Consider the following 112,375-nt stretch of genomic DNA (forward strand, 5'->3'; position numbering starts at 1 on the left):
GGGCCTTCGCGGCGGCCATCGCCGGGCGCAGCCGGCTGACCAGTACGAACGGCGCGGTGATGTTGCACAGCTGCACTTCGAGCAGCTCGACCGGGTCGACCTCGTGCACCCGCTGGACCCAGCTGTTGACCGAGTCGAGGTCCGGCACGAGACCGCCGGCGTCGATGGCCGTGGACGCCGCGATCCGTTCTGGCGAGGCGGAGCCGCTGGTGAGTGCCAGCGCGGTGAGCGCGTGCGGGGTGAGCGCGGTCGACTGCGGCCCGGCGGTCAGGCTGCCCGCCGGGCCGCCCTGGCCGTCCGGCTTGGCGAACGTGATCAGCTCCGGCAGCGGGCCGTCCGGCAGGGCCGCGGCCTCCGCGGCGATGAGCTGCGCGTACGCCCCGGGGGAGCGACGGACGGTCTGCGCCGCGTTGTTGATCAGGATGTCGAGCGGTCCCTGGCTGGCGACCGAGTCGGCGAGGGCGATCACCTGTGCGGGGTCACGAAGGTCGATCCCGACGATGCGCAGGCGGTGCAGCCAGTCCCCGCTGTCGGGCATCGCGGCGAACCTGCGGACCGCGTCGTGCGGGAACCGCGTGGTCACCGTCGTGTGCGCACCGTCGCGCAGCAGCCGCAGCGCGATATACATGCCGATCTTGGCCCGGCCGCCGGTGAGTAGCGCGCGTCGCCCGGTCAGGTCGGTACGCGCGTCGCGGCGCTCCCGGTTCAGCGCGGCGCAGGACGGGCAGAGCTGGTGATAAAAGGCGTCCACCTCGCGGTAGCGCTGCTTGCAGACGTAGCAGCCGCGCGGATTGTGCAGGAAACCCGCCGTTTCACCCGCGGTGGAGGTCGCGAGCGGAATGCCCTGGGTCTCGTCGTCGATCCGCCCAGGAGCGCCGGTGGCCGTGGCCTCCGTCACCGCCCGGTCGGCCGCGAGGATGGCGTCTCGCCGTTCCTCGCGTCGCCGCTGCTTGATCACCTTGTAGAGCCGGGCGGTGGCCCGCTGCACCCGGACCACGTCGGGGTGGTCGGGGGGCAGCGCCTCCAACGCCTCGAAGACGCTGAGGCAGGCCTCCAGCCGGCTTCGGTCAATACCGTCTTGACCGGTTTCGGTAATGTTGTCCACCGTCATGCGTCTTTGTCTCGTCCCGTGTCCGTGCCGGATCCACCCGGCCCACCTCAAGTCCGACCCGAAACTGTACGCACCCCGCAGGCTCCGACGCATCCTGCGTGTGCTGCCCACCCGAAACCCGCCCGTCGGGCAGGGACCCTGCTCGTCGGGCAAGCATGAGTGGGGGATGCTGGTTCCGTGCAGATCACGATCCTCGGCCCGCTCGCCGTCGGTGGCCGGCCGGTCCGGGGTGAACGGCTCACGGCGGTGGTCCGTGCGCTCGTCGGCGCGCGCGGGCGGGCGGTCTCCACGAGCCTGCTCGTGGACGCCGTGTGGGACGGCGCACCACCCGACGACGCGACCGGCGCCGTCCAGGCGCTCGTGTCCCGGGTGCGCCGTCTCGGGCTGCCCGTGGTCGCGGTGCCGGGCGGATACCGTCTGCCCGCCGAGGAGGTCCTCGTCGACGCGGTCGAGGCGCGGAGGCTCGTCGATCAGGCACGGACCGTGCTCGGGACCGGCGACGTCCGTGCCGCCCGCAGCTCCGCCGATCAGGCGCGCGCCCTGTTCCCCGAGGTCCCGGAGCTCGGCACCGCCGAGGACACACGCCTGTTCGCGGATGTCGCCGCGCTGCGTGCGCAGGCGGCACTCGCCGGAGCGGGCCCGGTCGACGAGGTCGACCTGAGCCGGCTCGTCGCGCGGACACCGCCGGACGAGCCGTCCGCCGCCCTGCTCGTCCGGGTGCTCGCCGCCCAGGGACGGGAGGCGGAGGCGCTGGAGGTCATCGAGAGACTCCGGACCGAACTGGCCGACCGGTACGGCACCGACCCGTCGCCCGTGATCACACAGGTCCACCTGGCACTGCTGCGTGGCGAGCTCACCAACCCGGTCGTCGTGGCACCGCCCCGGCAGCCGGTGCGGATCGCCCTGCCCGCCGCGTGGCGCAGGCCGATGACCGCCCTCGTCGGCCGGGAGCGGGACGTCGAGTCCGTGGGCGAGGCACTCGGCAAGGCGCCCCTGGTGACGATCGTGGCGACCGGCGGCGCGGGCAAGACCCGGCTCGCCGCCGAGGTGACGCGCCGCGCGGCGGCAGCCGGGCAGTCGGCACGCGTCATCGAACTGGCCGGCCTGCGCTCGCCCGACGAGGTGCTGCCCACGGTGCTCGCGGCGCTCGGTGGCGGGGACACCTCGGCGACCGGCGGCAACCTGGGCCTCGAACGGAGGGTGCTCAGCCCGGAAGAGCGGCTCCGCGCCGTGGCACCCGACCTCGACGGGCTGGTCGTGCTGGACAACTGCGAACACGTTCTCGACGCGGTGGCCACCGTCGTCGCGGACCTGGTCGCGGTCACCTCACCGGAGGTCACGGTGCTCGCGACGAGCCGCGCCCCGCTGGGCCTGGCCGGCGAGCTGGTCCACCGGCTCACCGCATTGCCGGACACCGACGCGCTCGCGCTGATCGATTCCCGGGCGAGGGCCGGTGGTGCGGTGTCGACCTGGGACACCGAGCGGGCGCTTGCTCTGTGTCACCGACTCGACAACCTGCCACTGGCGCTCGAACTGGCCGCCGCGCGACTGCGGCACATGCCGATCGACGACGTGCTCGCCGGCCTGAGCGACCGGTTCGCGCTGCTCGACGACGCTCTGCGCGGGCTGCCGGAACGGCACGCGAGCCTGTGGGCGATGGTCGACTGGAGCCGGGAACTGCTCGCCCCGGACGACCGCGAGCTGCTCCAGCGGGTCGCGATCATCCCGGCGCCGTTCACCGCGGACCTCGCCGCCTCGGTCGCGCAGACCCCGGACGTACGTCGCGGCCTGGCGACGCTCGTCGAACAGTCCCTGCTGACCCTGGTCGAGGGGGACGGACCGCCCCGCTACCGAATGCTCGAAACGGTCCGTGAGTACGGCGAAGCCCGCCTCGACGCAGCGGGTGCCCGAGGTCCCGCCATGACCGGCCTGGTCGGGTGGGCCCGGGAGCAGGCTGTCGCGCTCGCCGACCAGTTCGTCGGCCCGAGCCAGGTCGACGCACTCGCCCGCTGCGCCGCCGAGCAGGACAATCTGATCGCGGGTCTGCGCTGGGCGCTCGACCAGGACGACGAGCCGGCCATGATCGAGGTCGCCACCGCGCTGTTCCACCTCTGGGCGATTCGTGGACTGCACCTTGAGGTGTCCGGGTGGGCAGGGGGTCTCCTGCACATCGAGGACCCGGACCGGCGGCGCCACTCCGCGATCCTGCACGGCCGGTCCACCGGTCGCCCACTGCCCGACGCCGACCGGCTCGCCTGGATGTGCCTGTTGGTCGGGGTCAACGCCGGCATCAGCGGCGAACTCCGACTCGCCGTGCTCGCCCGGAGGGCGCTTCGGACCCTTCTCGCCGAGCGGCCCAACGAAGTGTCGTCCCGGTTGACCGTGCTCGCGTCGGCGTTACCCGCGTTCGACAAGTCCGACCCGGAAGAGAGCATGAAGGGCACCGCCGAGATGATCGGGCACCCCGACCCGTACGTGCAGGGGCTCGGCCTGTTCGCCCGCGCCGCGGTCCGGGAGAACAGCGGCATGCTCGACGCGTCGATCGTGGACTCCGAGCAGGCCTACCGTCGCTTCGAGGTGGCCGGTGACCACTGGGGCATGGCGATGGCGGCGGGGGCCGTCGGGCAGTTCCTGGTCCCGAGCGAGGACAACCGGTCGTCTGAGTGGATGGCGCGCAGCATCCGACACATGGAGATGATCGGTGCCACGCAGGATGCCCGATCGATCCGGGTGCGGCTGGACGTGCAGCTTGCCCTGGTCGGCGACCGGGACGCCGAGCGGCGACTGGTCGAGACGGCGGCACCGGGCGAGGCCGAGGCGGTGGACGCCGCGGTGGCGGGCCTCGGACTGGCCCACCTGGCCTGGCAGCGTGAGCGGTACGACGAGAGCCTTGCGTACGGCGACCGGGTGATCCGGATCCTGGCCGGCTGGACCAGCCCGCCGCTGCAGCCGCGCGTCATACTCCGGGTCGGGGTGGCGGTCCTCCACCTGCGGGTGGCGCAGATCCGGCCGACGCCGGGAGAGAACGCCGACACGCACGCGGTCGCCCTGCTGACCCTCGCCCGCGACGAGGCGTTCTCCTCGAAGGACCTGCCGGTGATCGGGGCATGGGCCCAGGGCGGCGCCGAGCTTGCGGCGCACCGGGGCGACGTCGCGGTCGCGCGCGAACTGTTCGCGCTCGGGACACGCATCGGCACCCACGTCGGGGTGTTCTTTCCGCCCGGAGACGCCGAACGGCTCAACGCCGCCCTCGGAGACGAGGAGCAGCGTGAGCCGTTACTGGCCGTGTGGCGGGAGCGGCCGGTCGCCGCGGTCGTCGCCCGGATCCGCGAGCTGATGGACGACCTGCTCGCCTAGGTCAGATCTTCTTGCGGTACGCGCGCAGCGCCAGCGGCATGAACACCGCCACGAGGCCGGCGCACCAGGCGAGCGTCCACCACACGTGGGAGCCGATCGGTGTGCCGAGGAACAGTCCGCGTACCGACGCCACCAGGTGGGTCATCGGGTTGACGTCCACGAAGGCCTGCATCCAGCCCGGCAGGGTGTCGGCGCCGACGAACACGTTCGACGCGAAGCTCAGCGGCATGATCAGCGCGAACATCAGGCCCTGCACGGCACCCGGGGTGCGTACCTTCATCGACACGAAGACCGGCAGCCAGCTGAGACACAGCGCGAACAGGACCGCCAGCAGACACCCGGCGATCGCCCGGAACAGGTCGGTGTCGATCCGGAAGCCGAGCAGGTAGCCGATCGCGAGGGTCGAGACCGTGACGATCACGTACCGGACGACGTCACCGAGGACCGCGCCGACCAGCGGTGCGGAGCGGGGGATCGGCAGCGACCGGAACCGGTCGAAGATCCCCTTGGCGATGTCGGTGTTGAGGTTGACGCCGATCGCGATGGCACCGGTGGCGATGGTCTGCGCCAGGATCCCGGGCAGCAGGAACTGCAGGTAGTCGTGGGTGGATCCGGCGACCGCGCCGCCGAAGATGTACACGAAGATGATGAGGAACAGCACCGGCTGCAGCGTGACGTCGATCAGCGCCTCAGGCGTACGCCAGGTCTTGATGAGGCTGCGCTTGGCGAGCGCCAACGAATGCCGGACCAGCCGGAACGGCCGTGGGTTCGGGGCGGTTGTCGAAAGCCCCAGGGTCCTTGTGGTGGGGACGTCGATCAGAGTGCTCATGCCGCGACCTCCGTGGGGCGGGTGGTGTCGTCTTCGGACGCCGTACGCCCGGTGAGGGTGAAGAACACCTCGTCGAGGCTCGGCAGGTGCAGGGAGAGTTCGGTGACCGCGATGCCGGCCGTGGCGAACCGCGCGACGCTCTCGGTCAGGGCCGCGTCGTCGGTGACCGGCACCGCGAGCACGCCCTTGCGGATCTCGTCGGCCTGCGCGCCGGAGCCGACCTGGGTCAGGATCGCCGCGGTTCGGGGCAGCTGCGCCGGGTCGGACGGTCGAACCTCGAGGGTCTGCCCGCCGACCACCCGCTTGAGTCCTTCGGGTGTGTCGTGCGCGATGACCCGGCCGTGGTCGATCACCGTGATCGCGTCGGCGAGCGCGTCGGCCTCCTCCAGGTACTGCGTGGTGAGCAGCACCGTCGAGCCGTTGTTGACCAGTGAGCGGACCACGTCCCACATGTCCTCGCGCTTGGCCGGGTCGAGTCCGGTCGTCGGCTCGTCCAGGAAGATCACGGCGGGGGAGCCGACGAGGCTGGCGGCCAGGTCCAGCCGTCGCCGCATGCCGCCCGAGTAGGTCTTGGCCTGCCGGTTCGCGGCGGCGGTCAGGTCGAACCAGTCGAGCAGTTCGGCGGCCCGTCGCCGGGCGCCGGTGCGCCCCAGCTCCAGCAGGGTGCCGAACAGCTCCAGGTTCTGCCGCCCGGTCAGGTCCTCGTCGACCGAGGCGTACTGGCCGGTGAGGCCGATGCTCTGCCGTACCCGCTCGGCGTCACGTACCACGTCGAAGCCGCCGATCCGGGCGGTGCCGCCGTCCGGGGTCAGAAGGGTGGAGAGGATGCGTACGGCGGTGGTCTTGCCGGCGCCATTGGGGCCGAGCACGCCGAGCACCGTCCCCCGGGGTACGGCGAGGTCCACGCCCTGTAGCGCCCTCGTCTTCCCGAAGTTCTTGACGAGGCCCGCGGCCTCGATCACCAGGTCAGCTGTCATGTCCAACAGCGTGCGCGGGTCGGCTGACACCCCTCCGACACGTCACCGACACCACCACCGACATGCCGCCGAGGCCGTTGGGCTCCGGCCGCTGACCGCACCACGGCGTGTTGTCGGCGCGGCGGGGGTGTACGGGGCGGCTCGGCAGCGACGAGAATGCCGATCAACGTGAATGTCCCTCGGGCAGCGACGTCGGAGGGCGACGGGGGGAGGACCCGGTGACAACATCAACACGCCTCGGCGCGGCGGGGGTGGTCCTGGGCCTGATCATGGCGGGGCTGAGCGTGCCTCCGGCCGGTGCGCACCAGCGCGATCGGGGCTACTCGGTCGAGATCCGCCGGGCGTCCTACGGCGTCCCGCACATCACCGCCACGAGCTACGCCAACCTCGGCTTCGGCGTCGGATACGTGCAGGCCGAGGACAACCTCTGCGTCATCGCCGAGAAGGTGGTGACGGTCAACGGCGAGCGCTCCCGCTACTTCGGCGTGACCGGCCCGACCGACGCGAACGTACGCAGCGACCTGTTCTTCCGCAAGGCCGTCGACGACCGGACGGTGGAGCGGCTCCTCGACGGCCGCCGCGACGGCGTCCACTCACCGTCCACCGACGTCCGCGACCAGATTCGCGGCTTCGTCGCCGGTTACAACTCCTACCTGCGTCGCACCGGTGCGACGCGGCTCACCGACCCGGCGTGCCGGGCCAAGCCGTGGGTGCGCCCGCTGACCGAGCTGGACATCTGGCGTACCACCTGGGCCAGCATGGTCCGAGCGGGCTCGCGGGCGGTGCTCGACGGGATCGTCGCCGCCGCGCCTCCCACCGCGACCGGCCCGGCCGCCGTCCAGGACGCACCCGGCGCGGCGGCCGTGCTCGCATCCGTCGATGGCGCGCCCGCCGGGGTGGGCAGCAACGCGTACGGACTGGGTGAGGCGGCCACCGCCAACCGGGGCGGCATGGTGCTGGCCAACCCGCACTTCCCGTGGGACGGCGCGGAACGCTTCTACCGCATGCACCTCAAGGTGCCCGGCCGTTACGACGTCGAGGGCGCCGCGCTGATCGGTGACCCGATCATCGAGATCGGGCACAACCGCACCCTCGCGTGGAGCCACACCGTCTCCACCGCTCGCCGGTTCGTCTGGCACCGCCTCGCGCTGGTCCCCGGCGATCCCACCTCCTACTACGTGGACGGCACGCCACGGAAGATGACCACCCGTACGGTCACGGTGCGAGTGCCCGGCCCGAACGGCGGCACGGTCCCGGTCAGCCGGACCTTCCACGACACCCACTTCGGGCCGGTCGTGGTGGTGCCCGGCAGCTTCGACTGGACCGCCAGCTCCGCGTACGCCATCACCGACATCAACGCCACCAACAACCGGGCCTTCGACGGGTGGTTGCAGATGGGCCGCGCCGAGACGGTGCGGGACCTGAAGCGGGTCCTCGACCGGTACCAGTTCCTGCCCTGGGTCAACGTGATCGCGGCCGACGCCCGTGGCGAGGCGCTCTACGCCGACCACTCGGTGGTGCCCCGGGTGACCGATGCCCTCGTCGGGGCCTGCATCCCGGCGCCGTTCCAGCCGCTGTACGCCAGCAGCGGTCAGGCCGTCCTGGACGGCTCCCGGTCGGCCTGCGCGCTCGGCGCCGACCCGGACGCCGCCGTGCCCGGCATCCTCGGCCCGGCGAACCTGCCGGTCAGCGTCCGCAGCGACTACGTCACCAACTCCAACGACAGTTACTGGCTGGCCAACCCGAAGGCGCCTTTGGAGGGCTACCCGCGCATCATCGGCGACGAACGCACCCCGCGCAGCCTGCGTACCCGTCTCGGCCTCGACCAGGTGCAGCAGCGCCTGGCCGGCACCGACGGGCTGCCCGGCCGTGGATTCACCGCCGACCGGCTGTGGCGGACCGTCTTCGGCAACCGGGTGTACGGCGGCGAACTGGTCCGCGACGACCTGGTGGCGCTCTGCACCGCCCACCCGACCGGCACCGCCTCGAACGGCGCGACGGTCGACCTGCGCGCCGCCTGCACCGCGCTGGCCCGCTGGGACCTGCACGCCGACCTGGACAGCCGGGGCGCGCACCTGTTCACCGAGTTCGTCCTGGCCAACGGGCTGCGCTTCGCGGAACCCTTCGCCGTTACCGACCCGGTGCGCACGCCGCGCCGGCTCGACACCGTCAACCCGGGCGTGCTCACCGCGCTCGCCGACGCCGTGCAGCGCCTCGCCGGCATCCCGCTCGACGCGCGTCTCGGGGACGTCCAGACCGAGACGCGTGGCGATCGGCGCATTCCGATCCACGGCGGGCGCGCCGAGGCCGGCATCTTCAACATGATCGTCAACAATCGGGTGCCCGGTGTCGGCTACCCGAAGGTGGTGCACGGCTCGTCGTTCGTGATGGCCGTCGAACTGGGCCCACGCGGGCCGTCCGGGCGCCAGATCCTCACCTACTCCCAGTCGACCAACCCGAACTCCCCCTGGTACGGCGACCAGACCGCGCTCTACTCGGGCAAGGGCTGGGACACGATCAAGTACACCGAGGCGCAGATCAAGGCAGACCCGAACCTGCGTACCTACCGGGTGGTGGAGGGCCGCCACCGCTGATCCACGGGCCACGGCCGGCCGGGCTCCCTGGCGGGGAGCCCGGCCGGTTGCCGTCGGTGTTCCACCTGACCTCTCAGCCCGGTAGACGGCCCCGCGTGGAGACGAAGTGGTACGACATGACGGCGAACCCGGGGTCACGGACCAGCCGCCGGAAGGCGTTCAGTTGGTTGGGCGACAGCCCTGCGGCGAGCAGGTCCGGCTCCAACTGGCGGGAGTTCGTCTCGTAGAGCGACGTTCCGGTCGAACCGCCGGCCCAGCTCTGCGAGTGGGTGATGGTGTCCAGGTCGGTCAGACCGGCGAGGGCCATCTCGGTGTGCACGTCCTGCGCCCACCCCAGGTCGGCACCGTGGTCCTCCAGCACACCCATCATGGCGTCCATGACCTGCGTGAAGAGCTTCGCGGCGTCGTCGGTTGGCGCGGTCAGCACCCGCAGCGGCGCGGTGCAGTCGAACTCCTCGACCAGCAGCCACCCGCCGGGAGCCAGCGCGCCGGTGAGCGTGCGGAGGACCCGTCGTCGATCGGGCAGGTGCAGCAGCACCAACCGGGCGTGGATCAGATCGAAGGCGTCCCCGGGTGGCGGTTCGGTGCGGACGTCGTGCCGGCGTACGTGCAGGTTGCCCTCCGCCACGAGGTGCGTGGGGTCGATGTCGGTGGCCAGCACGCGACCGTCGTTGCCGATCGCGCGGGCGATCCGCCGGGCCATCGAGCCGCCACCGGCCCCGACCTCCCAGCAGGTCGCCCCCGGTCGCAGCACCGGGCGGGCCAGGCGGCGTGTCGTGATCGGATCCAGGAAGGACTCCAGCGCGTGCATCTGGGCGACGGCGTCCGGTGCGCCGTTGTCAAACGTGTACGCGTCATCGCTCGTGGCGGTTGCCATCGGTGTCTACCTCTCCGAAACGGGTGGGGTGACTACGGGGTGTCGGCCCAGAGTCGAGGGCCTGGTCGGCTGGTAGGGGGTGGCGGGACGGCGGCGACGCTCAACATCGCCGCCAGTGGGGCCGGATCGACGCGGGCCTCGGCCGTCGGTCGGTCGTAGATCACCCGGCCGTACTCCAGCACCGCCACCCGGTCCGCGATCTCGATCGCATGCTGAAGCTGCTGCTCCACGAGCAGCACGGTCAACCCGTCTGCGGCGAGGCCACTGACGAGCTCACGGACCCGCGCCGCCAGGTCGGGCGAGAGGCCCTCACACGGTTCGTCGAGCAGCAGCACCCGTGGTTGGCCGAGGAGCGCACGGGCTATCGCCAGCATCTGCTGCTCGCCGCCGGAGAGTTCGCAGCCGCGGTGTCGCAGCCGCACCGCCAGCCTCGGCAGTAGTTCGAGGGTCCGGGCCACCGTCCAGCCCTCGCCGCCGGGGGTGGCGGCCCGCCACGGCGCGGCCGCCAGGACCAGGTGCTCGGCCACGGTCAGCCGGGAGAAGACCCGCCGGCCCTGCGGGACGAGACCGACGCCGGACTGGGCGATGCGATGCGGTTGCCGGCCGGCCACGTGCACGCCGCCGATCTCGATGTGACCACTGGAGGCTCGTACCAGCCCGGCGATCGTGTGCACGAGCGTGCTCTTGCCCGCCCCGTTGCGACCCACCACGGCCTGGATGCTGCCGGGGCGCACCCGCAGGCTGACCTCGTGCAGCACCTTCCCTCCGGCGTAGCCGGCGCAGAGGCGATCCACACACAGCATCAGGCCACCCCGTCGGCGTAGGCCTGCCGCACGAGCGGCGAGGTACGGATCTCGTCCGGCGTGCCGGCGGCCAACGTCTGACCGTCGCGGAGCACGGTGACCGTGTCGGACAGGGCGTACACCAGGTCCAGTCGATGTTCGACAAGTAACACGGCGACCTCCCTGGGTAGCTCGCGGAGCAGCTCGACCAGCCGGCCGACCTCGATGGCGGACAGCCCGGCCGCCGGTTCGTCGAGCAGCAGCAGGCGGGGGCGACCGGCAAGGGCCATCGCGATCTCCAACTGGCGACGTTGCCCGTGTGCGAGGTGCCCCGCAGGCACCGCCGCGACGTCGGCGAGGCCCATCTGATCCAGCAGCGGGCCCGCCCGGTGTCGCGCGGTGGGCCGGCGTCCGCCCGGCCACCACCTGCGGCGGGGAATGACTCGCGGCAGCGCGGCCACCACGACGTTCTCCGTCGCGGTGAGCGTCGGAAAGACCGCGGGTCGTTGGTGTATCCGGTTGATGCCCCGTCGCGCCCGCGCCGCCGGGCCGAGCCGACTGACGTCCCGTCCGGCGAACCGCACCGTTCCGCGCTGCGGCTTCGTGGACCCGCCGATCACGTTGAGCAGGGTCGTCTTGCCGGCTCCGTTGGGGCCGATCAGCGCGTGCCGCTGACCATCGTGGACGCACAGGTCCACTCCGGCGAGCGCGGCGAGCGAGCCGTACCGCACGCTGACGTCCTGGGCGCTGAGCAGGCAGGTCATCGTTGTAGCTCCGGGACCGAGGCGTGGTCACGGGCGGGTGGCGCGTCCGCCTGGCTCGGCGGGGCGCTCGGCGGTCGCCACCTGTTCCGTGCCCGGTTGACGCCGGTGGGCAGCAGGTAGACCGTCGCCACGAACAGCGCGCCCAGCACCAGCGGCGCGTGGCCGGGCAGCACCCCGAACAGCCAGTCCCGGACGGCGATGACCAGCGCCGCGCCCACCAGGGCGCCGCCGACCGAGGCCGTGCCACCGATGACGACACCCAGCAGCAGCAGGGCGGACGTGTCGAAGCCGAAGTCGGCGGGCGAGATGTACTGCTGGTCGACGACCAACAGCGAGCCGGCGGCGCCGGCTATCGCCCCGGCGGCGATGTGCGCGCCGGACAGGTACAGCGGCACCCGATGGCCGCTGGCGCGCAGTCGCGTCTCGTCGTCCCGGCCGGCACGCAGCAGCAGCCCGGCCCGGGTACGCAGCAGCAACAGCACCGCGCCGACCACCGTGGCCACGACGACCAGGGTGTACAGATAGCGCGCCTGGTCGCTGGCCAGGACCGGCAGCCCCCAGAACGGGCGGACCGGGGCGATGCCGGCCAGCCCGTCCGTACCACCGGTCACCGACCGCCAACGGCCGAGGACGGTCACGACGAGTTCGCCGATGGCCAGGGTGATCATCAAGACGATCACCCCGCGGGCGTGGACGACGAGCGGCACGGTCAGCGCAGCCAGCACCGCCCCCGCGCCCGCCGCGACGGCGAGCTGCACGACGCCGACGTCGGAGATCCGGCTCCCCAGCACGGCGCAGCCGTAGGCGCCCGCCGCGTACGGTGCGGTCTGGCCGAGGGTGGGCATGCCGGCGACGCCGGTGAGCAGCGCCACGCTCACCCCGACCAGGGCCAGCGCCAACGTCCGGGCGAGGATCGCCGTGGTGTAGTCGTCGACCACCCAGGGCGCCACGATCAGGCCGGCCAGGACGAGTGCCGCGACCGCACCCCGTCCTCGCCGGATCACCTCGTCCCTCATGTCGCCCCCCACCTGCTGGCGAGGCCACGGGCCCGCACGGCCAGCACGGCCGCCATGGCGGCGAACAGCAGGAACGGCGCGGCGGACGGCAGCAGCGCCACCCCCAACGTCTGGATCTCGCCGATCGCGAGTGCGGCGAGCAGGGTGCCGGCCATGGACCCGAGGCCACCGAGGACCACGACCACCAGGGACAGCAACAGCACGGTGTCGGCGGTGTCCGTGCCGGGACCGATGATGGGCGCGCCCAGGACTCCGGCCGCGCCAGCCAGCGCACCGGCGGCGGCGAGCACACCGGCCCGGATCCGCGCGGGACTCACGCCCAGACAGGCGACCATCTCCGCGTCGTCCACGGCCGCCCGGACCAGCATCCCGGCCCTGGTGCGCCGCACCACGAGGTAGAGCACGGTGGCGATCGCCGCCGCGACGACGATGAAGACCAACCGGTACGCGGCATAGCGGTGGCCGGCGACCACCACCGACCCGTCCAGGGCGGCGGGCACCTGGACCCGTGGGTCGTCGGGTCCGAAACCAGCGACGAGCAGGCTGCCGCCGGCCAGCGCCACCCCGAAGGTCAGCAGCGCCTGCGTGAGGTGGTTACCGGTGGCGACCGGCGTGAGCAGGCCCGCCAGCAGCACACCCGCGGCGGCGGCGGCCAGCACACCCACCGCCAGCGCCAACGCCAGACTCGCCCAGCCGCCGTCGAGCAGCGCCGCGGCGGTGTACCCGCCGATCGCGTAGAGCAGGCCGTGCGCCAGGTTGAGGATGTTGGCGACGCCGAAACAGAAGACCAGGCCCGACGCGGCGACGAAGACGAGCAGCCCGTAGGCGACACCGTCCAACGCCGGGATCAGGTACGGGTCGATCCGGTTCGTGCCGGCCGCCACCGCGATCATCGGCCGACGGTCGCGAGGTCACCCACGACGGTGTTGGACAGCGCCCGGCCGTCCTGGCGGACCTGCCGCAGGTACCACTTCTGCACCGGGGAGTGCGTGGTGGTGGAGAACTGCCAGGTGCCGCGCGGGCTGGCGATCTGGCCGAGCTGACCGATGGCCGCGTTGATGCCCTCCGGAGTCGGGTCGCTCCCGGCGGCTCCGATTGCCCGGTCCAGCACCGCCGCCGCGTCGTACGAGGCGAGCGCGTACGTGGTCGGGGAACCGTCGTGCTTCGCCTTCCACGCCGCCACGAACGCGCGGTTCTCGGCGTTGTCGAGGTCGGGCGAGTAGTTGAGCACCGAGTAGATGTCCCGGGCGGCCTCGCCCTGCGCGTTGAGCACGCCGCCTTCGGTGAGGAACCCGGCCGCGTACAACGGGACGTCCTTGATCTCGGACTGCGCGTACTGCTTGACGAAGTCGACGGCGGCACTGCCGGCGTAGAAGGTGTAGACCGCCGACGCGCCGGAGGCCTTGATCCGGGCGAAGTACGGGGTGAAGTTGGTGGTGGCCGGGAACGGGGTGAAGGTGGTCTTGCCGTCGGAGTTGGCGAGCTTCCCGCCGACCTTGGCGAACGCGTCGGTGAAGCCGCGCAACTCGTCCCAGCCGCCCTGGTAGTCCGGGCCGATCGCGTACACCGAGCCCTGCACGTTGTCGCGGACGTGCTGGGCGATCGCCGCCCCGGGCTCGTCGGAGAGATACGAGGTGTGCCAGACCCGGGAGACGTCCTTCAGCTCCGGTCGGCCGTTGGAGCCGACGAGTGGCACCTTGGTCTCGTTGAGCAGGGGGGTGACCCCGGCGACCGAACCGCCACCGACGATGCCCGTGAGCGCGACCACGCGGTCCTGCTTGAGCAGTTTGGTCGCCGCCGGCACTGCGGTCTGGGCGCCGTTGCCCTCGTCCGCGACGACGAGGTCGACCTGTCGACCGCCGAGCTTGCCGTCGTGGGTGTCCAGGTAGAGCTGGAAGCCGTCGCGGATCTCCGTACCGACGGCCTGGTACGTGCCGGACAGCGACGCGAGCAGGCCGATCTTTATCGAACCGCCGGCGCTCGTGCCGGGCCCGTCGTCGCCGCAGGCCGTGCCGACGCCCAGCACGAGCGCGAGCAGTGTCGCGGTGAGGGCATAGCTGCGCCGAGGGGTGGTGAGTGACATGTGTTTCTCCAGGGGAAGGGTGGGGTTTCCGGCGTGGGGGGGCCGGGATTGTCAGCGGCTGCGGGCGAGTGCCGCTCGGGCCGCAGGGGTCAGCGCGTCCCCGATGCGGTTGGCCAGCTCGGTCATCTCGTAGGAGACCTTGCCGACGTCACACTCGGGTGCGGCGAGCACCAGCAGTGAGGCGCCGTCGTTGAAGGCCATCGAGAACATGAACCCGCCTTCGAGCTGTGTGACGTTGGAGATCACCGCGCCGGCGTCGAAGAAGGCCGCCGCGCCCCGCAGCAGGCTGACCAGCCCGCTGCCCGTCGCGGCCAACTGGTCGGCCCGGTCCGGCGGCAGGTCACGGGTGGCGGCCACCATCAGGCCGTCGGCGGAGATGGCGATCGCATGGCTGACCTCGGTCGCGCGCGCGGCGAAGCTGTCCAGCAGCCAGCCGAGATCCTGTTGGTCGCTCATGTGCTCTCCTGTCGCGTCATTTGTTGCCGAGGTCGATCGGGGTGCGCCGTCGGGTCGCCACACCGCGCGCGTACGCGGCCATCGCCGTCGCCACCTGTGCCGGGTCGCGGTACTCGGATCGCTGCTGTTGGGGCACGGTGACGCCGCCGGGTACGAGATGCCGTTGCGGCTGCCGTTTGGGCAGGCCCGACGTGGTGGTCGTGGCGACCTCGGGGGTGGTCGCCTGGGCGGCGGTGCGCCAGGCGTTGTCAGCCGGGCTGGACCACGCCTGGCCGTCCTCGCCGTCGACGACATCGGTGTGGAACCAGTGGTTGACCTGTTCGAAGATGAGCAGCTCCTCGGTGGGCGCGTTACCCCGGTCGGGGGGTGGGGGAGCCGGTCGGAAAACCGGCGCCGCCGGCAGGGTCCGCTCGCCCGGGGGGCGCCCGGCGGTGGGCTGGGGACGCGGCTGGTACGGCGGTGGCGGGCTGGCCGTACGGGCCGCGCGCCGCGACAACCGACCGGGTGCGAGCAGGTACTCCTCCGGTGGCAGCGACCGGATTATCGCGGCGGGCAGCGTCGCCTCGGCGAGGATGCCGCGCCGGGGGCCGTGTCGCAGGTGGACGGTGGCCCCCAGCCGGGCCGCGAGCTGGCCCACGACGACGAGCCCCATCGCCCGTACGGCTGCCACGTCGATGGCCGGTGGGCGGGCCAGCAGCTCGTTGAGCTGCTGCATCCGCTGCGGGGACAGCCCCACGCCCTCGTCGCTGATCTGGACGATGACGCGGTCACCCAGGCTCCGGCCGCTCACCCATGTCTCGCTGCCCGGCGGCGCGTACGTCGTCGCGTTGTCCATGAGTTCGGCGAGCAGGTGCACGACCTCGTCGACGGTCTTGGCCGCGACGGCGACGTCTCCGTCGATCATGCCGAGCCGGATCCGCGCGTAGTGCTCGATCTGGGACAGCGCCGCCTGGAGCACCTGTTGCAGAGGGACGTCGTGCTGGCGTACGCGACCGACGCCGACGCCACCGAGCACCAGCAGGCTGGCGTTGATGCGTCCCATCCGGGTCGCCAGGTTGTCCAGCGTGTACAGCTGGTGGAGGCGGTCGGGGTCGGTCTCGTCCCGCTCGACCAGGTCGACCTGGGCCAGGACGGCGTCGACCAGTCGCTGTTCGCGGCGGCTCAGGTGGATGAAGATGTCGGCGGTGTTGGCGCGCATGACGGCCTGCTCGGCGGCTGTTCGCACGGCGGCCTGGTGCACGGCGCTGAACGCCTGGCCCAGCTCGCCGATCTCGTCGTCGCTGGACGGTTCGAGGGCGGCGGTGGACTGCTCACGGGCCAGCTTGTGCGGGTCGACGGCGGCGCTGCCCGGCTGTTGGAGCTGGGCCACCACGGCGGGTAGCTGTTCGAAAGCCACGGCGTTGGCCGCGTCCCGCAGACGACGCAGCCGGCGGGTGATCTGCCGGGCGACGGCCCAGGTCACCAGCGCGGTCAGCACGAGTGCCAGGAGGACCCCGACCGCCTCGGCCACGGCCCGGCGCCGCTGGTCGGCGTGCGCGGCCCGGACGTCGTTCAGGACCGCGACGTCGACCCGCCCTCGCAGCTCGGCCAGGCGTGCGGCGCGCGCCTGTGTGGTGGACACCCAGCCGACGGTCTCCAGTTGCAGCCGCGACCCCGGCTGGGCCCGGGACACCTCGTCCTGCATCCGTTGCAGGGCGAGCGCCTCCTTGCCGGTGCCGGCCTGCTCCCACCAGATGCTCCAGTCGGGCGGGGCCAGGGCCAGGAACGACAGGCTCGACTCCGTGTAGCTGGTACGCGCGGCGGTGATGTCCTGCTGCATGGCCGGGGTCAGCTCGCCGCCGGCGACAGCGCGGAGCACGGCAACCTGCTGCTGACCGAGAGCCTCTGCCGTCTTCGACAGCGCGGCCGAAGCCCGGATCCCGTCGGCGAGCTGGGCGTCCACCACGCCGTGCGCGACGTTCTCCCGGAAGTTGATCAGGTCGGCGATCGCGATCCGGTAGCTGAAGGTCATCGCCGACACCGAGGCGTGCGTCGCCGTACGCACCTGGGTGCGCAGCGGGGGAAGGCTGTCCAGGGCCGCGTCGATGCGGCGCAGGAGGGCCCGGTTGGCGTCGGCGTCGGCGGACAGTCGGTCACGCTGGCGGCGGTAGCGCGTGACGGCATCGTCGGTGGCGGCCATCTCCGCGCCGAAGGCGTCCTGCTGCTCCGGCGCGGAGTAGGTGAGCAGGTCGGCGGCGGCGATGCGCTCACGTTGCAGCCGGTAGGCCAGATCACCCGCCTCGGCACCGACCTGTGCCAGGATCTGCAGGTCACTGGCGCGGGCTGTCTGGCGTGCGCTCTCGGTCAGCGCGAGACCGGCGAAGCCGATCACGGCGACGAGCGGTGCCGCGACGATGAGCCGCATCCGGCTCGCTATCTTCCAACCGCGTCGGCGGGTCGGGTAGGGTCGGGCCGCGTGGGACCTGGTGCTCGACGCCAAGATTGACTCCCACGACTCGTCGATGACGGTCTATCCGCACGTTGCCGAATGCAAGTCCCATTCCGCCGGAAGCCGCGCCCGGAGACCAGACCTGGCCGTGGTACAAACTGCCCGTACCAGCATCTGTACCCAGCGTCAGCAGCCGGTCACGCCGCAGGGTTGACCGGAATTGGCGAGGTCAGCGCTGGTCGTCGAGGGGCCCGGCCGCCGGGTTCCGGTCGTCCGGGTCGGGCTGGCCGTTGAGTACCTGGCCGATCAGCTCGCGCAGTTCGTCGATGGCGTCCACCACGGCGCCCGGGTCGCGCGCGTCGCGCTGACGCGGCGCAGGCCGATCCAGCCCGGCCGGCTCCGGGGCGCGGGGGCCCCGGCGACCGTCGGCCGCCAACTGCTCGGCCGCGACCTGCGGCCACAGTGCCGCCAGTTGGCCGCCTGTGCTCAGCACGTCGTCGCAGCGCACCGCGAACTCGTGACTACCGAACCGTCGACCCGACTCCACCGCCGCGACAGTCTCCCGGCTGAACCGCACCAGATCCGCCAGGGCCCGCTGGGTCAGGCCCCGTCGGACCCGGCAGCTGCGCAGTTCCCACCGGAACCGCTGGCTGGCGGCGGCGCGAGCAGAGCTCGACGGGGACGTGTGCTCCATGTGCTCACCTTCGTGGCAACGGGAAATCAGCAGCGGACTCAGATTGAGACCGAACGATGGCCGTGGCATTCATAGGGGGCAATTCTTAACCCTCGACGTGATGGGTGTGAAGACGTTTGCCGAGGTGGATCACAAGCGATAGCGTGGAGGGTGCGCGCCCGGATCTGTTGTGGGCGCCCGGGGCGGTGGCTCGCGCCGACCCGCCCGACACCCCGCTCAGTCCCAGGCCAGCTCCGCTGGCGCACACGATCAGGCGGCCTGCACCTCGGCGCTCGCCGCGTCCCGCGCCGCCGGGCCGTCGTCCGGCGCCATGACATCGATTTCCGCGAGAAGTCTGTGGTGCGCGCGAAATGCAACATTGGGTTTGTAGGAACGATGTGGCACGGGTGCCAGTCGTAGGCCGGGAATGGCGGCGGCGAGTCGGGTGAGGGCGATTCCGGCCTCGAGCCGTGCCAACGCCGCGCCGATACAGAAATGGGGGCCGTGACCGAACGACAGGTGATCGGTCACGTCGGACCGGTGCGGGTCGAACGTGTCCGGGTGGGCGAAGACCGCGGGGTCCCGGTTCGCCGCTCCGATCAACAGCAGGCAGCGCGCCCCCGCGGGGATGGTCACCTCTCCCAGGGTGACGTCCCGGCGGGTCACCCGCAGCCAGCCGTCGATGGCCGGCGCGAACCGCAGCGTCTCGGCCACGAACGCGGGGACGGTCTGGGGGTCCGCAGCGATCGCCGGCCATCGCTGGGGACTGGACAGCGCCTGGTCGAGGGCGTGGGCGAGCAGCCCGGCGGTGGTCTCGTGACCGGCGACCAGGAGGTTGAAGGCCATGCTCGCCACCTCGGGCACCGTCAGCACGGCGTCATCGTCGTCGCGGTAGGCCAGAGCCCGGCTGATGAAGTCGTCGCCGTGGTGCCCATGGTCCACCCGCTGGCGGACAAGCTCATGGCAGTAGCGCCAGAACTCCAGCAGGTCCTGTGCCAGGCGTACCTGCTCGGCCGGGTCTGGCTGCCCCCAGATGAGGGCGATCTGGCCGTCCGCCCAAGTCCGGATCCGGCCGACGTCGGCGTCCGGCACCCCGAGGATGTCCAGAACCACCAGCAGGGGGAGTTCGGTGGCGAATTCCGGGAGGAGGTCGACCTGGTCGCCCTGGCGGGCGACGAGCCGGGACACCAGTTGGTCGACCCGGCGGCGGACGATCGCGCCGTACTCGGCCTCGACCCGGTCGGGGGTGTTCGCGAAGGTCGCTCGTAGAGCCCGGCGGGTGCGGGGGTGCACCGGAGGGTCCGCGGCGGCCGTGGTGGGCGGCACGTCCATCTGCATGATCACACTCAAGGCCTCCGGGCACACCTCGTAGACCGGAGCGAGGGTGAGGGCGTTGGCGAACGTCGCGGCGTCGGCGAGCGCGCGCCGGACGTGTGCGTGCCTGCTGATCAACCACAGGCCCAGATCCTCGGCGTAGTGCACCCCGTCGGGGTCGTCGAGAATGCGTCGCCAGATACTTGCCGGATCGGTGAGATAAACCCCGGTGAACGGATTCAACCGCACGGAACGCCTCCTGATGCACGCGGCGCGAAACCGGCAGCGCCCCTATTCGGCGAGCCACGTCGGTCGGGGCCGACAATGGCGCGCACCTGCCTCTGGCTCATCACGGTGCGCTGGCCGACCGCACAAGTCAAGATTGGCGGCCGTCTATTTCAAAAGTGACGTAATTGTGTGGTGCCGCGCACAGCTGAACTCGGCCAGATGCAACTTGCGGCTCGCTCCTTGCCGTCAGTTGCCGCATTTCCCTCATGACCCGAGAAACGACCCCTGGGGCAGCAGGTGACGGTACATCGGATCGTCCCCCAGATAATGGAAGCGAGGGTCGGCCGACGCCGACGCCGACGCTGACGCGGGGGGTTCCGGCCCGGGCCGGAACCCCCCGCGTCGTTGCTGTCCTGACGACCCTGACCGGTCAGGGCGCCCACGGGGCGGCGATGTTCCAGGTGCTGTCGGCGGCCCACGACGCCGGCGTGTTGTACGCGTCGCCGCCAACGCCGTTGCTGAGCCAGACCTCCGAGTTGTAGTGCCGCAGGTACTTACCCCGGAAGTTGTACGACTCCAGCGACACGCCCGTGCCGGTCAGTCCGACCCGGGCGCACCACGTGGCGTCGGCGCGGGTGAGCGCGGAGCCGTCATTCGGGGAGTTGCGGACCCGGGAGTTCTGATGACGCAGGTACTGCCCGGGAAAGTTGACCGACTCGAACGAGTAGCAGCCGGTGTCGGCCAGGCCGGGCCGCACCGTGTACGTGGCGTCGGCCTTGAGCAGGCTGGAACTGGCGCCGTCGACCACCTCGGTGTAGGCCAGGCTGTCCTGATGGCGCAGGTACCGGTTGGTGTAGCCGGGCGTGGTCACCTGCAACGACCGTCGGGTGTTGACCGGCAGGGCGACGGGCGCCGCGCTGCCGATGGTCTTCGAGGCGTTGATGAGGGCGGTGTTGGCGGCGCGCACCCGCGCCTGATCCATCTTGACCACCTGCCGGTCGTAGGTGAGGAAGCCGTTCAGCTCGCCCTCCAGGTCGGTGATCTCGGTGTAGACCGAGGCGCTGAGTCCCTTGCCGAGCATCAGGTTCTGGCTGCCCTGCACCAGCCCCACGTACCGGTCCGTGAGCGCGGTCGAGTTGGCCTGCCACTCGTAGGCGAAGAACTGGCCGTTCGGGCTGTGCTCGTGGCCCGGCGTGTGCAGGCCCAGGCCGCCGAACTCGCCGAGCACCGCGATCCGGCTGCTCGACGGCGCGGGCGAGTCCGGTCCGAGGTAGACGTGCCAGTCGTCGATGTCACCGTTGCCGGGGTTGCCGAGGGACTGACAGCAGTTGTGGCCGCTGTGCGGGTTGACCAGACGGGTCGGATCCTGGTTCTTGATGTTCTGCGCGACCCGGCGGGTGTCGGCCAGTGCTCGCTCACCCCAACCCTCGTTGTAGGGCGTGTACGCGACGACGGCGGGGGAGCTGCGGTGCTCGTCGACGATCTCGCGTGCCTCGGTCTCGAACTGTGCCTGCTGGGCGTCCGTGGGGTTGATGTCCTGCGCGGTCATCGACGGGATGTCCTGCCAGACCAGCAGCCCGAGCCGGTCCGCGTGGTAGAACCAGCGCTGCGGTTCGACCTTGATGTGCTTGCGCACCATGTTGAAGCCGAGATCCTTGTGCTTCTGCAGGTCGAAGGCGAGGGCGGCGTCGGTCGGCGCGGTGTACAGCCCGTCTGGCCAGTAGCCCTGGTCGAGGGTGCCGACCTGGAACACGAACTGCCCGTTGAGCTTGGGGCGCAGCACCCCGTTCACCAGGCCGGTGGTGATCTCACGCATGCCGAAGTAGTGCGTGGTCCGGTCCACGGTGGCAGCGCTGGCGTTGCGGAGGGTCACCCGGAGGTTGTAGAGGAACGGGTCGTCGGGTGACCAGCGACGAGCGTTGGGCACCGGCACACTGAAGTCGGTAAAGCCGCCGGTGGACGAGCCGACGACGCTGCTTCCGTTCAGCGCCTCGGCGAGCACGCTGTGGCCGCTCACGTCGCCCCGGGTGAAGACCCGGACCCGCAGGGTGTTGTTGGCGAGGTTCGGATAGACGTCCACGCTGCTGATGGAAGCCGTGGGCACCGGCTCCATCCACACCGTCTGCCAGATGCCCGAGCTGGGGGTGTAGAAGATTCCGCCAGGCTGCTTGGTCTGCTTGCCGATGGGAGGCAGGCTGCCGTTCTGCCGGGTGTCGGTGGGGTCCCAGACCTTCACGACGATCTCGTTGGCTCCGGCGGCGAGTTGGGGGGTCACGTCGAAGGTGAAGGCGTCGTAGCCGCCGGTGTGCGCACCGACCCGGACGCCGTTGACCCAGACGGTGCTCTGCCAGTCGACCGCCCCGAAGTGCAGCAGGGTCCGCCGGCCCGACCAGTTCGGCGGGATGGTGACGGTGCGCCGGTAGAACAGGTAGTTGCGGTTGTCGTTGGCCGCCCGTTGGATGCCGGACAGTGCGCTCTCCACCGGGAAGGGCACGTTGACCCGCTCGGGCAGGTTGGTGCCGAACTGCGGGGCGTCGTCGGTGGCGGACTGGCGTAGCTGCCACTCGCCGTTGAGATTGAGCCAGTCCGGCCGGGTCATCTGCGGTCGCGGGTACTCCGGCAGTGGTGTGCCAACCAGCGCCTGGCTGGTCCAGGGGGTGGTCAGTGGCGGCGTCTTGGGTGGGGCGGCCTGTGCCGGTCGGGTGGGTGCGGCGAGCAGGCCGGCGACCAGGGCGAGGATGAGCAGCAGAGGCAGGGCGGGGCGGATGGGGACCTGTCGTGTCATGCCGTCTCCGGGGGGCGAGTCGCCGCGGGCGGTGCAGCCGGGCCCGAAGCGCGTTGGCGGTGGGCATCGGGTGGTCGCGTGACGAGGGACGGGCGTCATCGACGGATGTCGGTGGAATTCCCGTGATCAACCAATCGGTGTGATTGACATCCATCACCACCTCTATAACGTTATAGAGGTGGGCCGGGCCTTCCGTCAATCCTTGTCTGTCAATGTCTTTCCCGTTCGCCAGTCGGCTTCGCGAAGGGTCGGTGGATGGGCGTCAGCCTGAAGGACATAGCCGAACGCGCCGGCGTGTCGCTGGCCACGGTCTCGAACGTGGTCAACGGGTACCGACCGGTGGGGGAGCGGACCCGGCAGCGCGTGCAGCAGGCGGTCGACGAACTCGGGTACAGCCCCAACCTCGGCGCCCGGCACCTTCGGCGGGGGCGTACCGGCCTGATCGCCCTGGCCATTCCGGAACTGAACAATCCCTACTTCGCCGAGCTCGCCGAGATCGCCATCTCCGAGGCCGCCGGGCTCGGCTACACGCTCGTCATGGAGAACACCGCCGCGGACCGGGAGGCGGAGCTGGCGCTCCTCGACGGCTCCCGGCGGCACATCATCGACGGCCTGATCCTCAGTCCGGTGCGGATCGGCAGGAAGGAGGTGCTCGCCCGGACCGCCGACAGTCCGCTCGTGCTGATCGGCGAGGGCGTCTACGACGTGCCGCACGATCACATCGCCATCGACAACGTGGCCGCCAGCCATGCGGCGATCCAGCATCTCGTGGCGATCGGCCGCCGCCGGATAGCGTTCATCGGCGCCACTCCGGGCGGTGACCGGCAGTCGGCGCACCTGCGTGTACGCGGCTACCGGGAGGCCCTGGCCGCCGCCGGCCTGCCGTACCGCCCGCGGCTGGTCGCCCGCACCGATGCGTTCGGCCGCCTGGACGGCAAGCGGGCCATGCGTGACCTGCTTGCCCTCGGCGATCCCCCGGACGCGGTATTCGGCTACAACGACATGGTCGCCATCGGCGCGCTGCGGGCGTTGATCGAGGCCGGTCACCGGGTGCCGGAGGACGTCGCGGTGGTCGGGATTGACGACATTGAGGAGGGACGGTTCAGCACCCCGACCCTCACCACGATCGCACCGGACAAGAGGGAGATCGGCAGCCTCGCGGTGCGCCGCCTCATCGCCCGCATCGAGGGCGTGGAGGTCGCGGCGCCGCTGACCGTGCAGACGCCGTTCCGACTCATCCGCCGCGAGAGCACCGGCACCCCGGGCGGGTGACGGTCAGTCGCCGGCGGGGTCATTCGACGCACCGCTCGGGATCCATAGCGCCGGTGGTAGGACCAAGAGAGGATGTCGTACCCAATCCATTGATCTCAATATGATTGCCGCAATCTTGAATCAGGTGCGCTCACGAGGCGTGCCATCCTGATGCGGAGGAATGCATGGTTCGCTGGCGTACCCTCACTGGCCTGTTGGCCACCGCGGTGACCGTGGTGACTGCGGCCAGCCTCTCTCTCGCCGCGCCGGCCGCCGCGGCCGACAACCCCGTGACGCCGAACGTCGTGGGCGGCACCCGCGCCACCCAGGGCGAGTTCCCGTTCATGGTGCGGCTCTCGATGGGGTGCGGCGGGGCCCTGTACAGCGCCCGGCTGGTGCTCACCGCGGCACACTGCGTGGGTGCCACCGGCACCAACACCAGCATCACCGCGACGCTCGGGACCGTCGACCTCCAGTCGTCCAGCCGGATCACCGTCCGGTCGAACTACGTCTACCGGGCTCCCGGCTACAACGGCAATGGCCGGGACTGGGCGCTGATCCGGCTGGCCACCCCCGTCACCGGGCTGAGCACGCTGAAGATCGCCAACACGACCGCCTACGACAGTGGCACCTTCACGGTCGCCGGCTGGGGCGCCGCCCGCGAGGGTGGCGCGCAGCAGCGGTACCTGCTCAAGGCCAACGTACCGTTCGTCAGCGACTCCACCTGCAACTCGAACTATGGCGGCGATCTCATCCCCGCCCAGGAGATCTGCGCCGGCTACGCCAGCGGCGGTACGGACACCTGTCAGGGTGACTCGGGAGGCCCGATGTTCCGCCGCGACGCCGCCAACGCCTGGGTCCAGGTCGGCATCGTCAGCTGGGGCAACGGCTGCGCCCGACCCAACTACCCGGGCGTCTACACCCAGGTGAGCTACTTCGCCTCGACGATCGCCTCGGCCGCGGCGAGCCTCGGCGGCTGACCGTACGACCGGTCGGGCGGCCCGGACGACGATGTCCGGGCCGTCCGCTCGTGCCGTCACCGACGGTGAGCGCCGAGTGGGCCACCCGACAGAAACGGCGGGCCGCGCGTGCGGCGCCTGGCGGAACGGCCATGATGAGCCGGTGAAGATCCTGTCCATCCAGTCGTCGGTCGCCTACGGTCACGTCGGCAACTCGGCGGCGGCCTTTCCCCTGCAGCGGCTCGGGCACGAGGTCTGGCCGGTCCTGACGGTGCACTTCTCCAACCACACCGGATACGGCGCGTGGCGCGGGCCGGTGCTGCCGGCGGCCGACGTGGCCGAGGTGATCGCGGGCATCGAGGACCGGGGAGTCCTCGGCAGCGCCGACGCGGTGCTGTCCGGCTACCAGGGCGACCCGGCAGTGGGCGCCGTGATCCTGGAGGCGGTGCAGAAGGTCAAGGCGGCCAACCCGGCCGCGGTGTACTGCTGCGACCCGGTGATGGGCGACGCCGGTCGCGGGATGTTCGTCCGTCCCGGCATCCCGGAGTACCTGCGGGACACCGTCGTGCCGCGCGCGGACATCATCACGCCGAACCACTTCGAGCTCGACTTCCTCGCCGGCCGTACGACGAACTCGCTGACCGAGGTGCTCGACGCGGTCGACGCCGTCCGCGCGACCGGGCCGCGGCACGTCCTGGTCACCAGCGTGCTCCATGGCGACGTGCCCTCGGGCGCGCTGGAGGTGGTGGCCGTCTCGGACGAGGGCGCCTGGGCGGTGACCACGCCGTTGCTGCCGATCAACCCCAACGGCGGGGGCGACGTCACCGCGGCGCTGTACCTCGCGCATCTGTGGACGACCGGCTCACCCGCGACCGCGCTGGAACGCACCATCGCCTCTGTCTTCGCCATCCTTGAGGCGACCCTCGCGGCGGGCACCCGGGAGATCCAGTTGATCGCGGCCCAGGACGTGATCGCCGACCCGCCGGCCCGGTTCACCGCCCGACGGCTCCGCTGACGGCGGGTCGACAAGCACGTGCCGGCGGTCGACAGAGCGCGCCAGCGTCGGTCAGCGGCTGTCGGTGACGGCCATCTCGCCGAGCAGCGACCAGTCCTCCTGCGGCACGGTGGCGTTCACGATGCGCGGGGTCTCGGCCAGGTGCGGCGGCAGAGTCTCCTGGGCCGTGCGGAAGTGGGCCGACTGCACGTGGGCCCCACCGGCCTGGTCGTCACGGAACGCCTCGACCAGCACGTACTCGGTCGGGTCGTCCACGCTGCGAGACCAGTCGAACCACAGGCAGCCGGGCTCGGCCCGGGTCGCCTCGGTGAACGCGGCGGCGATCTGCGGCCACCGGTCGGCGTGCTCGGGCAGGACCCGGAACTTGGCGGTAATGAAGATCATGGCCTCAGGCTACCCAGGCCGGCCGACGTGCGGGTGGGTCAGCCGTCGACGCCGGTCGGACGGGCGCGGGCGACAACCTCCTCGGGGCTCAACGGCGCCTTCGGATGGTGCGTGAGGCACAGCGGGGTCTGGACCTTGACGAACGAGAACCCCTCCCCGGCGGCGTAGAACTCACCGCTGTTCAGCAGGCCGATGTCCGGAAGTCGCCCACCCTTGGCCTCGGCGAGCTGACGGGCCGCGTCGATCTGCGCGGGCGCGTTGAGCAGCCCGAAGAACTGCGTCGTCGCGTTGCCGGAGATCTGGTTGTGCAGACCCTTGGGCGCCTGGGTGGCGAAGACCAGCCCGAGCCCGTACTTGCGGGCCTGCGAGGCGAGCGCGATCGAGCTGGCCGTGCAGGCCGTGGCACCGGTCGACGGCGCGAGCGTCTGCGCCTCGTCCATCACGAACAGCCCACCCAGCGGTCGGTCGCCGGCGGGGTGCCGCTTGATCCAGGCGAAGAGCGCCATCTGCAACTGGTTGACGAAGCTCTGCCGCTCCTGGTCGGACGTGAGGCCGACGAAGCTGATCACCGACACGCGAGCCCGTCGTCCCGGCGACGGCGTCAGCAGCAACCCCGGGTCGGCCGGTGCACCGACCCCGCCGAAGAGCGGGTCGGTGACCATCGCCGCCTTGAGCGCCTCGGCCAACTCCTCGGCGAGCTTGCCGGCGCGGGCCAGCCGACTGACCCCGTCGGGTAGATCGGCGAGGAACTCGGTGAAACCGGGCAGGCCCACCATCCCGCTGCGCGCGTACGCCTGGAGGGCCTCGGTGAGGACGGCCTTGCCCTGCTGGGCGAGCCTGCTCGACCGGTCGACGCCGGCCCGGGGCGCGAGGGCCTCCACGGCGGAGCGGACCGCCTGGTCGAACTCGTCGGGCCAGTCACGCAGCGAGGTGAAGTCGGGCAGCGGCTGGAAGCTCAGCGGCCGGCCAGCGGTGACCCGGGGCGTCCAGACCACCACCTCGGTGTGTGCGAGGTAGTCCGTGGCCCGTTCGGCGTCGCCGGGACCCCAGCCGCTCGGCGGTTCGGGCCACGCGTCACCGAGCCGAGCCAGGTCGTTGTTGGGGTCGAGCACGATCGCCGAGACACCCTCCCGGGCGCACTCCTCGACCAGCCGGCGGATGAGCACCGTCTTGCCCGAGCCGGACCCGGCGAACACGACGGCGTGCCGGCGCAGCGACTCCAGGTCCACCGTGAAGGGGCGCCCACCGTCGACCGTCCGCCCCAACCCGATCGCCCGCGCGCCGGCGTCGACCACGAGGTCCGTCGGGTCAGCGGTGGCCGGACCGGTCGACGATCCACCGGTCGCGTCGGCGGTCGGTGTGTCCGTCGTGCCGGGATGGGCGCCGCCCGACGCTGCGCCGGGGCCGGCGCTCCCGGGCGCTGCACCGGGGCCGGCGCTTTCGGTTGCTGACGGCGGGGTGCCTTCGTGCGTTCGGTCAGGCCCGGGCAGGACCGCCCGGAACAGCTTGGTGCCGCTGGCCGGACGGCGGGACACCAGCCACTCCTGCAGGGCGGTGGACGGCTCGGCCGCCATCATCCGCAGCGCCGCGAAGACCCGCAGGTCCGACTCCGTCACTCCGCACCGGACGCCGCCGGCCGCGTCGAAGCCGGTCAACACCTCGGTCGTACGCTTCCCGGTCGGCCACGGGCCGTTGCGCAGCAGGACCAGCCGCCGTTGCGGCAGGTCCCGGTCCAACCCGGCCAGCGTGCACGCGGCCTTGACGCGGGCGGTGACGGCGACGGCGTTGGGGTGCGCGATGGCCCGGAAGCACCAGTGCGCCTCGTTCTCGGTGGCCTCGTCGAGCACCTCGATCAGCCGCCCGTGCAGCGCGGGCTTGCGCCCGGGCGGCGGGTCGTGCTTGTAGGTGGCGCCGGTCGGAGCCTGCTCGGCGATCCAGGCGGCCAGGCCGGCGGCGAGCAGCGGCGGCATGTGCTCGTCCTCGCCCGCTGGGGCGACGGCGGCCGACACGTCCACGGTCGCCACCAGTTCGGCGAACCGTGCGTCCAGCTCGCGCAGGCGGCGCTCGTCCGTCGTCGGGTCACCAGACACGCCGCGGACGGTGCTCGGCGTCGGCGTCGAGTCGGCGCCGTCGATGAGCCGATCGAGTTCGACCACCTCGTCGCGGTCGCGACACCAGGCGACATGGCGGTCCACCCGACGCAGCAGCGCGCGTGGCGTCAGGGTGGGCGCGTCGGCGAAGGCGGCAGGGGCGATCGGCCAGGTGGGGTGGGGTGGCACGAAGTGTGGACCCGCGAACGCGGCGGAGAGGCGCTTCGCCACGATCGCCTGGCCGATCTCCGGGGTGGGGATCCGGTCCGGCAGGGTCGCCTCACGGAAGCGGTCGCCGACCGGGGTGGGCACGGTGCGTGTCATCAGCACCCAGGTGTCCGGGAGGCAGGAGACGACGACCAGCGTGCGGCGGGTGACGTCGCGGAGCTTGAGCAGGCCGTCGGCGATCGGGCCGAGCACCTTGGCCTGGCCGTCCTCCAGCCCGTTGTGGTGGTTCAGCAGGGACGTGCTGGTCTGGGCGAAGAGCGTGTCGAGTTGGTCCACGGCGATGACCGTGGGATCCAGCGTCAGGGCCATCAGCCGGGAGATGTCCTGCACGATCTGCTGCGGTGTCCGGATCGTGGCGCTCATGCCCCACGCCGCCCGCGCGGCCGGCTCGCCCGGCTCGGAGATCAGGTGGGCGTAACCCACGTCCTGCGCGTCGAAGTCGAGGGCGCCGTGCAGGACGAGCGCCCGGGCGGTGTCCTGGGCGTCCCGCCCGACCTCCCGATCGCGGGAGCGCAATGCCCGGATGAAGGCGTCGAGCTGCTCACGGGTCACCGGTTGGGCGCCGGCGACGGCATCGCGGACCTCTACCGGCAGGCCGAGCTGGGGGGTGAGTCGACGGAGGAAGGTCTTCAGCTGGGTGCCCCAGCCGACGTGGTCGCGGCCCATGCCCTCCACCAGGGCCAGGGCGACGCTCTCCCAGAACGTCTTGCCGCTGACCATGTCGACCAGGAAGAAGTAGCCGCCGTCGTGCTGGATCCGTTCGCGGACCGCCCCGAGCAGGTGCGTCTTACCGGCTCCCGCGCGGCCCTGCATGGCCACGCCGAGCGGCACCGTCGTGTCGTCGGTGCGGGCCCGCGCCACCCCGCGCAGGATCTCCGCGACGACCTTTTCGTGCAGCTCCGGCACGTTGTGCGGGCTGGGTCGCCAGACGTCGTCCGGGGTGACCGCCGGGTTGAGACTCACCGCTTCCAGGGCGGCCCGCTGGTCGTCGGAGATCACGCTGGGCCGATCGCCAGGGCGTGGTTGTCCTCGTTCCCGATGCGGACGGCCGCGGCGCGGTCCCGGGGGGTCAGCGACTTGGTGTTCGCCACCGGGATGATGCGGACGTCCTCCCGGCCGACCATCGCCCGCAACACCGCGTCCAGCGAGGCCCGATCGGTGTCGGCGAGCCGGTCCCGGACGTCGGCGAGGCCGACCCAGGCGCCCGGTGCCGTGGCCAGGTCCCGGTACGCCGCGCGCACCAGCCCCTCCACGTCCACGTCCGCCGCCGCCGGTGCCGTTGCCGGCGCTTCCTGCCCGGGCTCGCTGGCCGGCGGGGCCGCCGCGTCGGTCTGCTTGAAGAACTCGCCGTGGCTGACCCGGAGCCGGTCCAGCGAACGGTGCAGGTTGGACAGGACGGTGAACAGGGACCGGGTCGCCGAGCCGGCCTGCTTCGGCGGTGCGGCGGTGTGCAGCTGACGGACCACCCGCCAGCCCTCGTCGGTCAGCTCGTGGGCGAACGGGCGGTGCGACTTGTCGGTCTCGACCAGGCCCAGGTCGACGAGCTTCTTGTTGTCCTGGCCGGTCAACGCGAAGCCGGCCAGCTCGCGCAGCTCGACGTTGGTGAGTCGGCGCGCCTCGACCATCAGCACCACGAGGGCGTTGATCTGGTTCGGCGTCAGGTGCGGGACGTCCGCCGGGCTCGTCATGATGTCTCATCTCCATGGGGGTGCGTGCCGTCCGTACGTCGCCGGGCCAGCAGCCGACGGATCCCGTCGACCACCCCATGCGCGTCGGACAGCACCTGCTCATTGGTGAAGCGGAGCACGTCCAGCCCGAGCAGTTGCAGCTGTACGTCCCTCCGCCGGTCGTTGGCGAAAGCGATTCGCCCCCGATGCTCCGGGCCGTCCACCTCGACCGCAAGACCCTCTACGGGCCAAAAAAGATCCAATCGGTACGTCGCACCGAGTACGTGCCACTCGTACGTCTGGTTCCACCGTCGGCCCCGCGCCCACTCGTGTGGCGCGAGGGCGCGTTCCAACGACTGCTCGGCCGCGCTGTCGCCGCGTGGCACGCCCGCGATCGGCGGCCAGGCCAGGACCGACGTGTCCCGCCCGACGGCCGCGTCCGGAATCCGGTCGGCCGTGCGGGCAAGCTCGGCGAAATACGTCGGCACCATCATCGGCACCGGTCGGACCCGGTCGGCGTGGCGCAGGGGTCCGCCGGCCAACCACACCGTGAAGCCGCCGTGCCGGACCAGCCACTCGGCTGCGGCCACGAGCGTCCGCTCGGCGTCGGGGTCCAGGTCGGGCAGGGCGACGAGGAGTACGCAGTCCTCCCGGTCGTACGCCTCGGCGATCACCCGGGCGAGCCCCGCGGCGCGTACCTCCGCCGCGAAGCGGGACCGGCCGGCGGGCTGACGCGGACCGCGCAGCCCACGCTCGGAGAGGTCCGCGAGGAACGGGCCGAAGTGCCGGGAGCGGGCGGCGGTGCGGGCCGCGAGGGCGCGCACCGCCGCCACGCCGAGTGTGCCGTCTCTCTCGAAGCGGTCGGCGCCCGCCAGCCAACGGGGGAACATCGCGAGCGCTGCGGTGTCCAACTGGTCGAGGAGCGCGTCCACGAGGTCACCGAGCGGACCCACGACCGTGGGCCGGTAGTGCACGACCGCAGGCGCCGTCGGCGGCAACGGGTCGAGCGCCACCCGCAGCAGCTCCGGGTCGGCGTTCGGCAGATGGCTGACCCGCCGCGTCGGCGGGGCAGCCCACCATGGTGGGGTCACCGCGAGCAGGCCTCGTCGGTGTCGCCGTCGGCCCGGACGGGGTGCGCCATGCCGGGCACCCTACGACACCGAGGCGTCCGGCCGGTGGCCCCCGCGTGCCGGCCCGGTTACCAACCTCGGCCGCGATCGCCGCTCACCGCAGGCGGCGGATGTCGCCGAACGCCCGGTAGAACCCGCCACGGCTGGACTGGCGGACCTCGGTCACCAGGTAGCGGGCACCCGGCTCGCGGATCCCCTTGGGAAACTGCACCGACCAGTCGCGCCGGTAGCCGTCGGACAGCACCTGGACCCGCAGCCGCCCCCGATCGTCCAGGCACTGCACCACCACGCCGCCGTCCACGTCGCTGGTCACCTCGACGACCGTCGGCTCCACGGGCTGTGGTGCCTGGCGGGGGGCCTTGACGTCGCGCACCTCGGGGACATCCCCGGCCTGGGCCGCACGAATCGCTGGCTCGCTCGCGTCGATGCAGGCCAGATGGCCGCCGGTGGTGACGACGTAGAGCCGGTCGTCGTGGTATTGCATGGAGTACGCCGAGCCGCAGCCGGTGCCGAGCTTCCACAGCCGGGTGCCCGCCGAGTCGAAGCAGTAGATCGAGGACTGGCTGTCACCGGCGAAGACGTACTGGCCGCCCTCCGCGGTGGCGCAGGAGAAGACCGCTGCGTCGCACTGGTAGCTGCGTTCGACCCGACCGGCCTTGGACAGCCGCACCACCTCGCGGGTGCCAGTTCCGGCGAACACGCTGCCGTGCTCCTGCCAGCCGAAGAGCACCGAGCCCGTCCTGGTGTGCCACAGCTCGCGGCCGGTACGCCACTCGTAGCCGGTCACCCCCTGCGAATGGCCGTGGTAGATCGCGTCGGTGTCGCACCGCACCATCCACGCCGAGCGCCCCCGCCCAGGCCTACGCCACAGGAACTCGTCCTCGTGGTCGACGGCGGTGATCCCGCCGTCGGCGTCCGAGACGCCCAGGACACCGTCGTGGATGTCGAGCCAGTAGATGTCGATTTCCGGGGCGATCGCGTACGCCACCCGGGGCACCTTGCCGGAGAGGTCGTAGACGTTGCCGTCATCGCAGCCAGCGTAGATCCAGGCGTCGTCGGCGACGATGCACTTCACCCCGTCGGGCAGGCGGACCTGGCTGCGCACCTGGGCGTCGTGGTCGAGAATGGTGATCATCCCGTGCTCGTTGCCGACCATGCAGTGGCGCCCGTCGACGAAGATGCCGAAGGCGGGGGCACCGGAGTCGTAGCGCCAGAGCACCGGTGCGGTGCGGGCGGTGGATCGGGTGCTGACGATCTGCCGTCGGGAGACGGTGCGCTTCTGCCGGATGCCGGCGACCGCTGGGGCGTACCCCTTGCGGACCTTCTCCCCGATCTTCTTCGCCGCGGCGGCCCGGGCCCGGGCGTTGTCCGGATAGGCGCTGGCCTTGATCTGCCCCTGGTCGCCGATCCGGCCATAGCGCACGGTCAGTGTGGCGTTGTCGACGATGACCTCGTAGAACTTGTGCGCACCGTCCACTTCGGACAGTTCGAGGTAAGTCGTCTCCTGGGACATGCAGGGCCTCCGAGGGGTCAGCGACCGGCCCGACGTGGCCGGCGCGGCGACAGTGACGACACGCTAACGGCGGCCCCCGACACAATCGGCGCCCGCCGGTCAGCCGTGGCGCAGGGCGACACGCGGATCACTGCTCTGGCCAGCGCAGCGCGTCGTCGCGGAGCACCGCGTGTGCGCCGACGGTCTCGTTGACGATCTGCGTCACCCGTACGTCGACCGCGACGCTGGCCAGCGCCACCGCGTCCGGGCGGCTGAGGCCGTGCAACCGCTGCATCAGGGTCAGCATCGAATCCAGGGCCATGAACGTGGCGTCGTCGAGGGACGCGCCGACGCCAAGGGTCAACCACGCGTCCGCGGTGCGGGCCACCGGACCGGTGACCGGGAAGTCGTCGCGGACGTCGATGGTCAGGGTCACCTCGTCCATCGGGCACTCGATCGCGGTGCCGCCGACTTCTCCGTCACCCTGCGCGGCGTGCCCGTCCCCAACGGAGAACAGCGCGGTGTCCACCGGGATCGGCAGCAGCAGGGTGCTGCCGGCGGTGAGGTCCCTGCAGTCCAGGTTGCCGCCCCAGGGGCGCGGCGGGGTCGTCGAGTGACGCCCGGATTCGGCCGGGGGCATGCCGAGCACTCCCATGAAGGGCCGCAGCGCGACCGTGTGGCCATGCTGGTTGCGGCCGGTCATCGTCACCGGGTCCAGCGCCCAGGAGTGCACCACCTGCTGCTCCTCCACGCCGTAGCGCTGGTTGAACTCGCTCGGCCAGCCGCCGGCCACGGCCGTTCCCCAGGTGGCCGGGATGACCGTGTCGATGCGTACCACGAGGGTGTGGCCCGCGCGAGCACCGCGGACCGCGACCGGACCGATCAACGCGTGGCCGGCCCCGGGCTGGTACTGCGCGGCCCGGGGCCGGTCCCGGTTCCGTCCGCCGGGGTACGGGCCGGTCGACCACCAGCAGTCCAGGGTGCGGTAGGTGACGGTGTCGCCGGGGTCGATGGTGAGCACGGGCGGGAAATCGGGGGAGAAGTGGCCGTGCAGGGTGTCATCCCCTGGCGTGAGGGTGTGTCGCATCTCCGCAGGCTAGTGGCACCTGATCTGGACGACGGAATGGCACGTGTGCGGGCGGGCGCCCGGGCGAACCGGGCACCCGCCGACATCGAGTTGGTGACAGGGTGGTGTCAGCCCGCGGTGCAGGAGCGGATCTGCGGACGAGCGCTGCTGTTCCCGTTGGTCATCGTGGTGAAGCCGAAGGTGTTGCCGCTGCCGTTGGACCGCACGGTCATGACGCTGCCGCTGCTGTCCCAGGTGGCGTTGCCGTTCCAGATGGTGGAGACCCGCTGCGGTGCCGTGATGGCCACGACCACGGTCCACGTGTTGGCGCCGCTGACCGTTACCGACGTGTTGTACCGGTCGCCCCAGACGTTGGGGGTCGTCACCGTCGTGGTGCAGTTGCCACCGGTCGGGGGCGGGGTGCCACCACCGGGCGGCGGGGTCGTGCCGTCGGGTGCGACCGCGCGGCCGGTGGACGGCGAGATCATTCCGGGGCACAGGTTGCGGCTGGTCAGGTTGGCCATGATCTGGGGGATCGCGTCGCGGGTGTTCTGGATCCCGTCGTGCATGAGGATGACCTGACCGGCCTGGAGGCGGGTCGCGTTGGACACGATCTGGCTGACGCTGGCGCCGTTCCAGTCCTGTGAGTCCACGTCCCAGATCACCTGGCGCATGCCGAGCGATGACGCGACGGACTGAAGGGTGGAGTTGGTCTCCCCGTATGGCGGCCGGAACAACTGGGGCCGGCTGCCGGTGGCCGATTGGATCGCCGAGCTGGTCTGGGACAGGTCGGACTGCATCTGAGCCTGGGTCATCGAGGTCATATGGGCGTGGTTCCAGCTGTGGTTGCCGACCCACATGCCTGCGGCGACCTGCGCCTGTGCCGCCGACCGGTTGTTCTGGACGTTCTGCCCGACGTTGAACATGGTGGCCCGTGCGCCGTTGGCGCGCAGCACGTTCAGCAGTGCGCTGGTGTTGCCGGTCGGGCCGTCGTCGAAGGTGAGCCCGACGTACCCGTTGCAGGTGGCGGCGCTCGACGGGGTCGAGGTGGCCGCGAGGACGACGCCGCACGTCGCGACGGTGGTGGCGAGGACGGCCAGTGCCACGCGCATCCGCCTCGATCGCAGGGTCGTGCCGGGGGAGAACCTTCTGCTCATCTGGTGCCCCTTCTCGCAGGCCGGACGCGCCCCGGTGCGGGCAGCACAGTCCGGACAGGTGTGGGTGAGTGGGGAGGTCAGACCGAAACCGGCACGAAGTCGATTGCATTGACCTCAATGGATCGGAGTATTGCAGCGAGAATTCAGACACGTCAACAAGTTCCGGAAGGCCTCCGGAACGATCCGGTCGGGTGTCCGAGGCCTACCCCCAGGTTGACTCGGGCCGACCAGTCACCCGGGCGCGCGACTGATCATCATGGGTGGCAAGGGCCTCACGGCGGGATCCGAAAAAGCTACCGGAACTATCGGCGTCGATCTGCTTCCGGTCAGGACTTCTGGGGGCCGCCATTCCCGCGGAGGGCATTGCCGAAAACGTTTTCGGCGTTCATTGTCAGAGGCCAGGCCACCCGGTTGCTCGATGCGGGGAAGCACTCAGGTCGGGGACCGTGTCGTGGGCCTACCCGAACGAGAGGGCAGGTTGTGATCGACAACGATGGCCGCACTGCGGTGAGCGACTCACAGCCTGGGCCGCCTGACCCGTCGCGCGGTGACGGTGCCGGGCGGTCAGGTCGTTCGATCATGCGGGATGTCGCGGAGCTGGCCGGGGTGTCCTCCCAGACGGTCTCCCGGGTCATCAACGGGCAGCCACACGTCGCGGACGACACTCGGCGGCGGGTGTTGGCGGCGGTCCGGGCGCTGGACTACCGGCGGAACCTCGCGGCTCGCGCGTTGGTCACCCGACGCTCCGGCACGCTGGGGGTCATCGGCTACGAGAGTCCGCTGTACGGGCCGACATCGATGTTGTGTTCGATCGAGGGCGCCGCCCGATCTGCGGGCTACTTCGTCAGCGTCGCCAGCGTCCGTCACCTGGACCGTCGTTCGGTGCTCGACGCGGTCGACTGGCTGCGTCGGCAGTCGGTCGAGGGGATCGTCGCCATCGCGCCAAAGGCCTCCATGGCCGAGGCGCTGGGTGAGGTGTCGGACAGGGTGGCCTGTGTGACCGTGGGCGGAGGCTACAGCGAGGCGGTCCCGAGCGTGCGGATCGACAACGTCGCCGGGGCGCGGCTGGCCACGCGGCACCTGCTCGACCTGGGCCACCCGACCGTCCACCACGTCTCGGGCCCGCCCGACTGGCCGGAGGCGGCCGACCGGGCCAGCGGTTGGCGGGACGCGCTCCGCGCGGCTGCCGCGCCCGTACCTGCGGCGGTGCCGGGTTATTGGAGTGCCCGCTCCGGGTACGAGCAGGGCCGGCGCCTGGTCCGCGATCCGTCCGTCACGGCTGTCTTCTGTGCCAGCGACCAGCTCGCACTCGGTGTGCTGCGAGCGCTGCACGAGGCCGGCCGGAGGATCCCGGGCGATGTCAGCGTCGTGGGCTTTGACGGCGCACCGGACGGGGGGTACGTCCTGCCGCCGCTCACCTCGGTACGGCAGGACTTCACAAAGCTCGGCAGGCGCAGCCTGGAGTTGTTGCTGTCGCGCGTCGGCGGGGCCGAGGGAGTCCCGGCGTCGCGATGCGAGCTGCTGGTGCCGGAGTTGGTCGTCCGTCAGAGCACCGCGCCGTTGCGTCGTGTTTCGCTGCGATCAACCCGTTGACATGGTTGTGGTCTGGCCGGAACTATCAGCGGCAGTCCACTGCTCCTGCCTTCATCGGTCACGAGTTTGATGACAACGATGTCAGGCCACCTCCGAAGGAGAGCGTATTGGCCGAGATCGGCGGGCCCAGCGGTCCACTCTGCCCAGACGTTCGACGTACTCGACCCGGTTCGAGTCGAAAGGCACCGTCCCTCATGTCGCATACCCCCCTTGTGCGTGCCCTGTCTCCCCGGCTGATCGCCGCCACGACGGCAGTCCTGCTGCCGGTCGGGCTGCTCGTCGCCGCACCCCTGGCCAGCGCCGCTCCCGCACCCCCAACGCCCGGCACCTTCAGCTCGTCGTTCGAGTCTGCCGACCCGCAACCCGCCACCAGCACTGTGGAGGCCGGCTCGAACGGAAAGCCGGTCCAGGCGAACCTGAGCGGAAAGGTCACCACGCTGCCCGGCAGCCTGCTCGGCCAGGTCAGTACGGTGACCGCGAGCGCGGAGAACCCCCCACGAGAGATCGCCGCGAACCTCAAGGACGACGATCCGTCGACCAAATGGCTCATGTTCGAGTCGACCGGCTGGGTGACCTACCAGCTCGCCAAGCCCGCGACGGTGACGCGCTACTCGCTGACCTCGGCGGACGACGCACCCACCCGCGACCCCAGGGACTTCGTCGTGCAGGGGTCCAACGACGGCAGCACGTGGACCGACCTGGACAAGCGCGCCGGCGAGAAGTTCAGCGGCCGGTTCGCCACCAACAGGTACAGCTTCGCCAACACGAGCGCCTACGGCTACTACCGGCTGAACGTCACCGCGAACTCCGGTGACTCGCTCGTGCAACTCGCCGACTGGAACATCAGCGACGGCTCGAACGTCCGCCCACCGGCCACGCCCATGGTCAGCGCGGCCACCGCCGGTCCGAACGGCGGCTACACCACGAAGCCGGACGCCGGGTTCACCGGACTGGCCGCGCTGCGGTACTCCGGTGGCGCCGAGGGCAACGGCCGCTCGTACGCGACCAACAAGCTGTTCGACGTCAACGTCCCGGTCGGGCCGAAGACCCGGCTGTCGTACAAGATCTTCCCTGAGTACACCAGCGGCGACGCCCGGTACCCGTCCACCTACGCCGCCGTCGACCTGCATTTCACCGACGGCAGCTACCTGAGTGGGCGCTCACCCGTCGACCAGCACGGCTACCCACTCACGGGCACCGGACAGGGCGCGTCGAAGGTGCTCTACGCCGACCAGTGGAACCTGGTGCAGGCCGACCTCGGCACGGTCGCACGCGGCAAGACGATCGACCGCATCCTGCTCGCGTACGACAACCCGCAGGCCACCGAGGAGACCCGGTTCCAGGGGTGGCTCGACGACATCGAGCTGGAGGCGTCGCCGACCCCGATCGACGGCTCGACGTTGACCAACTACGTCGACACCCGGCGCGGCACCAACTCGACGGGCGGTTTCTCGCGCGGCAACAACCTGCCGATCACCGCGGTGCCGAACGGCTTCAACTTCTTCACCCCGGTGACCGACGCGACCTCCGACTCGTGGGAGTACCAGTACCACCGGGTCAACAACGCGGCCAACCTGCCCATGCTGCAGGGCCTCGCGATCTCGCACGAGCCCAGCCCGTGGATGGGTGACCGCAACCAGATGTCGGTCATGCCGGTCGTCGGCGGTGGGTCCCTCACCGGTCAGCCCGCCAGCCGTGCGCTCGCCTTCACCCACGACGACGAGGTGGCACAGCCGGACCTTTACCGGGTCACGCTGCAGAACGGCCTGATCGCGGAGATGTCGCCCACCGACCACGCCGGGATCATGCGGTTCACCTTCCCGACCGGGCAGGCGAGCGGAAGCCTCGTCTTCCACAACGGCACGTTCACCATCGGCGCGGACGGCACCCTCACCGGCTGGGTCGACAACGGAAGCGGCCTGTCGGCCGGCCGTAGCCGCATGTTCGTGTCCGGCGCCTTCGACCGGGCACCGACGGCGTCCGCCGCGACGTCCGCCACCTTCGACGTCTCCGCCAACCGGGAGGTGACGATGCGCCTCGCGACGTCGTTCCTCTCCGTCGACCAGGCGCGTCGGAACCTCGATCTGGAGGTCACCGGCAAGAGCTTCGACCAGATCCACGCCGCCGCGACGGCGACATGGAAGGACCGGCTCGGCCGGGTCGAGGTGCGGGGCGCCACCGAGGCGCAGTTGGTCACGATGTACTCGAACCTGTACCGGCTGAACCTCTACCCGAACTCGCAGTCGGAGAACACCGGCACTGCTGCCGCGCCGCGCTGGCAGTACGCGAGCCCGGTCTCGGCGCCCACCGGCGCGTCGAGCCCCACCCAGACCGGCGCGAAGATCGTCGATGGGCAGATCTACGTCAACAACGGCTTCTGGGACACCTACCGCACCGTGTGGCCCGCCTACGCGCTGCTCTACCCGGACGTCGCCGCCAAGATCTCCGACGGGTTCGTCCAGCACTACCGCGACGGCGGCTGGATCGCCCGCTGGTCGTCCCCCGGCTACGCCGATCTGATGACCGGCACCAGCGCGAACGTGGCTCTGGCCCAGGCGTACCTCACCGGGGTCAAGCTGCCCGACCCGCTCGCGGCGTACGACGCGGCCGTCAAGGACGCGACCGTCGCGTCCGGGCGCAGCGCGGTCGGACGCAAGGGCATCGAGACCTCCCTGTTCCTCGGTTACACGCCGACCTCCACGGGGGAATCGGTGTCGTGGGCGCTGGAGGGCTACATCAACGACTACGGCATCGGCAACATGGGTGCGGCCCTCGCCAAGGACCCGGCCACGCCGAAGTCGGAGCGCGCTCGCCTCAAGGAGGAGTCGCGGTACTTCCTGGAGCGTGCCCGCAACTACGTCCACCTCTTCGACCCGAAGACGAAGCTCTTCCAGGGCCGCGACGCCGCCGGTAACTTCCTCGGCGGTGACCCGCTCGACTGGGGTGGCGTCTACACCGAGACCAACGGGTGGAACTTCGCGTTCACCGCCCAGCAGGACGGCCAGGGCCTCACCAACCTGTACGGCGGTCAGAAGGCCCTGCGGGACAAGCTCGACACGTTCTTCTCCACCCCGGAGAAGGCCGACCGGCCCGGCGGGTACGGCGGCATCATCCACGAGATGCTCGAGGCGCGCGCGGTGCGGATGGGTCAGCTCGGCATGAGCAACCAGCCGTCGCACCACATCCCGTACATGTACAACGTCGCTGGCGCACCGGCCAAGACTCAGGCGACGGTACGGGAGATCCTGCGCCGCCTCTACGTCGGTAGCGAGATCGGTCAGGGCTACCTGGGCGACGAGGACAACGGCGAGATGTCGTCGTGGTACATCCTCAGTTCGTTGGGCATCTACCCACTGCAGGCCGGGTCGTCCGAGTGGGCCATCGGCTCACCGCAGTTCACCAGGATGACCGTGCACCGCAGCGCCGGCGACATCGTCGTCAACGCGCCGAACAACAGCACGCGCAACGTCTACGTGCAGGACGTGAAGGTCAACGGCAAGAAGCAGCGCGGCCTGTCCCTGGATGTGGCCACGCTCGCCAAGGGCGGCACCATCGACTTCCAGATGGGCCCCAATCCGTCGTCGTGGGGCGGCGGCAAGAACGACGCGCCGCCGTCGCTGACCAAGGGTGACGAGGCGCCGAAGCCGTTGCAGGACACCACCGGCCCCGGTCTCGGCACCGCGACCGCAACCGGCGGCCAGGACGCGTCGAAGCTGTTCGACGACTCGTCGACCACGCAGCTGACCTTCACCTCAACGACGCCGCAGATCAACTGGGCCTTCCGTGGTGGCAAGCAGAAGCCGAGGTACTACACCGTCACGTCGGGGGCGAGTGCGGGCGATCCGGCGGAGTGGCGGTTGCAGGGCTCCAACGACGGCATCACCTGGGCCACCGTGGACTCCCGCAAGGACCAGGTGTTCCCGTGGCGCAACCAGACCCGCCCGTACACGATCGACAAACCAGGACGGTTCGCGCAGTTCCGCCTCGCCGTGACGAAGACCGTCGGCGCCGCGCAGACCACCCTCGCCGAGATCGAGTTGCTCGCCGGGGGGGACCTCGAACTGGGCGGCGGCGACATCACGGTGACCGCCGCGGGCAGCGTCAACGCGACGTCCGGCGTGCCCGTCTCGGTGCCGCTGGCCTCCGTCACCGGCGGCACCGCCAGCGGTTACACGGCCACGATCGACTGGGGTGACGGCACGCCGGTCACCGAGGGCACCGTGACGCTGAGCTCGCGGGCCGTCTACAGCGTCGGTGGGTCGCACACCTACGCCACGCCGGGCTACCACCAGGCGACCGTCACGGTGACCGACGGCGAAAGCCAGAGCTCCGCGACGGTCGGCGTCGAGGTGGCGTACGCCCCGAACTCCGGCCTCACCGCTGCGTTCGACACCGTCTGCATCGGCGACGAAGGGGTTCTCGCGGCGGACTGCGACGCCAAGTCGTGGGCGTACTCGCGGGTTGCCCTGGCGGCGGGCGGCGCGACCCAGGGTCAGCGGCAGCAGGTTCCCGGAACGGCGCTGCAGTTCACGCTGCCGGTGATCCCGGCCGGGCAGCCGGACAACGCCACCGGTAACGGTGCGACGGTCGTTCTCGACCTTCCGGACGACGCCAGGAGCATCTCGTTCATCGGTGCCGGAACGCAGGGCAACCAGAGCACCACCGGCACGGCGACGTTCAGCGACGGCAGCACGGCCAGCGTCCCGATCCAGATGAGTGACTGGACGCTGGGCGGCAACGCCAACGGCACCCCGTCCTACGGCAACATCGTCGTTGCCAGGACGGCGTACCGGCTGCAGGGCACGAGCCGGGACGGCGCCCAGCCGTTCCTGTTCGCCACCGCGCCGTACCAGATCCCGGCGGGCAAGACGCTGGTGTCGGTGACCCTGCCGACGCAGACCGGTGACCCCCGCTCGGCGGGCCGGATCCACGTGTTCGCCGTCGCGAACGACGGCACGGCGGCCCCCGCGCTGGCGACCGTCGCCCCGAAGGACCAGACGGCGAACGCCGGGCAGGCCCTCGCGGCGAACCTGGGTTCGGTGACCGGCGGCGTTCCCGGCACGACGGGCTACCGTGCCCGCGTCCAGTGGGGTGACGGCACGGCTCCGGACGACGTGACGATCGGATCGTCCGGTGCCATGAGCGGGCAGCACACCTACGCGCGGGAGGGCACCTACACGGTGCACGTCACCGCGTGGGACACGGTGTCGAGCAGCACCGAGGCCTTCACCGTGACCGTGGCACGTGGCGGATCCCAGCCGGCGATCGCGCTGTCGGCGGACGGCACCGTCACCACCGGTGGCGCGATCACCGTCGACGGCAGCGGGTTCGCCGCCGGCGAGCAGGTGACCGTCAGCGTCGGCACCGACCCGGCCCGGACCACGAAGGTCGCGGCCTCCGCGACGGGAACGGTACGAGCCTCGGTCCCGACGTCCGGTGATGCGCAGCCCGGCCGGTACGCCGTCACCGCGACAGGCGCGTCCTCTCGTACGCCCGCCACGGCCACCGTCCAGGTGACCGAGCAGGCGGAGGCGCCGAGCTACCAGCCGCGGGTGGTGCTGCTGAGCGCGTCAGGCCCACGCGGCACGGCGATCACGGTCGACGGTTCCGGGTTCGTGCCGAACGAGGCGGTCACGATCACCTTCGGGAACGACCTCGCCGTCAGCACCGTCCCCGCGAATGGTGACGGCGTGATCTCCGGCGCGACGGTCAGTGTCCCGGGTGCGGCGAAGGCGGGCGCGACCAGCGTCACGCTGACCGGTGCCACGTCGGCGACGAAGGTGTCCCGACCGTTCACCGTCACCGACTAGAACCGGGGGTGTAGCAGAGATGTCGTGGGCGGGCCGTGATCACGGCCCGCCCACGACTGCATCGCCGGTCGCCGGTCCGCTTCGTAACGGCGCGCTCAGTCGTAGCTGCCACCGCGAGCCATGGTCGGTGAGTTGGACGATCGCCAACGGCTCGACGTCCAGCTGCCGGTACGTCGCCATCGGCAGCCCCAGCGCGTGCACGACCGCGACCCGGATCACGAGCGGGTGAGTGACGGCGATGACCCGCCGACCGAGGCCGCGCTGCCCGTCCAGCCAGTGTCCGACCCGGTTGCGCAGTGCCAGAACCGACTCGCCCCCGTGCGGCGCGGCGTCCGGCGCGGACAACCACTCGCGCAGCGCGTCGGGCTGCTCGGTGCCGATCTCCTCCAACGACCGGCCGGTCCAGTCGCCGTAGTCGCAGTCGGCCAGCGCCGCCTCGACGGTGGGCGTGAGCCCGAGGGCGTACGCGGTCTGGGTGGCCGCCGTCGCAGGGCTGGACAGGCAGACGTCGGTGCAGCCCAGCAGCGCCCGCCGGTCGGGTCCGGCGGGGGACAGGGCGAGGGCGGCACGTCGGCCACCCTCGTCCAATCCGTCGTCATTCCCGCCGAACCGGGCCCGCCGCAGGGCGGCGGTGCGACCGTGGGCGACCAGCCGGAGGCTGGTCGCGGTCACGTGCTCGGAAGTGCGGCGACGGCGCGGCGGCGCTGGTCGTGGTGCATCAGGGCCGCGAACAGCAGGCCGATCCCGGTCCAGAGCACCACCTGGGTGCCGAGCGAGGCGAGGCGGAAGTCCCACAGCAGGGTCGCGGGGAAGCCGTCCGGGACCTCCTGGAAGGACGGCAACACCACGTACGACACTGCCGTGACCAGCAGGAATCCGCCTACGGCCGCGGCGACGCGCAGCCACGACGGCGCCTGGGCGCCGACCGCGCGGTAGCCCAGTGAGCCAGCCCAGACGGCCACCAGACCGAGCACCACCATCAGCAGGTAGGTGCCCGTTCGTTGGTTGATGGTCGCCGGGTCGCCGACCGCCGGTGGGTTCGCCGGATACTTGAGAAACGGCACGATCACCGCGCCGAGCAGCGCCGCGCCGGCCAGCAGCAGGCCCGACCGCCCGTCGTCGTAGGCCCGCCGGCGGCGGGACAGCAGGACGTACGCCGTGGCCAGCAGACCGCCCATCGCGGCGCCGAACAGGCCGGTGGCCAGGAACAGGCCGCCGCGTTGGCCACTCCGGGTGACCAGGGCATCCTCGTCGTCGTGCTGGTGCCCACCGGCTGCGGGCTCGGCGTGCGCGGCCGCCTCCTCGATCGCGATGGCCGCCTCGACGTGCGGCTCGCCGGCGACGTAGGCGAACGCCCCGGCGAGTAGCCCGGCGATCAGGCCGGCGAGCAGCCCGCGGACGAGGACGGTGACGAACGGGGGCGCGGTGGTGTCGTTCAGTGGCACGGGACACCGAGCAGGTGCCGGCCGTCGTGCATCAGCTCGTGCAGGTACGTGCCGCTGCGCGAGACCGCCCCCTGGTCGAAGGCGACGAGGTAGGCCAGCAGGGTGAGTGCGACGACCGTCGCCAGGACCATCCACAGGAGACGGGCGGTGCCAGCGGGATGCACCAACGGCTGGCTGGACGTGGAACTAGACATGGGTACACGAACCTCCCCGGGGATGACGCGTCCCCATCGCAAGGCTGCGGACGACCGAGCGTCCTGGCTCGCGGCCCCCATCCAAGCTGGAAACCGCTCACAGTGGCGCGACCGCGCCGGATTCACACCGGCTTCCCTCGCGTCGCCGCAGATAGTGGGTCGACGGTAGCGGTGCCGCCTGAGGCGGTCAACCCGGCCCCGCGAGCCGGACGCGTCAGCTTGTCGACTCAGTTCGGCACCGGCGGATTCGTCATACCAAAACTCAACGTGGGTCGAAGCTGTTACCGCTAACATGGTCAGACTGCCGGATCAGGTCCGAAACACCGGGCCGACCCGGGCGTTCGACCAATGACTGGGCGGGGTGTGGGTTGTACGTGAACGTGCCAGGACGTGTCCGATGACGACCAACGAGGCAGCGCAGCGACAGGGCATCGTCGACGCGCACCACCACCTCTGGGTCCGGGCACGACACCCGCAGCCCTGGATCGATCCGCACACCATGGCCGCGATCGACGACGACTTCACCCCGGTCGACCTCGCCCCGGCGGCCCGGGCCGCCGGAGTCACCCAGACCGTCGTCGTGCAGTCCGTCGCCGTTCGAACGGAGACGCCCGAGCTGCTGGGCATCGCGGCCGACGATCCTCTCATCGCCGGGGTCGTCGGCTGGGTCGACCTGACCGCCGACGACGTCGGCGATCGTCTCGGCCGACTCCGGGCGGCACGGGGCGGAGAACGGCTGGTCGGGATCCGCCACCTGGTCCAGTCCGAACCCGACCCGGCGTACCTCGACCGCCCGGACGTCCGGCGGGGCATCGCCGCCGTGGGCGCCGCCGGCCTCGCCTTCGACCTGCTGGTGCGCCACCACCAACTACCGGCGGCCACCCGGCTCGTCCGCGACCTGCCCCAGATGCGGTTCGTCCTGGACCACCTCGGCAAGCCCGAGCTCGGGCGTGCCGGCCTCGGCGACTGGCCCCGTGACCTGCGGGCGCTCGCCGCCGAGCCCAACACGACGGCGAAGCTGTCCGGCCTGGTGACCGAGGTCGACGGGCCGTCCTGGACGACGTCGGACGTGCGGCCCGCCGTCGAGCACGCGCTCGACGTGTTCGGACCCGACCGGCTGATGTTCGGCTCGGACTGGCCGGTGTGCCTGCTCGCCACCTCGTACACCCGATGGGTCGAGGTCCTCGCCGACCTGCTGGACCCGCTCCGCGACGACGAGCGCGCCGCGATCTGGCGACAGACCGCCCGGCGGGCGTACCGGCTGGCGGCGTCGTGACGACGCGGGGGCTCGCGGCCTGACGGGCCGGGAGCCCTCGCTGGCTTCGGCAGCAGCGTTCACGGTCCGTCGTGACCGCCGATCCTGTGTGGACCTCGACTGGTCGACCGCCGATCGGCGACCACCGCACGGCCTGGGCTGTGCCGTTCGGCCGCAGGTTCTGCGGTTTTGATCAGACGTATGCCTCCGGTGGCTCGGGTAACGATGACAAAACATGGCCGCAAGACCTTGGCAACACCTGTGAATGCGTGGCAGGGTAACGCCTGATTGAGGGAAACATCCGACCTATCTCCCCCGGGTGGTGCGGGCGTGAGCCCGTGCCTCTCCCTTCCGAGGAGGCTCGGTTGCTCACAGGTGCCTGGCGTGCCGGCGGGTCATCCGTCGCGTGCCGGCGCCACGCTTGGGGAGGTCAGGGCCGACGATGAGTTCCGTCGAGGCAACCGCCGACACGCAGCGCGCCGAACCCGGCGACTGGTTCCGGGAACGGATCTCCCACGCCGTCTCCGAGTTCACCGCCGCCACCGCGCTCGTCGTCCTGTTCATCGCGTTGACCTTCGCCAGTCCCTATTTCCTGACGGCGGACAACCTGTTCAACATCGGGGCGCAGACCGCGGTTATCGCCATCATCGCCACGGCGCAGACGATGGTCATCATCACGAAGGGCATCGACCTGTCCGTGGGGTCGGTCGCCGCGCTCGCCGGCGTTGTGGGAGCGATGGTCGTCCGCGACCTCGGCTTTCCGCTCTGGGCGGCGACGGTGGTCGCGATCGGCGTCGGCGCGCTGGCTGGGCTCTTGAACGGGCTGTTGGTGACCGTGGCCCGGATCCCGCCGTTCATCGCGACCCTGGGAACGATGTCCGTGGGCCGCGGTCTCGTCTTCATCATCACCGGAGCGGTCGGCGTCTACGGCCTGCCCCGATCGTTCCAACTGCTCGGCAACGGGGAGATCCTCGGCATTCCGTTCGCCGTGGTGATCACCGTTCTCGTCGCCGTCGGTGTGGCCTTCCTGCTCTCCCAGACCCGCTTCGGTCAGCACACCTACGCGATGGGCTCCAATCTGGAGGCCGCCCGGCGCTCCGGCATCCGGGTGGGGCGTCACCTGACCGGGGTGTACGTGCTGGCGGGTGTGCTGGTCGGGCTGGGCGGCATGATCGCCGCCTCCCGGGTCAACTCCGGGCAGCCGAACTACGGGATCTCGCTGGAGCTCGACGTGATCGCCGCCGCGGTCATCGGTGGAGCCAGCCTGTTCGGGGGTCAGGGCCGGATCGTCGGGACGATCATCGGCGCGTTCCTCATCGCCCTGGTGCGCAACGGCGCCGTCCTGCTCGACATCAGCATCCACTACCAGCAGGTGATCGTCGGCCTGATCATCTGGGCCGCCGTCTACTTCGACCAGTACCGCCGCCGGCGGCTCGAATCCCGCGGGTGACATGCCATTCCGAGAGTCCGAACGAGGAAGGACACACACCATGGCGCACACCACCACCAACCGGCGGGCGCGAAGGCCCCTCCTGCGCGCACAGGCAATCCTGGCCGTGGCCGCGGCGACCGCTCTTCTCAGCGCCTGCGGCGGGGTCGAGGTCCGTGACGGAGGTGACGGCGCGACCAAGGACGCGAGCGGTCCGTTGAAGCTCGCCGTCGTACCGAAGGCCGTTGGGGCCGACTACTGGAACACGGTGAAGGCGGGCGCGGAGTGCGCCGCGCAGCGCGCGGGAAACGTCACCGTCCAGTGGGACGGCGTGACCACCGAGACCGATGTCGAGGGCCAGGTCAACCTGATCCAGAACTTCGTCACCAAGAAGGTCGACGGCATCGTCTACGCGGCGACCGACTCCCGCGCCCTGGCACCGGCCACCGACCAGGCGCTGAACGCCAAGATCCCGGTCGCGATGATCGACTCTGGCACCAGCCCGCAGCCGTCGGGCGTGCCCCTCTTCGCCACCGACAACCGTGCGTCGGCCACCGAGGCGGCGAAGCTGCTCGCCACCGAACTGGGCCCCGGCAACCACGAGGTGGCGCTGGTCGAGTTCCAGCCCGGTTCGCAGACCAACACCGAGCGGGTCGACGGCTTCAAGGCCGGCCTCGCCCAGTTCCCCAACCTGAAGCTGGTCGGCCAGCAGCCCAGCCGCAGTGACGTCAACGAGGCACGACGCGTCACCGAGAACATCCTCACCGCCAACCCCAACCTCGCCGGCGTCTTCGCCGCCAACGAGCCGAGCGTGCTCGGCGCGGCGCAGGCCATCCAGGCGGCGAACAAGTCGGGCAAGGTGGTCATCATCGGCTGGGACGCCGCCCCGGACGAGGTCGCCGGGCTGCGCAGCGGCCAGATCTCGGCGCTGGTCGTGCAGAACCCGTTCAAGATGGGCTACTTCGGCGTCGACAAAATGGTCAAGCACCTCCGGGACAAGGCGCCGCTGGCATCGGCCGACACCGGCGTCACGTTCGTCACCAAGGAGAACGTCGACTCCGCGGAGATCAAGGCGGTGCTCGAACCCAGCTGCGCCAACCCCCCGGTGCAGTGATGGGCACCACCCCAACGGCCACGGCCGACACCGATCAGCAACCGAGGGCCGAGGAACCACCGGTCCTCGAAGCCCGCGGCATCGTCAAGCGGTTCGGGCACGTCGAGGCGCTGCGCGGTGCCGACTTCACCGTCCACCGAGGTGAGGTCGTCGCGCTGATCGGCGACAACGGCGCGGGAAAGAGCACCCTGATCAAGACGCTGTCCGGTGTGCACCCGCCGGACAAGGGCGAGATCCGGGTGGGCGGTCGTCCCGTCCAGTTCGCCACCCCGGTCGACGCCCGGCGCGCGGGGGTGGAGACCGTTTACCAGGATCTCGCCGTCGCCGACGACCTCAGCGTGGCCGCCAACCTGTATCTCGGGCGGGAGATCCTGCGCTCCGGGCCACTCGGTCGGCTGGGGCTGCTCGACAAGCGCGCCATGCGGCAGGGCGCCGCCGCGGCCCTCGACGAGCTGGGTGTGCGGATCCCCCGGGTCACCACCCCGATCGCGATGTTGTCCGGTGGGCAACGGCAGTGCGTCGCGGTGGCCCGCGCCATCATCTGGGCGACCAACGTGGTCATCCTCGACGAGCCCACCGCGGCGCTCGGCGTCGTCCAGACCGGGCGGGTGCTCGACGTCGTCCGGCGTGCCCGTGACGCCGGCATGTCGGTGGTGCTGGTGAGCCACAACATGCCGCAGGTGCTTGAGATCGCCGACCGGGTCGAGGTGCTGCGCCTCGGCCGGCGGGCGGCCCGGCTTCGCGCGGACGAGGTCACCACTGACGACCTGGTCGCGGCGATGACGGGTAGCACCAGCGCGGAACGGGACGAGCGGTGACGGCGGTCGCCTACCGGAGCGCTCAGGACCGTGCGGTCTCGGCGCTCACGTCGCGTCGTCGGGCAACACGTGCAACGACTCCTCCACCCCGATCAGGTGGTTGGCCATCCGAATGCGGGCCCGCTCCGGGTCGCGCGCCAGGAGCGCCTTCAGGATCGCCACGTGCTCATCGTGGGTGCGCCGGTCCGCGCCCTCCTCGTGCAGGCTCCGCCAGAGCCGCCCGCGTACGGTGCGCCCGGCGAACGCCTCGATCAGCCCGACGAGCACCGGATTCTCGGCGTGCACAGCGATGATCCGGTGAAAGGCGATGTCGATCTCGATGAGCCGCTCGTGGTCCTGAGGTGACTGACCGACGATCCGGGCCGCCTCGTCGAGCAGTTCCCCTGCCTGGGCGAGGGCCTCGTCGGTGATCCTGGTCGCCGCCAACCGGGCGGCCTCGCACTCCAGCAGCCGTCGGACGGTGTGGATGTGCCGTGGGTCGCCCTGGCCCTGAAAATCGACCACGAAGCCCATCGGGGCCAGCAGTTGCGGCGCGTCGAGGTTCGTGACGTAGGTGCCGTCACCCTGGCGGATGTTGACGATGCCAAGGATCGACAGGGCCGACATCCCCTCGCGCAGCGATCCCCGCGAGACACCGAGCGACTCGGCCAGGTCCTTCTCGATGGGCAGCCGGTCACCGGGCTTGAATGTCCCTTCCAGGATCATCCGCTTGATGCCGTTCACCACTTCGTCGGTGCGAGACATGACACCCCCTAGCGGCCGGCGGGGGTGGCCGTGCCACCCGCGATCACGTACGGCTCCGGAGATGACACGGTAGTCGGTGCCGCCCAGTAGTGGCCGTCGGGGAACCGGTACTGCGCGACCGACTCGGGACGCATCTGGGTGGAGTAGCCGGGCCGGCCGGGCAGCACGTAACCGCTGCCCGACCCGGTGTCCCGGACGACACACGGATCGGTGAAGTGTTCGTGCAGGTGGTCGACGAACTCGGTGACACGGTCGGTGAGATCCCCCGAGATCGCGACGTAGTCGAGCACCGACACGTGTTGGACCATCTCGCACAGCCCGACACCGCCGGCGTGTGGGCAGACGGGGACGCCGAACTTCGCAGCGAGGAGCAGCACGGCGACGATCTCGTTGATGCTGGCCAACCGGCCGGTGTCCAACTGGCAGAAGTCGATGGCCCCGGCCTGGAACAGTTGCTTGAACATCACCCGGTTGTGGCAGTGCTCGCCGGTGGCGACCCCGATGGGAGCGACAGCGCGGCGGACGGCCGCGTGGCCCAGGATGTCGTCGGGGCTGGTCGGCTCCTCGATCCACAGAGGCTTGAACTGGGCGAGAGCCGTGACCCACTCGATGGCCTGACCGACGTCCCACACCTGGTTGGCGTCGATCATCAGGTTGCGATGTGGGCCGAGGATCTCCCGGGCGATCGTGCAGCGCCGGATGTCGTCGTCGAGGTTGGCGCCCACCTTGAGCTTGACGTAGCCGTAGCCGGTGTCCACCGCTTCCTGGCACAGCCGGCGCAGCTTGTCGTCGCCGTAGCCGAGCCAGCCGGCCGAGGTGGTGTAGGCGGGGTAGCCGGTGCGGGCGAGCTCGGCGAGGCGATCAGCCTTCGTGCTCTCCCTGGCGCGCAGGATGGCCAGTGCCTCGTCCCGGGTCAGTGCGTCGGACAGGTAGCGCAGGTCCGCGATGTCGACGAGTTGCTCGGGGGACATGTCGACGAGCAGGCGCCACAGCGGCTTGTCGGCGACCCGGGCGACCAGGTCCCACGAGGCGTTCAGCACGGCCGCCAGCGACAGGTGGACGACGCCTTTCTCCGGCCCGAGCCACCGCAGCTGCGAGTCGGAGGTGAGCAGGCGGTAGACCGCCCCCATGTCCGCCGCCATCGTCGCCACGTCCAGACCCACGAGCCGCCGCGCCTGGTGGACCGCCGCCGCGACGACGATGTCGTTGCCTCGACCGATGGTGAAGGTCAGGCCGTGACCCGCGAGCGGCGCACCCACGCTGTCGACGCCGTCGGTGTGCAGAACGACGTAGGCCGCCGAGTAGTCGCCGTCCTTGTTCATGGCGTCGGACCCGTCGGCGGTCAGGGAGGTGGGGAAGCGGACGTCCTCGACGGTGACGGCAGTGATCTGCGGCATGCGCTCCTCGCCCGGCTAACCAAAAGATCAGATGATCAATGGGAGTATACGGAGCGCCGCTTCGACGCGTCAACGACGTCGATCATCCCTGGACCATAGACATCCAACGTTTCCATGCGGGTGTCGACCGGTGTCCTCCCGACCTCCGTACCGGTTGCCGCGAACCACCGCGGCCTCCGTCGCTGCGGTCAACTCCGGATCTGGCCGGCTCCTCACCTGGTAGCAGGCTTGTGTCATCCACTGTGGAGCTGACCGCTCGCGCTGACGCGGTGGCACCAAAGTGGTTCAGGGGACCGCGTACGGTTTGGTGCGGGGAGTCGAATGCCGGCGCCGAAGATTGGATGTTCGGCTCGGATCACCCGTATTGACGGCGGGATTCGTTCCACGCATTGCCTTGATACATCAAATCTTTACGCCTGGATGCCGGTCCCGTCCGGCGGACCGTTGCCGCTGGGGCGGAGCGAGATCCGGAACGCCGTAGTGCTTGTCGAGGACCTGCATGGCGGCACCCGCGGCGATCACGTCCGCGCCCAGGCTGGACAGCGTCACGTCCGTGCTGAGCCAGTCCGCGCGTGGCACGTCGGTGTGGACGGCTTCCTCGACCGCCGCGAGATACTGCTGCGCGTGCCGCAGGAGATCGGCGCCCGCCAGCACCACGTGGGAGAGGTCGAGTGTCTGGAGCAGGTTGACGACCCCGACCGCCAGGACGCGAGCAGCCCGCCCGATGTCCCCGGCCTCGGCAGCGTGGTTGTGCACGATCTCCAGGCATCCGTGGCGCCCACAGACGCACGGCGGCCCATCCAGTTCGACAACGGTGTGGCCGAACTCCCCGGCGTTGGTGTGTGCGCCCCGGTGGGCCGTGCCGCCCAGCCAGAAGCCCCCGCCGATGCCCGACTCGACCATGATGAGGACCGCGTCGCCGAACGTCCCGCCGTGCCGCCACGCCTCGGCCGTGATCCCCGCGGTGACGTCCTTGTCGAGGTGGACGGGCAGGCCCAGGTGCGTCTCGGCGATCTCGCGCAGCGGTACGTCGTGCCAGTGCCGCAGGCCGTGGGCGTCACGGACCAGGCCATTCGCGTGGTCCAGCGGGCCGATCATGCCGATGCCCACGCCGGTCAGCCGACCATCGAGGTCGTTGCTGCCGGTGATCGCGTCGATGCCGGACTTCAGGGCGTCGAGAAGCTGCTCCGGGGTGAAGTCGCCGGGCAGCGGGCTGACCGCCGAGTAGTGCACGGTGCCTGCCAGGTCGACCAGCACCAGCCGCAGCGTGCGGCGGGCGACGTGGGCGCCGATCGCGTACCGGCTCTCCGGGACGAGTTCATAGACGATGGCGGGCTTGCCGATCCCCGGGCGGCGGACGCCGGCGGGACGGAGCAGGCCGTCGGCGGTCAAACGGGCGATGACCTTGGAGACCGCCTGCGGCGTCAGACCGGTGGCGTCGACCACGGTCGACCGCTCGAACGTCCGCACGGTACGTCCCAACGCCATGACCAGCGCCTGGTTGTAGCCGCGCAGGAAGGTGACGTCGGCTGTGGTGCGCGTCATCCCACCACCCTATTACGCAACGCTGTTGCTAAATTCGCTCGGTGCATGGATTGAGCAGAGGTCGACGCCTGGCGGCGGTTGTCGCGTTGGCGCTGGGCGGGGTGGCGGTCGGCCTGACCGAGTTCGTGGCGATGGGGCTGCTGCCCGACATCGCACGCGATCTACTCCCGCAGCAGTACGCCCAGTCGTCGTCGGGCGCGGTGGCTCGCGCGGGCTGGATGATCACCGCGTACGCGCTCGGCGTGGTCGTGGGCGCGCCCCTGCTCGCCGCCCTGACCGCCCGACTGCCACGCAAGAAGTTGGTGCTCGGGCTGCTCGTCCTCTTCGTCGTCGGCACCATCGCGTCGGCGACCGCGCCGACGTTCGACCTGGTGCTGGTGGCCCGGTTCGTCGCGGCGCTGCCGCACGGCGCGTACTTCGGAGCGGCCGGTCTGCTCGCGGCCACCCTGATGGGCCCCGGTAACGAGGCCCGGGGGTTCGCCGCCGTGCTCAGTGGCCTGACCGTGAGCAACGTGGTGGGCGTACCCCTGATCACGCGGCTCGGGCAGGCGGCCGGTTGGCGTACGGCGTACCTGGTCATCGCCGGGGTGTTCGTGCTCACCCTGTTGGCGGTGCTGGCGGTCGTCCCGGAGGTCGTCGCGGCGGTCGACGCATCCCCGGCCGCCGAGTTGAGGGCGCTGCGGACCTCGCAGGTGTGGCTCGTCGCGGCCGTCGGGGCGGTGGGCTTCGCCGGGTTCTTCGCGGTCAACACCTACATCGCACCGGTCACCACCGACGTCGCCGGCCTCTCGGCCGCGACGGTCCCGTGGGTGCTGGTCGCGGTGGGCCTGGGCATGACCGTCGGCAATGCCCTGGGTGGTTGGCTCGCGGACCGGGACCTGCGCCGGAGCATGATCGTCGGTTTTGTCGCCATGATCGTGAGCATCGCCGTCTTCAGCCTCGTCGCGTCGAACCGCGTCGGCCTGTTCGTGGGCGCGTTCCTGGTGGGCGCGACCAGCCTCTACCTGGGGCCGGTCCTACAGGCGCGCCTGATCACGGTGGCGCCGGGTGCGCAGTTGATGGGTGCGGCGATGAACCAGTCCGCCATGAACATCGCGAACAGCCTCGGCGCCGCTCTGGGCAGCGTTGCCATCGCCGCGGGCTTCGGCTACCTCGCGCCGGCCTGGGTGGGCGTGGCCCTTGCGATTCTCGGGCTGGGCCTCGCGGGTGTCAGCTTCGCGGCCGAGCGACGCTCGCGTGCCCCGGAGCCGGTCGCCGTCGCGAACTGACCCGCCGGCGGGGGACCGGTGACGGTCGTCACCAGCCCGCCACCGACACGCCCGGGACCGACATGTGGGGTGTGACAACCGCAGCGTCCCTATATATGGTGTCGAGCGCAGCTGGTTCGGCCGCTCATCCCGAGTGGTCGAGGCAAGAGGGAACCCGGTGAAAATCCGGGACTGTCCCGCAGCGGTGAGTGGGAACGACCGCCGTCATCAGCACTGGGCCACCAATCGGCCTGGGAAGCGACGGCCAGTAGGAGATCGGCGAGCCCGGTCGTGCCCGCGAGTCCGAAGACCTGCCAGCGCGCCGCGCACCCGTACCCGGGTGGGCGGCGGTCTGAGGCCGCGTGGGACGGCTGACGCCACCTGACCCACGCCCGACCGGCGTGGCGTCCGCCGGTGTCCGTCTTCTCCTCGCGTCCGAGGGCCATCAGGTCTCGAACTCGCGAGGAGTGAGTGGTGACAGTCACCGAGGTAGTCCCGGCCCTGCGGCGGACGCCGATGCAGGTCCGCAAGCGCAACGGCGCCACCGAGTCCGTGGACGTGAACAAGATCGTCCGGGCCGTCGAGCGGTGGGCCGACGACCTCGCCGACGTCGACCCGATGCGCGTGGCCACCCGCACGATCAGCGGCCTGTACGACGGCGCGACGACGGCCGAGCTGGACCGGCTGTCCATCCAGACCGCGGCCGAGATGATCGGCGAGGAACCGCAGTACTCGCGCCTCGCCGCCCGGCTGCTGGCCGGTTACGTCGAGAAGGAGGTGCGTCGGCAGGGCGTCACCTCGTTCAGCGCGGCGATCCGGATCGGCCACGCCGAGGGACTGATCGGTGACGACACCGCCGTGTTCGTCGCCGCGCACGCCACGATGCTCGACGACGCCATCGATCCGGACGGTGACCGGAGGTTCGAGTACTTCGGCCTGCGCACGGTGTACGACCGGTACCTGCTGCGCCACCCCACCAGCCGGCTGGTGCTGGAGACCCCGCAGTACTGGCTGCTGCGGGTGGCCTGCGGGCTGTCCCGTACGCCCGACGAGGCGGTCGACTTCTACCGGCTGATGTCCAGCCTGGCGTACCTGCCCAGCTCACCGACGCTGTTCAACTCCGGGACCCGGCACACCCAGATGTCCTCCTGCTACCTGGTCGACTCGCCGCGCGACGAGCTGGACTCGATCTACCAGCGGTACGCGCAGGTCGCGAACCTGTCCAAGTTCGCCGGTGGCATCGGCATCGCGTACTCCCGGGTCCGATCCCGGGGCGCGCTGATCCGCGGCACCAACGGGCAGTCCAACGGGATCGTGCCGTGGCTGCGCACGCTGGACGCGAGCGTCGCCGCGGTCAACCAGGGCGGTCGGCGCAAGGGCGCGGCCTGCGTCTACCTGGAGCCGTGGCATCCGGACATCGAGGAGTTCCTGCAACTGCGGGACAACACCGGGGAGGACGCCCGGCGCACCCACAACCTGAACCTGGCCAACTGGATCCCGGACGAGTTCATGCGCCGGGTCGAGGCCGACGAGATGTGGTCGCTGTTCGACCCGCACGAGGTGCCGGAGCTGCCCGACCTGTGGGGGGAGCGGTTCGACGCCGCGTACCGGGAGGCCGAGGCGCAGGGTCGCTACGCGCGGCAGGTCCCGGCGCGGGAGCTGTACGGGAAGATGATGCGCACCCTCGCCCAGACCGGCAACGGGTGGATGACCTTCAAGGACGCCGCCAACCGGCTGTGCAACCAGACGGCCGAGCCGGGCAACGTGGTGCACCTGTCCAACCTGTGCACCGAGATCATCGAGGTGTCCAGCGACGCCGAGACCGCGGTGTGCAACCTGGGCTCGGTGAACGTCGCCGCCCACCTCACCGACGCCGGCATCGACTGGGAGCGCCTGCGCGCCACGATCCGTACCGCGGTGACGTTCCTCGACCGGGTCATCGACATCAACTACTACCCGACCCCGCAGGCGGAGGCGAGCAATCCCCGCTGGCGGCCGGTCGGGCTCGGGCTGATGGGTTTGCAGGACGTGTTCTTCGCGCTGCGACTGCCGTTCGACTCTCCGGCCGCGCGGGAGCTGTCCACCCGGATCAGCGAGGAGCTGTACCTGACCGCGTTGGAGACCTCCGCCGACCTGGCGCGCCGCTTCGGCGCGCACCCGGCGTTTGGGCAGACCCGGGTCGCGCGAGGCCAGCTTCAGCCCGACCTGTGGGGTGGCGAGGGCACGCAGACCGCGCGCTGGGCCGCGCTGCGGCAGCAGATCGAGGAGTACGGGCTGCGCAACTCGCTGCTGGTGGCGGTCGCGCCGACGGCGACCATCGCCTCGATCGCGGGGTGCTACGAGTGCATCGAGCCGCAGGTGTCCAACCTGTTCAAGCGCGAGACCCTGTCGGGGGAGTTCCTCCAGGTCAACACCGCCCTGGTACGCGAGCTGAAGGCGCGTGGCCTGTGGACCGACCGGGTCCGTTCGGCGATCAAGCGGGCGGAGGGGTCGGTGCAGGACATCGCGGAGCTGCCGTCCGGCGTCCGGGAGTTGTTCCGCACCGCGTGGGAGCTGCCGCAGCGTGCGCTGATCGACCTGGCCGCCGCCCGAGCCCCGTTCATCGACCAGTCTCAGTCGCTGAATCTGTTCCTGGCCTCACCCACCATCGGCAAGCTCTCCTCGATGTACCTGTACGCCTGGAAGGCCGGGCTGAAAACCACCTACTACCTGCGCTCGCGCCCCGCCACGCGGATCCAGCAGGCCACCGTCGCGGTTGTCGCGCCGTCGGACGCCGAGACGCTGGCCTGCTCGCTGGAGAACCCCGAGTCGTGCGAGGCCTGCCAGTGACCACCGCCGACACCACCGCCGACACGAGGACCACGCACATGCTGCTCGACCCCGGGATGGACCTCACCCTCCGCCCGATGCGCTACCCGCACTTCTTCGACCGGTTCCGCGACGCCATCCGTAACACCTGGACGGTCGAGGAGGTCGACCTGCACGCCGACCTCGCCGACCTCGACAAACTGTCGCCGGCCGAGCGGCACCTGGTCAGCCGCCTGGTGGCGTTCTTCGCCACCGGCGACACGATCGTCGCCAACAACCTGGTGCTCAACCTCTACCAGCACGTCAACAGCCCCGAGGGTCGCCTCTACCTGTCCCGGCAGCTGTTCGAGGAGGCTGTGCACGTCCAGTTCTATCTGAACCTGCTCGACACGTACGTGCCCGACGAGACCGAGCGGTTCGCCGCCTTCGCGGCCATCGAGAACATCCCCTCCATCCGCCGCAAGGCCGAGTTCTGCTTCCGCTGGATCGACTCGCTGAGCGATCTGCGAGAGCTGCGGTCCCGGGAGGACCGGCGGACGTTCCTGCTCAACCTGATCTGCTTCGCCGCCTGCATCGAGGGGCTGTTCTTCTACGGCGCGTTCGCGTACGTCTACTTCCTGCGCTCCCGTGGCCTGCTGCACGGTCTGGCCTCCGGCACCAACTGGGTGTTCCGCGACGAGTCCATGCACATGGCGTTCGCGTTCGACGTCGTCGACACGGTTCGTGGCGAGGAGCCGGACCTGTTCGACGACGACCTCGCCGACCAGGTTCGGCAGATGCTCACCGAGGCCGTCGAGTGTGAGGTGCAGTTCGCCGAGGACCTGGTGGGCCACGGCGTGCCCGGCCTGACGTTGACCGACATGCGGGAGTACCTCCAGCACGTGGCCGACCGCCGTCTCGCCCAGCTCGGCATCGCGCCGCACTACGGGTCGAGCAATCCGTTCGCCTTCATGGAGTTGCAGGACGTGCAGGAGCTGTCCAACTTCTTCGAGCGGCGGGTTTCGGCGTACCAGGTCGGCGTGACCGGCACGGTCGCCTTCGACGACGACTTCTAGTCCACCTAATAGTAAAGATTGTGAACAGATGATGTTACAGTAACTTCCGTCGATCTGACGCTCGAAATCCCAGGGAAGGAGTGACTATGTCGAGACTGCGCGCCCTGGCCGCGCTCGTGGCACTGACGGTCGCCGGCGGCCTGTTGGCGGTCCTGCCGTCGACCCCGGCGTCGGCCGCGGCCTGTGCGGCATCCTGGCAGTCGTCGGCCGTCTACACCGGAGGGGCCCAGGTCTCTCACAACGGCCGCAACTACCAGGCGCAGTGGTGGACCCAGAACGAGGCTCCGCCGGGGACCACCGGCGTCTGGCAGGACCTGGGCTCCTGCGGAGGTGGCACCACGCCGCCGCCCACGGGCGCCTGCAACTATCCGAACTGGACCGCCGGCACCTGGTACGCCACGGGAAGCATCGTGCGCTACACCAACGGCCAGTACTACATCGCCGAGCACGACAACCCGGGCTACGACCCCATCATCAGCACCTGGTACTGGGAGCCCTATGCCTGCGGCGGTCAACCGCCCACCACCCCGCCCCCCACCAACCCCGGCGGGTTCGTGGTGACCGAGGCCCAGTTCAACCAGATGTTCCCGGGTCGAAACTCCTTCTACACGTACTCCGGGCTGGTCACCGCACTCAGCGCCTACTCGGCGTTCACCAGGAGCGGCAGTGCCACCGTCCAGCGCCAGGAGGCTGCGGCCTTCCTGGCGAACGCGCACCACGAGACCGGTGGGCTCGTCCACATCGTGGAGCAGAACACCGCGAACTATCCGCACTACTGCGACTCGGGCCAGCCCTACGGCTGCCCCGCCGGCCAGGCCGCCTACTACGGTCGGGGGCCGATCCAGCTCAGCTGGAACTTCAACTACAACGCGGCCGGGAACGCCCTCGGGCTGCCCCTGCTGACCAACCCGTGGCTGGTGCAGACCGATGCCTCGGTGGCCTGGAAGACCGCCATCTGGTACTGGATGACCCAGACCGGGCCGGGCACCATGACCCCCCACAACGCGATGGTCAACGGCGCCGGGTTCGGTGAGACCATCCGCAGCATCAACGGCTCGATCGAGTGCAACGGTGGCAACTCGGGCCAGGTGCAGAGCCGCGTCACCAAGTACCAGCAGTTCGTCGGCATCCTCGGCGTCGGCGCCGGGGCCAACCTGTACTGCTGACCAGCGGGCGGCCGGGCTCCCCAGCGGGGGAGCCCGGCCGTCATGCTGCTGGCGTTCGCGCCCCCGCTGCCGACTCTCCCGCAGCGGGGGAAGTGTTCAGGTCGGCGAGGAGCCTCTCCACCCGCGCCCGGATCTCGTCGCGGATCGGGCGGACGGCCTCGACGCCCTTCCCGGCCGGGTCATCGAGCTTCCAGTCCTCGTAGCGCTTGCCAGGAAAGACCGGACAGGTGTCGCCGCAGCCCATCGTCACGATGACGTCAGAGGACTCCGCGGTCGCGTACTCCAGGAGCTTTGGGGTCTGGTCGGTGATGTCGATGCCGACCTCCCGCATGGCACGCACGGCGGCGGGGTTGACCGTCTCGGCCGGCGCGGAGCCGGCAGAGCGGACTTCGACGCTGTCGCCCGCGAGGTGGCGTAGCCAGCCGGCTGCCATCTGGGAACGGCCGGCGTTGTGGACGCAGACGAACAGGACGCTGGGCTTGTCGCTCATGAGGGGTCGCCTTCCGGGTTACACGGTTGCTGAGGGTGCGGGAGCGAAGAACCGGCGGCGCGCCCACAGCGAGACGTAGACGAGTCCGACCAGGACGGGCACCTCGATCAGCGGGCCGACGACCCCGGCTAGGGCCTGACCGGAGGCGACGCCGAAGGTGCCGATCGCGACGGCGATGGCGAGTTCGAAGTTGTTGCCGGCGGCGGTGAAGGCCAGGGTGGTGGTGCGCTCGTAGCCGAGACCGATGGCCCGGCCGAGAGCGTAGGAGCCGGCCCACATGAGCGCGAAGTACACCAGCAGGGGCAGGGCGATGCGGACGACGTCCAGGGGTCGGCTGGTGATGGCGTCTCCCTGTAGCGCGAACAGGATCACGATCGTGAACAGCAGCCCGTAGAGGGCGGCGGGGCCGATCCGGGGCAGGAAGCGGGCCTCGTACCAGGTGCGGCCCTTGGCGCGCTCGCCGAGGCGGCGGGTCAGGTAGCCGGCGAGCAGCGGGATGCCGAGGAAGATCAGCACGTTGCGGGCGATGTCCCAGGCCGAGATCGTCAACTCGGCGCCGGACAACCCCAGCCACTGGGGGAGTACGGAGAGGTAGAACCAGCCGAGCAGGCCGAAGGCGACGACCTGGAAGACGGAGTTGAGCGCGACCAGGACGGCGGCGGCCTCCCGGTCGCCGCAGGCGAGGTCGTTCCAGATGATGACCATGGCGATACAGCGGGCCAGACCGACGATGATCAGGCCCGTGCGGTACGCGGGTTGATCGGCCAGGAAGATCCAGGCCAGGGCGAACATCACGGCCGGGCCGACGAGCCAGTTGAGGACCAGCGAGGAGATCAGCAGTCGGCGGTCGCCGGTGACGGTGTCGAGCCGGTCGTAGCGGACCTTCGCGAGCACCGGGTACATCATGATCAGCAAGCCGATGGCGATCGGTAGTGAGATCCCGCCGATCGTCACCGAGTCCAGCGCGCTGTCCAGGCCGGGGATCAGACGACCGAGGAGCAGGCCGGCGACCATGGCCAGCCCGATCCAGACCGGTAAGAACCGGTCGAGTCGGGAGAGGCGACCGACCACGGCCCTCTCGTCCAGGTCGCTCTGGAGGGTGGTGCTCACGGGCACTCCCGTCGGTGGGCAGGTGCGGGGCAGATGTCGGTCACGGCGGCCGGGCGCCGCTCAGGCGTTCGGTGCCGGTGTGACGGTGAGCAGTGCGGCGAGCTGGCGCAGGATGATCGGCCGGGCGCGGTAGTAGACCCAGGTCCCCCGGCGCTCGGCGTCGACGAGCCCCGCCTCGCGCAAGGTCTTCAGGTGGTGCGAGATGGTCGGGCCGGTCAGGTCGAACGCGGGGGTCAGATCGCAGACGCAGATCTCCCCGCTCTCGGCAGAGGCGATCATCGACATCAGTTGCAGTCGCACCGGGTCACCGAGAGCCTTGAACGCGGGGGCGAGCACCGCGGCGGCCTCGGCCGGCACGCGTCGCTCGGTCAGTGAGGGGCAGCAGGACACGTCCGGAGCCGGTGCTGCTTGATTAGACATTGCTCTAGGTTGACACTTATCTAATCAGTGTGCAACTGTCTGATTCGACGGACGTCGAGACAGGCGGCCTCGAAAACCTGATCTCTCCGGAACGGAACCTGTTGATGGTCGACATCACCGTGCGCCCCATGACCGTCGCCGACGCCGACCGGGTCCTGGCGATCTACCAGGCCGGTCTCGACGCCGGCAACGCCAGCTTCGAGATCACCGCGCCAACCTGGGCGGCGTTCGACGCGGCGCGCCTGAGCGCGCACCGCTTCGTGGCCGTCGACCCCGACGGCACCGTCCTCGGCTGGATCGCCGTCTCACCGACCTCGACCCGCGCGGTCTACGCCGGTGTGGTCGAACACTCCGTCTACGTCGACCCGGCCGCCCAGGGCCGTGGCATCGCCCGGCTGCTGCTGGACGCGCTGATCGCCTCCACCGAGGCCGCCGGCATCTGGACCATCCAGTCCGGAGTCTTCCCGGAGAACACCGCCAGCCTGGCACTTCACCAGCGCGCCGGCTTCCGCGTCATCGGCGTACGTGAGCGGGTTGGTCGCCACCACGACCGCTGGCGCGACGTCGTCCTGCTGGAACGCCGCAGCCCCACCATCACCTGACGAGCCATCTTGAGGAGTCAACGGATGAACGCCCTGGACAACCTGCCCGTCGTGGTCATCGGCGCCGGCCCGACCGGTCTCGCCGCCGCCGCGCACCTGCACGAGCGCGGCCTGACCTTCACTGTCCTCGAAGCCGGCGACACCCCGGGCGCCGCGGTACGGCAGTGGGGGCACGTCCGCGTCTTCTCGCCGTGGCGCTACAACATCGACCCGGCCGCCCGTCGGCTCCTCGACGAGGCCGGTTGGGTCGCCCCCGACCTGGAGGCCCTGCCCACCGGCGCGGAACTGGCCGGCGACTACCTCCAGCCCCTCGCCGAGTTGCCGCAGCTCAAGCCACACCTGCGGTACGGGGCACGCGTCGAGGCGATCAGCCGCCTCGGCCTCGACCGGCTGCGCACCGCCGGACGCGACACCACACCGTTCCTGATCCGCCTCGCCGACGGCGACGAACTGCTCGCCCGCGCCGTCATCGACGCCTCCGGCACCTGGCGTACGCCGAACGTCCTCGGCGCGTCCGGTCTGCCCGCGCGGGGTGAGGCCGACGTGACGGCGTACCTGGAACACGCGCTGCCGGACGTGCTCGGCGCCGACCGGGACCGGTTCGTCGGCCGGCACACCCTGGTCGTGGGCGCCGGCCACTCCGCCGCGAACACGCTGCTGTCCCTGGCGGAACTGGCCGCCGCCGAGCCCGGCACTGAGGTGACCTGGGCGATCCGGACGGCCAACCCGGCGCGTACCTACGGCGGCGGGGACGCCGACGCCCTCCCGGCGCGGGGTGCGCTCGGCGCGCGCCTGCGTGCACACGTCGACGCCGGACGGATCCGGCTGCTCACCGGGTTCTCCGTGCATGCGCTCACCCCGGCCGACGGGCGCGTTGCGGTGGTCGTCCGGCACGCCGACGGCGGTGAAGAGTCGATCACCGTCGACCGCATCGTCGCCGCCACCGGCTTCCGCCCTGACCACACGATCGCCGCTGAGCTGCGCCTGGACCTTGACCCGATCATGGGCGCCACCCGCGCACTCGCCCCGCTGATCGACCCCAACGAGCACTCCTGCGGCACCGTGCCCCCACACGGCGTCGACGAACTCACCCACCCGGAGAGCGGCTACTACGCCGTCGGCATGAAGTCCTACGGCCGTGCGCCGACGTTCCTCATGGCCACCGGCTACGAGCAGGTCCGCTCCGTCGTCGCCGCCCTCGCCGGAGACTGGGTCGCCGCCCGGGACGTCCAGCTCGACCTGCCCGAAACCGGCGTGTGCAACAGCAACCCCGCCGACTCGGCGAGCGGCGACAACTGCTGCGGGCCAGCGCCCGCCACCGAGTCGGCCGGGCGCGGGCTGTCCACCGGCATCTCCGGAGGGCTGCTGGCCACGCCGATCAGCCTCATCGCCCTCGACGCCGCGCCGGCCGGCGGCTGTTGCGCCAGCTGATCACCAAGTACTGCGCCAGCTGATCACCGGGTACGACGACGGCGCCCGTTCACGGGCGCCGTCATCGTCGGCTGGCGCAGGCCACACACGTACGCGCCGACGGACGGGCGACAAGGCGCTCGGGAGGAATAGGACGGGAACACCGTTCGCACACGCCGTAGGTGCCGTCGTCGACCCGTTGCAGCGCGACGTCCAACTCGGCCAGGCGTCGGCGGGCCGCGTCCAGCACGGCGGTGAGCTGTGCACGTTCGAAGGCGATCGTGCTGCCCTCCGGGTCGTGCTCGTCATCGGCGTTGGACGACCGGGACGCCTCGAAGAGGCTCCGTAGGTCACCGTCCAGGGCGGTGGCCTGAGCCTCGGTCTGCTCGCGCAGCCGCAGCAGCTCCTGGCGGATCGCGCTGGAATCCCTGTTCATGGCCGTTCCACCGTACTGCGGATGACCGTGTTCACAGCACTGGAATTCGGCTGCGCGTCGATCACACGACGGCGACCCCGCGCACGCTTCGCCGTGCGTAGGGTCGCTCACATGAAGTTGCGGGTGTGCAGGGCGGAGAGCGCCGCCGCCTCATCGGGCCGGAACCCCAGCCGTACCAGTCGGCGCTGGCGGCCCTGATCCATCGCGTGTTGCAGAGCCTGCACCCGGTCGAAACCGGCGGACACGTCGTCGGGCTGCCAACCACCTGCCGCGAGCACCACCAGCGCGTCGAAGACGTCGGCGTTGAGGCCCGCGGTGTCGACGAGCGCGTCGTGACGACGGTGGATGGCCGCCCGCAGTCGATCCCGCAGCAGCGGGTCCAGCTGTGCCTGATGCTCCAGGTGCGCCATGCCGAACACCACGTGCCGGCGCTCGTCCTGCATGGCGAGCCAACAGATCCGTCGTGTCACCGGGTCCGGGGCGAACTGGTGCAGGAACGAGAGCAGATCGACGAAGCTGCCCTCACCGAGCACGGAGAGCAGGAACGACGCCAGTGCGAAGTCGGACTCCGCGACGAGTGTGAAGAGCGACTGCCGGCCGCCGGCTGACGATGTGCCCAACTCGGTGCCCCGCAGCAGCGCCCGCCGGCTGAACACCTCCATGTGCCGGGCCTCGTCGGCCATCTGCACGGCGAGAAGCTGCATCACCTCGCGGAAGTGCGGGTGGATGCGCCCGACGAACCGGGCCGGCACGACGAGCGCCGCCTGCTCGTTCTCGACCAGGTAGGTCATCACCTGCACCACCGCGGCCTCGACATCGGCCGGCAGCGCGAACGGGTCGTCCCACGGCACGGCGGTCTGCGGATCCCACTGTCGGGCGGCCGCCTGTGCGTACAGGTGGGGAGCGACATCGGCCCACACCAGGTCGCGGTCGTCCAGGTCGAACCGGGCCTCGGGGCCACCGGCCTCCAGCAGCGCGCCCCGGGCGCCGAGCCCCCACCGCGCCGGTGGGCGGCTGCTCAGTGCCGACGGGAGGGCGGGCCCGGCCCGCTCCGCGCCGAACCAGCGGTCGTCGTCCGCCGTACCCCGGACGACCACCGCCACCAGCTCGCTGCGGTCGGCCAGGTCCGGCCATTCGACCCGATGGCCCCGGCCACGACACCAGGCGGGCAGGTGCACGGGCAACGCCGGGTCACGGCCGGAGACCGCCAACCGGCCGCCCGGCGGTAGCCCGGCCAGGGCACGGTGTACGAGTAGGTGCGCGCCCCGGCCGAAGCCAAGGTCGCCGAGGTGGATCTCGGCGTCGGCGACGGGCGCCGCGCTCACGGCCGATAGTCCGTGGCCGTCACCCGCCCGTCGGGTGAGTAGAAGCCGGTGGCGTCGACCGCGCTGGCGAGCAGGTCGTACCCCGTGGTGCGGCCGTCCTTCCAGGCCGTCAGCCCCTCCAGGTCGAGCAGCGGGCGCACCTGCGGATCGGCGTACGACATGCCGAGCAGCAGCGTGCCGAAGAGCCGGACCCCGGCGGACTCCGGCTCGCGGACCGTCATGTTGCAGTGGTCGTACCGTGCGGTCTGCGCGATGATCCGGGTGCCCTCGGGCGGCAGCGTGCCCTCCTGGACGAACGCCAGGTGGTTGGCGTCGATCATGCAGGCGGCGTCGACCTCCCCGGCGACCAGGGCGCGGGCCGCGTCGCGCTCGCCGCCGATGTGGTCGCCGTGCAGGCCGACGCCGACGTCGAACCGGCGCACGTCGACCTCGACCCCGGCCGTCGCGAGGTGACCGAGCGGAATCAGCGTCGCCTGTGGACTGTCGACCGCGCCGACAGCGACGATCGACCCGGCGAGGTCCTCCACCTGCCGCACCGGCGAGTCGGCGCGGACCACCACGATCGAGGTGAGGTCCTGGTCGGTGTCGCGCATGGTGAGCGCGCGGACGGCCGTGCCGCTGGCAGCCGCCAGTCGCTCGGCCCGCAGCCACGCCAGGGGCGAGTTCCACGCCGCGTCGATCCGCCCGGCGACCAGATCGTCGACCTGTCGCTCGTAGTGCGAATAGAGAACGAAGTCGAAGTCCAGGCCTCGACCACGCAGCCAGGCGCGGAAGCCCTCCCAGATGGTCACCACCTTGGCGTCGTACGCGACCGCGCCCATCAGGACGGCTGGCGCCGGCATCAGCGGTTGGCCTCGTCGAGCAGCGGCAACCCGGTGGCGACACGACCGACGAAATCGTGCAGGGCGTCGGTGGTGGGTGCCATCACCCGGGCGGCGCGCGAGTCACGGAAACGGCGCTCAAGGCCCAGCTCCTTGCGGAACGCGCTGCCGCCGCAGAGCTGCATCGCCCCATCGGTCACGTCAGCGACGGTCTCGCCGGCGAGCGCCTTGACCTGCAGCACCCGCAGCATCGCATCGTCGCGGCCGGTCTCCAGCGCGGTGAGGGTGTCGCCCAGGAAGGCGCGCAGGGCGTCGGTGCGGATCATCAGTCGGGCGAAGTCGCGTCGAGCGACAGGCGCGTCGCGAAGGGCGGCGCCGGTGTGCGCGAGCGTGGTCCTGGTGAGATGTCGGCCGGTCTCGGCGACCGCGCTGTCGGCGAGGCCGAGACAGAACGCGGCGTTGAGCACCAGGAACCAGGGGAGGACCGCGCCGAGCGCGGTGTCGAGCCCGGCGCCGTCGGCCGCCATCATCGCGGCCGACGGGACCCGGAGCCCATCGGCGGTCATCGGCCGGGAGCCGTTACCGCGCAGGCCGAGCCCGTCGAAGTCGCCGGTCACGCTCAGGCCGGCGCTGTCGGCCGGCACGAGCCACAGCGTCATCGGACCGGCATCGTGGGACAGCGGCAGGCTCGACCAGACGTAGCTGTCGACCTCACCGGCCGAGGTGACCCAGCTCTTGCGGGCGTCGAGGCGGACAGTGCCGTCGTCGGTGGCTGTCGCGGTGCCGGTCGGCGACCAGAAGTGGCTGCGCGAGCCGTACTCGGAGAATGCCAACGTGGTGAGATGACCGCCGGTGGCGATGCCCGCGCGGACCTCGCGCGGGCCGTGCGCCTCGATCACGGCGGTCGCGGCGTAGTGCATGAGCACCACCATGGCCGTGGACCCACACTCGGCGGCCAGCCGCTCGATGACCTCGGCGACCGTTCGCATGCCCTGGCCGCCGCCACCGACCTCGGTCGAGGAGGCCAGGCCGAGCAGGCCAGCCGCGGCGAGGGCGTCGACGCCCTGGCGGGGGAAGGCGCCGTCCCGGTCGACGATCGCGGCCTGCGGGCGGATCACGTCGTCGATCACCGTGCCGAGCGTGTCCGATAAAGCCGTGCTGGGCTGGGCAGTGTCGACACTGGCTGTCATGCGGGTGCCCCTTCAGCCGGACCGGTGGGACCGCCGTCGAGACTATCCGAACTGGAGGACACAGTGCGAGCATCGGATTACCGTCTGGTGCCAGTGCCCTCCCGGTGGGGTCGGCCGTGCCCGTCCTCCCGGTCGATGCGCAGCTCCCGCTCCAACTCGGCGATGACCGCTCGCAGGTCGTCCAGCCGTTGGGTCAGCGCGATGCGGTCCACCTCGTCCGGTACGCCGTCGCCGTCCTCGTCGTACCCGGGCGCGAGTCGCTCGGTCATCTCCAACCGGCGTGCTTCCTCCATCGAGTTGACGATGACCGCGATGAGGATGTTGAGCAGCAGATTGACGGTGATGATCACGTAGCTGACGTAGTAGAGCAGCGTCCACGGCGAGATCGCCAGGCCCTGTTCGATGAGGCCCGGCAGCGTCTCCAGGGACAGCAGCACGAACAGTGTCAGCAGGGATCGGCCGATGTCGCCGTACTCCTCCGGGTAGGTGCTCCCGAAGATCAGCCAGCCGGCCATGCCGTACACGTAGAGCGTCACCACGGCCAGGGCGAGGAACCCGGTGACGCCCGGCAGGCTGCGCCACAGCGCGGAGACGATGGTCCGCAGGCCTGGCGAGAACCGCACCAGCCGGACCATGCGGGCGACCCGCACGACGCGCAGGAGCGCAGGGTCGCCGTGCAGGCCCGGTATGAAGATCGCCGCGATCACCACGAAGTCGAACACGTTCCAGCCGTGCCGGAAGAAGTCCTGCGGACGCTTGCCGTAAGCCGCCAGCCGGATGCCGATCTCGACGACGAAGACGGCGCGGAAGATCAACTCCAGCCAGTGCAGCGCCGTGTCCGCCGGGCTCAGATCGTCGTACGTCTCCAGGCCGAGCACGATCCCGTTGGCGAGGATGACCACGACGATGGCGATCTCGAAGGGGCGCGACCGGGCGAGCTGGGCGCAGCGGTCAGCCCAACTGGATCGATGGTGCGCGGGTGGGGTCGGCTCACCTCGCTGGGCGGGAACGAATGCTCCACTCACCAGTCGGCCGGCTCGATCGGGTGTGCCGGGGCCGCCGCGGGGGCGCACCTCCGGCCGTCGTCGTGGCGGTGCGGGTGGCGTGCGGGCATGCCCATCAGCCTAGCCAAGATCATTGACCGTGGACGACCGCGCGACCGCTCAGGCGTGGCTCGTCCGCTCCGGCGTCACCGGTGCCGCGAAGAAGGTGGCGAGCGGGTCGACCATCCTCGGGTATGCCCGGTTGATGGCGTCGTGGCCGCTGCGGGCAATCGTCAGCGTCCGGGCTCGCGGCAACGCACGGGCCAGAGCTTCGTTCAGGTCGACATAGTAGGGCGGGCCGTCGGCGCCGCAGGTCAGCAGCACCTCGGCGGTCACCCCTGCCCATTGGCTGGCCGGGCCGTCGTGCGCCAGGATCAGGGCCGTCTCGTCCAGCGTCATCGGCAGCAGGTCACCCATCGTCCGGCCGATCGGGGTACGCATGAACGCGCGGATGATCGCGATCCGTACGCCGAGCGGGAGCTTCCCCGCTGCCATCTGTGGATTGATTCCAGCGACCGTGATGGCGAGGCCCCGGGCGATGTCACCGGCCCGCAGTGCCGCACGGGCGGGTGCGAGCCACGCCGACGGTGAGCCGCCGTCGATGGAGACCGCGGCGTCGTAGAGGGCGAGTCGGTTGATCGGCAGCCGGAGCGCGGCCTGGAGCGCGATGAACCCGCCGGAGCTGTGGCCGATGACGTTGCCGGACCCGGTGTGCTCCAGCACCACGGCGAGGTCGTCGATGTCCTGGTCGAAGGTGTAGGGCAGCGACCTGGGTGGTGCGTCGGCCCGTCCCCGTCGGTTGTACAGGTGCACGGTGAACTGGTCGGCGAGCGACGTCGCCAGCCGGCGGTAGACGTCGATGGTGACCCCGCCGCCGTGCACCACGACGATGCCGGGCCCACTGCCCGTGGAGTGCAGCACGATGGTCGCGCCGTCCCGTGCCCTGATCCGCTCCATGATCGGCCTGCCCTTCCGGTGACGACAACAACTGCGAACGCCGTTTGCAGTTTACAGTAGATCGGTGAATGACGCACCCACGAGAGCTGGCGACGGCGACTCCGCTCGGCAGCCGATCTGGAGCAGGCCCGAACGCGGCAGCCGTGGCCCCGCTCCGGCGCACAGTCGGGACGCCATCGTCGTGGCCGCCATCGCCCTCGCGGACACCGAAGGGATCGCCGCGGTGTCGATGCGCGCCGTCGCCAACGCGCTGGGCACCGGCGCCGGATCCCTCTACCGGTACCTGTCGTCGCGGGACGATCTCCTGGATCTCATGACCGACCGGGTCGTGGGGGAGTTGCGGCCGTACCCGCAGGCCGAGGGCGACTGGTTGGACACGATGATGTTGTTGGCCCGTCGGCAGTTGGCGCTGCACCGCGCCCACCCGTGGTTGCTCGACGTGAGTCACCGGACGTCCGGCGTCGGCCCCGAGAGCCTGGCCTGGTTCGACAACTGCATTCGGGTCCTGGAACCCGTACGCTGCGCCGTCCCCACCAAATTCGAGGCGATCGCGATGATGACCGGCGTGGTGAGCCTCTTCGCCCGCAGCGAGGCCGCCTCCGGGGCGCTCAGCTTCGCCGGGGCCGACCTCGCGGCGTACCCGCACCTCGTCGCGGCGTTCAGCCAGCCCGCCGCACCGCCGCCCCGGACCGATCTCTTTGAGCGGACCCTGCGCAGTCTGCTGACCGGTCTGCTGCTCGCCGAGCCGTCCGAGGCGGGCTGACCGGATCGGCGCACCGGTGTGTCAGCCGTTCCCTCACCCGGCGTGGCGCCGGCTGGCTGGGTTTTCGGTGGTGAGCGGGACCGGCCGGCGAGAGTCGACGTGGTCGCGCGTCAGCTGCTGAGAGGTGTGCGATGTCAGATCCTGATCTTGCCGGTCTACGGGAGCGGGCCGCGAACGGTGACCGGGACGCAATCGACCAGCTCGTCGAGTTGGCAGCAGAGCGGGCGGACGTCGGCGAACTTCGACGGCTCGCCGACGGGGGCAACCGGGACGCGGCCGACGTGTTGGCCGAGCTCACGGAACAGGAAGACGAGGCGGAGTAGCCGCCCGCGGCCGGTCGGTCCCCCGCCCGGGATCGGCCCGGGCGACGGACGGTCAGGCGTGCGCGGCCCGGACGGCGTCGCGCAGCGGGGTGCTCGGGCGACCGATCAGCCGGCTGAGGTCATCGCTGTCGGTCACCAGCTCACCGATGGCGATCGAGTGGTCGAGCGCGGCGACGAACCCGGCGGTGCCCGCGTCGAGGCCGACGTTCTCCAGGGCCGAGGCCAGGTCGGCGGCCGACAGGTCCTGGTGGACGACGGTGGTGCCGGTAACCTCGGAGACGGCCTCGGCCAGTTCGTCGAACGTGAACGCGGTGCCGCCCAGCTCGTAGACGGCGTTGCCGTCCTCCTCGCGGGTCAGTGCCGCGACGGCGGCGGCGGCGTAGTCGGCCCGCGTGGCGGCGGAGACCTTGCTGCCCCCGGTGGCGCCGAGGATCGTGCCGGACCGCAGGTACTGCGGCAGCTGGTCGGTGTAGTTCTCGGTGTACCAGCCGTTGCGCAGCACGGTGTAGGTCAGACCCGACGCGGCGAGGACCTCCTCGGTGGCTTTGTGCTCCGGCACGAGGGGGTTCGTGGTGGTGTCGGCGTTCAGGATGCTGGTGTAGATCAGACGCTCGACCCCGGCGAGCTTGGCCGCGTCGATGACCGCGGTGTGCTGCGCGACGCGCTGACCGGGAGTGTCGCCGGAGATGAGCAGCAGGCGGCGTACGCCGGCCACGGCGCCGGGCAGCGTCGACGGGTCGTCGTAGGTGGCCTTGCGGATCTCGACCCCGCGCGCGGCCAGGTGGGCGGCCTTCTCCGGGCTGCGGACGATGGCGGCGATCTCAGCGGCGGGCACGCCGGCATCGAGCAACTGCTCGATCACCAAACGGCCCAGCCGGCCGGTGGCACCGGTGACGGCGTAGGTGGGCATGGGAACCTCCGATAGGACAGTGGCGGAACTGCAGGCACTTACGAATCTACAGCACATGCTGTGGCGTAACCATCGGGTAGGCTGGTGAGGTGAGCGACATGCCGGCCCAGGACCCGGCGGGGCCTACCCAGGAATTGGTCAGCGATGTCTTCGCGCGGGGCTGCACCTCCCGTGCCGCCTTCGAGGACGTCACCTCGAAGTGGGCCTCGCTGGTTCTGCTGGCGCTCGGCGAGGGTCGCTACCGGTTCAACGCGCTACGTCGCCGCGTCGACGGGGTCAGCGAGCGGATGCTCTCCCAGACCCTGCAGACCCTCGAAGGTGACGGCATGCTCACCCGCGAAGTGCTCACCGCGATCCCACCGCGCGTCGAATACTCGCTCACCCCCCTCGGCACCCGGGTCGCCGAGCAACTTCGTGGCCTCGCCGACCTGCTGGAAGCCTCGGTGCCCGAGTTGCAGACCGCCCGCGACCTCCACGAGCGCGATCGGGCCTAGGACACGCCTGCTCCGGCCTCGTGCCGCGCTGCGGCCGTCTGCGGGCTCCGGCGGGTGCGCTGGGTCAGCACGACGCACCCCAGCACCACCAGCGCCGCCGCGATCGAGGTAGGAGCGACCGCCTCGCCCAGCAGCAGCGCCGACCACCCCAGGGTCAGCACTGGCTGCACGAGCTGAACCTGGCCCACCTGCGCTATGCCGCCCCGGGCCAGGCCCGCGTACCAGGCGAAGAAGCCCAGGAACATCGATACCCCGGTGAGATAGCCGAACGCCGACCAGGTGAAAGCGTCGGCGCGAGGCGGATTGGCGACAACGGCGACGACCGTGACGGGGACGGTGGCGGGCAACGAGAGCAGCAACGCCCAGCAGATCGTCCGCGCACCACCCAACTCGCGGGCGAGCGCGCCCCCCTCGGCGTAGCCCAGACCGCAGAGCACGACCGCCGCGAGCAGGAACAGGTCGGGCAGAGTGAGAGTCCCGCGTACCGCGCCACTGGCGCCGAGGAAGGTGAGCACCGCCAGCAGTCCGCCGACGCTCGCGACCCAGAACAGCGGCGGCGGGCGTTCGCCGGCCCGCAGCACGGCGAACACGGCGGTCATCGCGGGCAGCGCGGCGATGACGACCGCGCCGTGCGCGGAGGTCTGTGTGAGAAGCGCCAGCGAGGTGAACAAGGGAAAGCCGACGATGACGCCGAGGGCGACGATGGGCAGTCGGCGCCACTGACCCCGGGTGGGTCGCGGTGCGCCGGTGAGACGCAGGTACGCCCATGCCAGCAGCCCCGCGCCGACGGCCCGGCCGAAGGCGACGAACCACGGGTCGAGTTGCTGCACGGCGATGCGGGTGGCCGGAAGCGACAGGCTGAAGGCGAGCACGCCCAGGGCGCCGAGGCTGAGCCCGACCATCCGATCCGCTGTTACCGCACTCGAGGCAGTAGCGCTATTGTTGTCCCTCATGGAAAACGGTAACGCAGCCGGACGCGTTATCCAAGATCTACGCGGCCTCGTGGCTGCCGCCGGTCCCGGCACCCGGCTGCCCTCGGTACGCGAGCTGACCGCTCGCCACCAGGCCTCGCCGGTCACCGTCGCCGAGGCGATCCGTCAGTTGGTGGCCCAGGGGCTGATCGAGGCGAGACCTGGCAGAGGCACCTTCGTGGCCGCTCCGCCGGACGCTCGGGGCGTACCCGATCTGTCCTGGCAGACCGTCGCGCTCGGACCTCGCCGGTCTGGTCAGGACGAGATGCAGGCACTGTTGGCACTGACGCCCGCAGGAGCCATCCCGTTGTCCGGTGGCTACCTCGACGCGGACCTGCAGCCTGCCGCCGCGCTCGGCGCCGCCCTCACCCGAGCCGCCCGCCAGCCCGCGAGCTGGCAGCGTGGGCCGGTCGAGGGGCGTGCGGATCTGCGCGCCTGGTTCGCCCGCGAGGCCGGGGCAGGGCTGCACGCCGAGGACCTGGTGATCTGTCCCGGCGGGCAGGCCGCACTGTCGTCCGCGTTGCGCGCGCTCACCGCGCCCGGTGACGCCCTGCTCGTCGAGTCGCCGACCTACCTGGGCGCGTTGGCCGCGGCCCGGGCGGCCGGACTGCGGGTGGTGCCCGTGCCGGCCGACGCCGATGGGGTACGTCCCGACCAACTCGCCGCCGCGTTCGCCCGTACCGGCGCCCGGCTCTTCTACTGTCAGCCACTGCACGCCAACCCCCACGGCGCGACGCTCGCGGATCACCGTCGGGCGCAGGTCGCCGAGGCCGTACGCGACGCCGGGGCGTTCCTGATCGAGGACGACTACGCCCGCGACCTCACCATCGATGGCCAGGCCCCGCCACCACTGGCCAGCGATGATCCCGACGGGCACGTCATCTACCTGCGCTCACTGAGCAAGTCGACCGCCCCCGGGCTGCGCGTCGCCGCCATCGGTGCCCGTGGCCCGGCCGGGGCGCGACTGCGCGCCGCCCGGCTGCTCGACGACTTCTTCGTCGCCGGTCCGTTGCAGCAGGCGGCGATCGAATTTCTCACTTCTCCGGCGTGGTCGCGGCATCGCCGGGCACTGAGCACCGCGCTCCGGACACGCCGTGAGGCGCTGCTGACCGCACTGCGCCGGCATCTGCCAAGCCTTGCCCCACAGTCGATTCCGCGCGGCGGCATGCACCTCTGGGTCCGTCTCGCCGACGGCACCGACGACGTGGCACTGGCCGCCGCCGCAGCCGCCGAAGGCGTCATCGTCTTCCCCGGCCGCCCCTGGCATGCCGCCGAACCCCCGGCCCCACACCTGCGCCTCACCTACGCCGCCGCCCCACCCGAACTCATGGACGAGGCCGTCCGACGCCTCGCCCGCGCCCTCCGATGAACGCCGATGGACGCCGTGCCAGAGGGACCCCGACTCAGGCGTGCAGCGTCTCGCGCGGCGGCACCCCGTAGCTGGCGTGGTACCGGGCGGTGAACCTGCTGTGGCTGGCGAATCCCCACCGACTGGCGATCCCCGAGACAGTTTCCTGGCCGGGATCGGCTCGCACCAGGTCGTGGTGTGCCCGAACGAGCCGGATCCGACGCAGGTACGCCATGGGGGTCGTGCCGAGATGACGGCGGAAGGCGAGTTGCACCGCCCGCAGGGAGACGCCAGCGGCACCCAGCCCACCGAGCTGGACCTGCACCGGATGTGGCCGCGAGTGGCCCTGCGCCACCAAGCAGAGTCAACTGCTCGCCGAGTTCGGCGGAGCGCGCGCCGCCCTCGCGGTCTACCTCGGCTCCTGTCTCGTCGCCGCCGCCCAGGACCTACCCACGGTGCCGCTGCCCCGGGTCCAGCTCCGATTTCTGGGCTGGCTGCCCCGCGCCCGAATCTGACCATGCGTGGCGCGGGCACCAGACAAGGGGACATCGATGCGATGGCAGCCCAGCCGCGTGGTGAGGCGTCAGAGCGCGGCGAGCGCTCTGGTGATGTTCCAGTCGGCCAGATCCAGCATCCATTGCCGGTTGGGGAAGTCGGTGTCCGCGATACGCAGGGGACCCTCAATCAGGGACAACACCTGCGCGTACCGGTAGAACTCGAGCCTGTGGGGGTCGAGTTCTACCGGGCGCAGCGCCGGGTACGCGTCGCCGAAGCGCATCTGGAGCCAGGCGTGCTCCCACTCGACGTCGAAGTACGCCAGGCCCTCGATGTCAATCATGGCGGGTTCCCCGGCGGCGGTGACGAGTACGTGATCTGGTCCGAGTTCGCCGTGTACCAGCCCGTACGTCTGGCGTGGCCCGACCGCGCTACGCAAATGACGCAGATGGTCGGCGATCCGTTCGTGTGCGTCGGCGAGTCGGGCGTCGCGGATCGCCGCCGCGACGAGGTGGCTGAGTGCCCGGTCGGCGATGATGTCCTCGGTGCGTCGGGTCTGGGGCGCCTCGTCGCGGGCGATAGCGGCGAGCTTTCCGTAATGCGGGCCGAGAGTCGTGTGCATGCGGCGCAAGGCTTCACCGAGTGTGGACAGCGGCATTGCGGCTGCGGCCGGGTCGCGTTCCATCAGTGCTTCGAGCGTCAACGCGCCGACGTCTTCGACCAGCGCGACGTCCGAGTGGAGATAGCGGCCGTCGCGGTCGAGCATCAGCAGCCGTGGGGTCCGCACGCCCGCGGCGGTGAGCGCCGCGTGGTTGACGGCGAACAGTTCCGCGCCCGAAGCGTCGGTGAACGGGTCGTCTGGGACCGTGGGCGACGGTGGCCAGTAATTCTCGTTGGCTGCCCACACGTAGAGGATCACGGTCGTCTGGTCGTCCAGCCGGAGCCGGTAGACACCTTTCTTGCTGCCGCCGGTCAGTCGGTCCAGGGCAGTAAGTCTCCGGTCAGCGCCGAACTGTTGCGCCACCAAGTCGCTGACATCGTCCGGCTGAAGAAACGCCCGTGTCATGATCGTCTTCCTCTGGAGGGGATGGAACGCGCACGGCGGGTTCGGCTTCGATTGGGCACTCCACGCGGTCGAGGCGTGACCCCCTGCTGCCCGCGGTCAGGCCCGTCGGGAGGTCGGAGCAGGGTGTTCACCGTGGACACGCGTCCCGTACGACGGGTGTTCACCGCTCTCTTCAAGGCTTCTTCATCGAAAGAGCATTCGCTTGATCGAGGAGAGGCTCTCACGTGAGAGACAAGCAACCCGAAGTGACCGAGCACGCGCAGCTGTCGCGGCGCAAGCTGGTCAAGTACGCAGGCGTCGGCGCGACGTTGGCCGCGGCCAGCCCGCTGGTCGGTGCCAGTGCGGCGTGGGCCGACGAGGATCGCCGGCCGGGTGACGACAAGAGCGACCGGGGCACCTCCAAGAACCGGGTGTGGCGCGCGGGTGACCACCACATCCACTCCGAGTACAGCGGGGAGTTCGACACCACGAAGTCCCCGATTGTCTTCCACAAGGGCGCGGACGCGGTCTACCCGATCGTCACCAACGCCATCATGGCGAAGAACTTCGGCCTGACCTGGGCGATGTGCACCGACCACGGTGGACCGACCCACTCGAAGGTGAACATCGAGCAGGCGTACCCCGATCTGCTGCGCTCGCGCAAGCTGGTCCCCGAGGTGCTCCAGTTCTGGGGCATGGAGTTCGACGCGCCCTCGCTGGACCACCACACGCTGATGATCCCGCGCCACGACGACGAGGCCAAGCAGCTTTTCGAGCTGGAGAGCCGGTTCGCCAAGTACGACGCGTTCCCCACCGACCCGGCCCGCGACACCGAGGCCAAGATGGTGGAGTTCCTCAAGGTCGCCCGGGGCATGCCGCACAAGCCGCTGGTGATCGCCCACCACGCGTCCCGCTCGGCGCCCGGTCTCGGCGTGTACGGCCAGGACACCCCGCGCGAGTTCCGCAACGGCAACAACGCCGCGCCGGACGTCTACATCGGCTTCGAGGGCGCGCCCGGCCACCAGGCCGGCCCGCTCAACGGCGGGGCGCGGGGCGGGTACGGCAACCACCCCACCTACGGCGGCTTCGACCAGATGACCGCGCGGGTCGGTGGGCTGTGGGACTCGCTGCTCGGCGAGGGCCGGCGCTGGTGGATCACCGCGACCTCGGACTCACACGTGCACTGGACCCGTGGGGGCTCGGACTTCTGGCCGGGCGAGTACAGCAAGACGTACGTGCACGCCCGCCAGGACTACGGCGACATCATGGACGGCCTGCGCAACGGCCGGATCTGGGTCACCACCGGTGACCTGATCCGCAACCTCGACGTCACCGCCACGTCCCAGGGCAAGACCGCCGAGGTGGGCGAGACCATCACGGTCAGCCGTCGCAGCCGCACCGACGTCGAGATCGAGATCAAGTTCCGTCCGCTGAACGGCGTGAACGGGAACGGTGACCGTCCCGAGGTCCGCCGGGTCGACCTGATCGTCGGCCAGATCACCGGCCCGAGCGCGAGCCTGGACGCCGACACCAACCCCACCACCACCGTGGTGGCCCGGTTCGGCCCGCGCGACTGGCGTCGGCAGGGGGAGGACCTCGTCATCCGGCACACCCTGCGCAATGTCGAGGCCGACACCTACGCGCGGGTGCGGGGCACCAGCACCGACGAGGCCGAGCCGCTCGCCGACGGGCTGGAGAGCCCGTGGGCCGACCTGTGGTTCTACTCGAACCCGGTGTTCGTGCACGTGCGCTGACCTAGCGCGCCAGCGGCACAGCGGATCCGCCGGCACCGCCCGACGGTCGGGCGGTGCCAGGCGGACCCGCGTCGTCTCCGGCCGCCGTGGGTCCGTGGCCCGGGTTCAGTCGGCGCTGCGGCGGCGGGCTCGGGGAGTGGCCGTCCGCCCACCGCGTACGCCCGCGGCGTCAGCGCCGCTCGGGGCGGGCACCGTCGGTGCCGGAGTGGGCTGCACCTGCGCCACAACCTCGCAGAGGTCACGCAGCGGGTCCACCGCTTGGGCCGAGCAGGCGACCTGTTGAAGAAGTGCCCGTAGCGTCGCCGACTCGGTTGGCGCGAGCGCCCCCAGCAGGTGGGACTCGACCTGCCGCAGCGCCAACCGCCGCTGCTCCCACGCGGCGCGTCCGGCGTCGGTGACGTCGATGAGCCGGTTTCGCCGGTCGCCCGGGTCCGCCCGACGGGCGACGAACCCGGGCCGCTCCAGGTCGTCGATCAGGTACGTGAGGACGGTGCGGTCGATGCCGAGTTCCTCGGCTATCGCGCCCTGGTTGCGGGCTGGCCCGTTGATCGCCGCGGTGAGCAACTGGTAGCCGCGCGGGCCGCCGGGGAAGTCGGTGAGCGTGTGCTCGGCCGCCCGGACGTAGCCCCGGAAGACGATCCCGAGCATCCAGCCCAGGTCGTCGTCGAGCGGATCGGGCCGGTCCCGCCGGTGTGTGGCACCCGTCATCCCTCGACAGTAGCGCAGTGACTCAGACCTTGTTGGCAGCAGATGTTCTGCATGGCATAAGGTTGAGGTCATGACGCATCGCCCGAGGCGTCGCGTGAATCGGGAGGCTCGCAGATGAGCGACTACGGCCATGACCTGGTCTTCGGATCCTTCGTCACCCCCAGCGGTGACAATCCGGACCGCACGGTCGGCGTCGCCGTCCTGTCCGAGCAGGTCGGGCTCGACCTGGTCACCTTCCAGGACCACCCGTACCAGCCGGCGTTCCTCGACACCTGGACGTTGCTGAGCTTCGTCGCTGCCCGGACCAGCCGTGTGCACGTGGCGGCGAACGTGACGAACCTGCCGCTGCGCCCGCCGGCGGTGCTCGCCCGCAGCGTGGCCAGCCTGGACCTGCTCAGCGGTGGCCGGGTCAGCCTCGGCCTCGGCGCGGGAGCGTTCTGGGATGCCATCGAGGCGATGGGTGGCCGACGGTTGACCCCCGGGCAGGGCGTACGAGCGTTGGAGGAGGCCATCGAGGTCATCCGTCAGCTCTGGGACGCCGAGGCGCGCGGTGGGGTTCGTGTCGACGGCGAGTTCTACCGGGTGATGGGCGCCAAGCGCGGCCCCGCTCCGGCGCACGCGGTGCCGATCTGGCTGGGCGCGTACAAGCCCCGGATGCTTCAGCTCACCGGTCGCCGGGCCGACGGCTGGTTGCCCTCACTGGGCTACCTCCAGCCCGGTGACCTGGCCAAGGGCAACGCGATCATCGACGAGGCCGCCCAGCAGGCCGGCCGCTCACCCCAGGACGTGCGCCGGCTGCTCAACATCTCCGGCCAGTTCTCAGCCGTCGGGAGTGGCCCGCTGAACGGGCCCGCCGAGCAGTGGGTGCAGGAGTTGGCCGAGCTGGCGCTGGGGGAGGGCGTCAGCACCTTCATTCTCGGCAGCGACGACCCCGACGACCTGCGCCGGTTCGCAGGCGAGGTGGCCCCCGCCGTGCGCGAACTGGTGGCGGCCGAGCGCGATCGCGGTGCGGCACCGGAGCGTACGCCGGCACCAGAGCCGGAGCCGGAGCCGGTGGCTGCGCCGCCGGTGCGGCCGAGCCGCGCGACCGTGACCGGCGGCGCGTTCGCCGTGGTGCCGACCCCGGACGACGGTGTGCGGCGCAGTGACCAGCAGGTGTGGGACGAGTCGGCCCGGCCGACCGGGCCGGTGCCCGACCCGGATCGCACCTACACCCCGCACGAGCAGGCCACCGGTGCGCACCTGGTGCAGATCCACGACGGCCTGCGCGCCGAGCTAAGTCAGATCCATGACCTGATCGAGCAGGTGGCGGCCGGCGAGATCGACGCCGGTGCGGCCCGGTCCCACATCAACACGATGACCATGCGGCAGAACCGTTGGACGCTGGGCGTCTACTGCGAGTCGTACTGCCGCATCGTCACCACCCACCACACGATCGAGGACCAGTCGCTGTTTCCCCGGCTGCGGTCGCGTGATCCCCGGCTCGGCCCGGTCGTCGACCGGCTGGAGCAGGAACACCACGTCATCCACGACGTGCTGGAGGGTGTCGACCAGGCCCTGGTCGCATACGTCGGGTCCCCGGACGGCCTGACCGAGCTGCGGGCAGCGGTGGACCTGCTGACCGACGCCCTGCTGTCGCACCTCAGCTACGAGGAGCGTGAGCTGGTCGAGCCGTTGGCCCGGTTGGGCATCGCCTGATCATCGTGGCACCCCGGAGCGGCCCGGGGTTGCCCGCCGCGATCTGAGAGGCTACTTTCGAAACATGTCTCTCAAGAACCCGTACGGGGATTTCGAGATCACCGAGCCGCAGGCGCTGCGGGCGTTGGCCCATCCGGTCCGGCTGGCCATCCTCGACCGCCTCCAGCGGCACGGCCCGGCCACCGCCACCGGCCTCTCGCCACACGTCGGTGCCACACCGTCGGTGGTCAGCTGGCACCTGCGGCACCTCGCGACCTTCGGCCTGGTCACCGACGCGGAGGGCACCACCAGCAAGCGCGAACGCTGGTGGCAGGCGGCTGCTCGGGGCTTCCGCTTCACGCTGCCCGACGACGCCGAGGGGCAGGCCGCGGCCCGTCAGTTGCGCGGCGAGATGTTTGCCCGCTCCGCCGAGGTGCCGCAGCAGTGGCTGCTGCACGACGAGCCACGGCTGGACTCGCAGTGGCGCGGGCTGGCCGGAGTGGCCGACACCCAGTTCGTGGCCACCCCCGAGGAACTGCGGCAACTGGAGGCCGCGGTCGAGGAGCTGCTCGCCCCGTACGTGCGGCGCAAGGACGACGAGGACGCGTCACCGGCCGAGGCGCGGCGCGTCCGGATGCTGCGCTACCTCCTGCCCGAGCCCGGCGACGAGCCGGCCGCGTCATGACCGCCACCGCCACCGCGCCCCCGCTGGTGTTGCACCGGGACCGGCGGTTCCGCACCTTCTGGTCCGGCCAGACGATCGCCCAGTTCGGTGACCGGATCGGCGAACTGGCCCTGCCACTGATCGCCGTCTCCCTGCTCACCGCGACGCCGGTGCAGGTCAGCGTCCTCACCGCGCTGATCTGGCTGCCCAACCTGCTGGGCCTGTTCCTCGGCGCCTGGGTGGACCAGCGCACCCACAAGCGGCGGCTCCTGATCATCGCCGACCTGATCCGCGCGGCGGTGCTGCTCAGCCTGCCGGTGGCCTACCTGTTCGACGCGGTGACCCTCACGCAGCTCTACCTGGTGGCACTGCTCACCGGCGCCGGGGCGGTGCTGTTCGCCATGGCGCATCAGGCGTTCTTCGTGGCCCTGGTGCCGCGATCGTCCTACGTGGACGCGACCAGCAAGCTGAGCATGAGCCGATCCCTGTCGTTCATCGCCGGCCCGGCCGTCGGTGGGGGACTGGTCCAGGCGTTCACCGCGCCGGTCGCGATCGTCGTCAACGCGGTGTCCTTCCTGGGCTCGGCACTGTTGCTCAGCCGCATCCCGGTGACCGAGTCGCCTCCACCACCGCGCCGGTCGTCCACCATGGGCCTGGTCCGCGAAGGGCTCGTGCTGGTGCTACGGCACCCGGTGCTGCGTGCCGCCCTCGGCTGCACCAGCACGGTCAACTTCTTCACCTTCATCGCCGGCGCCCTGCTGGTGCTCTACGCCAGCCGTGAACTCGACCTGTCAGCCGGCGCCATCGGCATCGCCTTCGGCTTCGGCGCGCTCGGCGGCCTGGCCGGCGCGGCGCTGGCCCCACGTATCTCGCGCGCCATCGGGTTGGGCCGTACCGCCATGATCGGCGTGGTGCTCTTCCCGGCGCCCCTGGCGCTGACCGCGGCGGTGACCGGCCCGACCTGGACGAAGGTGGCCATGTTGGCGGCCATTGAGCTGGTCTCCAGCGTCGGGGTGATGCTGATGGACGTCAACCTGAACGCCCTCATCACCGCGGTGACACCCGACGACGCGCGGGGCCGGCGCGCCGGTGCGTACAGCGCCGTCAACTACGGCATCCGACCGCTCGGCGCGCTGGTCGGTGGTGCGTTGGGCACCACCATCGGGCTGCGGCCGACCCTGGTCATCGCCGGCCTGGGTGGCGTGCTCGCCGTGTTCTGGTTGCTCGCGTCGCCGATACGGCACATCGCCACCATCGACGAGCCGGCCACCTGAGCCGCGAAGCGGATCGAGGTGGCCGGCGCTCGGCCGCAACTCAGCCGGCCTCCGCCAGCAGCAGCCGGGCCAGCTCAGTGGGCTGGGAGAACATCGGCCAGTGGCCGGTGGCCATGGTGATCAGCCGCCAGTGCTCGCTGGTCAGCAGCTTGGCCACGGTCTCGTTGGGCTCGGGCCCGTCGAGCAGGCACTTGATGTATGTCGCCGGCAGCTCGCCCAGCGGCCGGGTCAGCATGGCCGGCTCGGTCAGCGTCGCGCCCGGGTGCGGGGTGGAGCCCTCGATCAGGCGGGTGATCTGTGCGTCGGTGAGCCCCTGACCGTCGAGGTCGGCCGCGCCGAGGGGCGGCCAGTCGCCGCCGTTGTCGGCGATCAGTGCCTCGAACGCCGCCGGGCCCTGCCACCAGCCGGACGCGAACGACCCGCCGTCGACCGGCACCTCCGAGTCGACGAAGACCACCCGGGTCAACCGGTCGCCGATTCGTTCGGCGGCCTGACCCACCGGGATGCCCGCATAGCTGTGCCCGACCAGCACCACGTCGCGCAGATCACGCCGCTCGATCTCATCGACAATGTCCTGCACGTGGGTCTGCTGCCCGGCGGGTGCGCCCCGCTTCTCGGCGAGACCGGAGAGGGACAACGGGTGGGCGCCGTGGCCGGCCGCGCGCAGCGGCGGCACCACCTCGTCCCATGCCCACGACCCCAGCCACGCCCCCGCCACCAGTACGAAATCAGCCATGGCCGGGACCCTAGCGCCGACCTGCGACAACCCGGCGGCGGTGCGGAGATCAGGCACGGTCCAGTGGGGGCGGCTCGGCGTCGACCGGCATTCGATAGATCTGGACCGGGTAGTCGACCGCCGACTGCCCACCGTTGAGCCCGGCGGTCAGGTGCAGCTGGGCTGCCGGCATCCAGAGCTGGGCGTCGGCATCGAGCCACATCGCGTCCACCCAGGCCAGCCGGGGGTCGGCGACGAGGGTGCGCACGCTGCGGTCCGGTGCGAGGGCGAGGACACGTCGACGTTCCACGTCGCTCAGGTAGATGGTGCCGGTGGCGTCGATCGCCGTGCCGCCGGTGCTGGGTGTGTCGCACCACCGTTCGACCCGCCGGGCCATCTCATCCGTGGACACCGACGGGTCGTCCAACCAGCGGGTGGCGATCCGGGACATCCCGCCGGAGGCCGGCTGGTAGTAGAGCCAGCGGCCGTCGGGCGACACCTCCAGTTGGTCGGCGTGCATGTGCACCTCAGCGCCGCCCGGATCACGCAGCGCACGCCCGTCGGCCACCAACGGCCCGCCCACCGTGCTCGGATGACCGTCCAACACCCGCCGGGACCGACCCGATTCGAGTTCGAGCACGATGAGGCCGGGCGCCCCCGCGTCGGTGAGGTACGCGATGGCGCCGTTGAATCGGACGTCGTCGACGTAGCTGGTGGGGTGCACCGCCTCGTCAAGGTGGTAGACCCGGTCCACCCGATCGCCGTCCGGGTGGACCACGATCAGCCGAGCGCCGCCCGGCACCTGCTGGCCGCCGATCTGCGGCGCACCCGAGTCAATGATCCACAGTCGGCCGTCCGGCCCGGCACGTAACCCGTTGACGTGAACGAACGCGCCGTCCGGTGACTGGTCCGCCTCGTTCCACGCGGCATCCGGGTACGGTTTGCGGCCGCCGTCCGGCAGCGCCTCGACCACCTGTACGCCGGGCCTGTCCGCCGACGGGTAGCTCAGGAAGACCCGCCCTCGCAGGAATGTCACGCCCGTGCACACCCGGTCCTCGCTGAGAACCGGGATCAACCGGGGATCCTCCTCGGTGGGCAGCGTGGACATCGACCCGCTCCTCACCCGCCCGACGGCGTCCTCGGCTCCAGCCGGTGGCCGACGGATCCGACCATCCAGCCCGGTATCCCCGGAGCATGCCGGGCGAAACCGCCGGCCACCGCCAGGGCTCAGGCGATCGGCGGGGTCGGAGGGCCGACCAGGGCGGCGAGCCGCTTCGGGGCCAGCATGCGGTAGCTCTCGGTGAGCAACTCGGCGACCTCCTCCCAGCCGGTGTCCGCATCGAGGACCATGCCCATCACGGTCGGGCCCCACTCCGGTTTGTAGAAGGGGTGCCCGCAGCCCAGGAGCCCGGCGATTTCATCGGGTGGCGACCGGAAGATCAGCAGGCAGGCGGGCTGGTCGACCTCGGCGGCGCGGGCGTGGGCCACCTGGCGGTCGGGGTCGACGGTGAGCACGTGGGCGAAGGTCCGCTTGCGGATCCGCCAGCGGGTGCCCACCCAGGCCGGCTCCTCGTAGGTCTCCGGCAGTTCGCGGCAGATCGGCCGCAACCGGTCGAGGACCTCGGGCGGGACGTCTCCGGGTGCGGTCACAGGCGGTGACCCTAGTCGGCCGGTGTGACAACTTCCGCTCGGCGAGGGCTGCCGGGCCGGTGGTGTGCACCAGGCCCATCCGCCAGGATGGTCCGGGGTGACGCCGGGCCGTCGCCCCGGACCGACCCACCCCCGTGCCCGCTGAGGAGCGCCGTGCCGTCCACCCTGCTCTCCCGTCGCGACCTCGATTTCCTGCTGCACGACTGGCTGCGGGTGTCCACGCTTGTCGAGCGCCCCCGCTACGCCGAGCACTCCCGGGAGACCTTCGACGATGCCCTGGACCTCGCCGAGCGGGTCGCCACCGAGCAGTTCGCTCCGCACAACCGCGCCGCCGACCTCGCCGAGCCCACCTTCGACGGGCAGCGGGTGCGGTTGATCCCGCAGGTCCGCGCGGCGCTGGACAGCTTCGCCGAGACAGGCCTGCTCACCGCCGGGCTGGACGCGTCAGTCGGCGGTCTGCAACTGCCGCACGCTGTCGCGGCGGCCTGTTTCACCTGGTTCCAGGCCGCCAACGTGGCCACCTCGGCGTACCCGTTCCTCACCCTGGGCAACGCCAACCTGCTGCTGGCGCACGGCAGTGCCGAGCAGGTGGACACCTACGTCCGGCCCATGCTGGACGGCCGGTTCTTCGGCACCATGTGCCTGTCCGAGCCGCACGCCGGCAGTTCACTGGCCGACATCACCACCCGCGCCGAACCGCAGGCGGACGGCGCGTACCGGCTCTTCGGCACCAAGATGTGGATCTCCGGTGGCGACCACGAACTGGCCGAGAACATCGTCCACCTGGTGCTGGCGCGGATCCCCGGCGGGCCGCCCGGCGTGAAGGGCATCTCGCTGTTCATCGTGCCCAAGGTGCTGGTCGGCCCGGACGGGTCGCTCGGCGACCGCAACGACGTGGTGCTGGTCGGGCTCAACCACAAGATGGGGTTCCGGGGCACCACCAACACCCTGCTCAGCTTCGGCGACGGCGGGCACACCCCGGGCGGCCGCGCCGGTGCGGTCGGCCACCTGGTGGGCGAGCCGCATCAGGGTCTGGCGCAGATGTTCCACATGATGAACGAGGCCCGGATCGGGGTCGGGGCCGGCGCCACCGCGCTGGGTTACACCGGCTATCTCAAAAGCTTGGCCTACGCCAAGCAGAGGCCGCAGGGCCGTCCGGTCGGCGCGAAGGACCCAGCCGCGTCGCAGGTGCCGATCATCGACCACCCCGACGTACGGCGGATGCTGCTGGCACAGAAGAGCTACGTGGAGGGGGCGCTGGCGCTGGTGCTCTACTGCGCGCGGCTGCTCGACGAGCAGAAGACGGCCCCGTCCGACGCCGACCGCGAACGCGCGCACCTGCTGTTGGACGTGCTCACCCCGATCACCAAGAGTTGGCCGTCGCAGTGGTGCCTGACCGCCAACGACCTGGCGATCCAGGTGCTCGGAGGTGCCGGCTACACCCGCGATCACGACGTGGAGCAGCACTACCGCGACAACCGGCTCAACCCGATCCACGAGGGCACCCATGGCATCCAGGCGCTGGATCTGCTGGGGCGCAAGATGACCATGCACGACGGGGCGGGTCTCGCCCTGCTGACCGGGACGATCGGGGACACGATCGAGCGGGCCCGACAGGCCGGGGGTGAGGCGGCCGGTCTGGCGGACCGGCTGGCTACGGCCGTGGATCGCGTCAACGCGGTCACCCGTCGACTCTGGGCCGACGGTGACCCGGTGCTCGCGTTGGCCAACGCCAGCGCCTACCTGGAGGCGGTCGGGCACGTGGTGATCGCGTGGATGTGGCTGGAGCAGGTGCTGGCGCTGCCGCCCGAGGGGGCCGGTGACGCGTTCCACGCCGGCAAGCGGCAGGCCGCACGCTACTTCTTCATGGTCGAGTTGCCTCGTACCGGCCCGCAGTTCGACCTGCTGGACAGCCGGGACCGGACGACCCTCGACATGCGCGCGGACTGGTTCTGAGCGCCCCGTGTCACCGTCGGCGGGTCTGGTGATGCATCGCCTGCCGCCCCTTGACCACGCCGAGAATGATCACCACGACCAGCGCGATCAGCCCGATGATGATCAACCAGCGGACGGCTTCGAGGAGCAACCCGAGCAGGATCAGCACACCGGCGACGACGCCGACGACCCAGAGCAGTGCACGCATGTCCACCTCCGGTAACCGGTCGCGCCCGCGGCGGCGACCCCCGGGCCACCTTCCCGATCCGGCCGGCACCATGCGCGAGCGACGGGACGAGTGGGCTCAGCCCTCGGTGCGCGCCACATAGACGGTGTTGGCGGACTCGCCGCCGGTCAGCGGGTTGGCGAACGGTACGACGTGCGCCCGCACGCTCGCGAACACCTCGCTGAGCGCAGCGGTGAACTCGGCGTCCGGCGGGTCGTCCGACCAGAGCGCGAAGACCCCCTCCGGGCGGAGCAGGGCGGCCAGCCGGCGCAACCCGGCCGGTGGGTAGAAGGCGGCATGGCTGGGGTGTAGGACGTTGCGCGGGGAATGGTCGACATCGAGCAGCACGGCGTCGAACCGCCGCCCGGGCACCTCGGTGTCGAAGCCGCTCTCGCCGGCCACCGCCGCGAAGAAGTCGGCCTGCACGAACCGGGTCCGCGGGTCTTCGGCAAGCCCTGCCGCGAACGGCAGCAGCCCTCGACGGTGCCAGTCGATCACGTCCTCGATGGCCTCCACCACCAGCAGCGAACGCACCCGCGGGTCGCCGAGCGCCGCGCAGGCGGTGTATCCCAGGCCGAGACCGCCGACGACCACGTCGAGCGACTCACCGGCAACCTCGGCGAGACCCAGCCGGGCCAGCTCGATCTCCGCGACCGGGAAGAGGCTGGACATCAGGTACTCGTCGTCGAGCTTGACCTCGTACACCTCGACCTGGAGTGCCAGATCCCGGCGCCGGCGCAGGCTGATCGCGCCGATCGGGGTCTCCCGCCAGGCCAGCTCTTCGAAACGCGCGCCCACGGGTGCCCTCTCGCCGCCGGATTCGTCCCCGGATGATACCGGTTGCCCCGTGACGGCCACGCAGGGTCCACGGGACATCGACGCAACGCATATTCTGTGCCCGGCCGATCCACCTGGAAGGGACCTCATGCCGTCGCGGCAGGACCAGCTGCACTCCTACCAGTTCAGCGTCCAGCGAGCTGTCGCCGCCCTGGTCATGCGGGAGACCGACCCCGCGCAATCGCCGTTTCGGCGGCTGGCCGGCGCCGGCCTGGCCAGCGTCCTGGTCGCGGCGATCGGGCTCGGTGGCTCGGCGCTCTACGGCCTGTTCGCCGGCGGCGGCAAAGGGTGGCGCGACCCGGGCGCGGTGATCGTGGAGAAGGAGTCCGGCGCCCGGTTCGTCTATCGCGAGCAGAAGCTGCACCCGGTGCTCAACTACGCCTCGGCGCTGCTCATCGTCGGCGCGGACAGGTCGAAGACCGTGCTGGTCTCCCGACGCACGATCGACGGCGTGCCGCGCGGGCTGCCGCTGGGCATCGCCGACGCCCCCGATTCACTGCCCGCCCCCGGCCGGCTGGCCACCGCGGCGTGGACCGTCTGCTCGACGGCCCCCGCCGGCGCGGGCGGCGAAAGGCCCCGCTCCGCGCTGCTGATCGGCACCGAGTCCGATGGTGGTCGGCCGCTGGGCGACGATGCGTTGCTGCTGCGCCACCCCGACGGCGGGCTGCACCTGGTCTGGCACCAACGGCGCTACCTCGTCCGCGATCCCAGCAGGGTCCTGGCGGCGCTCGCCACCACCCGGGCACAGGCGGTGCCGGTGGCACCCGCCCTGCTCAACTCGCTGCCCACCGGCACCGACCTCGCCCCGCTCAACCTGCCCGACCTGGGCCGGCCCGCCACTCGGGTGCCGGGCGCCACGATCGGCACGGTCTACCTGGTGAGCAACTCCGGCGGCGGCCGGCAGTACGCGGTGGCCCTCGACGCCGGGTTGGCCGGCATCTCCGAGTTGCAGGCGGGGCTGTTGCTGGCCCGCACCGGGCAGGGTGAGCCGGAGCCGATGACGTTGGGCCGGTTCGCCGCGCTGCCCACGGTGCCCGACCTCGCCCCGAGCGGCCCGACCGCCCCACCACCGACCCCGCCCCGGCTCGCGGCCGGCGACGACGGGGCACTCTGCACCCGCATCGCCGACGACGGTGGGGTTGGTGAGGTGCGCTGGGGCGTACCGCTGCGGGACCTGGCGGCCGTGCCGCGGACCGCGCCGACCGGCGGCGCGGTGCTGGCCGACCATGTGGTGGTGGAGCCGGGCCGCGGCGCGGTCGTCGAGGCCGCCGCGGCGCCCGGCGCGCCCGGCGGCGCGGTGTCCGTGGTCACCGACCTGGGCCGACGGTACGCGCTGCCCGACCGTGAGGTGCTCGCGATGCTCGGCTATCGCGATGTGCGCCCGCTGCGGCTGCCGGCTGGCCTGGTCAGCCTGGTGCCCGCCGGCGCGACCCTGGACCCGGCCGCCGCGCGGGCCGTCGCCGCCCCCGACTGAGGGTGACCGGCCCGACCGGGGCCGGGCCGGGTGTCAGTCGGCCGGGCGGCGCAGGATGGTGACCGCGAACGGAGCGTCGTCGCGCCACGGGCGCAGGTCCCAGGTGGCGAACCGCTGCTCCACGCGCAGCCCGGCGGCCACCGCGTCGGCGTCGAAGGCGTTCAGCGGGTAACCACGCTCGGTGCCGAAGCCCACGGCCAACACGCCATCGGGCCGCAGATGCCCGGCGATCCGGCGCAGCACCTCCGGCTCGGTGCCGACGGCGACGAAGGCGAGCACGTTGCCGGCCAGCACCGCCGCGTCGAACGGCTCCGTCTCACCCATCGCCGGTAGGTCCAGCTCGGCGAGGTCGGCGACCAGCCACGTCGGGCCGGGATGGTCGGCGCGGGCGGCAGCCACCAGCGCGGGGTCGGCGTCCACCCCGACCACGGTGTGCCCGCGCTGGGCCAGCGCGGCACCCACGCGGCCGGTGCCGCTGCCGGCGTCGAGAATCCGTGAGCCGGGCTCGACCAGGGTGTCCACCAGTCGGGCCTCGCCGGCCAGGTCCGCGCCGTCGGCTGCGAGCTTCCGGAACCGGTCGATATACCACTGCGAGTGCTCGGGACCGGTGTCGGTCGCCCAGCGGGTCGGGTTGGCCATGAGGCCACCGTAACCGGGTCGGCGGGGCCGCGGCCGGGGACCCGGGGGAGACGATCATCCCTTCTCCGCGCCGCTGGTCAGCCCTTCGGTGAGCAGCCGTTCACTGGCGAAGAACAGGATCACGATGGGCAGGGTGAGGACGACCGACCCGGCCATCAGCACCGTCTTGGGCACCTCCACCCCGTCGGAGAGCAGGGACAGCCCCAACGACACCGTCCACCGGTCGGGCTTGTCGACGAGGAACAGCAGGGCGAAGAGAAACTCGTTCCAAGCGATCATGAAGTCGTAGAGCGCGACGGCCATGATCGACGGCATGGCGAGCGGCAGGCTGACCCGCCGGATGATGCCGAGTCGGCCGGCGCCGTCGATGGCGGCCGACTCCTCCAAACTGACCGGGATGGTCTCGAAGTAGTTCTTCAACATGTAGACCGAGACCGGCAGCGTCTGCGAGATGTAGACCAGCACCAGGCCGAACAGTGAGCCGCGCAGCCCGGCCCGGGTGAAGACCACGAACAGCGGGATCGCGATGACGATCGACGGGAACAGGTAGACCGCCAGGAACAGGAAGTCGACCTGTCGCCGGCCGAAGAACCGCAGCCGGGCCACCGCGTACGCCCCGGGGATCGCCACCAGCAGGGTGAGCAGGGTCGCCGCGACCGCGACCACCCCGCTGTTGCGGATGAAGGTGAGGAACCCCTGGCCGCCGTCGTCGGTGGCCTTGAGCACCTCGGCGTACGTGGCCACGGTCAGCTCACCGAAGCCGACCACCAGCGAACCGGGGTCGAGCAGCAGGCGCTCGATGGGACGCATCGAGAGCACCAGCATGTAGTAGAAGGGGAAGATGGTGACCACCAGGAACACGGCGATCACCAGGCGGCGTAACCACCGCAGGCTCACCGTCTCGACGACGTCCCGGTCCATCAGCTCACCCTCCGTCCGAAGAAGCGCAGATAGATCAGCACGAACACGATGAGCACCACGGCCAGCACGACCGCCTGCGCGGCAGCGGCGCCGATGTCGGTACGGGCGGTGAGAAACTCGTACACCCGCACGCTGACCACCTCGGTGCCCGCCGCGCCACCGGTGAGCAGGTAGACGTCGTCGAACTTGTTGAACGTCATGATGAAGCGCAGCACGCCCAGCAGGGCGATCACCGGCAACAGTTGCGGCAGCAGGATGTGCCGGAACCGTTGGGTGGGGGTGGCGCCGTCGACCCGGGCGGCCTCCTCCAGCTCGCCGGGCACCGCCTGGAGCCGGGCCAGCAGGAACAGGAACGCGAACGGGAAGTACCGCCACGCCTCGAACACGATCACCGTGGTCAGTGCGGTCGACTCCTGGGACAGGAACGGCACCGGCGCGTCCCAGCCGAGCAGCCGTTGACCCCAGTGGTTGACGATGCCCAACTGCGGGTCGAGCATCACCTGCCAGACGAAGGTCACCGCGACCACCGGTGCCACGTACGGCAGCAGCATGGACGCCCGGACCAGGGTGCGGCCCCGGAACGGCCGGCGGACCACCAGGGCGGCCACCAGACCGAGCAGGATCGACCCGACGGTGCCGCCGAGGCTGTAGATCAGGGTGACCCACAGCGTGTCGGCGAAGCCGGGGGTGTGCAGCACCCGGTCGATGTTGTCCATCGTGAACTCGCCGAACAAGCCGGTCTTGCGCAGCGTGGCGAGCCGGACCCGTTGGAATGCGAGCACCACGGTCCACACGATCGGGATGCCGATCACGGCGATCGTGACGAGCAGGGTCGGTGCGACCAGCGCGAGCCCGGCACGGGATTCGCGGCGGCGCAGGGTCAGCGGTCGGCGGCGGGCCGGTGCCGGCCGCTCCCGGGTGGGGGAGCGGCCGGGGCCGGGTGCGGTGGTGGTCAATTGACGCCCGCCTTGATGGCGTCGACGTCCTTCTTGGCGCGGGCGGCGGCGGCCGCCGCGTCGGACTTGCCGGAGACGACGTCGTTCAACGCCTTGGGCACCGGCAACTCGCCGAGCATGGCGCCGACCAGCTTGCCCTGCCCCTGGCTGAGCCCCCACCGCCCGAAGGTGTCCGGGCTGCGGCGCAGCGTGGCCAGCACCTCGTCGCCGTACACGTCGGCGAGGGGCTTCTTCGCGTCCACGCCGGCCTGGCTGGTGTTCCACTGGGTCAGGTACGCCTCCGGCTCGGCCTGGGTGCCCTTGCGCACCGGGAAGCGGCCCTCGGGGGACATGCCGAACCAGCGGGGGTAGCCGTCGCTGAGCATGTACTCCACGAAGGACTTCGCGGGGTCGGCCGCCGCGCCGTCCAGCACGGCCCATGAGCTGATCTCGCCGTACTGTGCCGGTTCGGTGCCGTTCGGGCCCTTGATCGCGGTGACGAACCCGCTGTTCTTCGCCAGGAACGCCGGGTCGGCCTGGCACTGGGGACATGTCGGTTTGGCGTCGTTGCGCAGCCCGGCCAGCTCGTCGAGGATGAACGGCGACCAGATCACCATGGCCGCCTTGCCGGCGAAGTAGGTGGCCCGGGTGGTGTCCACGTCCTGCGCGCCCTTCACCGAGCTGGTGCGGATCAGGTCGCCGTAGAAGCGGAACGCCTCGACACACTGCGGTGAGTCCAGGGTGACCGCCCCGGTGTCGTCGGTGAGTTGGCAGCCGTTGGCCAGTGCCAGGTGTTCGAAGGTCTGCTGGGTGAACACGTCGCTGGGGGCGGTCGCCGCGGTGATCCCGGCGACGCCGCCGGTGTTCAGCTTCGCCGCTGCGGCGGTGATCCGCTCGTACGTGTCGGGGGCGGGCAGGCCGGCGGCGGCGAACAGGTCCTTGCGGTAGACGAGCAGCTGCCCCCACCCGTCGCTGGGCACGGAGAGCTGCTTGCCGTCGTCGGCGGTGAGCTCCAGCGCCCGGGGGGAGAACGTCTGCCGGCCCAGCTTGTCGACGACCTCCGCGTTCGCCGAGGCGTGCAGCAGCTCGTTTCCGGCGAGCGTGCGGATGCCGGCCAGGGAGACCGAGCCGACCACGTCGGGCAGGTCGCCGGCGGCGGCGTTGGCGGCGATCAGGGAGGGGAACTGGTCCTCGTTGACGGTCACGAGGTCGACCTGGATCCCGGTCTTGGCGGTGAAGTCGGCAATGATCGCCTTGGTGGCGGTGACCCGGTCGGCGACGTCTTCCAGGCTCCAAACGGTGATCTTTTTGCTGTTGCTGTCCGATTCGTCGTCGCCGCAGGCCAGCAGGGTGGACGTTGCCAGTGCCATGATCAGGGTAGTGGCGAGTATCCGCCTCGGAGGTGCTGACATCGGTGGCACTCCTCTCGAAGGGTACATGCCGGATTCAACACCTTCGATAGATCAATGACAAGACATATGGCGATTTTTTGCTATCCTGGAGCCCAGTGCTACCGGGATGTGACACATGGCCAACTGGGTTGTCTCTCTCGCCGGGCCTCGACAGATCAGCCTCGAGCCCTGCCCACCAGATCCGCTCGGCCCCGGCCAGGTCAGAGTCCGCACCTGCTACTCGGGCATCTCCGCCGGCACCGAGCTGACCCTCTATCGGGGCAGCAATCCTCGGCTCAGCAAGGACTGGGACGACGCCGCCCGGATGTTCGTGCCCCGACAGACCCCGGTGCCCTACCCGCTGATCGGCTTCGGCTACGAGGAGGTCGGCGAGGTCGTCGAGGTCGCACCGGAGATCACCGACCGGCACCCGGGGCAGCTCGTGTGGGGCATCTGGGGGCACCGGGCCGAGGCGGTGCTTCCCGCCGGGGCGGTCCGTCCGTTACCCGCCGGGCTCGACCCGCTCGCCGCGGTCTTCGCCCGGCCCGGCGCCATCGCGCTGACCGCTGTGCTCGCCGCCGACCTGCACCTCGGCGACTGGGTCGGTGTCTTCGGGCAGGGCGTGATCGGTCTGCTCGCCACCCGGCTCGCCGTGCTCTCCGGCGCCCGGGTGGTGGCCGTCGACCGGGTGCCCGACCGGCTGGAGCACGCCGCCCGGTACGGCGCCCGATCCACCGTGGACGCCGGTGCCGAATCCGCCGCCGCCGTGCTGCGCCGGGCCACCGATGGCCGGGGCGCGGACGTCTGCCTGGAATTGTCCGGCGCGTACCCGGCGCTGCACGAGGCGATCCGATCCACCGCACACGCCGGTCGGGTCGTGGCCGCCGGCTTCTACCAGGGCCAGGCCGACGCGCTCGGCCTCGGCGAGGAGTTCCACCACAACCGCATCCAGTTGGTGGCCGCCCAGGTGTCCGGGCCAACCCCCGCGCCGAGCATGGCCGGCCGGTGGACCGGGGACCGGGTGGCGCAGACCTTCATGGACCTGGTGGCTGAGCACAGCGTCGACCCGTTGCCGCTGGTCAGCCACATCGTCGACGCCAGCGCGGTCGCCGACGCCCTCGCGCTGCTCGACCGCGGCGCCGGTGACGTCCTCCAAGTCGTGCTGAGGTTCTAAATGACCACCATCGCGCTGGCCTGCCAGGAACAACTCCTGCCGGGCACCAACCTGATCCAGAAGTACGCCCTCGCGGCCGCCCTCGGCTACCAGGGCATCGAACTACGCGGGCGCGGTGACCTCGCGTTCGCCCGCCGGCTGCCGGAGCTGCGCCGAGCCCGCGCCGCCGGGGTGGTGATGCCCACCGTCTGCGTCGAGATGGACCACTTCATCGGCGACTTCGACCCCGCCCGGTCCGCCGACGCGATCCGCAACCTGCGCTCCCAGCTCTCGGTGATCGCCGAGCTGGGCGGCGTCGGGGCGATGACCCCGGCCGCCTGGGGGATGTTCTCCCGGCGACTACCGCCGTTCGAGCCGCCGCGCCAGCCGGCCGGCGACCGGCAGGTGCTCCTCGACGCCCTCGGCGAGCTGGGCGAGCACGCCCGGGCCGAGGGGGTCACCCTCTTCCTGGAACCGCTCAACCGGTACGAGGACCACATGGTCAACCGTCTCGACGAGGCGGTCGCCCTCTGTGCCGCGCTCGGGCTTCCCTCGGTCCGGGTGGTCGCCGACACCTTCCACATGAACATCGAGGAGGACGACATGCACCGCGCGCTGCGCGCCGCCGCGCCGTACCTCGGGCACGTGCAGGTCAGCGACTCCAACCGGTACCAGCCGGGCGCAGGGCACCTGGACTGGCCTGCACTCGTGCGTACCCTGCTGGAGCTGGACTACCGGGGGTGGCTGGCGCTGGAGTGCCGGCTGCGCGGCGACCCCGTCCGGGCTCTGCAACAGGCCGCCACGGTGCTGCGACACGCGCTGCCCCGGCGGGCCGCCGCATGACCGCCGGTGCCGCTTCGACCCGCTTCGGTGGGCCGGCCGACCTGGCCGGGCTGCGCCGACTCGCGGTCGACACGCTCGACGCCAACTGGGAGCACGACCACACCGTGCCCTCGCGCACGCTCTACCCACACCAGTGGAGCTGGGATTCCGCGTTCATCGCGATCGGGCTGGCCCAGGTGCGCCCCGACCGGGCCTGGCGGGAGCTGGCGAGCCTGTTCCGGGCGCAGTGGGCCGACGGACGGGTGCCGCACATCGTGTTCAACCCGGCGATGCGGGTCGGCGCGTACTTTCCGGGGCCGGAGATGTGGCGCTCGGCGAACGCCCAGGGCGCCCCGACCGTGGCCACCTCCGGCCTGGTTCAGCCGCCCGTGCACGCGCTCGCCGCGTGGCTGGCGTACCGGCGGGCACCCGACCCGGCCGGCCTGGCCGCGCTGCGCCGGCTCTATCCCGCCCTGGTCGCCCAGCAGCGCTACCTGGCCGACCGGCGGGACGTGGCCGGCGACGGGCTGGTCTGCATCGTGCACCCGTGGGAGTCCGGGTTGGACAACAGCCCGGCCTGGGACGAGCCGATGGCCGCGGTCCCGGCCGAGGCGGCCGTCATGCGCGCGTACCGCCGGCATGACACCACGCACGCCGACGCCGCACACCGCCCCACGGACCTGGATTACGCGCGCTACCTGGCGATCGTCGCGTCCTACCGCGACCACGGCTACGCCGACCGCGACCTGGCCGACGATCATCCCTTCCTGGTGGAGTGCCCGCTGTTCAACGCCGCGTTCGGGGCTGCCGAACACGCCCTCGCCGAGATCGCCGCGCTCATCGGCGACGACCCGGGGCCCCACCGGGTCCGCGCAGCCCGGATCACCGAGGCACTGGTACGACGGCTGTACGACCCGAGCACCGGCACGTTCCAGCCCCGCGACCTGCGTAGCGACCGACTGGTCAGCGCCCGGACCGTGCTCGGGCTGACGCCGCTGATCCTGCCCGACCTGCCCGCCCGGCAGGCCGACGCGCTGGTCGTCGAGGCCCGCTCGGCGCGCTTTGGGGTGGCCCGGCGAATGGACCGCCCGCTGCCCAGCCACGACCGGACCGCGCCCGACTTCGAACCGGTGCGCTACTGGCGCGGGCCGAGCTGGCTGAACATTGGCTGGCTGGTACGGCGCGGGCTGCTCACGCACGGGCACCCGGAGCTGGCCGCCGGGCTGCGCCGGTCGATGATCGGCCTGGTGGCCGGTGCCGGCTGCCACGAGTACTTCCACCCGGACACCGGCGCCGGACTGGGTTCGCCGGCATTCGGTTGGACCGCCGCGTTGCTGCTCGACCTGCTGGCCGACGGGCCGGATCCCGACGCGGGCTGAACCCGGTGCTCGTCTGCTGCCGGTCGTGCCTGATCGGCTTTCGGGCGTTGCCGGGTGGTAGCGTGCCCGGTCCCGGCGGCCAGAAGGAGCATCGTGCGCGAGATCGACAAGGTGGCCTGGATCCTCATCGAGGACGGGCGGGTGCTGAGCACCCGGTCCCGGGACAAGGACGTCTGGTACCTGCCCGGTGGCAAACGTGAGCCGGGGGAGACCGACCTGGAGACCCTGCGCCGGGAGATCGACGAGGAGTTGAGCGTCGAGGTGGACGTGCGGGGCGCGGTGCACCTGGGCACGTTCACGGCTCAGGCGCACGGGCACGCGGCCGACACCATCGTGAGGATGACCTGCTACCGGGCCGGCTACCGGGGGCAGTTGCTCCCGGCCAACGAGATCGCCGAGATGGCCTGGCTCGGGTACGCGGACCGACACCGCACCTCGCCGGTCGACCAGCTCATCTTCGACCACCTCGTGGCGGCGGACCTGCTGCGCTGACGACGCAGTTTGCCGGCACCGGCCGGGGGTAAGCGCCCGGCGTGACCGACAGCGCCTACGGTGGGTTTCCGCACTTCATCGACGCGGTGTCCCGACGGTCCGGCCTGCCGGTCGAGCAGGCCGCCGCTGTCGCCCGCGCGGTGCTCCAGACGATGGCCGAGCGAGTGACCGGCGGCGTGCCCGACGACCTCGCCGGGCACCTTCCGGACGAGGTCGACGGCTACCTGACCGGCCCGGACCTTGCGGCCCCCGATTCGGCGGCGCCGGCCGGCCTGAACCGGGCCCCTGACCCGGCTGCCGTGCCCGGTGGTCCGGCTACCGGCGGGGATGGGCTGTCCATCGGTGGTCCGGATCCCGGTGTGGACGGGCTGGACACCGGCGTTGGCCTGGATGTCGGTGGGCCTGTTGCGGCACCGCCGCCGGATGCCGGGCCGACGGAGTTCCTTCGACGCGTCGGGCAGCGCGCCGCAGTGGACCAGGCCACCGCACGGGCCGGCACCGGGGCCGTCTTCGCGACCCTGCGGGAGGCGGTGACCGTACGGGAGTTCCGGGAGATGGTGGCGCGACTGCCCCGTGACGGCGAGGGCGGTGCCGCGCCCGGCCCGTACGGCACCTGACCCCGTCGCACGCCGCAGTCCTCGCCCGGTGCAGCGAGATCCACTCGACATCCCCGATGTCGCGGTGTCCGGGAAGGTTCATACCCCCACATCGGCGATCTGGAGTCGATCCGGGCCCACCGATCGCACAGGGCTGGGCTCACGTCGCGGAGTCGGGCAACTCCTCCGGGTCGGCGACCCAGGCAGAGAAGACCGGCACCCCGTGCCACGGCCCGGTACTCCCGTCGGCTTTGCTGTCGGTGGCGACGGCCACCACGGCGTACGGGTGGCCGAAGCGCAGCTCGGCGGTGCGGGCGACGCCCTCGGGTGGCAGGCTGGTCAGCCCGAACATGCCGGTCACCGCCGCTGCCTCGAACCCGTACCGGCCGTACCGGGCCATCGCCACCTGCCGCGCCTCGAAGCCCTGCACCGGCTGGGCCAGCGCCCCTGCCAGCGCCGCCGTGGCGGCCGGGAAGCCCAGCGGCTCCGCACTCAGGTCGTGCTCGCTGCGGGCCGACCAGCAGGGGAGTACGGCGTTGTGTCGCTCCTCGCGGCCGTCACGGGCCCGGGTGCGTACCCGCTCCTCGCTCAGCGTCCACAGCGGAGTCTCACCGAGCGGCAGGTCGAACAGGGAACGGCTGCCGGCTGGTTGCGCGCCGTCGGCCGCGCCGGCACTGAGGTCGTACGCGGCGGCCAGCACCTCGGCCGGCGGCACCTGCGGCGCGGCGGCCACCGAGAGAACCACCAGCCCCGCGCCGTCGGCCGCCTGAGCGGGCGCGGCGTGCATGATCACGTCACCGGCCCGCGTGGTCGTCGCGATGGCGCACCGGTGGCCGTGGCTCGGGCTGCGCAACACTCGGCGCAGCCCGCGTGCCCAGGGGCTGCCCGGGCCGAGCGCGCGGGCGTCGGCGACCTCGAACGGGTCGGCCCACGAGATCCGGGTGGCCAGCGCGCTGGCCAGGGCGAAGACCACGTCCGGGCTGACCTTCAGGGGGAACGTCTCGATCAGGCCGTCGGTGTGCTCCCGCGCCCAGGCGTCCAACCCGGCCTGGTCGGGTAGGGCGCCGACCGCGGTCGTCGCGGGTAGCACCGCTCGCCACCCGGTCGTCCCGTCGGTGCCCCGACCCTGCCGGTCCCAGAGCGCGGTCGCGGACGCGACCAGCGGATGCGGCGCGTCCAGCAGCCTGCGGGCGACCTCGGTCGCGCTGGTCAGGTCGGTGCCGAGGGCCTCCGCAAGCGCCCTGAGCGCCGTCTCGGGCGCGGTCGCCGGGTCGGAGTCGGCCGCCGCGCCGCTGAGGGCGAGCAGCAGCCAGGCCCCGAGCGGAGAGGCGACGTGGTGCCGGTCGCCGATCGTGGCGTGCAACCGCTCGGCGTACGCCCGGAGCGGCCCGTGCAGGTCGGTCGTCATGCCCCCACTCTGCCCGCCGCCGTCCGGTCCGGCATCCTCACCGGCCTCGCTCACGACCACAGCTCGAACGGCTCGTCGATAGCCGTGCCGGCGAGAAAGGGCGTGATCAGTTGGGGGAGCTGCCCGGGGTAGAACCGTTCCCGACTGGCCACCACCTCCGGCAGCGGCCACCAGCGGAAGCCGAAGTAATCCTCCCGCTCGTAGTCGAGCCGGTCCGCCTCATCCACGTCCGGTCCGGGGCCGGCCAGCCGCACGGCGACGATCACCTCGTCCTGGACGTGGCGCAGCTGGCGGTGCAGAAAGCTCGCCCGCCGTCGCCAGGTCGGTGCACCCACCTGGTCGGGGGTCACGGCGATGCCCGTTTCCTCGCGTAGTTCCCGCACCGCCGTGTCGCGGTACGTCTCGCCGGGGTCCATGCCGCCGCCGGGCAGCTCCCACCAGGTGCCCAGCCGGGGATGGTCCGGGTCGCGGGTGTGGAACAGCAGCACCCGGTCGGTGTCGTCACGGACCACCACGCGCACCGCGCGCCGCTCCAGGATCGGCAGGTCGTCGGGCAGCTCACTCATCGGGCCAGTCTGCCGGAGCGCCGCCGACTCCGGCGGCCCGCGCAGGGGCCGGTAGGCTGCCGGCCGTGGCTGGTCTGTTGAGGAACGTAGCGCAACGCATCTCCCGAGTGGGCGCGGTGCTCCCGTCGCCCCGGCGTTCCGGGCCGGCCCCCGCGCGGGTGGCCCGCCCCCGCCAGGTGAACGCGTTGCAGCGGCGGGAGCTGACCTACGCCCCGGAGCGGGACGGCCAGGCCGACCCCGGGGAAATCGTCTGGACCTGGGTGCCGTACGAGGACGACCCTCGGCAGGGCAAGGACCGTCCGGTGCTGGTCGTCGGACGGCACAGCCGCACGCTGTTCGGGCTGATGCTGTCCAGCCAGAGCGAGCGGGACGGGCAGCGGCACTGGTTCGCTCTCGGGCCCGGCGAGTGGGACCGGGACAACCGGCCGAGCTGGGTCCGGCTGGACCGGGTGCTCACCATGCGCGAGGACAGCATCCGCCGCGAGGGCGCCGTGCTGGACCGCCCCCGGTTCGACCGGGTCGGGCAGGCGCTGCGCGCCGGCTACGGCTGGCGCTGACCGCGCGCCTCTCGGCCTGCCCCCGACAGGTGCTTCTCGCGGCCTGCCCCGAAATAGCGCCTGTGCGGGTGCCTTGAGAGAACGCGACTGTCCGAGTGCCTTGAGAGCGCGCCTGTCGGGGCGCCCAGAAACGCGCTGGTCAAGGTACCCCGGTACGTCGCTGTCGAGCTGCCCCATAGGTGGGGCACTTGTGCGGCCGGCGCGGGCGGGGGTTGAGCGCCTCCCATAGAGGGGGCACACGGCGGCCGAGTGGGCGAGGGCTCCGGCCCTCGATGGATAGGGCACATATGGGGCCGAAGCAGGTGGGCGTTGGGCCGTTCCTTAAGTGGGCACATGGCGCCGAAGCCGGTGGGCGTTGGGCCGTTCCTTAAGTGGGCACATGGCGCCGAAGCCGGTGGACGTTGGGCCGTTCCTTCAGTGGGCACATGGCGCCGAAGCCGGTGGACGTTGGGCCGTTCCATGGAGGGCACATGGCGGGCGGACTGGGCCCTTGTTCTGGATGGGGCGCTGGCGCCGAAGCGCGGGCTTGGGCCGTCCCTTGGATGGGCACATGGCGGCCGAAGTGGCGGGCTCAGGCCCCGCCCCATGTATGGGGCAGCTCGACAGGCCGAGCAGCGGGGTGTGGTCCGCCTGTGGTGGTGTTCGACAGACCGGGTGAGCATCGGCCCCTCGTACCGTAACCGGGTAGTCGGGCGGCGTCCGCCGGCCCGGCGTGACCTTGACGGTCAGGCCGACTCTCGGCTCGGGCTGACGGCGGCGTCCTGTGCCTCCGGCGGGGGGTACGGCTGCTCGGCGAGCAGTCGGGCCAGGTGGGCGCTGTTGAGCGCCAGCGCTTTCGTGGTGCGACCGGTGGTGTCGGGCTTGGGCCCGGCGTCGCGATAGTCCACCTTGTGCAGAGCCTCGCCGACCCAGTAGGTCGCGCCGGCTGCGGCGCAGCTGAAGCCGACCTCGTTGAGCGCCTGCTGCACCTGGCCGATGGTGTGGTGGGCGCCGTCCTCGTTGCCGACGACCGCGACGCCGGCCACCTTGCCGTAGGTGAGGAGCCGGCCCTCGGCGTCGGTCTCGGAGAGTTCGGCGTCGAGGCGTTCGAGGACCATCTTGCACACACTGGACGGCTGACCGAGCCAGATGGGTGTGGCGATGATGAGCACCTGGGCCGCCAGGACCTTGGCGCGGATCGCGGGCCAACCGTCGCCGTTGCCCTCGTCCGTCGACACCCCGAAGCGCACGTCGTGGTCGACCACCCGGATGAGCTCGCCGTCCACGCCCTGCCGGGCGAGTTCGGCCAGCACCTCCCGGCCGAGCTGGTCGCAACTGGACGGGGCCGGCGACGGCTTCAGAGTGCAGTTGAGTACGAGGGCACGGATGCTCGCCACGTCGGTTTCCTCTCGACTGTCGAGTCGGGGTGACCACCACCCCATACCCGGGCACCGGCCCGAATCACGCCCAGCTCGGCCGGTTTCGGCGAACGGCTTGACGCGAGCCAGCTGGGGTTTATAGCAAACCCGCCGGTTTATTAACCAAAGGGTTGAAAGCGACGTGACAGCAGACCGGCTTAACCCCGCGCCGAGAACCGCTCTCACTCGGCGGGTTGACGGTCGGTCAGCACTCCGCCAAGCGGACGCTGTCGATGAGCTGCCGGGGCGACCGGGGGCCGGAGAGGCTCTTCGCCTGGTACATCGCCGCGTCGGCGCGGCTGAGCGCGTCGTTGAGCTGGGCCGGGCCGGTCACCGGCGCGAGCCCGACGGAGGCTGTCACCCGGACGCTGCACCCACTCAGCCGGATCGGTGCGGCGACGGTCTCGCTGAGCCGTCGGGTGGCGTGATCGATCCAGCGCCGGTCGATGGTCGGGCTGGCGAGCAGACCGGCGAACTCGTCACCGCCGAGGCGGGCGACGAGGTTGTCCCCGGCGAAGCCCGCCAGCCTGTCGGCGACGCTGATCAGCACCTGGTCGCCGGCGGCGTGCCCGTACCGGTCGTTGATCTGCTTGAAGTCGTCGAGGTCGAGCACGATGGCGATCAACGGCTGGCCGGCCGCGTCGGTGAGCAGGGTGGCCGCGAGGCGGTAGAAGGCGCGCCGGTTGGGCAGCCCGGTGAGCGGGTCATGGCTGGCGGCGTGCCGTTCGGCGGCGAGTTCGGCTTGGAGGTGCGCGATCTCGGACTCGGCCTGCAGCGCCCGTCGACGCAGTTGCCAGGAGGACAGCAGCGCTCCCGCCGCACAGATGCCGGAGGCGACACTCATCGGATCCGGCACGAGACCTCCCATCGCCGCGACCGCCTCCAGTCGCCGGTCGACGCGGCGCGCGTGCCGCGTCGGGCCCAGTTTTCCCTGCTGGTTGCCCCAATCGGGGTAACTCAAAGTGAACGGATAAGCACCGTTCACGTGCGTTATCATGCTCGCCGTCCGGTGCAGATGCAATAGCAGATGCACGTGCAGAACAGTCCGATGTCGATACCGCACCCTCGCCGTCACCGCTCCTCCCACGGGCACCGGCGGGCTCGTGAGCAGAAAGACGCCTCTCATGCAGCAGCCACCCAATGGCGTTCCGATCCATCAGTTGCCACCGCTGAGCTGGCAGAAGAGTCGCCGCAGCAACCCCAGCGGCAACTGCGTCGAACTCGCCGAACTGCCCGGGGGAGCCGGCATCGCGGTCCGCAACTCGCGACATCCCGAGGGCCCAGCGCTGATCTACACAGTGGACGAGATCGCCGCGTTCGTGCTCGGCGCCCGCGACGGCGACTTCGATGACCTGATCAACTGACCGCTCCCGCGGGCCGTCCCGGCGACGGGACTGATTCACCGGTCCGGAGGAGTTCACCTCACTGTCGGTCCATGGCATGCTTACACGTCGGCCGGGCTGGGTGCCCGACCATGTGGTCGGTATCCGGAGGTCCGCACGTGACGATGGTTCCCGCCGAGGGCGGCCCGACAACCGGGCCAACGGTGCTGCGCATACTGCTCGGTGCGCAACTGCGCCGGCTGCGGGAATCCAGCGGGGTGACCCGCGAAGGTGCCGGCTGGGAGATCCGGTCCTCCGAGTCGAAGATCAGCCGGATGGAGCTGGGTCGGGTCGGCTTCAAGGAACGCGATGTGTCCGATCTGCTCACCCTCTACGGAGTCACCGACGGGCAGGAGCGCGAGGCGCTGCTCAAGCTCGCCCGCGACGCCAACAGCCCCGGCTGGTGGCACCGCTACGGCGACGTTCTGCCCACCTGGTTCCAGTCCTACCTGGGCCTGGAGGCGGCGGCCGCGCTGATCCGCAGCTACGAGGTGCAATTCGTACCGGGCCTGTTGCAGACCCGCGAGTACGCCCGCGCGGTCGTCCTGCTCGGGCACGGGACGGCCGGTGCGGCCGAGATCGATCGCCGGGTGGCGCTGCGGATGCAGCGCCAGCAGTTGTTCCGCCGGGACGACCCGCCGCAGCTCTGGGCCGTGGTGGACGAAGCGGCGCTGCGCCGCCCGATCGGCGGTGCCGAGGTGATGCGCGGCCAGCTTGCGACGCTCATCGAGGCGACCACGTGGCCCAACATCCGACTTCAGGTCATTCCGTTCGCCGCCGGTGGCCACGCGGCCGCCGGTGGCGCGTTCACCATCCTGCGCTTCGGTGACCAGGAGCTGCCCGACATCGTCTACATCGAACAGCTCACCAGCGCCATCTACCTGGACAAGCGCGATGACCTCGACTACTACGCCGTGGCGATGGAACGGCTCTGCGTCGAGGCCGAGCCGCCGGAGCGCACCCCGGAGATCCTCGGCAAGCTGCTGGAGGACGTCTACGCAGTGTGATCGCCAACTGGGGCGGCGAGCGTACCCGGGTTGGCATTAGCATGGTCTACACCGGTCACAGTGGACGGACGCGACCGGCTGGGCGCACACAGAGTCATGGAGGCAGCCTTGAGCACCGACACTCACGGTACGACGGGCGGCTCACCGAGCGACCGCATCGACACCACGGTGGCCCACCCCGCCCGCCGCTACAACTACTGGCTCGGCGGCAAGGACAACTTCCAGGCCGACCGGGAGTCCGGCGACGTGATGGCAGCCGCCTTCCCGACCATCCGCATCTCCGCCCTGGAGAACCGTCGCTTCCTGCAGCGCGCGGTGGGGTACCTGGCCCGCGAGGCCGGCATCCGGCAGTTCCTCGACATCGGCACCGGCATCCCGACCGCCAGCAACACCCACGAGGTCGCCCAGGCTGTCGCGCCGGAGTCACGTGTGGTCTACGTGGACAACGACCCGATCGTGCTCGCCCACGCCCGCGCGTTGCTGACCAGCTCGCCAGAGGGCGCCACCGCCTACATCGACGCCGACCTGCGCGACCCGGGGCGGATCCTCGCCCACCCGGAGTTGCAGCGCGCGATCGACCTGTCGCAGCCGGTCGGGCTCATGCTGGTGGCGGTCCTGCACTTCGTGCCCGACACCGACGACCCGTACGCGCTGGTGCGGCGGCTGCTCGATGCGCTGCCGGCCGGCAGCTACCTGGCCGCCTCGCACGCCACCCACGAGTATCTTCCGCCGGAGATCGCCGAGCAGGCCAAGGTGGCGGCCAAGGGTGGCGGCCCGCACGGGCTGATCAACCTGCGCACGCGGGCCGAGTTCACCGGCTTCTTCACGGGGCTGGACGTGGTCGAGCCGGGCATCACCTCGGTCGCCGAGTGGCGGGCCGAGAGCGAACCGCAGCCGCGTCCCTCGGTGGTCGAGGTGAGCATGTACGGCGGGGTCGCCCGCCTGCCCTGAGGTCGTCCCGGCCCACGTCAGGAGCCCGACGCGTCGTACCGTTCGCGCGCCTCGTGCACCTCGGCGATGTGCGTCTCGGCCCACGCCTTGATGGCCCGCTGCACCGGCAGCAGGCTCTCGGCCAGCGGCGTCAACCGGTAGTCGACCCGGGCCGGCACGCCCGCGGTCACCGACCGGCTCACCAGGCCGTCGCGCTCCAGCTTGCGCAGCGTCTGGGTGAGCATCTTCTGGCTGGCCCCGGCGACGGTACGGGCCAGTTCGTTGTGCCGCAGCGGCCCGTCGGCCAGTGCGCTCACCACCAGGGTCAGCCACTTGTCGCTGAGCGTCGCCAGCAGTTCGTGGCCCGGGCACTCGGCGAGGAACGCGTTGTACCGGCGCCGTTCCTGCTCGCGGCGCTCGCCGGCGGTCATGGTGGCCATTGTGTACCTCCCGGGTTCCCAGGGCACCCGAAGGTGCCTCCTTCCCGCCGGAGACTAGCGCTCCTAGCGTCGTCGGCATGAGAGCTGTGATCGTTCGCCGGTTCGGCGGCCCCGAGGTCCTGGAGATCGCCGAGATGCCCCGGCCGGAGCCGGGATTCGCGCAGCTGCGGGTGCGGGTCGCCGCCGCTGCCGTCAACCGGATCGACCTGTCCACCCGCAGCGGCGCGTTGAGCGCGGCCGGCCTGCTGCCGCCGCTGCCCGTCGTGGCGCTCGGGTGGGACGTCGCGGGGGAGGTGGATGCGGTCGGGCCGGGGATCCGGCGGTTCGCGGTCGGTGATGAGGTGATCGGGCTACGCGACCTGCTCTCCGCACCGGGCGCACAGGCCGAGTGGGTGGTACTGGACGAGGGCGCTGTGGCACCGGCTCCGCGTACGGTCGCCCCGGAGTTGGCGGCGACGCTCCCGCTGATCGGTCTCACGGCTGTCCGTTCGCTCGCCCTCGCCGGTCTGGACGCCGGGCGGACGCTGCTGGTCACGGGGGCGGCCGGTGGGGTGGGTGGTCTGCTGCTCGAACTGGCGGCGCTGCGCGGTGTCCGGACCGTCGGGGTGGCCGACCCGCGGGACGAGGAGTTGGTGCGTGGGCTGGGCGCGGACTGGTTCGTGCCGCGTACCGACCGGCTGGGCGCGGCGGTGCGCACGATGGTTCCTGGCGGGGTGGATGCGGTGATCGACGCGGCGGTCATCGGCGTCGCCGCGCACGAGGCGTTGCGGGGTGGGGGAACCTTTGTCGCGCTGGTGGCGCCGTTCGCCCCGCCACCGTTGCGGGCCACCCGGGTCGTCGTTCAGGAGGTCTGCGCCGACGGCGGCCAGCTGACCGAGTTGTCCGCGCTGGTCGACGGCGGGCAGCTCAGCCTGCGGTTGGCCGAGCGGCTGCCGATGACCGAGGTGGCGGCGGCGCACGAGCGGGTGGCCGCCGGGGGCCTGCGGGGCCGTCTGGTGCTGGTGCCCTGAAGGTTCGGACGTTCGTATTGACCGACGCCGACTCGTCGCGCTAGTCTCTGTATCGATCCAGTCTAGATCGATACAGAGAGGTGCCGGGTGAAGCCAACACTGCAAGCCGTCGCGGACGCCGTCGGTGTCTCCCGCAGCACCGTGTCGAACGCCTACAGCCGTCCGGACCAGCTCTCCGCCGCGTTGCGGACGCGAATCCTCGACGCGGCCCGCCAGCTCGGCTACCCGGGTCCCAATCCCACCGCCCGCTCCCTGCGGCGCGGCTTCGTCGGCTCCATCGGGGTGCTGTTCACCTCGCAGATGTCGTACGCCTTCACCGACCCCTTCGCGGTCCGCTTCCTGGCCGGGGTCGCCGGCGCCGCCGAGCGGCACGGCACCAGCATGTTGCTGGTGCCGCTGCCGCCGGCCCAGACCGACGCCCGGCGGGCGGTGGAGAACGCCGCCGTCGACGGGTTCTGCGTCTACTGCGCCGCCGACGAGAGCTGGGCGGTGGAGGTGATCCGGGAGCGTGGGCTGCCATTTGTCACCACCGCCGTCCGCGACGACGCCGGTCTCGACGACCGGTTCGTCGGCATCGACGAGCGTGCGGCAGCCCACAGCGTCGCGGCGCACGTCGCCGGCCTCGGTCACCGCCGGGTGGCACTGCTCGCCGACGCGGTGCTGCCCGACGCGCCAGCCGGCCCCCTGGCCCTTCCCGGGATCGACCAGGTGGCGCACCCCACCACCCGCGACCGGCTCGCCGGGTTCGCCGACGCGTTCGCCGAAGTCGGCGTCGACTGGGCCGAGCTGACCCTGGTCAACGCCGCGGGCAACAGTCGGGCGGCCGGGGCCGAGGCCGTCGCCGGGCTGTTCGACCGGCCCACGCCGCCGACCGCCGTGCTGGCGGGCTCCGACGTCCTCGCCCTCGGGGTGCTCGACGCGCTGGCCCGCCGGTCGCCCGGCAAGCTCCCGCCGGTCTCGGTGACCGGCTTCGATGACATCCCCGAGGCCGCTGCGGCCAATCTCACCACCGTCCGGCAACCGGCCGAAGAGAAGGGCCGGATCGCCGCCGAGCTGCTGCTCGACCCACCTGTGAATGCTGCGGCCGGTCATGTGCTGCTGCCCACCGCACTCGTCGTCCGGGCCTCCACCGGACCTGTCCCAAGGAGTTGACCATGGAATTCCCAACCGGGTACGTCACCGCTCTCGACGCGATGAACCGGCACGTCAACTCGGCCCGACCGGACGCCCCGGTCCAGGCCGAACGGACCCACCGCGCGCTGCTCGCCCCGACCCGGCAGGCCACCGCTGGCGCCCTGCGCCGGCTCGCCGACCGGATCCAGCCGCGACCGCTGCCGGCCGCCCATTGCTCCTGACCGGCCCGCGAGGCCCGGTGTCCCCCGCGCTACCGGCCATTTCGGTACGCAGGGGATGAGCCGGTAAGGACCGGGCGCTGCGGGTGGTCGAGTGGGACGAGGCCAGGCAGACTGGTGAAGCCATGTCGCCGTTCACGCCCACTCTCCGTCTCCACGACCGCTACGTACTGCACGAGCGGATCGGTCTCGGCGGCATGTCCGAGGTGTGGCGCGCCGACGACGAGGTCCTCGGCCGGCCGGTCGCCGTCAAGGTGCTCGCCGGGCAGCTCGCCGCCGACCCGCACCTGCGGGCCACCATCCGACGCGAGGCCCGCGCGGCCGCCCGGCTGGCCCACCCGCACGTGACCCAGGTGTACGACTATGCCGAGGCGACCCTGGCCGGCGGCGTCGTGGTGCCGTACCTGGTGATGGAGCTGGTCGAGGGTCACAACCTGGCCGACCGGCTGCGCTCCGGGCCGCTGCCCTGGCCGGAGGCGGTCCGGGTGGCCGGGCAGATCGCGGCCGCACTGGCCGCCGCGCACCGCATCGGCGTCGTGCACCGCGACGTCAAGCCGGGCAACGTCATGCTGACCGACACCGGCGCCAAGGTGCTCGACTTCGGCATCGCCGCGCTCGGCGGGCTCGACAGTCAATCCGGTGAGCCGTTGATGGGCACGCCCGCCTACTTCGCCCCGGAACGCCTTGCCGCAGGCCCGCCCGATCCGGCCAGCGACGTGTACGCCCTGGGCGCGCTGCTCTACCGCACCCTCACCGGGCAGGCACCGCTGCCGGTGCAGAGCTGGGAGGACGCTCTGGAGGTGCACCGGCGCGGCATCCCGGTGCCGCCGCTGCGGGTGCCCGGCCTACCCGCCGACATCGCCGAGCTGACCGTCGCCTGCCTGGCCGCCAACCCGGCCGACCGGCCGAGCGCCGCGCACCTGGCCCGCCGCTTCGGCGCCGGCCAGCCGGTCGAGCCGCCCACCGAGCTGCTGCGCATCCTGCCGGCGGCCCACCCTCCCACCCTGATCGACCGCTCGGCGGCACGCCCCGTCCCCGTTGCCGCCGTGCCGGTCAACCGCCGGTCGCGCCGGCCCCTCGCCGTGCTGGTCGCGGCCGGTCTCGCCGTGCTTGTCGGCCTCGGCGCACTGCTCAACCAGGGCTACCTCGGCACGCCGGGCGCACCCGAATCGCCTCAGCTCGCCGCCCCGCCATCGACATCCGCTCCGGCGCCCGCACCCACGACGCAATCACCGACGCCGGCGGCACCGTCCTCGCCGTCACCTGGCAACAGCACCGCGCCTCCGACCATTGGGCAGCAGGTGCCGGTCAGCCTCCGGGAGGTGACCAGCGAGTTCGACGCCGTCCTCACCGCGGCGGTCGCCCGCGGCACCGTCGACCGAAAGACCGCCGAAGATCTGCGCGACGACCTCGCTGACCTGAACCGCCGCACCAGGGATCGGGCCAAGAACGTCGCCGACCTGCGGGAACGCATCGCCGAGCTGGTGCAGCGCGACCGGCTACCAGCGCGGACGGGTGCCCAGCTCGACGCTCTGCTCTCTCAGGCGAGCAGCTTCTCCACCAGCCGTACGGACGACTGATATCCCCGTCGATGCCGCTGGCATGATGTCCCGATGCGGACACGTCTGATCTTCGTGCGACATGGCGAGTCGCTCCACCAGCTCGAAGGAATCGTGGGTGGGCCACGTGGTTGTCAGGGCCTCACCGCCCTCGGCCACGAGCAGGCACACGATCTGGCCAATCGACTGACCGGTGACGTTGCGGCCGACAGACCGGTGGCGGTCTACTCGTCCGTGCTGCGCAGGGCTGTCGAGACCGCGCAACCGATCGGCGCGGCGTTTGGCGTACGACCCGTGGCCGACTGTGGCCTGTGCACCTGGCACACACCTCCGTACGCCGACGGCCTGCCGACCACCCGCTTCCGCACGGAACACGCGGTGACCGGTGGGGGAGTGTTCCGGCCCTTCGAGGAGGGCAACGAGAGCTGGGCCGAACTGGTGGTCCGCGTCAGCCGCGCGATCATGGAGATCGCGCACCGGCACCGAGGCGCCACCGTGGTCCTGGTCGGCCACAGCGAGACCGTCGAGGGCGCGTTCCACGCGCTCGCCGCGCAGCCGATCTTTCGGGCGTTCGACCTGGACGTGCCCCCGGCCTCGATCACCGAATGGACCACTGACCACGACCCCGGCGGTTGGCCGCCGGCCCGTTGGACGCTACGTCGTTTCGGCGACACCGGCCGGTGGGCTAAAGCGTGATCCAGTACCGCCGTGCCGGGCCAAGGTCGGTGTCCCGAATGTCCTCCAGGATGCTGCCCCACTCGTCGTGCGCCGCCAGCCAGGCGGTGTACAGGCGACGGTGGGCGCGACCAACTCGGGCATGCGGCGATGCTATTCGGCGGCCACGAGTTGCTCGCGCAGGATCTCCGCGTGGCCGCAGTGCTGAGCCAGCTCGCGCAGCATGTGGAGATAGACCCAGCGCAGCGGCAGCGGGCCTCGCCGGTTGCCGCGCAGCACGTCGTCCAGCCCCAGGGAGGCCGTCGCGCGGCGCGATGCCGCACACGCCTCGCGGTGTTCCCGCTGGACACTGGCGATCGTGTCGCCGTCGTCGACGATGAACGACTCGTCCGGCGTCCCCGGGATGCCGATCTCCGAACGGGACCGGCAGGAGACGGCCTCGTCGAACCACACCTTCTCGACGAACGTGGCGTGCTTCAACAGACCCAGCAGCGTTGTCCGGCTGGGCACCAACGACCGGCGCGCCTGCTCCTCGGTCAGCCCGTCCAGGTAGCCGTTGAGCGCGCTGCGGTGCTCGTCGATGAACGCCTCGCACTGCACCTTCGCGGCTTCACCGATGACGTCGATGGCGAAGGTCGCCGGGAAAGAAGTCATGGCCAAAGGATTCCAAGGTCAGCGACCAGGGGCAACCACCGCGACGGCACTCAACCGAAGGAAATCAGGGCACCGCGCTCGTCAAAGCGGGCCGTGCCCGCCCACGCGAACTCCCAGCGGTTGCCCTCGGGATCGGCGATGTAGCCCGAGCGCCCACCCCACGACCGGTCGGTTGGCTCGGCCACCACGGTCGCGCCCGCCGCGACCGCCGCGGCGAAGGCCACGTCGACCTCCTGCGGGGTGTCGACGTTGCAGGCGAGGGTGACGCCGGACCAGCCACCGGCAGGGTCCGGCACGCCGGGCGCCGCCTCAGCGGCCAACTCCGGCAGCGGAAAGAGCGCCAGCAGAACGCCGCCGAGCAGGAACGCGGACCAGCCGTCGTCGCTGCCCGGCGACTCGGGCCAGCCCAACGACCGGTAGAACGATCGCAGCAGGCCCATGTCGCGTGTGCCCAGGGTGACAACGGACAGTCGGGAAGGAGGTGCGTCCATGGCGCCGATCCTGCCTGAGGCATACGACATCCCCCGAGTGCCACCGCTCCACGAACCTCAGAGGCCGGGCCGACACACCCGCCTCGATCGACAGGTCGAGCTGAGCGAACCGGTCATTACCTGCGACGTAATCGACAGCGCGCAAGGATGCCGAGATCATTTGTTCCAGAGGCGCCAACGCCTCAGCGGACAAGGAGAGATCCATGGCTACGAGCTTTGACGAACTGGCCGAGCGGTACATCGCACTGTGGAACGAGAGCGACCCGGTGCGGCGGCGCCAGGGCATCAACAACCTGTGGGCCGCCGAGGGCCGCTACGTCGACCCACTGACGGTCGCCGAGGGCCCGGAGGCGATCGACGCGACGATCGCCGCGGTGCGGAACCAGTTTCCCGGCATGACGTTCCGGTTGGCCGGACCGGTCGACGGTCACCACAACCAGGTCCGTTTCACCTGGGAGCTCGGGCCGGACGACGTCGAGGCGCCGATCGTAGGCTTCGACGTCGCGATGACCGACGAGGACGGACGGTTGACCCAGGTCCTGGGTTTCCTTGACCGCGTCCCAACGGCGTAACCACCCCGAGACCCGACCGACCCTGACGAACGGAGCATCATGACGGCGTACGGGCTCGCTCACCTTCCCAGAGCACCCATTCACGACGACGTGCTGGAATACCTGGAGCGGATCGACGCCACCCTCGTCCCCTTCGGCGGCCGGTTCATCGTCCACGGCGGCACCACGGAGGTACTGGAAGGCGACTGGTCGGGCGATCTGGTGATCATTGAGTTTCCCGACATGATCAAGGCCCGCGCCTGGTACGACTCCAGCACCTACCAGGAGATCAAGCCCCTGCGGACAAGGCACCTCGCCGGCGAGGTGCTCCTGGTCGAAGGAGTCGAGCCCAACCACAGCTCATCGCGGATGGCGGCCGACCTGCTCAGCCGAAGGAGATGACGCACCGCCGCGACCTTGGCCGGAGCCGTCAGCTGATGCGGGCTCGGGTCAGGTCGCCCGGCTCGGTGCCCGCCTGGGCGAAGACGTCACCCTCGGGCGACCAGATGGCGGACCGCCCGGCCGCCTCGGTGTAACCGCCACCGGTCGACCCGGCGAAGCTCGCCATCGCCACCCAGACCCGGTGCGTCGTGGCGATCCGCTGTGCCCGGCCGTCCGTCACGGCGGCGTCGCGTGCCGACTCCAGCACGCCCGCCACGTACACGTCGATCCCCAGTGCGGCGGTCCGCGTCGCGTGCGCGGCGACGCCGGTGTCCTTGCAGATCGCCAGGCCGACCCGCCATCCGTCCACATCGAGCACCGCCGGGGTCCCGCCCGGTCGGAACCGGCGGGCCTCCGCGTCGCCCAGCCACATCTTCCGGTACGCCACCGTCACACCATCGCCGGTCACCGCCAGCGTGGCGATGTGCTCACCGGCGACCGGCGCGCCGGCCAGCGCCAACGCGCCCGTCTCGGCACACGCCTCGACCAGCGGTGCCAACCGGGCGTCATCGATCGGCACGACCGGGGCTTCCAACTCGTACCCCGTCAATGACAGCTCCGGAAAGACCACCACCCGGGCACGCGCCGCGCGGACCGCGTCGGCGTGCGCCCGCGCGTTCTCCGCGACCTCCAGGGGTACGCACGGCGGCTGCGCCACCGCGAGCCGCAGCGGGCTGCGGGTGTGGTCGACCTGCGCGGCCGGATGGTCTTCTCTCAGGATCACTTCGTACGGTGTGCGCATGATTCGAACGTCCCACGCCGTGCTCGCCACCGGAACCCCCACCGCTGCGGCCGAACCGCCCCAGGATGGCATCGTCGGCTACGTCAGCGACCTGGTGGAACGGCTCGGCGGGCCGGGTGCCGGCCTGGCGGTGGCGCTGGAGAACCTGTTTCCGCCGATCCCCAGCGAGGTGATCCTGCCGCTGGCCGGGTTCGTCGCCGCGCAGGGCCGGATGAGTTTGTTGGGTGCGATCTTCTGGACCACGCTGGGCTCGGTGGTGGGTGCGCTGGCGCTCTACCTGATCGGCGCGTCACTGGGCCGCGACCGGATGCGCGCCATCGTGGCCCGGCTTCCGCTCGTGAAGCTCAGCGACGTGGACCGGACCGAGGCGTGGTTCCTCCGGCACGGCGTGAAGGCCGTCTTCTTCGGCCGGATGATCCCGATCTTCCGGAGCCTGATCTCCATCCCAGCCGGGGTGGAGCGCATGCCGGTGCGCACGTTCCTGCTCTACACCACGCTGGGCAGCCTGATCTGGAACACCACGTTCGTGCTCGCCGGCTACCTGCTCGGCGACAACTGGCACCTCGTCGAGGGGTACGTCGCCACACTCCAGAAAGTGGTGATCGTGGTCTGCGTGGCCGGGGTCGCCTGGTTCGTCGGGTCTCGCGTGCTGCGAGCCCGACGTGCCGCCCGCGCCCCCGAACCCCCCAGCCCTGAGTCGGGCCCCTTGGACGGTATGCCCGACCCGGCCGGTCGCGGCACCCTCTACCGAAGCGGCTCGTGGGCCCCCGACGAGCGCTAGCCGCGATGGATCACCCGCACGTAGGGTGACTCGAATCCCGCCGGGGGTCTTTTGTCCGCTTATGGCCCCGCTGGCGTGGCTGGCTGGTTCATGATCGACACGACGTCGGCGAGGTGGGGGTGTCCGGGGCGTGTGATGCCCCGACATCGGCGATATGGAGTGGATCATGCCCGTGGTGGGTGTCTGAGGCACCGCCCGTTGGGTTGTCTGGGTGGTTTGTCCGGTCCCGGCCGCCTCTGGCTTGTGACCGGTCGCACCCGTGGCCTGGAATCATGGCGGGCCCGGGGTCGTTACATACCCTGACGATCGCAGTACCACCGGCCCGCCACCCCGCGCCTCAGGGTTGGAACGCCGACCCGGGGTTGGAATGCTCGACCCCGCCCGGTCGTTACAGTCCCCACGAACGACCGTCCGGCCACCGCCTCCACGAGGGTGCCGATGGATGGGCCACCCCCGGAATGACCCCGGCCCCCCGGTCGTTACACCTGGACCCGGCGCCACGAGCCCTGCGCCCGTAGGCCGCCGACCCCCCAAGACTTTTCCCCTTGATTTCTGATGCGCCCGGACGAGGTGCTCACACCCCGCACGCCGTTCCCCTGTTTGGCGGGTTGGGTGTCCTTACCCCCGAAGGAGCTAACCCTCATGAACACGATCATTCGTAAGAGCGTGCTGTCTGTTGCGGGTCTCGCGTTCGCCGGTGGTGT

Annotated in this window: 102 protein-coding genes and 2 riboswitches (1 of these 104 running past the window's edge); of the genes, 44 read left to right on the forward strand and 58 right to left on the reverse strand. The window is 71.1% G+C overall.

Annotated elements, in window-relative coordinates; genetic code table 11:
* A protein-coding gene (locus tag ABZT18_RS21320; RefSeq protein ID WP_354997142.1) for an SDR family NAD(P)-dependent oxidoreductase crosses the window boundary here: on the reverse strand, nt 1-1,111 show its 5' portion. The gene continues 350 nt to the left of window position 1, outside the view; 1,111 of the gene's 1,461 nt are visible here — the first part of the coding sequence; it begins with the start codon at nt 1,109-1,111; its stop codon lies off the left edge, out of view.
* Nucleotides 1,112-1,288: 177 nt separating this feature from the next.
* Between ABZT18_RS21320 and ABZT18_RS21325 the strand changes: the two genes are divergently transcribed.
* Complete coding sequence (locus ABZT18_RS21325; protein WP_354997143.1) at nt 1,289-4,468, forward strand: BTAD domain-containing putative transcriptional regulator; 3,180 nt, start codon at nt 1,289-1,291, stop codon at nt 4,466-4,468.
* Between the two features lies 1 nt (nt 4,469).
* Here ABZT18_RS21325 and ABZT18_RS21330 read toward each other — a convergent pair whose 3' ends face one another.
* Both ABZT18_RS21330 and ABZT18_RS21335 read right to left on the reverse strand, forming a co-directional pair.
* Nucleotides 4,470-5,297: an ABC transporter permease gene (locus ABZT18_RS21330; protein WP_354997144.1), complete on the reverse strand. Its 828-nt coding sequence runs from the start codon at nt 5,295-5,297 to the stop codon at nt 4,470-4,472.
* Nucleotides 5,294-6,274, reverse strand: a complete 981-nt coding sequence (locus tag ABZT18_RS21335; protein ID WP_354997145.1) for an ATP-binding cassette domain-containing protein — start codon at nt 6,272-6,274, stop codon at nt 5,294-5,296. Before ABZT18_RS21335 ends, ABZT18_RS21330 begins: the two co-directional genes overlap by 4 nt.
* Nucleotides 6,275-6,543: 269 nt before the next feature.
* Between ABZT18_RS21335 and ABZT18_RS21340 the strand changes: the two genes are divergently transcribed.
* Nucleotides 6,544-8,868 (forward strand): acylase, encoded by a 2,325-nt coding sequence (locus tag ABZT18_RS21340; protein WP_354997172.1) that lies wholly within the window; start codon nt 6,544-6,546, stop codon nt 8,866-8,868.
* Nucleotides 8,869-8,941: 73 nt separating this feature from the next.
* Here ABZT18_RS21340 and ABZT18_RS21345 read toward each other — a convergent pair whose 3' ends face one another.
* The 11 genes from ABZT18_RS21345 to ABZT18_RS21395 all read right to left on the reverse strand — a co-directional run bounded on the left by ABZT18_RS21345 (nt 8,942) and on the right by ABZT18_RS21395 (nt 22,274).
* The gene (locus ABZT18_RS21345; protein ID WP_354997146.1) at nt 8,942-9,745 is read right to left on the reverse strand and encodes a methyltransferase domain-containing protein; all 804 of its coding nucleotides are present in this window, start codon (nt 9,743-9,745) and stop codon (nt 8,942-8,944) included.
* Between the two features lie 32 nt (nt 9,746-9,777).
* Entirely contained in the window at nt 9,778-10,548 is a 771-nt protein-coding gene (locus tag ABZT18_RS21350; RefSeq protein WP_354997147.1) for an ABC transporter ATP-binding protein, read from the reverse strand.
* A complete protein-coding gene (locus tag ABZT18_RS21355) occupies nt 10,548-11,291 on the reverse strand; it encodes an ABC transporter ATP-binding protein (protein WP_354997148.1) in 744 nt (247 codons plus the stop codon). The genes ABZT18_RS21350 and ABZT18_RS21355 overlap by 1 nt, the downstream gene beginning before the upstream one ends.
* Nucleotides 11,288-12,307: a branched-chain amino acid ABC transporter permease gene (locus ABZT18_RS21360; protein WP_354997149.1), complete on the reverse strand. Its 1,020-nt coding sequence runs from the start codon at nt 12,305-12,307 to the stop codon at nt 11,288-11,290. The genes ABZT18_RS21355 and ABZT18_RS21360 overlap by 4 nt, the downstream gene beginning before the upstream one ends.
* Complete coding sequence (locus ABZT18_RS21365; RefSeq protein ID WP_354997150.1) at nt 12,304-13,200, reverse strand: branched-chain amino acid ABC transporter permease; 897 nt, start codon at nt 13,198-13,200, stop codon at nt 12,304-12,306. Before ABZT18_RS21365 ends, ABZT18_RS21360 begins: the two co-directional genes overlap by 4 nt.
* Nucleotides 13,197-14,390 carry an ABC transporter substrate-binding protein gene (locus ABZT18_RS21370; protein ID WP_354997151.1) on the reverse strand — a complete coding sequence of 398 codons (1,194 nt, stop codon included), beginning with the start codon at nt 14,388-14,390 and terminating at the stop codon, nt 13,197-13,199. Before ABZT18_RS21370 ends, ABZT18_RS21365 begins: the two co-directional genes overlap by 4 nt.
* 51 nt (nt 14,391-14,441) lie before the next feature.
* On the reverse strand, nt 14,442-14,846 hold the full coding sequence (locus tag ABZT18_RS21375) for a roadblock/LC7 domain-containing protein (protein WP_354997152.1): 405 nt from the start codon (nt 14,844-14,846) through the stop codon (nt 14,442-14,444).
* A gap of 16 nt (nt 14,847-14,862) precedes the next feature.
* Complete coding sequence (locus ABZT18_RS21380; RefSeq protein ID WP_354997153.1) at nt 14,863-17,250, reverse strand: nitrate- and nitrite sensing domain-containing protein; 2,388 nt, start codon at nt 17,248-17,250, stop codon at nt 14,863-14,865.
* 253 nt (nt 17,251-17,503) lie between these two features.
* Complete coding sequence (locus ABZT18_RS21385) at nt 17,504-17,968, reverse strand: helix-turn-helix transcriptional regulator (protein WP_354997154.1); 465 nt, start codon at nt 17,966-17,968, stop codon at nt 17,504-17,506.
* Between the two features lie 249 nt (nt 17,969-18,217).
* Nucleotides 18,218-19,510 (reverse strand): cytochrome P450, encoded by a 1,293-nt coding sequence (locus ABZT18_RS21390; protein ID WP_354997155.1) that lies wholly within the window; start codon nt 19,508-19,510, stop codon nt 18,218-18,220.
* Nucleotides 19,511-19,919: 409 nt separating this feature from the next.
* Entirely contained in the window at nt 19,920-22,274 is a 2,355-nt protein-coding gene (locus ABZT18_RS21395) for an AbfB domain-containing protein (RefSeq protein WP_355252269.1), read from the reverse strand.
* Between the two features lie 255 nt (nt 22,275-22,529).
* Between ABZT18_RS21395 and ABZT18_RS21400 the strand changes: the two genes are divergently transcribed.
* From ABZT18_RS21400 to pdxY, 3 genes are all read left to right on the forward strand, one after another.
* Nucleotides 22,530-23,546, forward strand: coding sequence for a LacI family DNA-binding transcriptional regulator (locus ABZT18_RS21400; protein ID WP_355252272.1), 1,017 nt, complete (start codon nt 22,530-22,532; stop codon nt 23,544-23,546).
* A 164-nt stretch (nt 23,547-23,710) separates the two neighbouring features.
* Entirely contained in the window at nt 23,711-24,505 is a 795-nt protein-coding gene (locus ABZT18_RS21405; protein WP_354997158.1) for a serine protease, read from the forward strand.
* Between the two features lie 142 nt (nt 24,506-24,647).
* Entirely contained in the window at nt 24,648-25,499 is an 852-nt protein-coding gene (gene pdxY, locus ABZT18_RS21410; RefSeq protein ID WP_355252275.1) for a pyridoxal kinase PdxY, read from the forward strand.
* A 51-nt stretch (nt 25,500-25,550) separates the two neighbouring features.
* Here the strand turns inward: pdxY and ABZT18_RS21415 are convergent, their stop codons facing one another.
* From ABZT18_RS21415 to ABZT18_RS21445, 7 genes are all read right to left on the reverse strand, one after another.
* On the reverse strand, nt 25,551-25,883 hold the full coding sequence (locus tag ABZT18_RS21415) for a putative quinol monooxygenase (protein ID WP_354997160.1): 333 nt from the start codon (nt 25,881-25,883) through the stop codon (nt 25,551-25,553).
* A gap of 38 nt (nt 25,884-25,921) precedes the next feature.
* Entirely contained in the window at nt 25,922-29,200 is a 3,279-nt protein-coding gene (locus ABZT18_RS21420) for an ATP-binding protein (protein ID WP_355252278.1), read from the reverse strand.
* Nucleotides 29,197-29,889, reverse strand: coding sequence for a hypothetical protein (locus ABZT18_RS21425; RefSeq protein WP_354997162.1), 693 nt, complete (start codon nt 29,887-29,889; stop codon nt 29,197-29,199). Before ABZT18_RS21425 ends, ABZT18_RS21420 begins: the two co-directional genes overlap by 4 nt.
* Nucleotides 29,886-30,959: a DUF559 domain-containing protein gene (locus tag ABZT18_RS21430; protein WP_354997163.1), complete on the reverse strand. Its 1,074-nt coding sequence runs from the start codon at nt 30,957-30,959 to the stop codon at nt 29,886-29,888. Before ABZT18_RS21430 ends, ABZT18_RS21425 begins: the two co-directional genes overlap by 4 nt.
* A 133-nt stretch (nt 30,960-31,092) precedes the next feature.
* Nucleotides 31,093-32,511: a PQQ-binding-like beta-propeller repeat protein gene (locus tag ABZT18_RS21435; protein WP_354997164.1), complete on the reverse strand. Its 1,419-nt coding sequence runs from the start codon at nt 32,509-32,511 to the stop codon at nt 31,093-31,095.
* Nucleotides 32,512-32,638: 127 nt separating this feature from the next.
* Nucleotides 32,639-33,577 carry an acetamidase/formamidase family protein gene (locus ABZT18_RS21440; protein ID WP_354997165.1) on the reverse strand — a complete coding sequence of 313 codons (939 nt, stop codon included), beginning with the start codon at nt 33,575-33,577 and terminating at the stop codon, nt 32,639-32,641.
* Nucleotides 33,578-33,684: 107 nt separating this feature from the next.
* The gene (locus ABZT18_RS21445) at nt 33,685-34,713 is read right to left on the reverse strand and encodes a polysaccharide deacetylase family protein (RefSeq protein WP_354997166.1); all 1,029 of its coding nucleotides are present in this window, start codon (nt 34,711-34,713) and stop codon (nt 33,685-33,687) included.
* A 579-nt stretch (nt 34,714-35,292) separates the two neighbouring features.
* Between ABZT18_RS21445 and ABZT18_RS21450 the strand changes: the two genes are divergently transcribed.
* Entirely contained in the window at nt 35,293-36,306 is a 1,014-nt protein-coding gene (locus ABZT18_RS21450) for a LacI family DNA-binding transcriptional regulator (RefSeq protein ID WP_354997167.1), read from the forward strand.
* Nucleotides 36,307-36,500: 194 nt separating this feature from the next.
* Entirely contained in the window at nt 36,501-42,116 is a 5,616-nt protein-coding gene (locus tag ABZT18_RS21455; RefSeq protein ID WP_354997168.1) for a GH92 family glycosyl hydrolase, read from the forward strand.
* A gap of 39 nt (nt 42,117-42,155) precedes the next feature.
* Here ABZT18_RS21455 and ABZT18_RS21460 read toward each other — a convergent pair whose 3' ends face one another.
* From ABZT18_RS21460 to ABZT18_RS21470, 3 genes are read right to left on the reverse strand one after another with little or no spacing between them, the layout of a single operon-like run.
* Nucleotides 42,156-42,788 (reverse strand): histidine phosphatase family protein, encoded by a 633-nt coding sequence (locus ABZT18_RS21460; RefSeq protein WP_355252281.1) that lies wholly within the window; start codon nt 42,786-42,788, stop codon nt 42,156-42,158.
* Entirely contained in the window at nt 42,785-43,561 is a 777-nt protein-coding gene (locus tag ABZT18_RS21465; RefSeq protein ID WP_354997582.1) for a CbtA family protein, read from the reverse strand. The genes ABZT18_RS21460 and ABZT18_RS21465 overlap by 4 nt, the downstream gene beginning before the upstream one ends.
* Nucleotides 43,552-43,755, reverse strand: coding sequence for a CbtB domain-containing protein (locus ABZT18_RS21470; RefSeq protein ID WP_354997583.1), 204 nt, complete (start codon nt 43,753-43,755; stop codon nt 43,552-43,554). Before ABZT18_RS21470 ends, ABZT18_RS21465 begins: the two co-directional genes overlap by 10 nt.
* Before the next feature lie 58 nt (nt 43,756-43,813).
* Nucleotides 43,814-43,891: riboswitch (cobalamin riboswitch) on the reverse strand.
* Between the two features lie 261 nt (nt 43,892-44,152).
* On the opposite strand from ABZT18_RS21470, the gene ABZT18_RS21475 reads away from it, so the two are divergent.
* The 4 genes from ABZT18_RS21475 to ABZT18_RS21490 all read left to right on the forward strand — a co-directional run bounded on the left by ABZT18_RS21475 (nt 44,153) and on the right by ABZT18_RS21490 (nt 48,371).
* Complete coding sequence (locus ABZT18_RS21475) at nt 44,153-45,031, forward strand: amidohydrolase family protein (protein WP_354997584.1); 879 nt, start codon at nt 44,153-44,155, stop codon at nt 45,029-45,031.
* Between the two features lie 421 nt (nt 45,032-45,452).
* Entirely contained in the window at nt 45,453-46,460 is a 1,008-nt protein-coding gene (locus ABZT18_RS21480; protein ID WP_354997585.1) for an ABC transporter permease, read from the forward strand.
* Between the two features lie 40 nt (nt 46,461-46,500).
* Nucleotides 46,501-47,553: an ABC transporter substrate-binding protein gene (locus tag ABZT18_RS21485; RefSeq protein WP_354997586.1), complete on the forward strand. Its 1,053-nt coding sequence runs from the start codon at nt 46,501-46,503 to the stop codon at nt 47,551-47,553.
* Complete coding sequence (locus ABZT18_RS21490; RefSeq protein WP_354997587.1) at nt 47,553-48,371, forward strand: ATP-binding cassette domain-containing protein; 819 nt, start codon at nt 47,553-47,555, stop codon at nt 48,369-48,371. Before ABZT18_RS21485 ends, ABZT18_RS21490 begins: the two co-directional genes overlap by 1 nt.
* Before the next feature lie 45 nt (nt 48,372-48,416).
* Here ABZT18_RS21490 and ABZT18_RS21495 read toward each other — a convergent pair whose 3' ends face one another.
* The 3 genes from ABZT18_RS21495 to ABZT18_RS21505 all read right to left on the reverse strand — a co-directional run bounded on the left by ABZT18_RS21495 (nt 48,417) and on the right by ABZT18_RS21505 (nt 52,057).
* Entirely contained in the window at nt 48,417-49,115 is a 699-nt protein-coding gene (locus ABZT18_RS21495; RefSeq protein WP_354997588.1) for a FadR/GntR family transcriptional regulator, read from the reverse strand.
* An 8-nt stretch (nt 49,116-49,123) separates the two neighbouring features.
* A complete protein-coding gene (locus ABZT18_RS21500; protein ID WP_354997589.1) occupies nt 49,124-50,512 on the reverse strand; it encodes an L-fuconate dehydratase in 1,389 nt (462 codons plus the stop codon).
* 402 nt (nt 50,513-50,914) lie between these two features.
* Complete coding sequence (locus ABZT18_RS21505; protein WP_354997590.1) at nt 50,915-52,057, reverse strand: ROK family protein; 1,143 nt, start codon at nt 52,055-52,057, stop codon at nt 50,915-50,917.
* Between the two features lie 41 nt (nt 52,058-52,098).
* Here ABZT18_RS21505 and ABZT18_RS21510 point away from each other — a divergent pair, with 41 nt between their 5' ends.
* The 4 genes from ABZT18_RS21510 to ABZT18_RS21525 all read left to right on the forward strand — a co-directional run bounded on the left by ABZT18_RS21510 (nt 52,099) and on the right by ABZT18_RS21525 (nt 58,333).
* A complete protein-coding gene (locus ABZT18_RS21510) occupies nt 52,099-53,325 on the forward strand; it encodes an MFS transporter (RefSeq protein WP_354997591.1) in 1,227 nt (408 codons plus the stop codon).
* Between the two features lie 95 nt (nt 53,326-53,420).
* Nucleotides 53,421-53,638, forward strand: a riboswitch (cobalamin riboswitch).
* Nucleotides 53,639-53,820: 182 nt separating this feature from the next.
* Nucleotides 53,821-56,133 carry a ribonucleoside-diphosphate reductase subunit alpha gene (locus ABZT18_RS21515; RefSeq protein ID WP_354997651.1) on the forward strand — a complete coding sequence of 771 codons (2,313 nt, stop codon included), beginning with the start codon at nt 53,821-53,823 and terminating at the stop codon, nt 56,131-56,133.
* A gap of 38 nt (nt 56,134-56,171) precedes the next feature.
* Nucleotides 56,172-57,167: a ribonucleotide-diphosphate reductase subunit beta gene (locus ABZT18_RS21520; protein ID WP_354997652.1), complete on the forward strand. Its 996-nt coding sequence runs from the start codon at nt 56,172-56,174 to the stop codon at nt 57,165-57,167.
* 86 nt (nt 57,168-57,253) lie between these two features.
* The gene (locus tag ABZT18_RS21525; protein WP_354997592.1) at nt 57,254-58,333 is read left to right on the forward strand and encodes a glycoside hydrolase family 19 protein; all 1,080 of its coding nucleotides are present in this window, start codon (nt 57,254-57,256) and stop codon (nt 58,331-58,333) included.
* Between the two features lie 40 nt (nt 58,334-58,373).
* Here the strand turns inward: ABZT18_RS21525 and ABZT18_RS21530 are convergent, their stop codons facing one another.
* Genes ABZT18_RS21530 through ABZT18_RS21540 form a run of 3 tightly spaced genes read right to left on the reverse strand, consistent with a single transcriptional unit; the run spans nt 58,374 to nt 60,353 of the window.
* Nucleotides 58,374-58,823, reverse strand: a complete 450-nt coding sequence (locus ABZT18_RS21530; protein ID WP_354997593.1) for an arsenate reductase ArsC — start codon at nt 58,821-58,823, stop codon at nt 58,374-58,376.
* An 18-nt stretch (nt 58,824-58,841) separates the two neighbouring features.
* Nucleotides 58,842-59,933 carry an ACR3 family arsenite efflux transporter gene (arsB, locus tag ABZT18_RS21535; RefSeq protein WP_354997594.1) on the reverse strand — a complete coding sequence of 364 codons (1,092 nt, stop codon included), beginning with the start codon at nt 59,931-59,933 and terminating at the stop codon, nt 58,842-58,844.
* Nucleotides 59,934-59,993: 60 nt separating this feature from the next.
* On the reverse strand, nt 59,994-60,353 hold the full coding sequence (locus ABZT18_RS21540) for a metalloregulator ArsR/SmtB family transcription factor (RefSeq protein ID WP_354997595.1): 360 nt from the start codon (nt 60,351-60,353) through the stop codon (nt 59,994-59,996).
* Nucleotides 60,354-60,457: 104 nt separating this feature from the next.
* Here ABZT18_RS21540 and ABZT18_RS21545 point away from each other — a divergent pair, with 104 nt between their 5' ends.
* Together ABZT18_RS21545 and ABZT18_RS21550 are read left to right on the forward strand one after the other, a co-directional pair.
* On the forward strand, nt 60,458-60,955 hold the full coding sequence (locus ABZT18_RS21545; protein WP_354997596.1) for an N-acetyltransferase family protein: 498 nt from the start codon (nt 60,458-60,460) through the stop codon (nt 60,953-60,955).
* A gap of 24 nt (nt 60,956-60,979) precedes the next feature.
* Nucleotides 60,980-62,386 (forward strand): FAD-dependent oxidoreductase, encoded by a 1,407-nt coding sequence (locus ABZT18_RS21550; protein WP_354997597.1) that lies wholly within the window; start codon nt 60,980-60,982, stop codon nt 62,384-62,386.
* Between the two features lie 61 nt (nt 62,387-62,447).
* Here the strand turns inward: ABZT18_RS21550 and ABZT18_RS21555 are convergent, their stop codons facing one another.
* The 6 genes from ABZT18_RS21555 to ABZT18_RS21580 all read right to left on the reverse strand — a co-directional run bounded on the left by ABZT18_RS21555 (nt 62,448) and on the right by ABZT18_RS21580 (nt 68,137).
* Nucleotides 62,448-62,801 carry a TraR/DksA C4-type zinc finger protein gene (locus ABZT18_RS21555; protein ID WP_354997598.1) on the reverse strand — a complete coding sequence of 118 codons (354 nt, stop codon included), beginning with the start codon at nt 62,799-62,801 and terminating at the stop codon, nt 62,448-62,450.
* Between the two features lie 107 nt (nt 62,802-62,908).
* Nucleotides 62,909-64,126: a ferritin-like domain-containing protein gene (locus ABZT18_RS21560; protein WP_354997599.1), complete on the reverse strand. Its 1,218-nt coding sequence runs from the start codon at nt 64,124-64,126 to the stop codon at nt 62,909-62,911.
* Nucleotides 64,123-64,968 carry a PhnD/SsuA/transferrin family substrate-binding protein gene (locus ABZT18_RS21565; protein ID WP_355252284.1) on the reverse strand — a complete coding sequence of 282 codons (846 nt, stop codon included), beginning with the start codon at nt 64,966-64,968 and terminating at the stop codon, nt 64,123-64,125. The genes ABZT18_RS21560 and ABZT18_RS21565 overlap by 4 nt, the downstream gene beginning before the upstream one ends.
* Nucleotides 64,968-66,137, reverse strand: a complete 1,170-nt coding sequence (locus ABZT18_RS21570; protein WP_355252287.1) for an acyl-CoA dehydrogenase family protein — start codon at nt 66,135-66,137, stop codon at nt 64,968-64,970. Before ABZT18_RS21570 ends, ABZT18_RS21565 begins: the two co-directional genes overlap by 1 nt.
* A 77-nt stretch (nt 66,138-66,214) precedes the next feature.
* The gene (locus ABZT18_RS21575) at nt 66,215-67,162 is read right to left on the reverse strand and encodes an ion transporter (protein ID WP_355252290.1); all 948 of its coding nucleotides are present in this window, start codon (nt 67,160-67,162) and stop codon (nt 66,215-66,217) included.
* Between the two features lie 138 nt (nt 67,163-67,300).
* On the reverse strand, nt 67,301-68,137 hold the full coding sequence (locus ABZT18_RS21580; protein ID WP_355252293.1) for an alpha/beta fold hydrolase: 837 nt from the start codon (nt 68,135-68,137) through the stop codon (nt 67,301-67,303).
* A 64-nt stretch (nt 68,138-68,201) separates the two neighbouring features.
* Between ABZT18_RS21580 and ABZT18_RS21585 the strand changes: the two genes are divergently transcribed.
* Complete coding sequence (locus ABZT18_RS21585) at nt 68,202-68,900, forward strand: helix-turn-helix domain-containing protein (RefSeq protein ID WP_355252296.1); 699 nt, start codon at nt 68,202-68,204, stop codon at nt 68,898-68,900.
* 131 nt (nt 68,901-69,031) lie between these two features.
* Nucleotides 69,032-69,223: a hypothetical protein gene (locus tag ABZT18_RS21590; RefSeq protein WP_354997605.1), complete on the forward strand. Its 192-nt coding sequence runs from the start codon at nt 69,032-69,034 to the stop codon at nt 69,221-69,223.
* A 52-nt stretch (nt 69,224-69,275) separates the two neighbouring features.
* Here ABZT18_RS21590 and ABZT18_RS21595 read toward each other — a convergent pair whose 3' ends face one another.
* Nucleotides 69,276-70,133 (reverse strand): SDR family oxidoreductase, encoded by an 858-nt coding sequence (locus tag ABZT18_RS21595; RefSeq protein ID WP_354997606.1) that lies wholly within the window; start codon nt 70,131-70,133, stop codon nt 69,276-69,278.
* 98 nt (nt 70,134-70,231) lie between these two features.
* Here ABZT18_RS21595 and ABZT18_RS21600 point away from each other — a divergent pair, with 98 nt between their 5' ends.
* Nucleotides 70,232-70,627: a helix-turn-helix domain-containing protein gene (locus ABZT18_RS21600; protein WP_354997653.1), complete on the forward strand. Its 396-nt coding sequence runs from the start codon at nt 70,232-70,234 to the stop codon at nt 70,625-70,627.
* On the opposite strand, the gene ABZT18_RS21605 is transcribed toward ABZT18_RS21600, so the two are convergent.
* Nucleotides 70,624-71,529 carry a DMT family transporter gene (locus ABZT18_RS21605; protein WP_354997607.1) on the reverse strand — a complete coding sequence of 302 codons (906 nt, stop codon included), beginning with the start codon at nt 71,527-71,529 and terminating at the stop codon, nt 70,624-70,626. The two genes, ABZT18_RS21600 and ABZT18_RS21605, sit on opposite strands and share 4 nt — an antisense overlap.
* 49 nt (nt 71,530-71,578) lie before the next feature.
* On the opposite strand from ABZT18_RS21605, the gene ABZT18_RS21610 reads away from it, so the two are divergent.
* Nucleotides 71,579-72,967, forward strand: a complete 1,389-nt coding sequence (locus ABZT18_RS21610) for a PLP-dependent aminotransferase family protein (protein WP_354997608.1) — start codon at nt 71,579-71,581, stop codon at nt 72,965-72,967.
* Nucleotides 72,968-73,001: 34 nt separating this feature from the next.
* Here the strand turns inward: ABZT18_RS21610 and ABZT18_RS21615 are convergent, their stop codons facing one another.
* Both ABZT18_RS21615 and ABZT18_RS21620 read right to left on the reverse strand, forming a co-directional pair.
* Nucleotides 73,002-73,301 carry a helix-turn-helix transcriptional regulator gene (locus ABZT18_RS21615; protein ID WP_354997609.1) on the reverse strand — a complete coding sequence of 100 codons (300 nt, stop codon included), beginning with the start codon at nt 73,299-73,301 and terminating at the stop codon, nt 73,002-73,004.
* 228 nt (nt 73,302-73,529) lie between these two features.
* A complete protein-coding gene (locus ABZT18_RS21620; RefSeq protein WP_355252299.1) occupies nt 73,530-74,507 on the reverse strand; it encodes a phosphotransferase in 978 nt (325 codons plus the stop codon).
* A 224-nt stretch (nt 74,508-74,731) separates the two neighbouring features.
* Between ABZT18_RS21620 and ABZT18_RS21625 the strand changes: the two genes are divergently transcribed.
* Nucleotides 74,732-76,240, forward strand: a complete 1,509-nt coding sequence (locus tag ABZT18_RS21625) for a phosphoesterase (protein WP_354997611.1) — start codon at nt 74,732-74,734, stop codon at nt 76,238-76,240.
* A 105-nt stretch (nt 76,241-76,345) separates the two neighbouring features.
* On the opposite strand, the gene ABZT18_RS21630 is transcribed toward ABZT18_RS21625, so the two are convergent.
* Complete coding sequence (locus ABZT18_RS21630) at nt 76,346-76,948, reverse strand: MarR family winged helix-turn-helix transcriptional regulator (protein ID WP_355252302.1); 603 nt, start codon at nt 76,946-76,948, stop codon at nt 76,346-76,348.
* Between the two features lie 114 nt (nt 76,949-77,062).
* Here ABZT18_RS21630 and ABZT18_RS21635 point away from each other — a divergent pair, with 114 nt between their 5' ends.
* The 3 genes from ABZT18_RS21635 to ABZT18_RS21645 all read left to right on the forward strand — a co-directional run bounded on the left by ABZT18_RS21635 (nt 77,063) and on the right by ABZT18_RS21645 (nt 80,563).
* Complete coding sequence (locus ABZT18_RS21635) at nt 77,063-78,646, forward strand: LLM class flavin-dependent oxidoreductase (RefSeq protein WP_355252305.1); 1,584 nt, start codon at nt 77,063-77,065, stop codon at nt 78,644-78,646.
* 64 nt (nt 78,647-78,710) lie between these two features.
* Nucleotides 78,711-79,310, forward strand: a complete 600-nt coding sequence (locus tag ABZT18_RS21640) for a helix-turn-helix domain-containing protein (protein ID WP_354997614.1) — start codon at nt 78,711-78,713, stop codon at nt 79,308-79,310.
* Complete coding sequence (locus ABZT18_RS21645) at nt 79,307-80,563, forward strand: MFS transporter (RefSeq protein WP_355252308.1); 1,257 nt, start codon at nt 79,307-79,309, stop codon at nt 80,561-80,563. The genes ABZT18_RS21640 and ABZT18_RS21645 overlap by 4 nt, the downstream gene beginning before the upstream one ends.
* A gap of 40 nt (nt 80,564-80,603) precedes the next feature.
* Here ABZT18_RS21645 and ABZT18_RS21650 read toward each other — a convergent pair whose 3' ends face one another.
* The 3 genes from ABZT18_RS21650 to ABZT18_RS21660 form a co-directional block, all read right to left on the reverse strand.
* Entirely contained in the window at nt 80,604-81,299 is a 696-nt protein-coding gene (locus tag ABZT18_RS21650; RefSeq protein WP_354997616.1) for an alpha/beta hydrolase, read from the reverse strand.
* Nucleotides 81,300-81,348: 49 nt separating this feature from the next.
* Nucleotides 81,349-82,386: an L-dopachrome tautomerase-related protein gene (locus ABZT18_RS21655; protein WP_355252311.1), complete on the reverse strand. Its 1,038-nt coding sequence runs from the start codon at nt 82,384-82,386 to the stop codon at nt 81,349-81,351.
* Between the two features lie 119 nt (nt 82,387-82,505).
* Nucleotides 82,506-82,928: an MmcQ/YjbR family DNA-binding protein gene (locus ABZT18_RS21660; RefSeq protein ID WP_355252314.1), complete on the reverse strand. Its 423-nt coding sequence runs from the start codon at nt 82,926-82,928 to the stop codon at nt 82,506-82,508.
* A gap of 153 nt (nt 82,929-83,081) precedes the next feature.
* Here ABZT18_RS21660 and ABZT18_RS21665 point away from each other — a divergent pair, with 153 nt between their 5' ends.
* Nucleotides 83,082-84,884 (forward strand): acyl-CoA dehydrogenase, encoded by a 1,803-nt coding sequence (locus tag ABZT18_RS21665; protein WP_355252317.1) that lies wholly within the window; start codon nt 83,082-83,084, stop codon nt 84,882-84,884.
* Nucleotides 84,885-84,894: 10 nt separating this feature from the next.
* Here ABZT18_RS21665 and ABZT18_RS21670 read toward each other — a convergent pair whose 3' ends face one another.
* Nucleotides 84,895-85,071 carry a hypothetical protein gene (locus tag ABZT18_RS21670; protein ID WP_354997620.1) on the reverse strand — a complete coding sequence of 59 codons (177 nt, stop codon included), beginning with the start codon at nt 85,069-85,071 and terminating at the stop codon, nt 84,895-84,897.
* 96 nt (nt 85,072-85,167) lie between these two features.
* Nucleotides 85,168-85,887 carry a spermidine synthase gene (locus tag ABZT18_RS21675; RefSeq protein ID WP_355252320.1) on the reverse strand — a complete coding sequence of 240 codons (720 nt, stop codon included), beginning with the start codon at nt 85,885-85,887 and terminating at the stop codon, nt 85,168-85,170.
* Nucleotides 85,888-86,014: 127 nt separating this feature from the next.
* Here ABZT18_RS21675 and eccB point away from each other — a divergent pair, with 127 nt between their 5' ends.
* Nucleotides 86,015-87,400 carry a type VII secretion protein EccB gene (eccB, locus tag ABZT18_RS21680; RefSeq protein WP_354997622.1) on the forward strand — a complete coding sequence of 462 codons (1,386 nt, stop codon included), beginning with the start codon at nt 86,015-86,017 and terminating at the stop codon, nt 87,398-87,400.
* A gap of 33 nt (nt 87,401-87,433) precedes the next feature.
* Here eccB and ABZT18_RS21685 read toward each other — a convergent pair whose 3' ends face one another.
* The 4 genes from ABZT18_RS21685 to ABZT18_RS21700 are packed head-to-tail and all read right to left on the reverse strand — an operon-like array spanning nt 87,434 to nt 91,265.
* On the reverse strand, nt 87,434-88,039 hold the full coding sequence (locus ABZT18_RS21685; RefSeq protein ID WP_354997623.1) for a class I SAM-dependent methyltransferase: 606 nt from the start codon (nt 88,037-88,039) through the stop codon (nt 87,434-87,436).
* A 54-nt stretch (nt 88,040-88,093) separates the two neighbouring features.
* Entirely contained in the window at nt 88,094-88,960 is an 867-nt protein-coding gene (locus ABZT18_RS21690; RefSeq protein WP_354997624.1) for a carbohydrate ABC transporter permease, read from the reverse strand.
* Nucleotides 88,960-89,916, reverse strand: coding sequence for a sugar ABC transporter permease (locus ABZT18_RS21695; RefSeq protein WP_354997625.1), 957 nt, complete (start codon nt 89,914-89,916; stop codon nt 88,960-88,962). The genes ABZT18_RS21690 and ABZT18_RS21695 overlap by 1 nt, the downstream gene beginning before the upstream one ends.
* On the reverse strand, nt 89,913-91,265 hold the full coding sequence (locus ABZT18_RS21700) for an extracellular solute-binding protein (RefSeq protein ID WP_354997626.1): 1,353 nt from the start codon (nt 91,263-91,265) through the stop codon (nt 89,913-89,915). The genes ABZT18_RS21695 and ABZT18_RS21700 overlap by 4 nt, the downstream gene beginning before the upstream one ends.
* A gap of 157 nt (nt 91,266-91,422) precedes the next feature.
* Between ABZT18_RS21700 and ABZT18_RS21705 the strand changes: the two genes are divergently transcribed.
* From ABZT18_RS21705 to ABZT18_RS21725, 5 genes are all read left to right on the forward strand, one after another.
* Nucleotides 91,423-92,460 (forward strand): zinc-binding alcohol dehydrogenase, encoded by a 1,038-nt coding sequence (locus ABZT18_RS21705; protein WP_354997627.1) that lies wholly within the window; start codon nt 91,423-91,425, stop codon nt 92,458-92,460.
* Nucleotides 92,461-93,282: a sugar phosphate isomerase/epimerase family protein gene (locus tag ABZT18_RS21710; protein ID WP_354997628.1), complete on the forward strand. Its 822-nt coding sequence runs from the start codon at nt 92,461-92,463 to the stop codon at nt 93,280-93,282. It begins immediately after the preceding gene.
* Nucleotides 93,279-94,640, forward strand: a complete 1,362-nt coding sequence (locus ABZT18_RS21715; protein WP_354997629.1) for a hypothetical protein — start codon at nt 93,279-93,281, stop codon at nt 94,638-94,640. Before ABZT18_RS21710 ends, ABZT18_RS21715 begins: the two co-directional genes overlap by 4 nt.
* 93 nt (nt 94,641-94,733) lie before the next feature.
* A complete protein-coding gene (locus ABZT18_RS21720) occupies nt 94,734-95,132 on the forward strand; it encodes an NUDIX domain-containing protein (protein ID WP_354997630.1) in 399 nt (132 codons plus the stop codon).
* A gap of 41 nt (nt 95,133-95,173) precedes the next feature.
* Nucleotides 95,174-95,749: a DUF2267 domain-containing protein gene (locus tag ABZT18_RS21725; protein WP_354997631.1), complete on the forward strand. Its 576-nt coding sequence runs from the start codon at nt 95,174-95,176 to the stop codon at nt 95,747-95,749.
* Between the two features lie 139 nt (nt 95,750-95,888).
* On the opposite strand, the gene ABZT18_RS21730 is transcribed toward ABZT18_RS21725, so the two are convergent.
* Complete coding sequence (locus tag ABZT18_RS21730) at nt 95,889-97,136, reverse strand: hypothetical protein (protein ID WP_354997632.1); 1,248 nt, start codon at nt 97,134-97,136, stop codon at nt 95,889-95,891.
* Between the two features lie 50 nt (nt 97,137-97,186).
* Nucleotides 97,187-97,702, reverse strand: a complete 516-nt coding sequence (locus tag ABZT18_RS21735; protein ID WP_354997633.1) for an NUDIX domain-containing protein — start codon at nt 97,700-97,702, stop codon at nt 97,187-97,189.
* A gap of 65 nt (nt 97,703-97,767) precedes the next feature.
* Here ABZT18_RS21735 and ABZT18_RS21740 point away from each other — a divergent pair, with 65 nt between their 5' ends.
* Nucleotides 97,768-98,259, forward strand: a complete 492-nt coding sequence (locus ABZT18_RS21740) for a type II toxin-antitoxin system PemK/MazF family toxin (RefSeq protein WP_354997634.1) — start codon at nt 97,768-97,770, stop codon at nt 98,257-98,259.
* Nucleotides 98,260-98,984: 725 nt separating this feature from the next.
* Here the strand turns inward: ABZT18_RS21740 and ABZT18_RS21745 are convergent.
* Both ABZT18_RS21745 and ABZT18_RS21750 read right to left on the reverse strand, forming a co-directional pair.
* Nucleotides 98,985-99,635: an NAD(P)H-dependent oxidoreductase gene (locus ABZT18_RS21745; RefSeq protein ID WP_355252323.1), complete on the reverse strand. Its 651-nt coding sequence runs from the start codon at nt 99,633-99,635 to the stop codon at nt 98,985-98,987.
* A gap of 226 nt (nt 99,636-99,861) precedes the next feature.
* Nucleotides 99,862-100,512 (reverse strand): GGDEF domain-containing protein, encoded by a 651-nt coding sequence (locus ABZT18_RS21750; protein WP_354997654.1) that lies wholly within the window; start codon nt 100,510-100,512, stop codon nt 99,862-99,864.
* 268 nt (nt 100,513-100,780) lie between these two features.
* Here ABZT18_RS21750 and ABZT18_RS21755 point away from each other — a divergent pair, with 268 nt between their 5' ends.
* The 3 genes from ABZT18_RS21755 to ABZT18_RS21765 all read left to right on the forward strand — a co-directional run bounded on the left by ABZT18_RS21755 (nt 100,781) and on the right by ABZT18_RS21765 (nt 102,996).
* Nucleotides 100,781-101,020 (forward strand): DUF397 domain-containing protein, encoded by a 240-nt coding sequence (locus tag ABZT18_RS21755; RefSeq protein WP_354997636.1) that lies wholly within the window; start codon nt 100,781-100,783, stop codon nt 101,018-101,020.
* Between the two features lie 137 nt (nt 101,021-101,157).
* A complete protein-coding gene (locus ABZT18_RS21760; protein WP_354997637.1) occupies nt 101,158-102,045 on the forward strand; it encodes a helix-turn-helix transcriptional regulator in 888 nt (295 codons plus the stop codon).
* A gap of 96 nt (nt 102,046-102,141) precedes the next feature.
* Nucleotides 102,142-102,996 (forward strand): SAM-dependent methyltransferase, encoded by an 855-nt coding sequence (locus tag ABZT18_RS21765; protein ID WP_355252347.1) that lies wholly within the window; start codon nt 102,142-102,144, stop codon nt 102,994-102,996.
* A 17-nt stretch (nt 102,997-103,013) separates the two neighbouring features.
* Here ABZT18_RS21765 and ABZT18_RS21770 read toward each other — a convergent pair whose 3' ends face one another.
* Nucleotides 103,014-103,415: a helix-turn-helix domain-containing protein gene (locus ABZT18_RS21770; RefSeq protein ID WP_355252326.1), complete on the reverse strand. Its 402-nt coding sequence runs from the start codon at nt 103,413-103,415 to the stop codon at nt 103,014-103,016.
* Between the two features lie 77 nt (nt 103,416-103,492).
* On the opposite strand from ABZT18_RS21770, the gene ABZT18_RS21775 reads away from it, so the two are divergent.
* From ABZT18_RS21775 to ABZT18_RS21795, 5 genes are all read left to right on the forward strand, one after another.
* The gene (locus ABZT18_RS21775) at nt 103,493-104,425 is read left to right on the forward strand and encodes an NADP-dependent oxidoreductase (protein WP_355252329.1); all 933 of its coding nucleotides are present in this window, start codon (nt 103,493-103,495) and stop codon (nt 104,423-104,425) included.
* 87 nt (nt 104,426-104,512) lie between these two features.
* Nucleotides 104,513-105,577, forward strand: a complete 1,065-nt coding sequence (locus ABZT18_RS21780) for a LacI family DNA-binding transcriptional regulator (RefSeq protein WP_355252332.1) — start codon at nt 104,513-104,515, stop codon at nt 105,575-105,577.
* Between the two features lie 2 nt (nt 105,578-105,579).
* Entirely contained in the window at nt 105,580-105,780 is a 201-nt protein-coding gene (locus tag ABZT18_RS21785; RefSeq protein WP_354997641.1) for a hypothetical protein, read from the forward strand.
* Nucleotides 105,781-105,902: 122 nt separating this feature from the next.
* The gene (locus tag ABZT18_RS21790; protein ID WP_355252335.1) at nt 105,903-107,357 is read left to right on the forward strand and encodes a protein kinase; all 1,455 of its coding nucleotides are present in this window, start codon (nt 105,903-105,905) and stop codon (nt 107,355-107,357) included.
* A gap of 33 nt (nt 107,358-107,390) precedes the next feature.
* Nucleotides 107,391-108,032 carry a histidine phosphatase family protein gene (locus ABZT18_RS21795; RefSeq protein ID WP_355252338.1) on the forward strand — a complete coding sequence of 214 codons (642 nt, stop codon included), beginning with the start codon at nt 107,391-107,393 and terminating at the stop codon, nt 108,030-108,032.
* 132 nt (nt 108,033-108,164) lie between these two features.
* On the opposite strand, the gene ABZT18_RS21800 is transcribed toward ABZT18_RS21795, so the two are convergent.
* Nucleotides 108,165-108,665 (reverse strand): DinB family protein, encoded by a 501-nt coding sequence (locus ABZT18_RS21800; RefSeq protein ID WP_355252341.1) that lies wholly within the window; start codon nt 108,663-108,665, stop codon nt 108,165-108,167.
* A 50-nt stretch (nt 108,666-108,715) separates the two neighbouring features.
* Nucleotides 108,716-109,156 (reverse strand): VOC family protein, encoded by a 441-nt coding sequence (locus ABZT18_RS21805; RefSeq protein ID WP_355173865.1) that lies wholly within the window; start codon nt 109,154-109,156, stop codon nt 108,716-108,718.
* Nucleotides 109,157-109,359: 203 nt separating this feature from the next.
* Between ABZT18_RS21805 and ABZT18_RS21810 the strand changes: the two genes are divergently transcribed.
* Both ABZT18_RS21810 and ABZT18_RS21815 read left to right on the forward strand, forming a co-directional pair.
* Nucleotides 109,360-109,728 (forward strand): nuclear transport factor 2 family protein, encoded by a 369-nt coding sequence (locus ABZT18_RS21810; RefSeq protein WP_354997647.1) that lies wholly within the window; start codon nt 109,360-109,362, stop codon nt 109,726-109,728.
* A gap of 39 nt (nt 109,729-109,767) precedes the next feature.
* Nucleotides 109,768-110,109, forward strand: coding sequence for a DUF1330 domain-containing protein (locus ABZT18_RS21815; protein WP_354997648.1), 342 nt, complete (start codon nt 109,768-109,770; stop codon nt 110,107-110,109).
* A gap of 28 nt (nt 110,110-110,137) precedes the next feature.
* Here the strand turns inward: ABZT18_RS21815 and ABZT18_RS21820 are convergent, their stop codons facing one another.
* Nucleotides 110,138-110,818, reverse strand: a complete 681-nt coding sequence (locus ABZT18_RS21820; RefSeq protein ID WP_355252350.1) for a carbon-nitrogen hydrolase family protein — start codon at nt 110,816-110,818, stop codon at nt 110,138-110,140.
* 70 nt (nt 110,819-110,888) lie between these two features.
* On the opposite strand from ABZT18_RS21820, the gene ABZT18_RS21825 reads away from it, so the two are divergent.
* Nucleotides 110,889-111,671: a DedA family protein gene (locus ABZT18_RS21825; RefSeq protein ID WP_355252344.1), complete on the forward strand. Its 783-nt coding sequence runs from the start codon at nt 110,889-110,891 to the stop codon at nt 111,669-111,671.
* Nucleotides 111,672-112,375 lie beyond the last annotated feature (704 nt).

The sequence above is a fragment of the Micromonospora sp. NPDC005291 genome, from assembly GCF_040607415.1.
In the GTDB taxonomy this organism is placed as follows: domain Bacteria; phylum Actinomycetota; class Actinomycetes; order Mycobacteriales; family Micromonosporaceae; genus Micromonospora.

Excerpts from the sequence above, each read along its gene's own strand:
- ABZT18_RS21345 (WP_354997146.1), bottom strand. The coding sequence starts at position 9,745 with ATGGCAACCGCCACGAGCGATGACGCGTACACGTTTGACAACGGCGCA.
- ABZT18_RS21550 (WP_354997597.1), top strand. The coding sequence starts at position 60,980 with ATGAACGCCCTGGACAACCTGCCCGTCGTGGTCATCGGCGCCGGCCCG.
- ABZT18_RS21415 (WP_354997160.1), bottom strand. The coding sequence starts at position 25,883 with ATGATCTTCATTACCGCCAAGTTCCGGGTCCTGCCCGAGCACGCCGAC.
- ABZT18_RS21350 (WP_354997147.1), bottom strand. The coding sequence starts at position 10,548 with ATGCTGTGTGTGGATCGCCTCTGCGCCGGCTACGCCGGAGGGAAGGTG.
- ABZT18_RS21365 (WP_354997150.1), bottom strand. The coding sequence starts at position 13,200 with ATGATCGCGGTGGCGGCCGGCACGAACCGGATCGACCCGTACCTGATC.
- ABZT18_RS21540 (WP_354997595.1), bottom strand. The coding sequence starts at position 60,353 with ATGTCTAATCAAGCAGCACCGGCTCCGGACGTGTCCTGCTGCCCCTCA.
- ABZT18_RS21645 (WP_355252308.1), top strand. The coding sequence starts at position 79,307 with ATGACCGCCACCGCCACCGCGCCCCCGCTGGTGTTGCACCGGGACCGG.
- ABZT18_RS21705 (WP_354997627.1), top strand. The coding sequence starts at position 91,423 with ATGGCCAACTGGGTTGTCTCTCTCGCCGGGCCTCGACAGATCAGCCTC.
- ABZT18_RS21370 (WP_354997151.1), bottom strand. The coding sequence starts at position 14,390 with ATGTCACTCACCACCCCTCGGCGCAGCTATGCCCTCACCGCGACACTG.
- ABZT18_RS21825 (WP_355252344.1), top strand. The coding sequence starts at position 110,889 with ATGATTCGAACGTCCCACGCCGTGCTCGCCACCGGAACCCCCACCGCT.
- ABZT18_RS21335 (WP_354997145.1), bottom strand. The coding sequence starts at position 6,274 with ATGACAGCTGACCTGGTGATCGAGGCCGCGGGCCTCGTCAAGAACTTC.
- ABZT18_RS21655 (WP_355252311.1), bottom strand. The coding sequence starts at position 82,386 with ATGTCCACGCTGCCCACCGAGGAGGATCCCCGGTTGATCCCGGTTCTC.
- ABZT18_RS21635 (WP_355252305.1), top strand. The coding sequence starts at position 77,063 with ATGAGCGACTACGGCCATGACCTGGTCTTCGGATCCTTCGTCACCCCC.
- ABZT18_RS21470 (WP_354997583.1), bottom strand. The coding sequence starts at position 43,755 with ATGTCTAGTTCCACGTCCAGCCAGCCGTTGGTGCATCCCGCTGGCACC.
- ABZT18_RS21555 (WP_354997598.1), bottom strand. The coding sequence starts at position 62,801 with ATGAACAGGGATTCCAGCGCGATCCGCCAGGAGCTGCTGCGGCTGCGC.
- ABZT18_RS21795 (WP_355252338.1), top strand. The coding sequence starts at position 107,391 with ATGCGGACACGTCTGATCTTCGTGCGACATGGCGAGTCGCTCCACCAG.
- ABZT18_RS21355 (WP_354997148.1), bottom strand. The coding sequence starts at position 11,291 with ATGACCTGCCTGCTCAGCGCCCAGGACGTCAGCGTGCGGTACGGCTCG.
- ABZT18_RS21755 (WP_354997636.1), top strand. The coding sequence starts at position 100,781 with ATGCAGCAGCCACCCAATGGCGTTCCGATCCATCAGTTGCCACCGCTG.
- ABZT18_RS21775 (WP_355252329.1), top strand. The coding sequence starts at position 103,493 with ATGAGAGCTGTGATCGTTCGCCGGTTCGGCGGCCCCGAGGTCCTGGAG.
- ABZT18_RS21425 (WP_354997162.1), bottom strand. The coding sequence starts at position 29,889 with ATGACGAGCCCGGCGGACGTCCCGCACCTGACGCCGAACCAGATCAAC.
- ABZT18_RS21505 (WP_354997590.1), bottom strand. The coding sequence starts at position 52,057 with ATGACGCGCACCACAGCCGACGTCACCTTCCTGCGCGGCTACAACCAG.
- ABZT18_RS21375 (WP_354997152.1), bottom strand. The coding sequence starts at position 14,846 with ATGAGCGACCAACAGGATCTCGGCTGGCTGCTGGACAGCTTCGCCGCG.
- ABZT18_RS21650 (WP_354997616.1), bottom strand. The coding sequence starts at position 81,299 with ATGGCTGATTTCGTACTGGTGGCGGGGGCGTGGCTGGGGTCGTGGGCA.
- ABZT18_RS21815 (WP_354997648.1), top strand. The coding sequence starts at position 109,768 with ATGACGGCGTACGGGCTCGCTCACCTTCCCAGAGCACCCATTCACGAC.
- ABZT18_RS21380 (WP_354997153.1), bottom strand. The coding sequence starts at position 17,250 with ATGCGGCTCATCGTCGCGGCACCGCTCGTCGCCGTGATCGGCTTCGCC.
- ABZT18_RS21765 (WP_355252347.1), top strand. The coding sequence starts at position 102,142 with ATGGAGGCAGCCTTGAGCACCGACACTCACGGTACGACGGGCGGCTCA.
- ABZT18_RS21435 (WP_354997164.1), bottom strand. The coding sequence starts at position 32,511 with ATGTCCCAGGAGACGACTTACCTCGAACTGTCCGAAGTGGACGGTGCG.
- ABZT18_RS21500 (WP_354997589.1), bottom strand. The coding sequence starts at position 50,512 with ATGCCGCAGATCACTGCCGTCACCGTCGAGGACGTCCGCTTCCCCACC.
- ABZT18_RS21340 (WP_354997172.1), top strand. The coding sequence starts at position 6,544 with ATGGCGGGGCTGAGCGTGCCTCCGGCCGGTGCGCACCAGCGCGATCGG.
- ABZT18_RS21515 (WP_354997651.1), top strand. The coding sequence starts at position 53,821 with ATGCAGGTCCGCAAGCGCAACGGCGCCACCGAGTCCGTGGACGTGAAC.
- ABZT18_RS21610 (WP_354997608.1), top strand. The coding sequence starts at position 71,579 with ATGGAAAACGGTAACGCAGCCGGACGCGTTATCCAAGATCTACGCGGC.
- ABZT18_RS21670 (WP_354997620.1), bottom strand. The coding sequence starts at position 85,071 with ATGCGTGCACTGCTCTGGGTCGTCGGCGTCGTCGCCGGTGTGCTGATC.
- ABZT18_RS21810 (WP_354997647.1), top strand. The coding sequence starts at position 109,360 with ATGGCTACGAGCTTTGACGAACTGGCCGAGCGGTACATCGCACTGTGG.
- ABZT18_RS21600 (WP_354997653.1), top strand. The coding sequence starts at position 70,232 with ATGCCGGCCCAGGACCCGGCGGGGCCTACCCAGGAATTGGTCAGCGAT.
- ABZT18_RS21605 (WP_354997607.1), bottom strand. The coding sequence starts at position 71,529 with ATGGTCGGGCTCAGCCTCGGCGCCCTGGGCGTGCTCGCCTTCAGCCTG.
- ABZT18_RS21440 (WP_354997165.1), bottom strand. The coding sequence starts at position 33,577 with ATGCGACACACCCTCACGCCAGGGGATGACACCCTGCACGGCCACTTC.
- ABZT18_RS21385 (WP_354997154.1), bottom strand. The coding sequence starts at position 17,968 with ATGGAGCACACGTCCCCGTCGAGCTCTGCTCGCGCCGCCGCCAGCCAG.
- ABZT18_RS21495 (WP_354997588.1), bottom strand. The coding sequence starts at position 49,115 with ATGTCTCGCACCGACGAAGTGGTGAACGGCATCAAGCGGATGATCCTG.
- ABZT18_RS21630 (WP_355252302.1), bottom strand. The coding sequence starts at position 76,948 with ATGACGGGTGCCACACACCGGCGGGACCGGCCCGATCCGCTCGACGAC.
- ABZT18_RS21570 (WP_355252287.1), bottom strand. The coding sequence starts at position 66,137 with ATGACAGCCAGTGTCGACACTGCCCAGCCCAGCACGGCTTTATCGGAC.
- eccB (WP_354997622.1), top strand. The coding sequence starts at position 86,015 with ATGCCGTCGCGGCAGGACCAGCTGCACTCCTACCAGTTCAGCGTCCAG.
- ABZT18_RS21330 (WP_354997144.1), bottom strand. The coding sequence starts at position 5,297 with ATGAGCACTCTGATCGACGTCCCCACCACAAGGACCCTGGGGCTTTCG.
- ABZT18_RS21360 (WP_354997149.1), bottom strand. The coding sequence starts at position 12,307 with ATGAGGGACGAGGTGATCCGGCGAGGACGGGGTGCGGTCGCGGCACTC.
- ABZT18_RS21450 (WP_354997167.1), top strand. The coding sequence starts at position 35,293 with ATGCGGGATGTCGCGGAGCTGGCCGGGGTGTCCTCCCAGACGGTCTCC.
- ABZT18_RS21480 (WP_354997585.1), top strand. The coding sequence starts at position 45,453 with ATGAGTTCCGTCGAGGCAACCGCCGACACGCAGCGCGCCGAACCCGGC.
- ABZT18_RS21690 (WP_354997624.1), bottom strand. The coding sequence starts at position 88,960 with ATGGACCGGGACGTCGTCGAGACGGTGAGCCTGCGGTGGTTACGCCGC.
- ABZT18_RS21735 (WP_354997633.1), bottom strand. The coding sequence starts at position 97,702 with ATGAGTGAGCTGCCCGACGACCTGCCGATCCTGGAGCGGCGCGCGGTG.
- ABZT18_RS21520 (WP_354997652.1), top strand. The coding sequence starts at position 56,172 with ATGCTGCTCGACCCCGGGATGGACCTCACCCTCCGCCCGATGCGCTAC.
- ABZT18_RS21590 (WP_354997605.1), top strand. The coding sequence starts at position 69,032 with ATGTCAGATCCTGATCTTGCCGGTCTACGGGAGCGGGCCGCGAACGGT.
- ABZT18_RS21455 (WP_354997168.1), top strand. The coding sequence starts at position 36,501 with ATGTCGCATACCCCCCTTGTGCGTGCCCTGTCTCCCCGGCTGATCGCC.
- ABZT18_RS21640 (WP_354997614.1), top strand. The coding sequence starts at position 78,711 with ATGTCTCTCAAGAACCCGTACGGGGATTTCGAGATCACCGAGCCGCAG.
- ABZT18_RS21475 (WP_354997584.1), top strand. The coding sequence starts at position 44,153 with ATGACGACCAACGAGGCAGCGCAGCGACAGGGCATCGTCGACGCGCAC.
- ABZT18_RS21700 (WP_354997626.1), bottom strand. The coding sequence starts at position 91,265 with ATGGCACTGGCAACGTCCACCCTGCTGGCCTGCGGCGACGACGAATCG.
- ABZT18_RS21790 (WP_355252335.1), top strand. The coding sequence starts at position 105,903 with ATGTCGCCGTTCACGCCCACTCTCCGTCTCCACGACCGCTACGTACTG.
- ABZT18_RS21400 (WP_355252272.1), top strand. The coding sequence starts at position 22,530 with ATGGGCGTCAGCCTGAAGGACATAGCCGAACGCGCCGGCGTGTCGCTG.
- ABZT18_RS21580 (WP_355252293.1), bottom strand. The coding sequence starts at position 68,137 with ATGGAGCGGATCAGGGCACGGGACGGCGCGACCATCGTGCTGCACTCC.
- ABZT18_RS21405 (WP_354997158.1), top strand. The coding sequence starts at position 23,711 with ATGGTTCGCTGGCGTACCCTCACTGGCCTGTTGGCCACCGCGGTGACC.
- ABZT18_RS21730 (WP_354997632.1), bottom strand. The coding sequence starts at position 97,136 with ATGACGACCGACCTGCACGGGCCGCTCCGGGCGTACGCCGAGCGGTTG.
- ABZT18_RS21770 (WP_355252326.1), bottom strand. The coding sequence starts at position 103,415 with ATGGCCACCATGACCGCCGGCGAGCGCCGCGAGCAGGAACGGCGCCGG.
- ABZT18_RS21805 (WP_355173865.1), bottom strand. The coding sequence starts at position 109,156 with ATGGACGCACCTCCTTCCCGACTGTCCGTTGTCACCCTGGGCACACGC.
- ABZT18_RS21785 (WP_354997641.1), top strand. The coding sequence starts at position 105,580 with ATGGAATTCCCAACCGGGTACGTCACCGCTCTCGACGCGATGAACCGG.
- ABZT18_RS21595 (WP_354997606.1), bottom strand. The coding sequence starts at position 70,133 with ATGCCCACCTACGCCGTCACCGGTGCCACCGGCCGGCTGGGCCGTTTG.
- ABZT18_RS21395 (WP_355252269.1), bottom strand. The coding sequence starts at position 22,274 with ATGACACGACAGGTCCCCATCCGCCCCGCCCTGCCTCTGCTGCTCATC.
- ABZT18_RS21800 (WP_355252341.1), bottom strand. The coding sequence starts at position 108,665 with ATGACTTCTTTCCCGGCGACCTTCGCCATCGACGTCATCGGTGAAGCC.
- ABZT18_RS21685 (WP_354997623.1), bottom strand. The coding sequence starts at position 88,039 with ATGGCCAACCCGACCCGCTGGGCGACCGACACCGGTCCCGAGCACTCG.
- ABZT18_RS21565 (WP_355252284.1), bottom strand. The coding sequence starts at position 64,968 with ATGCCGGCGCCAGCCGTCCTGATGGGCGCGGTCGCGTACGACGCCAAG.
- ABZT18_RS21710 (WP_354997628.1), top strand. The coding sequence starts at position 92,461 with ATGACCACCATCGCGCTGGCCTGCCAGGAACAACTCCTGCCGGGCACC.
- ABZT18_RS21490 (WP_354997587.1), top strand. The coding sequence starts at position 47,553 with ATGGGCACCACCCCAACGGCCACGGCCGACACCGATCAGCAACCGAGG.
- ABZT18_RS21620 (WP_355252299.1), bottom strand. The coding sequence starts at position 74,507 with ATGACACGGGCGTTTCTTCAGCCGGACGATGTCAGCGACTTGGTGGCG.
- ABZT18_RS21530 (WP_354997593.1), bottom strand. The coding sequence starts at position 58,823 with ATGAGCGACAAGCCCAGCGTCCTGTTCGTCTGCGTCCACAACGCCGGC.
- ABZT18_RS21715 (WP_354997629.1), top strand. The coding sequence starts at position 93,279 with ATGACCGCCGGTGCCGCTTCGACCCGCTTCGGTGGGCCGGCCGACCTG.
- ABZT18_RS21445 (WP_354997166.1), bottom strand. The coding sequence starts at position 34,713 with ATGAGCAGAAGGTTCTCCCCCGGCACGACCCTGCGATCGAGGCGGATG.
- ABZT18_RS21525 (WP_354997592.1), top strand. The coding sequence starts at position 57,254 with ATGTCGAGACTGCGCGCCCTGGCCGCGCTCGTGGCACTGACGGTCGCC.
- ABZT18_RS21545 (WP_354997596.1), top strand. The coding sequence starts at position 60,458 with ATGGTCGACATCACCGTGCGCCCCATGACCGTCGCCGACGCCGACCGG.
- ABZT18_RS21485 (WP_354997586.1), top strand. The coding sequence starts at position 46,501 with ATGGCGCACACCACCACCAACCGGCGGGCGCGAAGGCCCCTCCTGCGC.